Origin of the sequence: Phocaeicola sp. GP0067, from assembly GCF_031119655.1 — a bacterium.
Classification (GTDB): Bacteria; Bacteroidota; Bacteroidia; order Bacteroidales; family Bacteroidaceae; genus Phocaeicola; species Phocaeicola vulgatus.
Genome location: NZ_JAVHZY010000017.1, coordinates 1 through 103362 on the forward strand (window position 1 = coordinate 1; position 103362 = coordinate 103362).

Sequence of the window (103362 nt, forward strand, 5' to 3'; positions counted from 1 at the left end):
TAGAATATGCTGGTAATTAAAGATTTACACTCGGATATTTCTGATTAGTTTTGGTTGTTCTATGGTTATAAATACATTGATAGTCTTCGGCTTCCTTTATGGTGTATTCTATCCGGGTGTCAGGTAAAGGGAAGTTCACAACCATTTCTTTCAGTGCTTCCTCGTCAAAGAGAGTTTGCTGGATATAGGCCTGTATTCCCCCTTCACATTCTACAAAACTTTCAAATCCTATTTCTCCGGCCAATGCGGACACTACATCATTCACTGTCTCATTACAGGGATGTGTTGTAAAGGTTACTTCTAAATATTTCATATCTTTTCGTTTATTCTATCACTTTACGGAGCAATGCCTCCATCTCATTTTTGAAGATGCCCGCTTCATGCACTTTCACCCCGTCCACATAGAACGTGGGAACGTAATAATAGTCGTATTGGTCGGCTATATCAGGATGTTGGGTTTCTTCTATCATTTCTATTTCTATAGGTTGGAATTCAGGATATTCTGCTTTCAGTTCTTCAATATAGCGCAGTGCTTTTTTGCAGAACGGGCATCTTTCCTGATAAAATAATTTCACTGGTTTCATACGATTGTTGGTTTAAGGATGATGACAAAGATAATTTCTTTTCATTACTTTCACAAACAAACCTTCCGTCTTTTTGTTTCAGACTTGTGCTCTCATTGCAAAGTTAGATGCAATTATGCCCTCATGCCCTCATTCGTGAGGTAATTTGTTTATAATGAACAGGTTATTTGTGATGGTAGCATAGAAGAGTATGAGGGCATTGCCCTCATACTTTCCTATGGTAAAATAAATTATTTCAACTTTGTTACATGATATAGGGTACCTCTGGTACTGGTCTTTTTAGGAATGTTCAGTTTGCGGAGAATACGTCCAAACCAATTTATTTTATTGATAGACAGTTTGTCGCGTGTGTTCTCTTGAAGATAATTAAAAATATCCATGGCAGTCATCCATTCTCCCTCCTTTTCGTTGGTTGCAGAAGAAAAGTTACAATGGAATAAATGCTCCAAAGGTGATATTTGCTCAAATTCGCTGTTGCTTTGTCGTAAAACGGCCTCATCTTCGTCATTCAGCCAATAACGTTCGTTCTTATAAAGTAAATGCATGGCTTGCGCATAGAGTTGGCGGTAGTCTATGGTGACATTGGTATCAATGGGATCGGTCACTTCGATACAGATAAAGCGACGGCTTCCCGTGGGGTCGGTGAGCAAATCCTTCTGATTGCTGGTGCCGATGAATGAGGCATAGCGGCGTAATTCGCGCACGCTGGTTCCGTAAGGCTTGCGCAGATTGGCTGTCGGTTTTTGTAACAGATGTTTCAGAAAGCCTTGTTGATTTACGGTAATCTGGTCGAATTCGTCCAGGTTGATAAGGAAAAATCGTCCCAAGGCACGCTCCGCTTCCTGTTTGCTGCTGAAGTCCAGGCTGTCGGCATAGCCGAAACGGAGTTCGGGTGGCAGCAAGATACGGCAATAAGTGGATTTCCGGAATCCTTGCGAACCTACAAGTAAAGGTGAAGTGCTGTTTCCATGCTGGCGGTCCATCCCCCTCCAATGCGCCACCATGCCTAGAAACCAACGGTAAAAGAGTTCTTCCCAATGCGGATTGCCGCAAGGAACGAGCCGGGCAAGTGCGCGGATGCGGTCAGTACCGTCCCATCGGGGAAGGTCACACAAGTATTCTTCTACAGGATTGTAAAGCGGAACGAAATCGGAGGTGAGAAAGCGGTCTATATCCCGGTCCCACACTTGCAGCCCTTCTTTTAAGGCGCAGAGGGAGATGCTGTTGCGGGTACGTTTATCTAAAGGCTTGAAATAGAAATGAACGGAGTCCCGTTGACGGTATTCCACCTCGTCCAGCACGGTGTTGAAGCGGAATTCATACCGTCTTTTCAAGAATTCCTCCAGCCGGAAGGTGGCTTCCTGCTCTTTACTGAAACCGCTTTTCTTACCGAAACCTTTCATTTCCCGGTATCCGTTGCCAAAAGCTGTACGGATGGTTTCTGTGTCCGTTGCGTGAAAATAGTGCATCAGCGTGCGCTGTACGGCTTCCTCTTCGGGGATGCCTGTTTTGAAGCATTGTTCTACCAGATGGGGCAGTAAAGGTTCCAGCCCGTCATCACGTTTCCAGTTTTCCATCTCGGCCAATGCTCTTTTCCGTGCCGACTGGTACATCAGGGCAAAAATCTGCATACTTTCGCAGCCGGGTGTCATTCGTTCCGGTGCGCTTTCGCTGTTTTGTTTCCGTTGCCGGAAAGTTTCCTCATCGGGCAGGGTAAGCGGTTGCTCTATGCAGAAAGGGGCGGACGAAGGGTTATAGTAAGGTTGTTCATCCACGGTCATGCGACAGCTTTGCATCAGGTCCGGTTCCTTCAGTGTGATGCCGAAAGGAAGCATGGGCTGGTAGCATGTCACCGCCAGCCGATAGGCGTGGGCATGAAACAGGAGGACTTCTTGTGTGGCAGTGGGCAAGCTGCCGTCAGTGCGTGCGAAGCGTACCCATATCTTTACGCTCCGTCCGCTTGAACCGCAGAAAGCGGCAAAGGTTTGTGGCAGTTGCTCTACTTGGCGTTTCACATATTCCACCTCATACAGGTCGGCGAGCCGGTTCACTTCCAGCTGCACCAGTCCGTTGTAATGTTTCATACGTTTCTCACCCTTTTGTTTGCGGGTATATTCTACGGCAGGATAGACACGTGGCAGTTTGTCGATGTGGACGTAGCGGGCGGACGATCCTGCCAGCCGGGGTAGTATTTCACGCAGTTCCGATATATGCCCTGCTTTGTTCTCTGTCTTTACTTTCTCGAAGAATGCGTCCGTATCGCATAGTGACAAGGCTTCTGTCCCCTGTTCTTCATCTTTTCTGATGAGTGTAATTTTCATATTTGTCTTTCGTTTGAATGTTTTTTGGTTTTATGTACCTCCCATGGAAAAGATGATGTTCTGTCGTGTGGAGAAGACTGCGTATTGCGAGTGTCTATGTGTGCATATTTTTAGTAAAGATAAGGTTTCTTTCCGGATTCTGCAAATGCTTTCCGGATTAAATGCCGTCTTTTTCTTTTTCCTTTCTTTTCTGTGTTTTTATTCTTAGTCTCAGTGCATATTCCCCTGTCTCTTATTTGTTTTCTACCTTTTCTTTTCTTATTTTTGTATGTTTGTAATTAGTTATTCACCCTTGTGATTAAGTCTGATCACAAAGGTGATTAAAATTAATCACAAAGGTAGTTAAGCTTAATCACGTCTGTGATTAACAGATATTGAACTTTCATCAATAAAAAAAAGAACAGTATGGCAATACTATTTGATTGGTACGAGAATCCCAAAACCTCTGAGCAACAAGGGGAAGAGAATATGTTGCATCCGCGTCTCCGGCTGAATGGGAAAGTAAGCACGGCCCAGCTCCGTGCCCGTATACAGAAATATTGTACATTGACGGAAACGGATGTAATAGCCGTGCTCGATGCGCTGTCACACGCCATGGGCGAGGAATTGGAGGAAGGCAGGCAGGTGCATCTGGACGGCATCGGCTTTTTCCGTCCCAATCTGGTGAGCACCGAGCCGGTAACCGAAAAGACGAAACGTAAAAATACAAAGGTAAGGCTTAAGGGGATTGTTTACCGCCCCGACCGATTATTGATGGATGAGGTGGGAAAGGTAAAGGTGCAGCGTACCCGGTTCTCGTTTCATTCAAGTAAACTGACCGATGAGGAAATTGACGCATTGCTGACGGAGTTCTTCACAACTCATGATTTTGTGCAGCGGAAAAGTTTCCAGCTTCTTTGCAGTATGACACAAAGTACGGCCAGCCGCCATTTACACCGCTTGTGCGAGGAAGGAAAGCTGAAAAATGTGGGACTTCCCAAACAACCGGTTTATAAGCCTGTGAATGGGCATTATGTTGTGAATGAATGATTTAAGTGAAATGTACAAGAAATTAGGAGTGAGGGCATGAGGGCAATGCTCTCACTTTTTAGCATGCCCTCACTGTGGGTAGTGGTTTAATAATGAGTAGGTTATGGCTTTTAGTGAGGGCATGAGGGTATAAGTGGGTGCAACTTATTATAAAAAGTTGTTTTACCACCAGATTTGTTTACCATCAACGTATGTGAACGGACGTTCTTCTGTTTTCCGTGTGTGTGCAGAAATAGATAAAATAGTTGAAGTCCGTTACTAAAATAGGGAAATCCCTACCAACTAATAGGGATTTTCTTTGTTATGAACTGAAACCTCTGGCTATCTTTGCACTAGAAAAAGTAGATAGAATAACAAATAAAACAGGTACGAGTATGAAAAAGATTGTATTAGCTTCGCTTATGATGGTGTGCTTGCCTTATTGGGCAATGTCACAAAGCGTTGATGACGACCTTTATTTCATCCCTAAGAAAAAAGCTGAAAAGAAAGAGGAGGTTAAGCAAGAGGTGAAAGTGGTGGTTCCGCAGAAGCAGAACACGACTACCGTTTACGCAGCCCCCGGTTCTACAGTGGTGGTGAAGGATGTGAAAGGAAAAGTGCGCGATGTGGATGAGTATAATCGTCGTTATACTTCACGAGATAATAACTTCTCGATGGAGAATGATACCTTGTATATTGAGGAGAAACCTTTGAATGAGAGAGGGGAATGGGTTAATGGTTTTGAGGGCTCTCAAGACGATTATGAATACGCGATGCGTATCGTCCGTTTCCGCAATCCCCGTTACGCCATTCCGGTAAGCAGTCCGCTCTATTGGGATGTGGTTTACGGTTTGCCTTCATGGGATTGGAATGTATATGATGACGGATTGTATGCATACGTTTTTCCCACTTACACGAACCGCTTGTGGTGGGATTGGCGTTGGAATTATCCATATGGCGCCAGCTGGGGATTCAGTTGGGGATGGAGTTCGCCGTGGTACTACAATAGCTGGTACTATCCCGGTTATTGGGGTGGCGGCTACTGGGGTGGCTATTGGGGCTACCATCATCACCACCACCATCATTATTATCCGCATTATTCCGGTCACGGTTGGGGCGGCGGCTACTGGGGAGGCGGTCATGGATGGTATGGCTCAAGCAGACGTAATCCGGGAATACATGCCGGAAGATACACCAACAGCTATGGCTCTTCACGCCCAAGCCGGAATAATTATGTGAATAGTTATGATAGGAATAGTCGTAATTCGTATGTAGGAAATTCCAGACAAAATGTCCGTAATAGTGCTAATAGCTATCGTACCGCAACACGTAACGGATCTTCATCAGGAAGAGTGGTTTCGGGATCTGACGGTGTAAATTCGGTTCGTCCTAATAGAAGCGCTATCAGAACCCGTACAGGAGCAACTCTTTCACCAAGTCAGGCTGCAGGAGTCCGTCCGGGTAATTCGTATTCACGTCCGACAGAAGGAAGGGGTTCTTCCTATACCAGACCAAGCAGTACCCGGAGAAGTGTGGGAAATGCAGCAGGATCTGCTTATCAGAGAACAGGGGCTGCAAGCCGTGGCGCCTATCGTAACAATAGTGGCGTTTCGAACTCTCGCAGCAGTTCATATTCCCGTAGCAGCAGTCCTTCCCGTAATAGTTCGTCTAACTCTTACCGTAGTAGTGGAACTTCTTCTTCCCGTAGTAGTTTTTCTAGTGGCGGTGGGGCTTCCCGTAGTTCCGGAGGCGGTGTTTCCCGTTCAAGTGGCGGTGGCAGATCGCGTACCAGATAAGTAGCAGATTAAACCAGACTGTTGTATTTAATAGAATTGATGTATGAAAAATAAAGTAATAGTAACCGCTTGTACGTTGCTGGCAATGGCAACGGCAAGCGCACAAAATGCTTATGATGCGGAAAAGTTGCTGGGGAATGACTTGAATGGAACAGCACGATTTGTTGGTATGGGTGGTGCCATGGGAGCTTTGGGAGGTGATATATCTGTCATGAGTTCCAACCCTGCGGGTATCGGCATTTTTCGTAGTAATGACGTGTCCGTTTCTTTTGGTTTTAATAATACTTCGACAAAGAGTAACTTTAGTGGCGTGTCAATGAATGAAGACAAAACGCGCGCTTCATTTGACCAGATTGGATTTGTTTATAGCAATAAGATAGGCAACAATACTTCTTTGCGTTTTGTGAATTTCGGATTCAATTACCATAAAAGTAAAAACTTCAACCGCCTTTTCTCTATGGGAGGGGCGTTGGATAATATGTCACAAAGCTTCCAGCTGGCTCAGGAAATGGAACGATATGGATTGACGGAAAGCGAGTTTAATGACATACTGGATGCGAAGAATCCTTATACCAAATATTGGAACCAGTTACCTGTTTTAGGAGTAATGGGGGTGAGAACCGGTGTGGTTGACTGGTTTAATGATCCTGAAAAAAACATTCATGCTCCATGGGGGTGGAATGGTTTTAACAATAACTTCTTTAGTAAGGAAACTGGAGGTATCAGTCAATATGATTTTAATGTTTCATTCAATATTGAAGACAGGGTCTATTTAGGAGCTACCTTGGGGGTCTATGATGTGAATTATGACCGTTATACTTCTTATACGGAAAATTTGAATGATGATAAGGGTGCGGATAATGGGGGGTATACATTGGATAATTATTATAGACTGGAAGGAACTGGTATGGATTTGAAGTTGGGGGTTATTGTACGTCCTATAGAAAGTTCTCCTTTCCGTTTGGGATTTGCCGTTCACACGCCTACATGGTATGATTTAAGAGAAAGCTATAATGCCACTTTATCTTCTGATATTTTAGCTTATGAAAAACCCTATATCCAGACATTGAGTGATTTTCTGGTAACTCCGGAGTATGATTATTTGACCTATGATTATAATCTTACTACTCCGTGGAAATTTAATGTCAGTGCGGGTACTACTTTTGCGGGTGCGGTGGCAGTAGGTGCGGAATATGAATATCAGGATTATTCTTCCAGTAAGCTGAAGGATGTGGATGGTTATGAATTGGGAGATCAGCTTAGCGTTGAGAATTATCTGAAAGGTGTCCATACTTTCCGTATAGGAATGGAAACGCGGATCATACCTGAGTTTAGCATCCGTGCAGGGTATAATTATTCTTCGGCTGCATTTTCAAAAGATGCTTATAGTGCCTTGTCTTTATATAGCACGCGTACTGATTTTAATAATACGGAGTCTAAGAATACCTTTACGTTTGGTCTTGGATACCGTGGCAGTGTAATTTATGCGGATTTGGCATATAAATATGATATGTATAAATCAAACTTTTATGCTTTTGACGATATAGATCTTCCGGCAACTAAAGTGGACAATGAACGGCATCAGCTCTTGCTGACAGTCGGCGCCCGCTTCTAAGAATTTATTGTGAGTCTAATATAATTAACCTGTGATATACCGGAAGAACTTTATAGGCTTCCGGTATATTTTTTATTTATCGCGGAATTCTTTCCTTTTCCAGAAGTTGAATCCTGCATATACACGAACGGTTCCGAATGTATTAGTGAGAGAGAAATTCCTTTTCCGATAATCGTATGTATGCATCACCAGTGAAGCACCTACAAAGTACTTGTTGGTATTATAGACCACGGCGGCACGTGTTATCAGGTCAAAATTGATATCCTTTATCCAATGATTGTCGGTGTTAGGCGTATCGTCTATTTTTGATTTTTTATAGGCAATGGCCGGTAAGAGTGAAAGATTGGAAACCCAGTTTTTTGCAAATACCCAGTTATAGCCATAACCCACGTTGATGCTGTAATCAGAATATTTCACTTTCTTGAAAAGCAGGGCATCATGCAGTTGGGCTCTCACTTCACCGGGAAGCTTTTCGTAATCAAAAGATATGTTGTGCTGGGAATAAGAAAAGCCCGCCATCAGGGAACCCGCGCTTTTACGCTGGTTGGTGGACTGGCTATAGGCTGCCGGATAAGAGAATTTTTTATAATTGAAAATCCAATAGGCGTTCAGTCCTTTGATTTTACTTTGCAATCCGTTGAAATTCAGATTTTTAATGGGAGTGTTCAGGTCAAATCCGCTGGAAGAACGTATCTTGAAATCGCTTCCTGTCTTTCTGTAATATAAATCCACACCAAATTTGGAACTATAAAGATTCAGTGCCATTTCGGTTTTCTTTGCCTTGTTCTTGTGTCCGCCGAAAATATCTTTTACATCGAAAGAATATCCTAGAAATATCCAGCGCCATCCGAAATAGACCCCCAGCTTGAAACTGGCATTGGGGGAGAATCCCAAACTTTGTTCGCCGTTGTTTCCTTTACTGCCTAACCGATAGTATTCGTACCAACTGCTGGATTCCAGCATGAAAGCCAGATTGTAGAGGTTAGGCGAGATATAGGTGGTATCGACCGCGTTGAATTCTTTTCCCACTTTCCTGATTTTTCTTCCGGTATGACGGACAGTTGTCGCTATTCCATCGGTCAATGTAATGAGAACACCCTTGTTGTCCTGTACTGTCGAGTCCTTCTGTTCCGCTTGTGCATATACACCGAGGGCGGAAAGGAAAGACAGACAAAACAGGCATAATTGACGGATGTCCATAGGCAGAAATCAGAGTTTGTCAAGTATACGGTCCATTACCCAGTTGGTGGGTGTCGCACTGATGCCGTCGCAGGTACAGACGGCTTTTCCCTGCAAGTGTTCTACTACGGCTTTTATGAGCGGAAGTTGTACATGAGGGGGATTTTCGGGAAGAAACTCCTCGCGGCCTCTTTCAGTATGCAGGGCGATGGGATCGTAAGTGAAAACAGAGAAACAGATCATTCCCTTGTCTCCGATGATTTCTATACGGTCTTCCTTGGCCGATTCATGGGCAACGAAACACCATGATCCTGATCCCGGCAGACCGGAATCAAATTTGAAGCAGGCACTTATCGTATCTTCTGCCGGATATAACCCGCCACGGTTGCTCTTGTATCCTTGGGCTTCGAGAATGCAGCCGAACATATCTTGTAGCAAATCCAGCTGGTGAGGAGCCAGATCATAGAAATAACCGCCGCCGGCAATATCAGGTTGTACACGCCAGGGAAGGTTGGTACTGTTGTAATCCAAAGCGCGGGGAGGCTGGGCGAAACGTATCTGTATGTTGATGACATTGCCTATTTCTCCGTCCTCTACCATCTGGCGTACTTTTTGGAAATAAGGAAGATAGCGTCTGTAATAAGCTACGAAACAAGGAATTCCTGTTTCCTGTGATATGCGGTTGATGCGTGCACAGTCTTCATAGCTGGCCGCCATAGGTTTCTCGATGTATACGGGCTTTCCTGCCTTCATGGACATAATGGCAAAAGTGGCATGAGAAGAGGGGGGAGTGGCTATATAAATAGCATTGACATCTTCATCTCCTATTAACTGCTGCGGATCGGAGTACCAGCGGGGAATGTTGTGTCTTTTGGCGTATGATTGAGCTTTTTCTTTGTCACGGCTCATTACGGCCACTACCTCTGAACCTTCGATCAGGGCAAAGGCTGGTCCGCTTTTCTTCTCGGTCACTTCTCCGCAACCGATGAAGCCCCATTTTACTTTGTCTAATTTAACCATGGTAATAACTTTTTTGTCATTCCGCTTAAAATAATAACAATTTATATTGCAAAGATAGGACTATTTTGCAATTTCAGCCGGATAAAAATCAGTTATTGTAATATTTCTTGCGCAACAGTTTGAATGCAGGAGTCTTGACGTAGTCATTTAACCAGGAATTCAGGCTGTCAAGCAATATTGGAGAATGTTTGCTTACTCCCCATGAATAGAATTGTGAGAAGCTGATGGCTGTTTCTATATCCAATTGTGGAAAATCATTGATGGAGGCTTTGGCAATGCTCTCGTCGCATACGGCATAGTCTATGTCACCATGTGCTACCATGGCCAGTAATTGTTCTTGTCCGTATTTCTCCACTTCTTTGATATAGATGGTATCGCCTATTTCGTTACTTAAATTATGTATGCGCAGGATGGCAGGTGAGTTTTTGACTAGATGAAGGGTCTTGCGGGCTAGTTCCAACTGGCTGTGAATGTACAGACTATCGTTTTCTTTTTCGGGTTTACGCTGTACCAGTACTTGTTTGTTCAGTATAATGGGGCGGGTAAACAACAGGGAGTCTTTGTATTCTGTGGTAACTACCGTGCTGTTGGCCAATATATCGTATGTTCCTTTTTGTACGCCTTCCAGTCTTTTGGAAAAGCTCATTTCAGGAGTGATTTCCGGTTTCAGTCCTTTGCTGTGTGCAAAAGCATGGAGCAGTTCGTAGTGGAAACCGGAAACGGTGTCGCCGTCGGCATAAAAACTGATAGAATTGTACTCGGTAACGGCACGCAGGATTCCCGATGCCGCTATTTCTGCATAATCGCGGGGCAGACTGGTTTCAGCCTCCGTTTTCTTTTTGAAGAAGATGGAGGATAGGGTTACTGCAAGGATACCCATCAGAATGTATTTCAGATATTTTCTCATATAGACCGTCAATCAAAGAAATTCCATGAAAGGCCGAACTTTATCATTCGCGGATTGATTGGGTAGTGAGGCGCCAGGAAGTAATTGGATTTTCCCGAACCGGCATTGACGTGATACATCATAATAAAGAAGCGGGTACGTTTTAAATGCAGGTTGGCATAGACGTTGACTATCGGAAAAGCTCCTATCTCGATTTTGTCATCAGGATTCTGGTTATAGAATTGTCCGATGACGGGGGAGTAGTCTGGCGCGTAATATTTACTGAAATAACGCACATCTGCTCCCATTTCTATCTGGAGTACTTTTTTGGCGAGACCGAATTTCATGTACAAGTTGCCGTAAGCCGACAATTCCGGTAAGGGCAGAATGTCTTGCTCACTTGATTTTTGATAGGCTACTTCACCGTCGAGATGAAATATTCCTACTTTCAATTTTTGTTGCAACATTGCTGTGAATATTTGTATATTGCCGGAGTGCTGTCTTACGGCTGCATTGTTCTTGAAACCGGTGACATTTCCTTCACTGTCTTTTACCGGTATGCTGGCATTGGCCAGATAAGTGTAGTTCTTTATATTTTCCACTCCGGCACGCAGTTGGGTTCCCCATCTGTTCAGACTTAGTTTTCCTTCCAGTCGGGTTCTCATTATTTTGGATAAATCGTTGTTGTCCCACCAGTAATGTTTGGATTGGAAATGCCTGAAATAGAATACGGGGTTCTGGTTCTTGATGAATGCATTTACATCCAGTCTCACCGTATCTCCGAATAAACGGAGATTCAGATCCCCTCTGCCTTCTACGCTGAATTGTCCTGCATCTTCACCGGCTATGGCCAATTCTCCTAGAATATTGTAATGTAATAGTTTTCCTTGTTTTTTGGATAGTTCGCCGCCAATGGAGAGTGAACTTTCCTTATAGTTGTTGATAATGCGCTGTCCCGGTATGTTTGTCGTGTCGGTCAAGGCGAAGTTTCGGTATTCATAACTTAAAAAGGCGGTAAGTCCGGCTTTCGCCCATTTGTTGAATCCTTCTTGTAAAGCAATGCCAATGGTATTTTTGATGGATGTGCGCTTCGTCTTGTCTATCGAGTCGGTCCCCAGATAGTTATGTTCAAAATACTTCTGATTCTGTGCGTCATCGTATGAGATGTATTTGCGATTGTTCAAGTCCACTTGTAATGTATGTATGAAGCTTGTGACAGGAACAAATACCTGCGTTATTTTTACGGAGTCCGTATCCACACTGTCCTGTTTTTCTTTATAGAACCCTAAGTTGTAACGATGTGTCAGGAAGGCATGGTAGCTGGTGTTGTGATTCCATATCTGACTCAGTCGCGTTGGGATTTCGTTGGCGGAATATTCTTTTTTGCCTTCTGCCATATCCAGTGGGTTGGTGATATACCGGTCGTCCGTGATACCTCCGTTTTCTGCCATCTTCAAGTTATCGTTGTTGAATATGAAATGCATGTCATATTTGTCTCCCCGGTAGCTGGAGAACAGGCCACCGTTGAAAAAGGCTGTGGACTGATCTTGGTAAAGCCCCCGGCCATACAGGTAATCTATGTAGAATCCAAACCCCAGTCTTTTGTTTGCATTGATGGCAAAATAGGATTTGAAGCGTTCTTCTCCGTCACGGCTGCCTCCTCCTTTGTAATAGCTCAGGTTCGTGAATGGAGAAAATGTATTGGTGAATATGACATCTTCCGGACGTTGTACGCAAAAGTCGTATGGGTCGGTGAAAAAGTATTGGCTGGGATCCCGACGGTCAAAAAAGATGCGTGAGAGGCGGGGGGAACCCAAATTTCCCAAGTAATTGTATTGTCCGGTGTAGCCGCCCATGTCATTTGAGTTCTGGAAAGCGTGCTGCAAGGTATCTACGGGGATATAAGTGACATTGCCAAAACGACTGTCCACTTTCCATGAATACAGTCCGATGGGGATAGTGTTGGCATCTACTACGGCTGTCGTGTCTATGGGGTTTCCGTTACGGTCATATTGGTTTCTGTCCAGTCCGTTTGCCGAGGAACCGAACTGATTGTTCAGGGTATTCATTGTCCGCTGTGCCATCAAGGAAGTATGGAAGCACAGGAATAATAAAAAAATAATAGAGAATATTCTTTTCATAACGGCGGCAAAGATACAATATAAAAATAAAAGGAAGAGCTTTTCCGCTATGGAAAGTTCTTCCTTTTATTATTCGTTTAGAGTTATTTTAACTTACTGAGGTTTAATAATCTCCATTCCGATTCGGATGGCTTCTTCATTCATCGGTATCAGATGATGGTGACGTTCGGGCAATGTTTTGCGTAAAGCTTTTATTACACTTTCAATGGATACTACGGGACGCAGTTTCAGCAAGCCTCCTAAGACAATCATATTGAAGGTCTTTGCCATTCCTTTTTCGTTGGCGGCATCCATTGCGTCAATACGATAGATTTGTATGTCCTTACGTGTCGGAGGCTCGATGATTCCGTATCCGTCATAAATGAGGATACCACCCGGTTTGATTTTGCCTTCAAACTTTTCCAATGAGGGTTGGTTCAGTATGATGGCTGTGTCATATTGGCTGAGAATGGGTGAAGAGATGCGTTCATCACTGACAATCACCGTTACGTTAGCGGTTCCTCCCCGTTGTTCGGGACCGTATGCCGGCATCCAGGTTACTTCCTTGTCTTCCATCAGTCCGGAATAGGCAAGTATCTTACCCATGGATAGCACACCCTGACCGCCGAATCCTGCTATAATGATTTCCTGTTTCATGGTTTCTGTCTTTTTATTCTTTATCTTTCAAATCACCCAGCGGATAGAAGGGGAACATGTGTTCCACCATCCAGTCATTGGATGCTTGCGGAGTCATTTTCCAACCGGAATTACAAGTCGATACAATTTCCACCAAATTGGATCCTTTGCCATTCATTGAGTTTTCGAATGCCTTGCGGATAGCCTTTTTTGCTTTGCGGATGGCAGGAACCGTATGTACGGCCTGGCGGGTAACGTAGGCGGTGCCTTCCAAAGTGGCGGCAATTTCTGTCATTTTCAGCGGATAGCCATGAATGGCTACATCACGACCATAGGGGCAGGTGGCTGTCTTCATGCCAACCAGCGTGGTAGGAGCCATTTGCCCACCGGTCATTCCATAAATGGCGTTGTTGATAAAGATGATAGTAATGTTTTCGCCACGATTTAAAGCATGGATGGTTTCGGCAGTGCCGATACATGCCAGATCACCATCTCCCTGGTAGGTAAATACCAGACGTCCGGGCCATAAACGCTTGATGGCGGTAGCTACGGCTGGTGCGCGTCCGTGGGCGGCTTCTTGCCAATCGATGTCTAGATAGTTGTATGCAAAAACGGCACATCCTACCGGTGACACACCGATTGTCTTATCTTCCATGCCCATTTCTTCAATAACTTCGGCTATTAACTTGTGAACCACACCGTGGCTGCATCCGGGGCAGTAATGCATCGGATTGTCATTCATCAGTGTCGGTTTCTTATAAACCAGGTTTTCGGGTTTTATGATTTCTTCTTTTGTCATAGTTTCTCCTCCTATTGCTTATAACATGAACCGCATAAAGAATTCCATCAGCTTGAGAAAAATAGCTGCTGCACAGACATAGATGAATACTTTGAAGTCACTTGCCATGAAGTAAGTGATGACAGCCGCTAGTGCCAGTGCCATGAAAAGTATGTTCAATATGTTTCTGATCAGATCGATATTCATACGGTCTTATTTTATTAGTTTCTCTTTCAGTGCAGTGATTACTTCATCCGGATCGGGAACAATACCACCCAGACGTCCGAAGTGTTCTACAGGCACTTTGCATTCTACGGCCAGACGGACATCTTCTACCATTTGTCCGGCGTTCAATTCTACAGTGAGGATACCTTTTACCTGTGCGGCGCGTGCTGCAATAGCTTTCGACGGGAACGGCCATAGGGTAATAGGACGGAGCAAACCAACTTTGATGCCTTCTTCCCGAGCCATTTCCATTGCTTTTTGGGCAATGCGGGCACAAGAACCGAAAGCTACGATCAAATATTCGGCATCTTCGCAGTGAAGTTCTTCGAAACGTACTTCGTTTTCTTCTATTTCTGCATATTTTTTCTGAAGATGGATATTACGTTTTTCCATCTCGGCAGGATCGAGTTCCAATGAGGTGATGATGTTGGGAGTACGGTGGTGGGTTCTGCCGGTAGTGGCCCACGGACAACGGGCTATGACTTCTTCATCTGTCAGGCGTGTGCGCTGTTCGGGCAATACTACTTTTTCCATCATCTGTCCGATAACGCCGTCTGCCAGAATAATGGCGGGATTGCGGTATTTGAAAGCCAGATCAAAAGCTATACCTACGAAATCTGCCATTTCCTGTACTGATGCAGGAGCCAGGGCTATGAGGCGATAGTCTCCGTGACCGCCGCCTTTCACTGTTTGGAAATAGTCGGCCTGACTAGGTTGGATGGTTCCTAATCCGGGACCTCCGCGCATGACATTGACAATCAGGCAGGGGAGTTCGGCACCGGCAATGTACGAGATGCCTTCCTGCTTTAAACTGACGCCGGGACTGGAGGATGAGGTCATTACCATTTTACCGCTCGCTGCACCGCCATATACCATGTTGATTGCTGCGACTTCACTTTCTGCCTGCAACACCACCATACCGGTAGTTTCCCAAGGTTTCTCTTCGGCCAGCGTTTCCAATATTTCCGATTGGGGAGTGATGGGATAGCCAAAGTAACCGTCTACTCCGATACGGATAGCGGCGTGGGCTATGGCTTCATTTCCCTTCATTAAAACGACTTCTTCTGCCATATTTGTTACATTTATTGTTGTTTTACTTTATACACAGTGATGCATCCGTCCGGACAGACTGTGGCACATGATGCGCAACCATTGCAGGTATCTTCTAATACCTGGTGGGCGAATGTGTATCCTTTTTTATTCACTTGTTTGGCATTGAGCGCGATTACATGCAGCGGACATGCCACTACACATAGATTGCAACCTTTGCAACGCTCTGTGTCTACTACAATAGCACCTTTAATCTTTGCCATGGGTTAGTTATTATTGATTATACATGTCTTTGTTATAGAAATTCAGAATATTCATAATCATGTCACGGGCGGAAACGGCCGGACTTTCCGGATTACGCTCGATGGCTTCCAGATAATTGTTCAAAGCTTGTTGCCAGTCTCCCATTTTGCGGTAGGCGTTACCCAGTAAGTAATAGGGTTCATCGTTGACGTGCGCATCGTTTCGGATGAAATTAGTTAGCGCATGAATGGCTCTTTCCGTATCACCCTGTTCGATAAGTGTCTTTATGTCCTGTAATTGTTCCGTCATAAGGCATGATTGTCTCATTGTTGTTTACAAAGATACTCTTTATTTGTTATGAAAGGGAAGATTGGAGCAGAAAAAACGGCTTTCTTGCTAAAAACATTTAAAAAAAGGAGAGAAAGATAGGGAAAAAATGGAAGAATGATTTCTTCTAATGGTTTGATTATTATAGAAATGGTTTCAAGTGAAACGGTTGATAGAGGAACGGTGTTATTTATTCTTAAAGGGGAGACATGTTTGAATGGTATTTGTCATGGTGCTTTTGGGGAAGTATATGGTAGATCGTTTGTATGTTTTTTAGGGGGAGTTGTCGGGTTATCTCCCCCTAAAAAAAGTTTTATGTATTATCAGAATAAACTGTCACGGTATAAATATATGGGAGAAAAGACTATTTTATTACTTCACCTACATACATATTATATGCCTTCTGACCGTCATTACTGGGGTTCATCTTTTTTGCTTCCTCACCGGTAACGGTCTGTTTCATCAGTTTCTTGCAGTTTACTATCAACCACGGCTCGCTATTACCTTGCTTATAGAACGAAATTTTATAATTATCGCTCTGATCCATCAGCATATTGCCCATTGATTTGGCTTGGTCGATTACGCAGAATGCTACTTCTTTGCCGAATAACTGGCCGAAACCTCCCCAGCATTCTTTACCGATTTCGAATTGTTCATCGTTTCCGGCAGTAATTGTCATACGTGAGGATGCCTTGATTTGGTCATCTATGCTTTGTTCTTTGCTGGGAGTTGCATTATTGGCTGCTTTTATTTCGGTATTACCCTCAGAACCACCGATGACAGCCGGTTGGGCAGGGGGAGTTACCGGAGTGGCGGTAACGATTGTTGTTGCATTTGATATCGGAGTAGCTGTCACGCCCGGAGCAGGAGCAACTGCAATTTGTGAGTTGTTCAAGACCTTGTTGCCCAATGTATCTTGGATGGATTTGAACAGTGTGTCTTTCAAGTCAATAGTCTCTCTTCTGAATTTGCCGCAGATGGGAGCCAGCTTGGTCTTCGATTTGTTTAAAGCCATATCGTCTACAATCCATTCCTCTGCACTGTATTTTTCTCCTCCGTCACGAGCTTCATCATACCAATAACGGATACGGGTCATTTCGATATCACATTTTCCGTTTTCGCAGGTGATAAACAACTGATAATAAATTCTGGTTCTGTCCAATGACAATGCAGAGGAGGAGAATACCAGATATTCTTCGCCACCTGCTGCAATGGTTCCTTCATCTTCATTGGTGTAAAGAACACGTGCATTGAACTTGCCTTCGGGCTTGAAACGTTCTGTGGCCCATTTCAGCATGGTGCCATATAGCTGGTCTTTCGTTAAAGACGGTGCCTGTATCTCTGTTTTGAAAGAAACTTTACCGTCATCCATAGTTATCGCTCCCGCCAGATATTTGGGATCTGTCTGTGCCATAGCGATGAATGGCAGACATAGGAGCATTAAAAAAAGAATCTTCTTCATAGTAATATTTTTTATTTTATATTTTAATCTAAGCAAAGATAGGAATAAAAAAAAAGAGAAGCTATAATGCCTCTCTTTTTTTACTTTTATTATTATTGCGTGAATTTTACTTTACAGGTATCTTTTCAATGCGCTTTTGGTGACGTCCGCCTTCGAAGCCGCTGTTAAAGAATTCATCCAATATTTTTTCGGCCATTTCATGGTCAATGAATCGTCCCGGCATTACCAGAACATTGGCGTCATTGTGCTGACGTGACAGATGGGCTATCTCGGGCATCCAGCATAGTGCCGCACGGATACCCTGATGTTTGTTCAATGTCATGCTGATGCCTTCACCGCTTCCGCAAATTGCCACTCCGGGTCCGCATTCTCCGGCTTCTATAGCCAGTGCAAGCGGATGGGCATAATCTGCATAGTCACAGCTTTCTGTACTGTATGTACCGAAATCTTTGCATGGGTAGCCTTTTTCAGTTAACCATGTCTTTACAAACTCTTTCAGTTCAAATCCTGCATGATCGGATGCCAGTCCTACTTTTTTCATGCCAGCATTTCTTTTACTTGGTTATACACGTTCTGTGCGGTAAAGCCCAGCTTTTCATCCAATACTTTGTAAGGAGCGGAGAATCCGAATGATTCCAGACCGAATACCTTACCGTTGGCACCTACCAAACCTTCAAGGTTTACAGGAAGACCGGCAGTCAGACCGAATACTTTAGCCCCTGTGGGAATGATACTGTTTTGGTATTCCTTGCTTTGGCTGCGGAACAATCCCTCAGAAGGAGCGGATACGATACGTATTTTTATGCCATCCTTGCGGAGAAGTTCTGCACCTGCTTCCAAAGTGGAAACTTCGGAACCTGAAGCGACTAGGATTACATCCGGATTTTCATCGGAGCCTGCAACAATATAAGCGCCTTTGGCAGCCTGTGAGTAGTCGTTTCCTGCAGGCAGATTCGCGATATTCTGGCGGGAGAAGATCAGTGCGGTGGGGGTGCTGGTATTTTCCATGGCCAATTTCCATGCCACAGTGGTTTCTTCCGCATCTGCCGGACGGAGTACCAACATAGAATTGTGTCCTTTGTGGTTTTTCAGTTTTTCCATCAGGCGGATTTGTGCTTCTTGTTCTACCGGTTCGTGAGTAGGACCGTCTTCACCTACACGGAATGCGTCGTGTGTCCAGATGAATTTGACGGGAAGTTCCATCAAGGCAGCCATACGTATGGCGGGTTTCATGTAGTCTGAGAATACGAAGAAGGTAGCGCATGCAGCAATCACACCTCCGTGAAGTGCCATACCCAGGCAGCAGCAAGCCATGGTTAATTCGGAAACACCTGCCTGCAGAAATGCACCGGTGAAGTCGTCTTTTGTGAATGCATGTGTTTTCTTCAAGAAACCGTCGGTCTTGTCTGAATTTGACAGGTCGGCAGAAGAAACGATCATGTTTTCTACTTCTGTAGCCAGTACACCGAGAACTTTGGCAGAAGCGCTGCGTGTAGCATCTCCGGCTTTTTGTTCGATAACATTCCAATTTACTTTCGGAGCTTTGCCAGAGAACCATAGTTCCAATTTAGCAGCCAGTTCGGGGTTAGCTTTAGTCCATTCAGCTTTAGCCGCATATTTTTCTGCAACAATTTTTTTCAGTTCCTCTGCACGTTTGGCATACAACTCTTTTACTTCAGGGAAGATTTGGAAAGGATTGGTTGGATCGCCGCCTAAGTTTTTGATTGTATTGATGTAAGCATCACCTCCCAAAGGAGCACCGTGGGTGGCACAGTTACGTTCATAACTGGAATCATCCGCTTTGCGTGCGCCTTTACCCATAATGGTCTTACCGATAATTAATGTGGGCTGACCGGTTACGGCTTTCGCTTCTGTCAGAGCCGTGCGGATTGCATCGGGATCATTACCGTCGATGGTAATTACTTTCCAGTGCCATGCTTCGTATTTCTTGGCAACATCTTCGCTGGTAACAGCATCGGTAGCGGTAGACAGCTGGATGTCGTTTGAATCATAAAACATGATCAAGTTGTCCAGCCCCAAATGACCTGCCAGACGGCCTGCACCCTGAGAAATCTCTTCTTGAATACCCCCATCGGATATATAGGCATAGATGGTCTGGTCCATGACATGACCCAGACGGGCTTTCAGAAATTTGGCAGCGATAGCAGCACCTACTGCAAAAGTGTGTCCTTGTCCTAACGGGCCGGAAGTATTTTCAATACCGCGCATGATGTCCACTTCAGGGTGTCCCGGAGTCGGACTGCCCCATTGGCGGAACTGTGCCAGTTCTTCCATGGTGAACTTGCCGGTCAGTGCCAAAGTGGAATACAGCATCGGTGACATGTGGCCTGGATCAAGGAAGAAACGGTCACGCCCTTCCCAACGCGGATTTTCAGGATCGTAAACTAAAAACTCAGAGAAAAGCACGTTTACAAAATCAGCGCCACCCATAGCTCCACCCGGGTGTCCTGAATTAGCTTTCTCTACCATCGAAGCAGCCAGAATACGGATGTTGTCCGCTGCACGGTTCATAAGTTTCTTTTCGTTCATATTAAAATAATATTATAATTTGAATGCTATTAGTGAGTCGGTTTATCTTTGCTATTTTATTTAATATCTGCAAAGATAACTCTTTATGTGTAAACCGCAACATGTAAAGAGGCTCTTTTTTAAGCCCGTTTGACTCACTTCTTAAATCGGGTCGCTGCTTCTTCAACAGGCAGTCCTGCCTTATAGTTTTCGATATATGTGTTGAATCCGGCTACATCTTCGGCTGTTGGCGATATTTCAATACCGGCATCACCGGCGAATACTTTGTCTTCCAGAAAATCTGCCAGGGATTGGTTCTTTTCATTGTTGACAAGGTAAGAACCTAGCAGGGCGATTCCCCATGCGCCACCTTCACCGGCAGTTTCCATTACGGAAATAGGGGAGTTTATAGCTGCTGCAAGTATTCTCTGGCCTACACCTTTCGTCTTGAATAATCCGCCGTGTCCTGTGATTCTGTCTACTTTGATTTTCTCTTCATTGAAAAGAATGTCATTACCTATCTTAAGAACTCCGACTGAAGCGTATAAATGGGTACGCATAAAGTTGGCGAGGTTGAATTTGTCGTTTGCAGAACGTACAAACAATGGCCTTCCGTCGGCAAGTCCTGTCACGGGTTCACCTGAAATATAATTATACGAAATAAGACCACCGCAATCTGCATCGCCTGCGAGCGCATGATTGTAAAGTTTTCCATATAATTCATTCATATCTACGGGTATACCCAGCAGTTCTTGGTATTCTTTGAACAGATTGATCCAGGCATTGAGGTCGGAGGTGCAGTTGTTGCAATGTACCATAGCTACAAGGCTTCCGTCGGGAGTGGTAACCATGTCAATCATTTCGTATGGCTTGGACAACTCTTTTTCCAATACAATCATGGAAAATGAGGAAGTGCCTGCTGATACATTCCCGGTGCGTTGCTTGACAGCGTTGGTTGCTACCATGCCGGTTCCGGCATCTCCTTCCGGAGGGCAGACAGGTACACCTGCTTTCAAGCGGCCCGACACGTCCAGCCTCTTGGCACCTTCCGGGGTAAGGAACCCTGCATTCTCGCCGGCGGGTAAGACTTTGGGCAGGATATCTGTCAGTTTCCAAGGGTATCCTTTAGGAGCTACCAACTTGTCGAACTTGGCTATCATTTCGGCAGAATAATTCTTGGTAGCCGGGTCTATGGGAAGCATTCCTGATGCATCACCTATGCCCAGAACTTTCTGACCTGTAATTTGCCAATGAATGAAACCTGCAAGGGTGGTCAGATAGTCAATGTTACTTACGTGTTCTTCATTGTCTAAAATAGCTTGGTATAAATGAGAAATGCTCCATCTCAGAGGAATGTTATATACGAATAATTCAGATAAGGCGGCGGCTGCCGGACCGGTATTGGTATTTCTCCATGTACGGAAAGGTACAAGGATTTCTTCTTCTTTATTGAATGCCATATAACCATGCATCATGGCACTGACACCGATTGCCGCCAAGGTTTCTATTTCTGTGTCATATAGTTTTTTTACGTTGGAACGGAGATCTGCATAGCAGTCTTGCAGGCCATGCCAGATAGCTTCCACACTGTAAGTCCACAGTCCGTCTACCAGTTGGTTTTCCCAGCTGTGGCTTCCCTGGGCAATGGGCTTGTTTTCCTGGTCAATCAAAACAGCTTTGATTCGTGTTGATCCGAATTCTATGCCTAGAATAGCTTTTCCTGCTTGGATGGTTGATTTTGCATCTGATTTCATATTAAAACCTATAATTTAAGGTACAACAATAATGATGATAAAATAAGGTGGGATGTGCCAAGAATCTTATTAGCCTTGACACATCCCCTCTTCATGGATGAATTAGCAAAGTGCTTTGTTCAGCATATAGTAGACTTCGTTCATGCGAAGCTCTTTCTTGAAGTTGCTGATGGTAGTATCTTTGTCGATACGGATCATTTCGATACCTGCAATCTCAGCATAGTCTTCCCAATATTCTGCTGTCAGATCATAAGAGAAGCAAGAATGATGTGTTCCACCTGCCAGGATCCATGCGCCTGCACCTACTTCGAAATTAGGCATCGGAATCCACAGGGCGGAAGCAACCGGTAATTTGGGCAACGGTTTCGGCTCGATGCATTCTACGTCGTTCACGATCAGACGGAAACGGTTACCCAAGTCTACTACAGTGGCGGTACAACCTGAGCCTACTTTTGAAGTGAATACAAGACGGGCTGTCTGGCTCTTGCGAATACCTATGCCTAGGAAGTGTACTTCCAGACGTGGTTTGGAAGCGGCGATAAGAGGACAAACTTCCAGCATATGTGATTGCAGGATAGCACTGTTTGCACCATCGAAGTTCAATGTGTAATCTTCCAGGAAAGAACAACCTTTGGAAAGTCCTTGGTTCATCACCCATACGGTACGGTAGAGAGCTGCTGATTTCCAGTCGCCTTCCGCACCGAATCCGTAGCCTTCAGCCATCAGACGCTGGGAAGCCAGTCCCGGAATCTGATCGAAGTAGCTGCCGTCTGTTTGGCCCAAATCATCAAAATTAGTAGTGAATCCTTTGGCGCCTTTGGCTTTAAGGATGGCACGAAGAGCTAATTCGGCTTTTGCAGCGTTCCATACTTTCTGATAAGCTTCGGTTGATTTATCTTCTAATGAAGCATCGTGGTCGTATTCGTTGAAGTAAGTTGCTACAAGTGCCTCTACATCTGTATCCTTGATGTTTTTATGGTATTCCATCAGTTCGCTTGCCGGACAGTAATCTACGTGATACCCCATACGTTGTTCTGCTTCCACTTTATCACCGTCAGTTACAGCTACATTATTCATCTGATCGCCGAAACGGATGATCAGCATATCCTGAGAGTCTGCCCAACCTGCACAAACGCGCATCCAAACGGCAATCTTGTGCTGGGTGTCTTCGTCTTTCCAGTAACCTACCACTACTTTGCGGCGGATGCGCATACGGGTACAGATATGTCCGAATTCGCGGTCACCATGGGCGGATTGATTCAGATTCATGAAGTCCATATCCATGGTATCCCAAGGAATTTCCTTATTGAATTGAGTGTGTAGATGTAACAGTGGTTTCTTTAACTGTTGCAGACCGTGAATCCACATTTTAGCTGGGGAGAAAGTGTGCATCCAAGTGATGACACCGATACATTTTTCATCGTTGTTGGCTGCTTTGAACACTGCTTCCACTTCTTTGGAAGAGTTGGCAGTTCCTTTATATACTACTTTTACAGGAAGTTTCCCTGATTCGTTCAGTCCGTTTACCATTTCATTGGAGTGAGCGTCTACTGCTATAACTGCGTCACCTCCGTACAGAAGCTGTGCTCCTGTTACAAACCATACTTCATACTGATCAAATGCTTTTTCCATAATGTTATATTTTAAAAGGGTTATTAATATCTTTGTTTCTTATTTCTGTCCATAATAGGCATTGGGGCCGTGTTTGCGGCTGAAATGCTTTTCTATTAATAAAGAATTCATCGTTAAATGAGGGTTGGCGGCAAAAGCGATACTTGCCATTTTGGCTACCTGTTCCATGACTACTGCATTATGTACAGCATCATTGGCATCTTTTCCCCATGCAAAAGGACCATGATTTTTTACTAGTACTCCCGGAGTATGTACAGGGTTCAGGTTCTTGAAACGTTTCACAATCACATTGCCTGTTTCCTGTTCGTAGGCACCTTTTACTTCCTCTTCAGTCATATCTGCGGTACAAGGAATGGCGTCATGGAAATAATCGGCATGAGTCGTTCCGATATTGGGGATATCCATTCCGGCTTGTGCCCAGGCGGTAGCATAGGTGGAGTGGGTATGTACCACTCCACCTATTTCGGGGAATGCTTTATATAGAACTACATGGGTGGGAGTATCTGAAGACGGACGAAGAGAACCTTCTACCACGTTGCCGTCCAGATCTACTACAACCATGTCTTCAGCTTTCATATCATCGTATGATACGCCACTGGGTTTGATTACTACCAGACCTGTTTCACGATCGATGGCAGAAACATTTCCCCATGTAAAAATAACTAGTCCGTGTTTCACCAAATCCAGATTGGCACGGAATACTTTTTCTTTTAATTTTTCTAACATAATGAATAATTGGGTAATGTGGCAATCTGCTAATTTGTCAATTGGCAAATTATTGCATCGGCACATTATTTTAAAGTTTAAATTTCGGATCTTTTCTGTAGGCCTTATCATTAAATTTATAAAGATAAGCACCTCGTCGGGAACCTGATTTGTCTATCAAATCTGTTTTTTCAATGAAATCCATTTCGGCTACCCGCTTGCGGAAATTCCGCTTGTCCATCGGTTCGCCATAGATTGCCTCATATAGATTTTGCAACTGTGTCAGGGTAAACAGTTCGGGCAGCAGGTTAAAACCAATTGGATTGTATGATGCTTTGTGCTTCATCAGTTCACGTGCTTTGGAAATCATGATCGGATGGTCGAAAATGAGCTGTGGCAGTTCGTCTATTTTTGTCCAATGGGCATTGTGCTGCTGCACTAGTTCCCTGTCATATTCATTTACATTGACTAAAGCATAATAGGCTACTGATATGACTCGTTCTCCCGGATCGCGCTCTAAGTCGCCAAATGTGCCTACTTGTTCCATATATACATTTTCCAATCCGGTCAGTTCTGCCAATACCCGTTTGGCGGCAGCGTCTACACTTTCGTCTTCTTGTACGAATCCTCCCATCAAAGACCATTTTCCCATAGCCGGTTCAAAATTTCGTTTTAGTAGAAGCAGTTTTAATTCTCCTTCGTCAAAACCGAAAATGATACAGTCTACAGATACATAGAATTTAGGGTTTATGTTATAATAGGTGGTCATGGTTTAGCGTCGGTTTAAAATTAACAGGCTGTATTCTTCAAGATAATTCAAAGCATACAGCCTTTAATTTATGGTTTACCAGAAATAAGCATAGAATAGTGCACAAAGCAGAACTACACCTAAAGAGGTAATAACATCCCATTTGTTCCAACTCTTTCTGATAAGTTCCTTGTAACTGCCGGTAAAGGTGATGGCTTCCACTTGTTTGGCGGTTGGAGCCGGAGTGAAGCATGATACAACAACCATTAACAACAAGAGGAATACAAGTAGCCATATTTCAAAAATAAGCCAGTTTGTCTGCCAAAACCAAGTTGTATTTTCCCAAAACCAGCCGGTCATCACATCTTTTCCGGTATTGGTGAGGATATTAGTCAGCAAACGGAGCATACCAATTAGGAAACCTACAATCATGGCTGTTTCACCGGCTTTCGGAGTGATTTTCTTGGAGAATATACCAAGTGCAAATACGGCTACCATTGCAGGTGCAAGGAGGGACTGTATGCCTTGCAGGTAGTCGTAAAGGCTGCCGAGGCTCATCATTACAGGAATCCATGCCATGCCGAGGATAACTACAACTATGGTGGCGATACGTCCTACCATAACATAAGTAGCTTCACTTTTGTTTTTAAACATGGGCTTGTAAAAGTCTTCTGTAAAAAGTGTGGCGCATGAATTAAAGAAAGCAGCCAGTGAAGCAACCAATGCGCAGATGAATCCGATAGTTACAATACCTTTTACACCGGCAGGCAGAACATCCTTTACCATTACAGCAAAAGCCGCATCTGTATTTGACATATCAAATTCACCTTTTGCAGCCAAGGCGGCAGCTACCATCCCCGGAATAAGAAACATGAAGACAGGCAGGATTTTAAAATAACCGGCTGCAATAGTACCTCTGCGGGCACGCTTCATTACCACATCATTATCTTCGCCTTTACGCTGTCCAAGTACACGCTGTACGATATGCTGGTCGGTACACCAATACCAGAAACCGATGATGGAAGCTCCGATAAATACCCAGAATCCAGGATAATCTTGATACATCGGGTCTGCTTCGGTCCAGTGAAACATATGGTTGGCACCATAAGCGTGTCCGTCTGCTCCTACATTCATGGCGCTACGCGCATGATCCATCATTTCTGTCCATCCTGTAGCAATATTACCGTCTCCCAAGGCTGACAGTCCCAGGAAAAGAACCAAGAAAGAACCGATGATTAAAATAGGGGTTTGAATAGCTGAGAGGGTCATTACTCCTTTCATTCCACTCAGTACGGTGAAGATGCCGGTCAGGACAATAAGTCCGATTGCCCCATACCAAAAAGGAAGTCCAAGTAAGAACTCCAAAAAGATACCTCCGGTATAGGCGGTTACACTCACTTTAGTAAGAATATAGGCTATCAGTGTGATGATAGAAAGCCATGAACCGGTACGCGGGGTATAACGGTATTTAAGGAAATCGGGCATGGTAATGATTTTGCCCATTTTATTGTTTAATAGTTGGTAGAATGGAACAAAAAGCCATCCTAGAAGAAGAATCATCCAACCTTGCATTTCCCAGTGTGCCATACCTACTCCGGATTTGGCACCGGTTCCTGCCAAACCTACCAGATGTTCCGAACCGATATTGGCTGCAAAGATAGCAGCACCAATGATGTACCATGGCTCACCTTTGCCAAATAGATAATCTTCACTGCTTGCTCCTTGTTGCGAGCGTTTGTCTTTTTGTACAGAGCGCCATACCGCCCATATCACAGCTACAATGCCGACTGCCAGTATTGTCCAGTCCAGCCAGATGAATTCATGTGAATTCCAATTCATGATATTAAATATTTAAAGTTTAACAATTATTTTTCAACACCGAATTTAAAGATACATTGGCTGTGATAGGTCTGTCCCGGTTCCAGAATTACAGAAGGCCATTGTGATTTGTTGGGGCTGTCGGGATAGTGCTGTGTTTCCAGACAAACAGACGCGCGTTGCGGATAAGTAATTCCCTTTTTCCCTTTTACGGTTCCATCCAAAAAGTTGCCTGTATAAACTTGTATTCCCGGTTCATTAGTATATACTTCCAAAGTGATACCACTAGTGGGGCTGGTCAGTTTGGCAGCCAGCTGGTTGATATCGCCTTTCGTGTTAAGTACCCAATTATGGTCGAATCCGTTACCGAATTTTATTTGTTCGTTTTCAAAGTTAGTCACATCGGGGGCAATGGTTTTAGGAGTATTGAAATCAAACGGAGTTTCTGTTACTGCCATCATTTCTCCAGTGGTCATGAATGTGCTGTCAACGGGAGTGATGCTGTCTGCATTTACATAAAGAATATGGTCGGTGGCCGGATTGGCAGGGTTTCCACTCAAGTTGAAATAAGAGTGGTTGGTCATATTGATAACAGTCTTTTTGTCAGTTGTCGCTTCGTAATTTATGTCGATGGCATTGTCTCTTGTCAGTGCATAAGTAACAGTAGCGGTTACATTTCCCGGAAAATTGGCATCTCCATCCGGTGACTTCATAGTCAGTGTCATAGTACTGTCGTTTAATTGGTTTGCTTCATAAACTTGGTATTGCCATCCTTTAGGACCTCCATGCAGGCAGTGACCAAAATTATTTTGGGGTAATTGAATGGTTTCTCCATCCATTACGATGACTCCTTTATTAATGCGGTTGGCATAGCGTCCGATAGAAGCACCGAAGTCGCTTGGTATATTTTGGTAGTCAGCAATGCTGTCAAAACCCAGCACTACATCTTTTAGATTTCCGTTTTTGTCGGGGACCATGATAGATACAATACGTCCGCCAAAATTAGTTACGCATACTTCCATTCCGGCTGCATTCTTTAGCGTATACAGTTTAACAGGTTTTACGCCATCCACTATTGTTTCATAATTAGTGGGGTTTAATCCGGACTTTGTAAGTGTTTCTTGAGATTGTTTGGGAGCGCAAGCACTTAACAAGGTCAGTGCGATACCGGTTCCCAGAAAGGTTTTTTTCATGCTTTTCATGATATAAAAGTACTAATTAGTAATAGAGTATATGATTTTGGGTGTAAAAGTAACACTATTACTAATACATTGGATATGAAAAGAGTATGTTGTGCAACATAAAAGTGTATTTCCTACACTTTTATAGCATAAAGAAGAAAAAACCGCTTTGAATCCAAAGCGGTTTTTTCATATGTTAGCGAATTTGAGATCTTTTTTATACCAGCTTGCGAGAACCGTCACTGATGACTACATCGTAAACTTTGGGACTTCTTCCGAACTTCTCTTTGAATCTTTCTTTGGCAGTGGTGATGAATGTTTCGTATAGTTCATTTTTAACTAGGTTGATTGTACATCCACCGAAACCTCCACCCATGACACGTGAACCGGTGACACCGCAGTCGAAAGCAACATCATTCAAGAAGTCAAGTTCTTCACAGCTTACTTCATACAATTTACTCATGCCATAGTGGGTTTCATACATCTTCTGTCCTACGGTTTCGTAATCACCTCTTTCCAAAGCATCGCAAACATCAAGTACACGTTGGATTTCTTCAATGACGTATTCTGCACGCATATAGTCTTCTTCACTGATCTCGGCTTTTGCTTCCTGCAACATTTCCATTGTACAATCACGTAAAAATTCTACATGAGGATGTTTTTTCTGGATGGCGGCTACAGCAGCTTCGCAGCTTTGGCGACGTTTATTATAAGCAGAAGAAGCCAATTCGTGTTTGACTACCGAGTCAACCAATACCAATCGGTAACCTTCCGGTTTGAACGGGAAGTATTGATATTCCAATGAACGACAGTCCAAACGGATCAAACTACCTTCTTTTCCGAATACAGATGCAAATTGATCCATAATACCGCAATTTACACCACAATAATTATGTTCTGTTGCCTGACCTACCTTGGCTAATTCAAATTTATCTATTTTGTTGTCACCGAAAAGTTCGTTGATAGCAAAAGCATACGTACTTTCCAATGCAGCAGATGAAGACATACCTGCACCCAAAGGTACGTCACCCGCAAAAGCAGTGTCAAAACCTTTCACATCTACACCACGTTTGATCATTTCGCGGCAAACGCCGAAAATATATCTTGCCCAACTGGCTTTAGGAGCATCTTCTTCGTTCAAGCCGAATTCTACATAGTCTTTTAGATCAATAGAATAAGCACGTACCTTATCAGTACCATTAGGTTTGATTTCAGCAATCATACCTTTATCTACTGCTCCGGGAAAGACAAAACCACCGTTATAGTCGGTATGTTCTCCAATAAGGTTAATACGTCCGGGTGATGCATATACTGAACCTGTTGTGCCATCAAAATGTTTGATGAAGCGACTTCTTACGTATTCTATATCCATGATATTAATAGTTTAAAGTTAATACTATATGTTTTTATAATTATTCTACAGGAATGTCTTTGTTTACGTTCTTGCATCCTACCAAACCATAGAACAACAGATAAGCAAGCAAAGCGATAATTAACCAATAGCTGGCCATATATCCCACAGCGTCAGAAATGAATTGCTGTAGTAATGGGAAAATACCGCCACCGACAACCATCATCATAAAAATACCTGAAGCTTGTGCGGTATATTTGCCTAAACCTTCTACAGCGAGGTTGAAGATACCTCCCCACATAATGGACGTACATAAACCACAAAGTACCAAAAATAGGGCACTGACAGGTACAGAGGCCATTTCGAATCCATTTTCTACACTATATCCCGGCATAGAGACAGTGATTTCTTTTGGAGTGAAGATTGCGATTAATATAAAACAGATAGCTGTTGCGGAAACAACAATCAATTGTGTGCGTGTAGCTACTTTACCGCTGATGACACTACTTGCAGAACGTCCCACTAACATGAGCAACCAATAGATGGCAGCAATAGCACCACCGATAGCGGCACCGTTGGCAAGCAGGCCCGCACCTTTTTCCGTTGGGTCGGCAAGATAGAAATTTAATGTGCCTGGAATACCGATTTCAATACCTACATACACAAAGATACCGATTACACCTAATACAGTATGGCGGAAATTCCAAGGGCTATGAGAGAATTTCTCTTTTTCATGACCTGCTTTTCTTAGATGAGGCTCTGGAATGGCGATGAATGAAAGAGCGATAAACGCTGATACGAATACACCCATTGCGATGAAAAGCAGAGGAGCTACATCTGACATAGCTGTTTGAGGGGTAACAGAACCAATCAAGGCACCTACGAAAAGCGGAGTCAAAGTACCTGACAATGAGTTTAGAGCACCACCGGCTTGGATTAATTGGTTACCTTTGTTACCACCACCACCTAAAAGATTTAGCATCGGGTTAACTACAGTGTTCAGCATACATACACAAAAACCACAGACGAAAGCACCAAGCAGGTAGATGATAAAATTCATTTTAATGGCATATTCTCCTAAATTGAATACGTCTATATCTGCACCGAACAAACTGGAAATATATTGGATAAACAAACCGATGAAACCTACTGCCATGGCAATGAGGGCTGTTTTTTTATATCCGATTTTTACAAGCATATTACCTGAAGGAATCCCCATAAACAGATATGCGAGGAAATTCATCATATTTCCCATCATACCCAAGGTATTGGCACCTGCATATTGGTTTTTCCATATTGTGCCGAAAGGCGCAGCAAGATTAGTAACGAAGGAAATCATCGCGAAAAGGAAGAACATTGTAATGATAGCGATGATATTACCGTTCTGTTTTTGTTGATTCATGGTTTTGAAAAAATTATAAGTTTATTAATTAGGTTATTTCATAAAATTATTTTTCTACACCGAATTTGTAGATGGTTACTTGATTGTAAGTTTCCCCCGGATGTAGAACACAAGAAGGGAAATGGCCTTTATTGGGCGTATCAGGAAAATGTTGTGCTTCAAAACAGATGGCACTTCTTGCTGGGAAAGTTGCTCCATGAGCACCTTCGAAACCATTGTGCCAGTTTGAAGTGTAAACTTGTACACCGGGCTCTGTAGTGTATACTTCCATGCTACGACCGCTTTCGGGCTCCACACATTTTGCTGCAAAACTCAGTGTGCCTGCTTCACGTTTGTTTAATACATAGCAGTGGTCATAGCCGGCACCGAATTCTAGCTGTTCGAATGGGTCATTGATTCTACTGTCTACTCTTTGAGGAGTACGAAAATCCATAGGAGTACCTTCTACTTTGGCAATTTCGCCTGTAGGGATGGATACATTATCTATCGGAGTATAAAAATCAGCATTAATGGTTACGATGTTGTTATCAACGGTTGCCGTAGGATTGGCAATGCCTGATAGGCTGAAAAAACCGTGGTGAGTAAGATTTACCAATGTTGTTTTGTCTGTTGTAGCGTGGTAAGTAATGATGAATTCATTTTGATTACTTAAAGTGTACGTTACGTGAATATCCAAATTTCCCGGAAATCCTTCTTCGCCATCAGCAGATAAATAATGCAATTTCAAGCTTTGGGGAGTTTCCTGTTCTGCATCCCAAATGCGGGTATGAAATCCGGTAGGACCGCCATGCAGCGAGTTGGGACCATTGTTGATAGTCAGTGAATATTCTTTCCCTTCTAAAATGAATTTGCCTCCTGCTATACGGTTTCCGTAACGACCGATAAGAGTACTGAGGAAAGGTTCGTGGCTATTGATAACATGGGTTATACTATCATGTCCTTGAATGACATTGGCATATTTACCGTTTTTGTCCGGAACCATAATAGCTAATACTGCTCCACCATAGTTGGTGACAGCTATTTCAGCTCCGTTTTCATTTTTCAGAATGAAGAGGTCTGTTTGTTTCCCGTTCACTGTTGTCTGAAAATCGGCCCGTTTCAGGCCGCATAAATTCTCATCGGAAGTAGATGTGTTTATCATGTTATTGAAAATCTTTTTATTTTATGTATAAAACTAATGCAAATAAAAAGATTTTCTTCGGTATTCCCAAACTTTTTCTATAAAAGTGAACGGACTAAACGTGAAATTTTAATAAATCCGCAACGATAAAGCTGCTTCCTCCAACAAAAATAAAGTCATTTTTGTTAGCCTTTTCTTTAGCGGCTGTTACAGCTGTTTCTACATCAGGATAAGTATCTCCGTGCAGCCCGGATTGCATCGCTAAGCTTTGTAATTCTTTTTCGGATAAAGCACGCTTTACGCTGGCTTTGGTAAAATAATAGGTGGCATTTTTAGGAAGCATGGACAATACTCCACTGATATCCTTGTCGTTTACCATACCTATTACAATGTGTAATCGTTCATATTTCTGATGTTTTAATTGTTCTATGATATACGAAATACCTCCTACATTATGTCCTGTATCGCATATTAAAGTCGGTTCACTTTCTAATTTTTGCCATCTTCCCATCAGGCCGGTGAGTTCACATACTTGTGAGAATCCTTTGCGTATATTGCTTTCGGTAAGTTGATAACCTGCTTGTTTTAATAGGCGGATGGCAGATAAAAGTGTATTGGTGTTTTTAAGTTGGCAAAACCCTTCCAGTTCGCCTTCCAGATTGAGGTAGTCGGTTGTTTGATATATTCGTTTACCTTTTTCATTTATGCTGGAGGAGTGTAATAACTGTTCTTCTTCTGCAAAGTAGATAGGAGCGTTTACTTCTTTAGCACGGGTTGTAAATATAGGTTTGGTTTCGGGTGTGGTTTCACCGATAACTACCGGGGTCTTTTCTTTGATGATTCCGGCCTTCTCTGTGGCTATTTTGGCTAATGTGTTACCTAAGAATTGTATATGGTCGAAACTGATATTGGTTATGACACATAGATCCGGACGGATGATGTTTGTACAATCTATTCGTCCTCCCAGGCCGACTTCTATAATGGCTACATCTACTTGGCTTTGGGCAAAATAGTGGAAAGCCATTGCGGTAGTCAGTTCAAAGAAAGAAGGATGCAGAGGTTCAAAAAAGGCACGGTGTTTTTCTACAAAGTCTATGACATATTCTTTGGATACAGGAATTCCGTTGACGCGGATTCGTTCACGGAAATCTATCAGATGTGGAGAAGTGTAAAGTCCTGTCTTGTATCCGGCTGATTGTAAAATGGCGGCTAAAGTATGTGAACAAGAGCCTTTTCCATTGGTCCCGGCTATATGAATGGTTCGGAATTGGCGATGGGGATGGTTGAAATACTTGTCTAAAAGATAAGTGTTTTCTAATCCTGCCTTGTATGCATCTTTTCCTATATGTTGGAATAATGGGGCACTATTATATAAATAATCCAATGTTTCTTCGTAATTCATGGCAAATGTTTTTATTTACCGCAAAGTGTCACAAAAGAATGCCAGGCAGATATAAAACCTGGTATTCTTTCTGTGACACTTTGTAGTATAAAAATTAATCGAAGAAGTTTTTGAACTTCTTGAATATTTTTTCTTTAATGCTTGTATTCGGTTTGAAGTTATCCGATTCTTGCATTTTCTCTAGTGCTTGTTTTTCATCTTTATTCAACGTTTCTGGAATATATACGCTTACATTGACTAATAAATCACCTGTACCGTTACTGTAACCATAACTATTGACATTGGGCAATCCTTTACCTCTTAGGCGTAAGACCTTACCTGGTTGGGTGCCTGGTTCAATTTTTACTTTTACTTTGCTATCAATAGTTGGTATTTCTACAGTGCCTCCTAAAGCAGCAGTCGGAACGCTTAGTAACAGATTGTAAATCAAATCATTTTCATCGCGTATTAGGTCTGGATGGGATTCTTCTTCTATGACAACAAGCAAATCACCGGGAACACCGTTATGTTTGCCCGCATTTCCTTTCCCATTGACAGAAAGTTGCATTCCTTCAGCCACACCGGCAGGAATTTTCACTTCCACGACTTCTTCTCCGTATACAATACCTTCTCCTGCACAAGCTTTACATTTGTTCTTAATTATTTTCCCTTCTCCGTTACATTGTGGACATACGCTTTGTGATTGCACCATTCCAAAAATGCTTTGTTGGGTGCGGGTGATACTTCCTGTTCCATGACAAGTGGGACACGTTTCCGTTCCTCCTTCTCCTTCGGCTCCTGAACCATGGCAATGGTCACATGTTACGTACTTTTTCAGTTTGAATTTCTTTTCTACTCCCGTAGAAATCTCTTTTAAGTTCAGTTTTACTTTTACACGGAGGTCTGAACCACGGAACTTGCGTTGTGCGGAACGTCCGCCACCACCGAAACCTCCAAAGCCTCCGAAACCTCCTCCATGTCCACCGAAGATGTCACCGAACATAGAGAAAATATCATCCATGGACATACCTTGTCCGAATCCTTCAAAACCGCCACCGGCAGCTCCACTCATTCCTGCATGTCCGAATTGGTCGTAACGGGCGCGTTTATCCGGGTTGCTCAACACATCATAAGCTTCGGCAGCTTCCTTGAATTTTTCTTCCGCTTCTTTATCTCCCGGATTCTTGTCCGGATGATATTGTATTGCTTTTTTGCGGTATGCTTTTTTTATAACATCAAGGGTGGCTGTTTTGTCCACCTCCAGAACTTCGTAATAGTCTCTTTTTGCCATGTCGTTTTATGATACTGTTTTATTGAGCCACAACTACTTTGGCGTGGCGTATTACTTTGTCATTCAGCTTATAACCGGTTTGTACACAGTCCAATATTTTTCCTTTCTTCTCTTCGGAAGGAGCTGGAACTAATGCAATTGCTTCGTGATAATCGGTATCAAAGTTCTCACCGTCAGTCTCTATTTTCTGAAGTCCTTCCTGGTTCAATACTTTCAGGAATTTGTTGTAGATCAACTCAATTCCTTCACGCATTGCTTTTACATCATCCGAAGTTTCTGAAGTCTTTACTGCACGCTCCAAGTCATCCAAAATAGGAAGAATGGCAGTAATGGCCTTTTCTCCACCATTCTTAATCAATTCGGCCTTCTCTTTCATGGTGCGTTTACGGTAATTGTCAAATTCGGCTGAAAGACGCAGGTATTTGTCATGCTGCTCTTCTATTGTTTTCTGAGCTTCCGCCAATTCCTTGTTCACCTTCTCTTCAGCGTTCAGTTCTTCTGTTGCTTCTTTCTGAGTTTCTTCATCAATGGCAGCTTCTGCCGCTTCCTGATTTTTCAAAACTTCCTCGTCTTGAGGTTGGTTCTTCTCTGTTGGGTTCATATTCTTATTAAACTTTTTGTTTTTCTTATTTTTACTCATAACAGTCAGGTCTTTTAGGTTAATTTACTGCTAACAAATTTCGTGCCTAGTTGTTTTCTTAGAGTAAGAATTTTGCAAAAGTACGGAATTTCTGCCACACTGGCATACTTTTCTGAATTAAAATGCCTACCTTTGCAATTCCAAAATAGAATAATTATATAAATAAGGTATATTAGGATGATTACAGTTTCGAACTTGGCCATTCAATTTGGTAAAAGAGTGTTGTATAATGACGTAAATATGAAGTTCACCAATGGTAATATTTACGGGGTTATCGGTGCGAACGGCGCCGGAAAATCTACTTTCTTGAAAGCAATTTCAGGTGAGCTGGAACCGACTAAGGGCTCAGTGGTATTAGGACCGGGCGAACGTCTGTCTGTATTGAGCCAGGATCACTTTAAGTGGGATGAATATACAGTCATGGATACGGTTATGATGGGACATACTGTGTTGTGGAACATTATGAAACAGCGTGAAGAACTGTATGCGAAAACTGATTTTACAGATGAAGATGGCTTGAAAGTTTCTGAATTGGAAGAGAAGTTTGCCGAACTGGATGGTTGGAATGCCGAGAGTGATGCTGCTTCTTTGTTGAGCGGATTGGGCATAAAGGAAGACAAGCACTATATGTTGATGGGGGAACTGAGTGGTAAGGAAAAGGTGCGTGTCATGTTGGCGCAGGCACTTTACGGTAATCCTGACAACTTGTTGTTGGATGAACCTACCAATGATTTGGATATGGATACGGTGACTTGGTTGGAGGAATATCTTTCTAATTTCGAACACACGGTGTTGGTGGTAAGTCATGACCGTCACTTTTTGGACTCTGTTTGTACTCATACTGTAGATATTGATTTCGGTAAAGTGAATATGTTTGCCGGTAACTATAGCTTCTGGTATGAATCAAGTCAGTTGGCACTTCGCCAGCAGCAGAACCAGAAGGCTAAAGCTGAAGAGAAGAAGAAAGAGTTGGAAGAATTTATCCGTCGTTTTAGTGCCAATGTGGCTAAGAGCAAGCAGACAACCAGCCGAAAGAAGATGTTGGAAAAACTGAATGTAGATGAAATTAAGCCGTCGTCCCGTAAATATCCCGGTATCATCTTTACTCCGGATCGTGAACCGGGCAATCAGATTTTGGAAGTATCCGGCTTGCGTGCGGAAACTGAAGACGGTATGGTATTGTTCAATGATGTGAATTTTAATGTAGAAAAAGGAGATAAGATTGTCTTTTTGAGCCGTGATCCGCGTGCCATGACTGCTTTTTTTGAAATAATCAATGGAAATCGTACTCCGCAGGCTGGTAAATTCGCGTGGGGCGTTACTATTACTACGGCTTATTTGCCTTTGGATAATACGGATTTCTTTGAAAGTGATTTGAATTTGGTAGATTGGCTGAGCCAGTTTGGCGAAGGTAACGAAGTCTATATGAAAGGTTTCTTGGGGCGTATGTTGTTTTCCGGAGAGGAAGTATTGAAGAAAGTGAATGTGCTTTCCGGAGGTGAGAAGATGCGTTGTATGATTGCCCGTATGCAGTTGCGTAATGCGAACTGTCTGATTTTGGATACTCCAACCAACCATTTGGACTTGGAATCAATTCAGGCTTTCAATAATAATCTGAAGACTTATAAGGGAAATGTGCTGTTCTCTTCCCACGACCACGAATTTATTGAAACGGTGGCGAACCGTATTATTGAATTGACCCCGAATGGTATCATTGACAAGATGATGGAATACGATGAATACATCACTTCTGATCATATTAAAGAAATGCGTGCGCGTATGTATGGAGATAATTAAATTATAAATATGAGCTGAAAAAGAAAGAGTCATTGGGAGCCATTGTTCCTGTGGCTCTTTTTTTATGGTTTAGCCGCAATTCTCATTCTGTATGAACCATAATGAGTTCAAAAATCTATGATAATGGACGATAATCCATGTCGTTATATTAGAATTAGGATTATTTTTGTGTTCATTAAAAACATGAAATGATACTTATGAAAAACTTAATTTTGATTTTGATTTTTGCAGCTGTTGGCTTGAATACGATGGCTTCCAATCCTGTACATGTGATTATAACTGCCGGACAGTCTAATACCGATGGACGAACTCCTAATGAAGATTTGCCGGCATATATTAAAGCATTGGCTACGGACACACTGACGTATGCCGAAGGTGCCTACCGTTATTGTCAGATAGCTCAGAATGACGGAAAGGGAGAATTTATTCCTTTCTGGCCTCGTGCCAAACGTAGCGGAAAAAATAATATGTGGGCTTTTGATGCAGTGACATATTATTGGTTGGAGCAGTTGTTGCAGGAGAAATTTTATGTGGTGAAATGGGCTGTTGGCGGAACTTCCATAGCACCTGATTATAATGCTTCCAAGGGACGTTTTTGGTCTGCGGCGCCTGAATGGCTGGCACAGGCTAAGCCAACTTCTGATGGAGGAAACTCCTTGTTGCTTTCTTTCATTCAAGAGATAGACATGTGTATAGACAAGACTCTTTCCCGCCTGAAGGATGGCTATCAGATAGATGCATTTCTTTGGCATCAGGGGGAAAGTGATTATGCTAAAAGTAAAGATTATTACCGTAACTTGAAGACAATGGTGGCTTATGTGCGTATGCATCTGACAGAAAAAACCGGAAAGGATTATTCTCGTTTGCCTTTTATTTTTGGTACTGTTGCCCGAAGTAATAAATATTTCAGCAGAGAAGTGGAGAATGCGATGAAGCAATTGGCTGCTGAAGATCCGAACATGCACCTGATAGATATGTCAGGCGCGGAATTGTTAAATGACAGACTTCATTTCACGGCTCATTCGGCAGAGTATTTGGGACAACAGGTATATAAGCAGTTGGAACAAATTATTAAAGGAGTTACCGTCAGGACTGATGAATTGAAAGGAAAACGTTTGGGAATTATTGGAGATAGTTATGTGAAGAATCATAAGGAACCTGTTAAGAATACCTGGCATTATAAATTTGCCGAGAAACATGGTATGGAATATTTAAATTATGGCAAGAACGGCAGCAGCATTGCTTATAGTAGCCCGCGTTGGGGGGAAGCGATGTATGTAAGATATAAGGAAATGCCGGATGATTTGGATTATGTTATTGTTGTGGGTGGGCACAATGATGGTTTTAAATTGGATTCAATTGGCGGTATTGATGTATTTAAAGAGAGGCTGGCAATGCTGTGTGAAGGGCTTATTGAAAAGTATCCCACAGCTAAGATTTTTTTCTTTACCCGATGGAACTGTAAAAATTTTGCAGGAAGTGATGCTGAGAAAGTGGTGGATGCTATGATTGAGGTTTGTGGAAATTATAGTATTCCTATTTTTGACAGCGCCCGAAAAGGAGGAATTTATGCAAGTAATGATCATTTTAGGAAAATATATTTTCAGAACAGCAAGAATAATACAGATACTGCACATTTGAATGAAAAAGGTCATGAACGTTTCTTGAAAGTGGCTGAGAGTTTTATATTGCAATACTGAATAATGTAAATGTAATGGATTATTTTTAAAATGTGATGACGCAGAAATAATCCATTTACAATTTTCTTACAGTTCGGAGAAAAAAGTAAGGTATTTTCTCTCCGCTAGGGAAAGTAATTCTTTTTTGATTTTTGTATTTTTCTTGAACCAGTTCATTTCTATATGTGTTGTTTGTTTTTGTATGACTTTATTCCAATTTCCAACTATTTGCCCGTTGTACAGAATAACCGGACGGAATATCCCGAAAGAATTGAATGCTTTGTGTTGGTATTCTTTGTTCAATACATCAGTACGGTCTTTGTAGCTGATTAGGTATTCATCGTATGGAGGAAGGATATGCAATATGTCGGTTGTTTTTTCTTCTTTATAAGACTGATGAACATATAATTTTTGTGCTAGGAAACGGTCAGAAAGCAATTCTTGTTCAATGGCGGCTATACCTTGTCTAGCTTCCGTTACCGAAAGTCCGGACCACCATACAAAGTCTTTCAGACTGGCAGGAGAGTGGCTTCTAAAATACTTGCGTGCCAAGATAGCTAGCGCCTCTTCTTTATGTAATTCTTGTATTGGAGGAACACGCTCATCCAAAAGTGCGAAGGTGATTTTATTATTTTTATCTGCTCCGCTGCAAATAAGTCCTTCAGCTTCAGCGTGAATCAGGAAACGGTTGGATAATCTTTCATTGGTTTCCAGCCCTCCTTCTTTAAATACGTTGTCAATTTCTTGCTTGGTCAGATGATTGTGTCCTGCTAGTGCCTTTTCCAATAATCGGTTTGCTTTGTTGTAAATGTCAACTGAAATGTCTTGTCCTCTGGACTTGGCAAAAGAGTCATTGGCAGTAATGATGCGTCGGGATGAAAGCTTCAGCATCCAGCGTATATCTTCTGCAGCTACATAATGCCAAGTAGGACGCATGACATGAATGCGCAATATATCTCCTTTTGCCAGTGCCTCATTGACTGTTTGCAGATTTCCTGCCTTTAACCGGATACCAATAGCCCATTTGGACATGGTGTAATCTTGCGCTTGAATGCCTCCCATCCATGATACAAGATCTTTCGGATTATTGAAAACCGGATTTATTAACTGTTGGCTGTGCAGACGGATGGTAGGTATCATTTCAGATAATTTCCATCAAACGATAAAGGTAAAAGTCCGCTTACGTTTTCTAATATATAAATATCAGTCTTACTATAAAGCAGTATCCGCATAGGTTTTCCATATCGTTTTTCAGTTTCTAATAATACTTGCCGACAGGCTCCGCAAGGAGGAATAGGTGTGTCAAGAAAACCATTTTCTGTGCGGGCAGCAATGGCGAGTGTTTTTACTGCTTGATCCGGATATTGAGAATTGGCATAAAACAAAGTGGTACGTTCTGCACAAAGACCAGATGGGTAGGCTGCATTTTCTTGATTGGTTCCGGTAATGACGATATCATTTTCCAACAGTGCGGCGGCTCCAACAGCAAAATGTGAGTAAGGAGCATAGCTTCTTTTCGTTGCTTCACACGCGGCGTCTATCAGTTTGCGGTCCTTCTCTGTTAGTTCGTCATAATGGCAAGCCTCTATGTTTATTTCCAGTTTGATTTGTTTCATGATACGTTCCTCTTTGTTTTCTTGCAAATGTAATGTTTTGTTTTTAATCTCCCAATGTTTCTTTTCTAAAATCTGGTTTTAAATTTATTTGTTTTCTTATTGCTTGTCAGAGTTGAATGTGAGAAGAATAATATAGTTACCGATAAAAAAAGGAGAAAGTTGCAACTTTTTCTTTTATTTGTGCGTCTAATGAATATATAATTAAAAAAGAGAAAGATTATGTTAGCAACAACAACACCTACTATCGAAGGAAAACGTATAACCAAATATTATGGCATTGTAACAGGTGAAACTATTATCGGTGCTAATCTGTTTCGTGATTTTTTTGCTAGTATTCGTGACATTGTAGGCGGTCGTTCCGGTTCTTATGAAGAAGTACTTCGACAGGCTAAAGATACTGCGTTACGAGAAATGCAGGATCAGGCTGCTTTATTGGGAGCTAATGCTGTAGTTGGGGTGGATTTGGATTATGAAACTGTGGGGGACAGCGGTAGTATGCTGATGGTAACCGCAAGCGGCACAGCTGTCAGAATAGAAGATTGAGGTAAAGCAGATGTGCCTGTTGCAATATTTTTTAGGTTTATTGCAACAGGTACGTTTGCTTTTACTGTATTAGGGTATTCCTAATATCTCTTTGGCCTTGTTTTTACTTGAAATGAAATCTAGTGAGTTGACAATATTATCGTAATTTGTTGTGTCAGCTATATGGTCTTTCAGTACTTGTAACATTTTTAACTTGTCATTATCAAAAGTATAAAGTGACATAAGTTTAAGGCATTGTGCGCAACTTAATTTTTTATTTATAATGGCTTTTTCCAGAGTTGAATCTTTGAATACGGAATTTTTTGTTTCATTGTATATCTTTTCAAATTCGTTATCGTCTATTGAACCAACGGTATCGAGGGATATTTTGCTGGAATATAGGTCTCCTACTGAAGTCTCTTTAGCTATTTCATTGTAGGAATCCATGCTTGTTACCTTTCCGTTTCGAAATTCGATAATTAGAAATTTGCAAGACGTTGCAATTCCTCCGCTCTGATATTCCCATTGTTCCAAAGAACCATCGAAACGTCGGAAATCGGGTTTTCCAAGAAGTTGGCCTATTTCTTCTGTTGTCATTCCCTGCTGTACTTTCCATGCTTTCTGTTTGATACTTCCTGTGGTATGACAGCTGACAAGTGTTATACTGATAACAAGCAATAATAGTTGTTTGAATTTTCTCATATATTTATGTTTTTGTGTGTTGTTTAGGTTGAATTACCATTGGTTAGTGATTCCCAATATTTTACGTGCATCATCTTGTTTAAATAAAGAATCCAGTGTCTTGATGATTTCTTTTCCATTTTCACGGTCTACAATGCGGTTGGAAATCATTCTTAATACTTTCATTTTTTCATCGTCCCATGTAAATATGGACATGAGTCGGGCAGTTTGTTTACAGGTGAAGTAGTTGTTTACAACTCCTACAGATAATAATTCCATTTGGTCGTCCTTAAATGCTTTGTTTTTTACTTTTTTATAGAGGTTTTCAAAATCATGTGGATTCATGGCTTTGTGTTTTGGTCTGTGCGGGCCAGAATGATCAGGGTGGTTGGGTGGAACTACCGTAATGATTTCATTTGGCGGACACACTGCAACTGGAGGCGGAGTAGTGTTGGACTCAAAAGAATCCATGTTTGTTACCATTCCGTCTACAAAATCGATAATAATTACCGTGTTTGCAGCTGTGGACATATTGGTCTTGGTATATTCCCATTGTTCCGAGCCGTTGTCGAATCTACGGAAATCGGGTTTCCCAAGTAAATGGCTGACTTCTTCTTGGGACATCCCTCTCTGTACTTTCATAATAGTGCTACTAGTAGTCAAACTGCAACTGATGACTAAAGTACAAATGGTTAACGCTAATAATGTTTGTTTCAATCTTCTCATTTTTTTGTTTTTTTGTTTGTAACAAAGATAAGTTGGGAAAAGGTATATTCTTCTATCTTTTCCCCTATTTATTTTTAGGGATTTCCCTATTGTTTATATGGTAATTCTTCTAAGAACTGAAATTTATTGATAGGAAGATTGAGTTTGAATTCTTTAAATTCATATTCCGGAAGATTGGTTGTATTTTTCTCTTGTAGGAAATGTGATTGATTATTTTAACTTCATCTATAATTAATGTAAAAACTTCATTTTCACTTTTAACTTCTTGTTCTCAGGTGGTTCTAACCTATAAACTTTTGACGAATAGATGATAAACGAAGATAAAATTAGGGAAGTATGGGCTTCCAACCCGGAACGGGGATTTAAATTGTTGATAGATTTTTTTCAACAGCCCATATATTGGCATATCCGGAGATTGGTTGTATCACATGAGGATGCAGAGGATATTCTGCAGGAAGTCTTTATTCGCGTCTTTCGCCATCTTCCTCAGTTTAGGGAGGAAAGTTCATTGGGGACATGGATTTACCGGATAGCGACCAATGAGTGTCTCCGTTTTCTGAATATGCGTAAGGAACAAGCTGTTTCGGCGGAAGAAGTTCAGGAAGAGTTAATGAATAAGTTGATGGCGTCAGATTATGTGGATTATGAGAACGAAATGGCGGTGAAATTTCAGCAGGCTATTTTGATGCTTCCTGAAAAGCAGCGGGTAGTTTTCAATCTTCGTTATTATGATGAACTGGAATATGAGGAAATTAGCAGGATTACGGACACGAAAGTGGATACGTTGAAAGTGAATTATCATTATGCAAAAGAGAAGATAAAAGAGTACATGATAAATAATTAAAGACAGGATGGAAAAGGAGTTTGATTTTAAGAATATTGGGAAGCGGATGCCTTATCGTACCCCTGATGGCTTTTTCGGAAAAATGCAGAAACAAGTATTGGAGCGTACACAGGCTGAGAGGTTTAATAGGCAGCATAGAATAAAATTGATTATTGGGGCTGCTTTAGCTATTGCGGCTGTCATGTTGGGAGTTCTTTTCTTTCCGATATCCCAACCTGTGGCAGAGGAGTTGCCTTCTCCTTCACTTATTGTTTCTACGGATTTAGACTCTTCTTATTCAGATACTTTGGATCGTTATATAGAATCTATGTCTGATGAGGAATTAGCAGGATGGGTGGAATTATCTGAAAATGATATATTTATAAATTGATTAATCACTAAAAACAAAAAAATGATGAGAACAAAATTTTTTTTAATGATGTTGGCAGCCATTGTTATGGGAAGTCAGGTAACACTTTTTGCACAAGAAAAGAAAGGAGCTAAATCTGAAAGAAGGCAGTTTAATAAAGAGCAGATGCTGGAAATACAGTGCAATCAAATTATAAAAGGATTGGCATTGGATGACGCAACGACTGCTAAATTTATTCCGGTGTATAAACAATACATGGAAGAAATGCGGGCTACTCGTCATATGGGAGCCTGTCGAAATATTGCAAATAGAACGGCTGCAGATAAACAGACCCCCAAACCGCTTCCTACAGATGCTGAAGTGGAGCAGGCTATCAAGGCACGTTTCGCGCAGAGTAGAAAGATACTGGATGTTCGTGAGAAGTATTATAATGAGTTCCGGAAATTTCTTTCTCCTAAACAAATTCAGAAAATGTATAATATGGAGAAACACAATGGCGATAAATTCCGTAAAGAGATGAGAAAAAGACAAGGAATGAAAAAGCAGCATGATGGGAGAAGACATATGCCACAGGGCAATGTGAAGAAATAAATATGGATGAAAATGTAAAAATTGTGCTTTCATTGTCTTTATTGCTTTATTCTTTTAGTGGCTGCTGTTTATGGTAGCCACTATTTTGTTTTCTCAGTGGAAGTATATATTTTTGTGAAGCTAATAGTAGCTATTTAACTAATAAAAACAATACGATGAAAGTAAAGAAATTAAGTGGTAAAGTTCAAGATGCACGACAAATACCGACCTTGTTTGATAATGAGAACATTACGTATCATCCTATTAATATAGTGAACTGGAAAGAATATCCTTATCAACCTCAAGTCTCTTTTCGTATAGCCTATACAAATGATGCTATATTAGTCCATTATAAAGTAGTAGAAGACAGTGTTCGTGCCAAATACGGTGAAGATAACGGTAGTGTTTGGACAGATTCCTGCGTGGAATTTTTCTCTATTCCTGCGGGAGATGGCATTTATTATAATTTGGAATGTAACTGTATCGCTACGATTCTTTTAGCAGCAGGTTCGGAGCGTAATAATCGTGAAATGGCTCCTTCTGAAATAACGGATCAGGTGAAGCGTTGGGCTAGCTTGGGCAGAGAAACTTTTGAAGAAAAGATAGGAGAATGTACTTGGGAGGTGGCTTTGCTGATTCCGTATAAGGTATTTTTTAAGCATGCCATTACCGGGCTGGATGGAATGAGCATACGGGCTAATTTTTATAAATGTGGAGATGAATTGCAAAAGCCTCATTTCTTATCATGGAATCCTATTAAAATAGAGAAGCCGGATTTTCATCGTCCGGATTTCTTTGGACTTTTGGAATTCGAATGAAATTCGTAATTAATTTAAAAAGATTGCATACAGCCGGATAAAAATGGTAAGTTTGCAACTATATATAGCGGAAAAAGTATAGTCGCGATTTTGAAACAGTTTTATATGATGAAACATACGTTGAAATTTATATTAATCGGGTTGTTTTGTTGTCTATGTAATTTTACAGTGCAAGCGCAAACCCGTAACCGGCAGTATGAGGAATATATTCATAAGTATAAAGATCTCGCTATCGATGAGATGAAACGGTATCGTATTCCTGCCAGCATCACTCTGGCTCAAGGATTATTGGAATCAGGAGCGGGAAAAAGTACACTGGCTCGTAAATCCAATAATCATTTCGGTATAAAATGTGGTGGTGACTGGACTGGTCGTACTGTACGGCATGATGATGATGCCCGTAATGAATGTTTTCGTGCCTATAAGCACCCTCGTGATTCATATGAAGATCATTCTAAATTTTTAAAAGGACGTTCACGTTATGCATCTCTTTTTAAATTAAAAATCACCGATTATAAAGGATGGGCGCATGGGCTGAAGAAAGCGGGATATGCTACTGACCCTCGCTATGCATATCGTTTAATTGATATCATTGAATTATATGAATTACATAAGTATGATACCAAGGATGGTATAAAGTGGATGAAGGAATTCCCAAACCCGCATCAGCCTTATTTGGCTAATGATTTACTCTATATTGTGGTACGTCCGGGGGATACATTTAAAAAACTTTCTAAAGAATTTGATATCAGTCAACGCAAGTTGAGGAAATACAATGATCTTTATAAGGGATATGTATTGAAGCCAGGCGATATTATTTATTTGGATAAAAAGCATCGTCGTGCGGATAAGGAACACATAGTTCATGTTGTCCGTGGGGGAGAATCTATGTATTCCATTTCCCAAAAGTATGGTATTCGTCTGAAAAATTTATATAAGATGAATAAGATGAAACCGGAAGACCCTTCTCCTAAAGTAGGTGATATATTGCGTTTGCGTTAATCATTATTGTACGGTAACTGATGTTTAAAAGCGTACAGGGTGTCCGATATCGGACACCCTGTACGCTTTATTTATTATTGATTATCAATAAGTTGTTTCCTTGGCACGGATGTTGTTTATTCTTTAGCACAAAAATGATAATAATAAAATTACAATAAGTTATGGACAGAGAAATTCCTAAAGAAGTGCGTGATAAGGAGCGCAAAAAGAAGTTCATTAAATATGGTGCAATAGGTGTGGCGGCAGTGGTATGTATAGCTGTATTGATTTCGTTTATGCGAAGCAGCGTCAATAGGAAAGATTTGGTGTTTTCAGAAGTAGACAATGGAACTATTGAAGTAAGTGTCAGTGCTTCCGGTAAGGTTGTTCCGGCTTTTGAAGAGATTATCAACTCACCTATTAATACTCGTATCGTGGAAGTTTACCGTAAGGGAGGAGACAGTGTGGATGTAGGTACGCCGATTTTGAAACTTGATTTGCAGAGTACGGAAACTGAATACAAGAAATTACTGGATGAAGAACAGATGAAACGTTATCAGTTAGAGCAGTTGAAAGTGAATAATAATACGTATCTGAGTGATTTATCGATGCAAGTGAAAATTTCCGCCATGAAATTGAACCGTATGGAGGTGGAACTTCGTAACGAACGTTATTTGGATAGTTTGGGCTCTGGAACAACGGACAAGGTTCGTCAGGCTGAACTGAACTTTAATACCGGAAAATTGGAATTGGAACAGCTCCGTCAGCAATACGCGAATGAATCGAAAGTAAAAGAGGCTGATTTGAAAGTGAAGGAGTTGGAATTCAATATTTTCTCAAAGAGTCTTGCTGAAATGAAACGTACATTGGATGACGCTCAAATTCGTTCACCGCGTAAAGCGATTCTTACCTATATAAATAATCAGGTAGGTGCGCAGGTAGCGGAAGGCAGCCAGGTAGCTATCATTTCTGATTTGAGCCATTTTAAAGTGGAAGGTGAAATAGCTGATACATACGGTGACCGTGTGGCAGCAGGTGGACGTGCCATAGTCAAGATTGGCAATGAGAAACTGGAAGGAACGGTAAGTAGTGTGACACCGTTGAGTAAGAATGGGGTGATTTCGTTTATTGTACAATTGAATGAAGATAATAACAAGCGATTGCGTTCCGGCTTGAAGACAGATGTATATGTAATGAATGCCGTGAAAGAAGGGGTTTTAAGATTGGCGAATGCTTCTTACTATGTCGGTCGCGGTGAGTATGAATTATTTGTTCAGGATAGTAAGGATGAAATAGTAAAGCGTAAGGTTCAATTGGGTGATAGTAATTTTGAATATGTGGAAGTCATATCGGGGTTGAAACCGGGTGACAAGGTGGTTGTCAGCGATATGAGCAGTTACAAAAACAAGAATAAGCTGAAGTTGAAATAAGAAGCAGCTATGACATAAACAACAAGATAAAACTCTCTCTTAATTAATACATTGATTGTTACGGGAAATGAAGTGTTTTTTCATCCTTTTCACTCATTTCCCGAACATAATTTAATTTGTTCTTAGGCTATGTCGTTTTTTTGATCGTTTACCTTTTTATATTATTCATAGTGCTTGTTGACATTTTTTTCCGGCATACAGCATCAGTCGTATTAGTCCGGTAAAAACGGTCACACCGTCTGTTATCGGACAGTATGTAGAATTAAAATTCGTTGAATATTAAATGATTATAGCTTTGGAATGTCTTTTGATTCATGAAAATAGAAAGTGTATAAGATTAACAATTTAAATAAGAAAAAAATATGGCAATGATTAAATTAACCGGTATCAATAAAATCTACCGTACGAATGAGATTGAAACATTAGCGCTGGAAAATGTAAATTTGGATGTGGCTAAAGGGGAGTTTGTCAGCATTATGGGTCCTTCCGGTTGCGGCAAGTCTACCTTGCTGAATATTATGGGGCTGCTGGACGCTCCCAGCAGTGGAAAGATTGAAATAAACGGCACGTCTGTAGAAAGCATGAAGGACAAGGAACTGGCTGCTTTCCGTAACAAGACCTTGGGCTTTGTATTCCAGTCGTTCCACCTGATTAATTCGCTGAATGTGATTGACAATGTGGAGTTGCCTTTGCTCTATAGAAAGATGGCTGCCAAGGAGCGTACCCGTCTGGCAAAAGAAGTGTTGGATCGTGTCGGTTTAAATCATCGTATGCGGCACATGCCCACACAGCTTTCCGGAGGACAGTGCCAGCGTGTAGCGATAGCCCGTGCTATTGTGGGTAATCCTGAAATTATTCTTGCGGATGAGCCTACCGGTAATCTGGACTCAAAGATGGGTGCAGAGGTCATGGAATTGTTGCATAAATTAAATAAAGAGGATGGACGGACCATTGTGATGGTAACCCATAATGAAGAACAAGCCAAACAGACTTCCAGAACCATTCGTTTCTTTGATGGGCGTCAGGTGCAATAACTACTGATTACTATGAAAAGGAATTTATTAAGAAATAACAGAGATGATTAAACAGTATTTTAAGCAAGCTTTGGCGCAACTTCGCCAGCATCCGCTTATCAGTGTCATCAGCATTGCAGGAACTGCTCTTAGCATTTTCCTTATTATGTTGGTAGTGATGCTACAACAAGTGAAGGTCGCTCCTTTTTCTCCCGAGTCAAACCGGGATCGTTTTCTGCATGTGCATTATATGAGTATTAGTCATAAGGATTGGGGGGACGGAACAAGTAACGGACCGATGAGTGTGCGGACAGCGCGTGAGATATATAAATCATTGAAAACCCCTGAAGCTGTCACTATTTATTGCAGTATGCCGGTATCGACTCCTGTTTCATTACCCGCTATGCCGGCTATTGGAGCGGATGTGCGGGAAACGGATGATACTTTTTTTAAAGTGTTCGATTTTCGTTTTGTGAATGGAAAACCATACGATGAAGCTACTTTCAATGCAGGCACTCCTGTGGCTGTGATTACTGAGAGCATATCGCGGGCTTTGTTTGGTTCCACAGAATCTGCGGGCAAAGAGTTTTTGTTGAATCATGCTCCCTATCGTGTGGTAGGGGTAGTGAAAGATGTATCTACTCTTGCCGATGCTTCTTATGGCCAAGTATGGATTCCCTTTACTTCGACGGATTTGCCTAATGATACGTGGAGTGACCAGCACATGGGGATGATGAGTGTCACTATTTTGGCTCGAAGCCATGATGATTTTGGAGAAATCCGTGCTGAAGCCAAGCGGCGTATGAGTGAGTATAATTCTATTCTTGCCGATCAGGGGTATACGTTGATAGACCGTAACCGGCCATACGATCAGGAAACTCAGTCTATTTCATTTGCAGCTAACTTGGAGCCGGATTTGAAGTCGGCTCGTCGTGAACGTGCTATCATTTTTATCATTCTGTTGTTAGTACCTGCTATAAATCTGAGCAGTATGACGCAAAGCCGGTTGCGCCAACGTGTGGCGGAAATAGGAGTACGCCGTGCTTTTGGGAGCACCCGCATGGAAATGGTTGGACAAATAATCATGGAAAACCTGGTCGTGACTTTGTTGGCTGGTGCCGTAGGTTTGTTTATCAGTATTGTTATGGCTTATTTAGGTACCGATATCCTGTTTGCACAGCCTTATAGTGCGACATTGAATGCCCCTACAGTTGATTCCAGTATTTTATTGCACCCTTCCACTTTCCTTTATGCATTGCTGTTTTGCTTTGTTTTGAATTTGCTGAGTAGCGGCATTCCTGCTTGGAGGGCTTCAAGGACTAGCATTGTCAATGCACTGGGAGGAAGGATTCACTAAGGTGATAACGAATTAAAAGTAAAGAATCAAGATGAATAAGAAACTATTTACTCAGATAAAAAATGAATGGCGGTCTAATCTTTGGCTTGTCACCGAATTATTGTTGGTAAGTGTCGTTTTATGGTATATTGTGGACTATATGTATGTACAGACCTCAATTTATAATGAACCACGGGGATTTGATATTTCTCATTGCTATTTGGTGCAAATGGGACGTCTTACGGACAAAAGTCCAGACTTTATTCCCAATCAGACAGACGAGGAAAAGCGGCAGGATATCAAGGAACTTCTAAGTCGTCTTCAGCATAGACCGGACATAGAGGCAGCCGGATTAGGACAAAATTCTTACCCGTATAATGGCAGTAACAGCAGTGCGTCAGTGGTGTATGATACATTACGTTCGCCGGGATGGACTATACGCAGATTGGTGTCTCCCGATTTTGTCCGTGTGTTCCGTTATCGTGGCACCCGTGGGGAGACCCCTGAACAACTGGCTGAGATGCTGAAACATCCGAAGAATTTCTTAGCTTCAGATAATCTTTATAAACGGCGCTATGGATGTGATTTGACTTCATTGGTAGACAAACAATTTTATTTGTTCGGGGATACAACGAATACATATAATTTAGCGGCTTCTTTGCAGGTTGTCCGTTATGGGGATTATTTTGAGGCATGGAACAGTTACTGCATGGTGGCTCCTATGCCGGAAGAATGGTATGATTTGGGCACGGAGCTTTGTGTACGCGTAAAAGAGGATCAAGATCGCGATTTTATAGCCCGTTTGAAAGCGGATAGTGAGAAACTGTATCGCGTGGGCAATGTGTTTATCGCGGATGTGCGTTCTTTTACCGATATCCGTCGTAACTTTCAGCAGTCACATACGAATGCCTGGAACAGTTACCTTTTCGGAATGGGTTTCTTGTTGTTGAATATATTCTTGGGATTGCTAGGTACTTTCTGGTTCCGTACTCAGCAACGACGTGGTGAGATTGCATTGATGAAATCATTGGGTGGAACAGATCATAGTATCTTTGTCCGTCAGTTGGCAGAGGGATTGATATTATTGGCGGTGGCCACAATTCCTGCGATTTTTATTGATTGGAATCTGGCAAATAGTGAATTGAATGCTTGGATGAATGGCACTACTATTGAAGGTGGACGTTTCATAATAACAGTTCTTATTTCCTTTATTTTGATTGCATTGATGATTGTAGTAGGCATTTGGATTCCCGCACGTAAGGCTATGAAAGTTCAGCCGGCGGAAGCATTGCATAATGAGTAATCTCTTTTTTGTTAAAAGGTTTTAGAGCATAGCACAAACATGATAAAACTATATATTAAACAGGCTTTTTACCAACTTCGTGAGAATAGGCTCATCAGCTTGGTTTCTATCATAGGAACGGCATTGGCTATTTGTATGATCATGGTCATTGTCCTGGTGTTGGAAGTACGCATTACGGATTGTGTGCCCGAGGTGAACCGTTCACGTTCTCTTTATATGAAAGCGATGTCTATTCATCAGAAAGGAGATACCAGTGATAATTCATCAAACGGCTGTATGTCACTCACAGTGGCTAAAGAGTGTTTTAAGGCACTTACTGTTCCTGAGGCGGTAACTATAGTGTCTACAGGAGGCAGGATGCGTATTTCTGTACCTGCTGGAAAAATGATGACAGTGGATAACCTTGAAACTGACGATACCTTTTGGAAAGTGTTCTCTTTTGATTTTATTGCCGGAAAGCCGTTTACGGCTGCCGATAGTGAAAGCGGACTTCCTAAGGTTGTACTTAGTGCTTCTGTGGCCCGGAATTTGTTTGGTACGGTAGAAGCGGTAGGACGTACGGTCCAACTCAACTTGGCCGATTATACGGTAGTGGGTGTTGTGAAAGACGTATCCAAACTGGCTGTTTCTTCTTATGCACAGATTTGGATACCTTTCAATTCAACAGAAATAGCCAGGAAGTGCTGGTATGACAATGCGATGGGAACTTTTCGTGTGGTCATTCTGGCACATTCGGAGAAAGATTTTCCTGCCATCAGAGAAGAGGCGGAACGCCTGCGTCAGAAATTCAATGACGGATTGCAGGATTCCGAAATTTTTTATCGTGGACAACCCGATGATCGTTTCTCTTTTATCTTTCGTCACTGGGGAAGAGAGTTACAGGCGAAGGAAGCTTATTTGCACTACCTGCTGGTGATTGTTATTTTATTGCTGGTACCGGCTATAAATTTGAGTAGCATGACTTTGTCCCGTATGCGGAAGCGTATGTCGGAAATAGGAGTGAGGAAGGCATTTGGTGCTACTGCCAATGTCTTGTTGAGGCAAGTGTTTTATGAAAATTTATTATTGACGCTCATAGCCGGAGCAGTAGGAATGCTTTTCAGTTATGCATGTACTTTTTTATTGAATGATTTCTTATTTTCCAATAGCGAGAACCGTGCCCAAATAGGAGAAACCAGTCTTTCGGCAGATATGTTGTTCAGTCCCTGGATATTCTTGGCCGCATTCATTTTCTGCCTGCTCTTGAATTTGCTGTCAGCGTGCATCCCTGCCTGGAGGGCATCGCGCATGAATATTACGGACGCTTTAAACCAACGTTAGATCATGAACAGGAATTTATTGAAACAGATATGGAACGAGCGCCGCAGCAATGCGTTTCTGTGGATGGAACTTTTTGTGGTGTTTGTCATATTATGGTATATTGTGGATGTGGTATATGTCACGTTGAGCATCTATAATTTGCCGATGGGCTTTGATATAGAAAATACGTATGTTCTTCGTTTTGAGCGGATGACTTCGAAGGCGGCTGCTTATCAGCCTGGCCGTACTATGAAAGAAGATGTTGCCGATTTGCATGAAATTGTAAACAGGCTTGCGCATCGTCCGGATGTGGAAGCAGTCAGCCTCTCGCAAAACTGTATACCTTATAATGACGGTGCAAACAGTTTTTCATTTTATCTGGATACAGTCCCGGTACGTAGTTTGAAACGATGGATAACTCCGGAGTATTTTAATGTATTCCGTTACCGCAATATAGACGGTTCGGGTAGTGAAAGCCTTGCTGAGGCACTGACACCGTCCGGCATGGTCTTATCTGTGAATATTGCCGATGTTTATCAGGATGCACCTTGGCATGGTAAGGAACTTTTAGGGCGTAGGGTGCCTGTTTGGCGGAATGAGCCGGAGGCGGAGCATCTTTTTATAGCTGCTCTTACCGAGCCGGTCCGTTATGACCATTTTACAGCTCCGGATGATTACGGCTCCCGTTATGCTGCTGTGTACCTGACAGATGAGGCGTTGGAATCCTTAGGTGAGACGGTTTATATAGAAGTTTGCCTGCGTGTTCGTGAGGGACAGAATGATGGATTCATAGACCGTTTGATAGTGGATGCCGACCGTCAATATCAGGTGGGCAATCTATATCTTTTGGATATAACTCCTTTGAGTGATGTACGCACAGCTTATGAAACGGATTCGGTGAATGAGTTGAATACGCAATTTTGTATCATATTTTTCTTATTGCTGAATATCTTTCTAGGCATTATCGGAACTTTCTGGTTCCGGACACAGCATCGGCGTGCCGAAATAGCGTTGCGTATGGCTTTAGGATCTACCCGTTGGGGAATCTGCGGTCGTCTGATGGGGGAAGGAGTCTTGTTATTGCTGATATCTGCTATTCCTGCATTGGTTGTGGCGTGGAATTTGGGATATGCCGAACTGGTGGAAGTTACACGTATGCCTTTTACGGCAGGTCGTTTTGCGATTACGGTTCTGGGCACTTTTATTCTGATTGCTGGAATGATTGTCATTGGAATAGGATACCCTGCCCGTCGTGCCATGAGTATCGAACCGGCTGAGGCATTACATGAAGAATAAATAAAATGAAGAGATAAAACGAATGAAACAGCTATTATTACAAGCATTTAATCTGATACGGCAGAATCCTTTTTATGCTACAATCAGTATTATAGGAACAGCTGTCACTATCGCTTTTGTTATGGTAGTAGTGATGATTTATGACTTCCGTACAATGGATATGGCTCCGGAAAGTGATCGGAGCGATATGATGTATACAGGTTCGGGAATGACCTATCGTAAGCTGGATCATACCAACCAGAACAGCGGTATGGGACGCAAGGCTTTTGAAGCATTGTTTTCAGAGCTTCCTGGTGTAAAAGAGGTTACTTGGTATCGTGGCGTTTCCAAGACCCCTTGTAACTTGTCCGCTTCGAATGAGATATTCAACTATTATGTGCGGCCTGTGGCTGATAACTGGTTTAAGTTCTTTGATTATGAATTTATAGCGGGACGTCCTTTCACACAAGAGGAGTATGATGCCCGTCGGTGGGTCAGTGTGATAACCGAGCGTATGGCCTTGCAGCTTTTCGGCACGACGGATGTGGTAGGAAAAGAATATCAAAGTAATTTTTTTCCTACTAAAGTGGTAGGCGTGGTGAAAGATGTCAATGCTATTTCCCAGACAGCATACGCTGATGCTTTTGTTCCTTTCTCATTGGAAAATGAAGACTATTATGCTACTTGGACAGGGGGCTTGGGAGGAATCCGTCTGGGATTGCTCAAACTGCTGCCGGATACTCGTCCTGCAGAGGTACGGACTGAAGTACAGTATCGGCAGGATCGTTTGAATAGTTCAACGGCAGAATATGCTTTCGAGATGAACGAACTCTATACTCATACGGAATACACCTTTTTTCGTGGAAAAGATATTAGTGCACCGTTGGTTTACAGTATGTTATTGATGGTCTTGCTGATTGTTCCTGCTATTAATATCTCAGGTATGACCAATGCCCGAATGCAGGAGCGTGTGACAGAAATTGCAGTTCGCAAGGCGTATGGCGCATCACGTATTTCCATTATGGTGAGGTTGTTTTTAGAGAATCTGCTTACGGTCTTTTTGGGTGGAATTTTAGGATATCTGTTTTCGTGTGTTTTGGTTTGGCTGGGACGTGTATGGTTGTTTGGTAGCGGCGAGGTAGAATTATCAGGTATCAGTCTGGATGGAGGTTTGTTGTTGCATCCTGCTTTATTTGTGTTGGTTTTCGGCGTATGTGTTGTTTTTAATTTATTGTCGGTATTGATTCCGGTATGGATGGTCACACATCGTAATATTGCAACTACCATTAAAGGAGAATAGGAGGAAAGGAAAAATGATAAAGAGTTTATTCAGACAAATGTGGAACCAAAGGCACGCTAATGTATGGGTGTGGGTTGAATTGGTTGTTGTTCTTGTCTTGCTATGGTACAGCATCGATCTGGTTTATAATTATGAGGTTGCTGCCCGTCAGTCTAAAGGATATGACACGGAGAATGTTTTTGATATTCAACTGAATATTAAGCCGGCTTTGCAAAATGATTCTGTATTAATGAGTCATTCTGCTGAATATTTGGAGCAAATCTATCATTTGATCAAACAATATCAAGGGGTGGAGGAAGCTTGTTTTTATTATGGGACAATACCTTATACGGGAAATAATATGTATGAGGGATATGCTCCGCATTCGGATTCGACTCATGTGGTAGGCTGTTTCATCCGTTATGTCAGCCCTACTTATTTCAAGGTATTTCGCTTGCAGCCATTATCAGGTTCATTTGAGGCGGAGCGTTGGGACAAGAATGAATACCCCATGCCGGTGTTGATGAGTGAAACGTTAAGTGATTCCTTGTTTAGCGGACGCAATGGAGTAGGGGAAACTTGTTTCAATCCTTATTTCCTGAATAGTGTGCAGCCGGAAACTAATTATAAGGTAATGGCGGTACTTCCTGCTCATAAGACCGATGAGTACGAGCGTTACGAACCTTTTATTTATCTTCCCAGTTCGCCGCTGACTTATTGGCATCACATTGCGGTGCGTGTGGCTTCTAATTCCATACCGGGATTTACCGAACGTTTTATGCAGGATATGCAAGGGAAATTATCTATCGGCCCTTATTACTTATACGATATAAATTCGTATGGCGATATGAAGGAAGCTTTCGATATAGAGCAAGGAACGGTGAATTATCTGAATACTACCTATGCCGTTATCCTTTTCTTTGTTTTCAATATATTTTTAGGGATGCTGGGTACTTTCTGGTTTCGGACTCGTAAAAACCGAAGTGAGATAGCTTTGCGTATGGCACTAGGTTGCAGTAGGATGAATGTATTTGGTTATTATGTACTTGAGGGCATCCTTCTCTTGGTTTCGGCTGCCATTCCCGCTGTTTTTGTTTGTGCGAATATGCAGATGGCGGATCTTACTGTGCATACATTAATGGAACCTGCTTGGGGACGTTTTTTGCTTTGTTTTGTGTCGGCCATGCTGTTGTTGGGGATAATAATTTTGCTCGGCATTTATTTCCCCGCCCGGAAAGCGATGAGGATTGAGCCTGCAGACGCGTTGCATAATGAATAATGTTATTTCATTGTCACATGATCAGCAGTGTTCGTATATGAATGGAGTGTCCGATTTCGGACACTCCATTTTTGTTGTAAGGTGTTATAAAACAGTGAAATAGTTTTTTGGCATACCATTTGCCTTACCTTTGATAAAAAGAATAATAACGCAATGAAAAAACAAGTAATATCTCTATTTTTAGCCTTTGGCATATCGTTGGTTGCCGGAGCGCAGCCACAAGAAAAGCGACGTGCCATCACTTTGGAGGAAGCCATTACTATTGCCCGTGTGCAAAGTGTAGATGCGGCCGTAGCTTTAAACGAGCTGAAAACCGCTTATTGGGAATATCGTACTTTCCGTGCGGATTTGCTTCCGGAAATGAATTTTGAAGCCACTATTCCCAGCTATAATAAGAAGTATAATTCTTATCAGCAGGATAACGGTGCTTATACATTTGTACGTAATAATTATATGGAAATGAATGGTGAAGTTTCTATCGATCAGAATATTTGGTTGACCGGTGGTAAACTCTCATTGAATACTTCTCTTGATTTCTTGAAACAACTGGATGGAGATAAATCAAAACGATATATGTCTGTTCCTGTGGCATTGACTTTGGAACAACCTATTTTCGGAGTGAATACGATTAAATGGAACCGCCGCATCGAACCGGTGAGATACGCTGAAGCTAAAGCCGCATTTCTTACTGCAACCGAAGAGGTAACCATGACTACTATCAATTATTTTTTCAATTTGTTGTTGGCCAAGGAAAATGTAGGCATTGCCCGACAGAATCTGAAGAATGCAGATAAACTGTATGAAGTGGCTAAGGCAAAGCGTAGCATGGGGCAGATCAGTGAAAATGATTTGTTGCAATTGGAACTGAATGTATTGAATGCCCGTTCTACGTTGACTGAAAATGAAAGCAACTTGAAAAGTAATATGTTCAAGCTCCGTTCATTTCTGGCATTAGGAGAGGATGAGGAACTGGAGCCGGTTGTTCCCGAAACGATTCCGACTGTTTTGCTGAACTATCCGGATGTTTTGGACAAAGCACTTGCCAATAATTCATTTGCACATAATATTCGTCGCCGCCAGTTGGAAGCAGATTTTGAAGTGGCTAAGGCGAAAGGTAATTTACGTGAAATCAAGCTCTATGCACAGGTAGGTTTTACAGGAACAGACAATGAATTTAATAGTGCATACCGCCGTTTGAAAGACAACCAGATTGTGGAAGTCGGTTTTAAGATTCCTATTCTTGACTGGGGAAAACGTCGTGGTCAGGTAAAGATTGCTCAAAGTAACCGCGATGTGACCGAAAGCAAGTTACGTCAGGAAACCATGAATTTCAATCAGAATCTGTTTATCCTTGTAGAACAGTTCAATAATCAGCAGGCCCAGTTGCAGATAGCAGACGATGCGGACAAGATTGCCCAGAAACGTTACAGTACCAATGTGGAAACCTTCATGGTTGGTAAAATCTCGACATTGGATTTGAATGATTCCCAGACAAAGAAAGATGAGGCTCGTCAGAAGCATATCAATGAGTTGTTCTATTATTGGTACTATTATTACCAGTTGCGCAGTTTGACATTGTGGGATTTCAATACCAATACTAATATTGATGCCGATTTCGAAAAGATTATCAAACAATAGGATTTTACTATTCAATTCTGTTTGAATATAAAATGGGGTTGTCTTTGTACTTATTAAAATAATAATTTCTACATTTGCAGCATTATGATATTAATTATAGACGATGACAGTGCCATTCGTTCTTCTCTGAGCTTTATGCTGAAAAGGGCGAAATATGATGTGCAGGCCGTACCGGGTCCTAAAGAGGCTATTGAAATAGTCCGTTCGGTTGCACCCCAGTTAATCTTGATGGATATGAATTTCACCCTGTCCACCAGTGGTGAAGAAGGATTGACTCTTTTGAAACAGGTCAAAGTGTTCCGGCCCGATGTTCCCGTTATATTGATGACGGCATGGGGAAGTATCCAGCTTGCCGTGCAAGGGATGCAGGCAGGTGCATTCGACTTTATTACCAAACCTTGGAACAACGTAGCGTTGATGCAAAGGATAGAAACTGCTTTGGAACTGACTTCACAAGATAAGAAAGCAGCGGTTCCGGTGGAAGATAATGACGGCTTCAACCGTAGCCATATCATTGGAAAGAGTAAGGCACTGATGGATGTGCTGGCCACGATCAAGCGGATAGCGCGTACCAACGCATCGGTCTTGATTACCGGTGAAAGTGGTACAGGTAAGGAGTTGATAGCCGAAGCGGTGCATTTGAACAGTCCCCGTAGCAAGAAACCTTTTGTGAAAGTGAATTTGGGAGGTATTTCTCATACTTTGTTCGAGAGTGAAATGTTCGGTCATAAGAAGGGTGCGTTTACGGATGCCACATCCGACAGGGTAGGACGTTTTGAACTGGCTGATAAGGGTACGATTTTCTTGGATGAGATTGGCGATTTGGATTTAAGCTGTCAGGTGAAACTGCTTCGCGTGTTACAAGAGCAGACTTTTGAAGTTTTGGGCGACAGCCGTCCCCGTAAAGTCGATATCCGTGTGGTCAGTGCGACGAATGCCGATTTACGGCAGATGGTGCAGGAACACACCTTCCGCGAGGATTTGTTCTATCGTATTAATTTAATTACGGTGCATCTTCCGGCATTACGCGAACGCCGTGAGGATATTCCGTTATTGGTCCGTCATTTCGCCGACAAACAATGTGAATCGAACGGTCTTCCCAAAGTGGAATTTACTTCTGAAGCGATGGATTATTTGAGCCGTTTGCCTTATCCGGGTAATATCCGTGAATTAAAGAATTTGGTGGAACGTACCTTGCTGGTCAGTGGAAAGGAAATATTGACTGCGGATGATTTTAAATCACAATACCAGCATCCTATAGAACAGAAGATGACAACGAATCTGCAAGGCATGACCTTGGAGGAGATAGAAAAGCAGACTATTCTGCAAACGCTTGAAAAGTATAACAATAATATGTCACAGGTTGCCATAGCCTTAGGAATCAGCCGGGCCGCTCTTTATCGCCGTTTGGAGAAATACAATATACAAGTGAATGATTAGCAAAAACGGAACCGGATAAAATATGAAACTGAAATTCTTGTTCTTCTTTTTAGCATTACTGTTGACAGCAGTATGGACTATCCTGCTCGTTCTTACATTGAAGGAACGCGGTGCGCTGTTTTATATAGGAGAGGGAGTCATTACATTCAGTCTTGTGTTTCTGGTTTATTTCTATCGCAAAGTCGTGAAACCGCTTGATATCATCGGCAACGGTATGGAACTTCTTCGTGAGCAGGATTTCAGCAGTAGGCTGACTCCTGTCGGACAAAAGGAAGCCGACCGCATTGTGTTGGTTTTCAACCGCATGATGGAGCAGTTGAAAGACGAGCGTCTCCGGTTGCGTGAGCAGAATCATTTTCTTGACCTGCTGGTCAGTGCTTCTCCCATGGGAGTTGTCATACTGACTCTGGACGGACATATTTCCATGCTGAATGCGGCAGCTCTTCGTTTTTTGGATTATTCTTCGTCAGAGGAAGTCAGAGGCCGATTGCTGTGCGAGTTGGCTTCCCCTTTGGCCGAAGAAATAGAACGTATTCCCAAAGATACTACGGAAACAATTCGTCTGAGCGACTCCATGATTTACCGCTGTTCCCGGCTTTCTTTTGTTGACAGAGGCTTTTCTCATCCGTTTATTCTGGTGGAAAGTCTGACTTCCGAGGTGGTGAAAGCAGAGAAAAAGGCATACGAAAAAGTGATCCGTATGATAGCACATGAGGTGAATAATACGACTGCGGGCATTACCTCTACTCTTGATACGGTGGATGGTGCCTTGGAATGTATGGAGGATACGGAAGACTTGCGCGAAGTGATGAAAGTCTGCATAGAGCGTTGCTACAGCATGAGCCGTTTTATCACGAATTTCGCCAATGTGGTGAAGATTCCCGAGCCTCAATTACAATCAGTGGACTTGAATGACCGCGTGGCCGCTTGCAAGACATTTATGGAAACGGTTTGCCGTAACCGCAAGATTACGCTGCATCTTAATTTATGTAAAGAGAATCCCGAAGTGATGATGGATACTTCCCTGTTTGAGCAAGTATTGGTCAACATTATCAAGAATGCGGCTGAAAGTATCGGGGAAACAGGAGATATCTTTATCCGTACTTCCGTATCACCTACGATGTTGGAAATTGCTGATACCGGTGCCGGTATCAGTAAAGAGGTGGAAACCAAGCTGTTCAGTCCTTTTTTCTCCACCAAGCCTAACGGACAGGGTATCGGTCTTATTTTTATTCGTGAAGTTTTGATAAAACATGGGTGTACTTTCTCTCTTCGTACCTATCCGGATAAACTGACCCGTTTCCGTATCCGTTTCTGATGATTTTCTACCACTTTACCACGCCGCGATGCTTCCGTAAGGAAGTGCAAAGGGAGGGGGTATAGTAAACGTCTTTCGGGTGTTTCTTTTTGTGCTGTTGGTTCTTTCGGAATCTCAGTTCAAAATGAAACACCCTTTTTATTATGCTAGGCTGTCCACGATAAAAAATGTTCAATCAGGATTGGATGAAACCGGTTCGTTTGGTTTATCTTCACAATATTATGTGCTAAATAATTAAAATATGAAATATCCTATCGGCATACAAATTTTTAGTCAAATCCGTGAAAACAGATCTGTTTATGTGGACAAGACCGATTTTATCTATCAGTTGGTGGGTAGAGGAAGTATCTATTTTTTCAGCCGTCCGCGCCGTTTCGGCAAAAGTAGTATGAAGGGCGGAAAGAGGTGAGGTAATATTCGGACAAGCCTGAAAATATCCTGTAGTTTGGAATAAGCAAGTAATGTTATAAAATAGCTTGATACATTATTTTATTCATCGTTATAAGCCCAAATCCAAAAAAGTTGGGAGCGTTTATGCCCTCATACTCTCACTGTATGTGTAACATGTTGACCATGAATGATTTGTGTAGTTGTGGTAAAAATAGTTGCTCTCACTTATGCTCTCACTAATCCCTCATGCCCTCACTACGTTTTGAAGTATCTTTCCATATAACATGCTTGTTGTCAGTTATATATTCTTTTTTATAGGATATTCCGGCTTGATGTAAAGTAGGATGTTTTTTGGCTTTTTGAGAAGAAAAAGTGTGCGTAAAGGGTTTGTACTTCTATGGAATGTGATCGTAAAGTTCCCGGCATTTCATGCAGGGTAAAAAGATCAAGACGTTTTTAAAAAAGCTCGTTATCTTTTAAAAAAAGCTCTTGTTCTTTTTTAAAAAGCCCGTTATCTTTTTTTGAAAGTTCTTGATCTTTTTGAAAAAATAGTGTAGCTCTTGTTAACTTTTTGAATATCAAAGGATAAACGAAGCATAGAAAATAGACAGGTAACGATTGGGTGATGAAAATCCATTGCTCGCTTGCGTTTTTCTGCATAACTTCAAATGATTCTTCAATTACAAAATTAGTAAACATTCTTGGCCTTAGCAAATTTTTGCGAAATAATTGCCCCGATAAAATTCGGACGCTCCACTGCTTTGCGGCAAGTCACACGAATATTCTCATTAACACCACGTGCATTGCCGGAAATGTAAGGCATGTCAATGGAAGGGATGCCGCTCTTATTATATCCCATAGATGTCATGGGAAAAACAAAATAGCGAGGGCTCTGCGCTTCTATAAAAGGAAAATTCTCTTCATACTCTGCCCTGCTCAGTTCCAGCATATATTCAAAATATTCGCGGCTCATCTCTATTTGTTTGTCAAAAGGTAAAGTTTTGTCCAGTTTCCAAATAGCAGTACAATCCATAGGATATAAAGGATTACCTTCCTGATCGAGAACCACAAGATACATATGTCCGGGTATCTCGACAAATTCAATACTTATTCCTGCACTCAGACAAAGGCTTGCCATTGCGCAAGTTAGCGTGGTACAATATCCCTGGCCATTATTAAACACTTCGGCAAAAGTAGACAGGAGCGTTCCCTCAAAAGAATATACTACTCCATATTTATTCATCAACCAATAAAATGCAACCAATTGCTCCTTGACATAATCATTTCCCCACTGATAACCAAAAAATCCATCTTTTATGTCTGCGATATCACTCATTGCTTCCTGTTTCAGTCTACTTACCATAGGATTATTGGGTGAAACATAACCAAAGAAAAAAGGCTCAAAAGACAAATAGCATATTTCACCATCTTCTCTAATAGGATATTCACCCCAATCCAACGTTTTCAAATATGCAACATAATCCTTAGCATCTGGAGTATCCAGCTCCCAATAAACAGAGTATGGATCTTCTTGAAAGGGAGATACATTAAATTGTTTGGAATATTGACAAATTATATTTTCTTTCATTCTGATTTCCCATTCCATCGTAATAGGCATTGCTGATTTTATGGAAGAAAATTTTTCATATTTCCATTTGATAGGAAAAAACATTTCGATACGCTCGTCTCCGGTTGTCAGCATGGATACCGTTCTCTCTTCATTGAGGGCTGAAGCTTTCATTGTCACATGGATTTCTTGCCCGGCAGCCGGATTATCAAAGGCAAGTACCATATCTTCAAACCGGTCTCCCATTTTATAATATTTACTGATACTTGGAGCCAGATAAGTAAAAAGTGGCGAGATATAATCAGTTCCCCTGGTTGCGAACCAACTCTGCGACAATGCTTCTACATGCAAATCCCTCATTGGAATTTCCTCGTTATCAGCCTCTTCCACAACCTCGGTATAATAATTCTTCTCACAGGCTGTCAAGCAGACTGCCAAACACATCCCGGTCAATATCCGGGAAAATAAATTTGTTAATTTCATATATCTTATATAATAATACAAAGCAAGAAACTGTTTTAAAATAATTGGATGATAATATTAATCAGTCGGTCAGTTATAATAATTTTAAATTCGCAATCCCCAAAATCATGAGCTATAATTATCCGTTTAACTAAAAACAATGGCAAGTTTATTAAAAATACTGTAGATCTACAAAAAAAATAATCAAAAGAGAGATCTGTCAATGAAATTTTAACAAATTTGAAAAAATCATTAAGGGTACTCCCAGATAACCTTGTGCCGAGTTTATCCCTGTGTCACTATTTTGCTATTTGTGTTATTGCCTTGTCTACGGGATATAATGTTAGGGATCTTACTCTTAATTTCAGCAACTTTGCAAACAACAAAGACTCACTGTCAATGTTGGCTGTTTCTGATATCATATTCAACGCTACAATATCAAGATCTGAGAACTAGAGAATAGCTCTTCTTGGTATATTTTCGTTATTGATTAAATTACCGGCTACCGGTTTGCATATGTTCAGGAATTTTGCCAATTTTGCACATTGGTTATGTATATAATATTTGTTTGTTAAAAGTTTATTACTTTCAAAGTATTGAATTTCAGTAAAATACAAACTTGTTATTCATTGATCTTTTATAAATTTAATTCCGCCAACGCGTTATGTATTAATCAAATTTTAAATTTATCAATATGAACAGCAAATTTTTTATTTTAATTCTTTTATGTATGGTGTCGCTCTCTTTCAGCAGTTGTAACAAAGATAAAGATCGGAAGGTGAGCAACTCAGAACGTCTTATCGGTGAATGGATTTATCGTACAACACAGGAAAAGACAAACGGGGAGTGGAAAGATATGCCTACACAGGTAGGTGCTGAAGGCATGCAGACATTCTATAAAGATGGAAAAGCACTCATCACTATGACGTTTAAAGGTGAGTACATGGAGCAGAAATTTGAATGGAATTTGAAAGATAACAATGATTATATCATCAATGGCACTGTGAGAGGACAAATCTTGTTTGAAAGTAACGATTGCTTCTATCTCTACTCGGATGAAACCCTCGATCCGGAAACAGGCGAGAATATTAAAGGAGAGTTTCGCGATATTTACGACCGTAAGAAATAGTTTATGAAGCAGGTCGTTTACAGTGCACTTTTACTTCTTGTTTGCTTTGTTTGCGGATGCGACAAGATACAGAAAGGAATCCGGGAAGCAGCGGTCTTTGTTCCGGCTGCTCCCGATTATAATGAATCGAAAATGTGGTATGTCGAACGTAATGACCAAGGCGATGGTGTCGATGTGTTTTACATTCCTTCTACTTGGGAGTTTGATTGGAAAACATCCGACAGCCTTGTTTCTCATTATGCAGACCCATCTTTGCCCGAACATCGTGTACACATGGAAACCGAAATGGCCAAGGTAGCTGAATACATGGCATTGGGAAATAACTTCTATTCTCCTCATTATAGACATATTACCCTTGATTCGTGGGCGACACTCAATGAAGATACCATTGCGTGCAGATATATGGATGTGTCTTTCAAAGATGTAAAAGCTGCTTTCCACCATTTTCTCATAAATTATAACCAAGGTCGTCCATTTATTCTGGCAGGATTCAGTCAGGGTGGAAAGTCGGTTGTGGAATTGATGAAGCACTTGTCTGAAGAGGAACGTAAGCGGATGATTGCCGCATACGTGTTGGGATACAAGGTTACTCCTGCTGATGTGGAGAAAGCACCGTGGATTAAACCGGCAACAGACTCTATTGACACAGGAGTCACCATTTGTTACAATTCCGTTTCGGATGTCAAATACATAAAGTCCGTAGTCAGTGCTCCCAATGTGATGTGCATCAATCCGGTCAATTGGTGTACAGATGCTACTCCGGCAATGCTTAACGATACCATTACGGTGACCGTTGATCCTTATTACAAGGTACTTGTGCTACAAGGGTTTGACGGTTCTTATTTGCCTAACATCCTCAATGTATTGAATACAGGCGATTATCACGGTATAGAGCCATGGGTATACAGCGACTGTCTGAAAAAGAATATGCGTCAGCGCATTCGCAGTTTTCAACAGGAAAAAATGGGCAGGTAACGATTAGGTGGCGAAAATCCATCGCCCACTCGCGTTTTCCTGCATGATTTTAAATAACTCTTTAGCTACAAAAGTGCTTAATTTACTTGACCTTAGCAAGTTCTTATGAAAGATTTTCAATGGAGATCAAGTCCTGTTTCGGGCTTAATCTCTTTTTTTATTTTCATTCGTAAGGGTTTTATTATCAAATTATTATATTGTTTTAGGATAAAAGTCCTTATTTGATGTTCCCGAATCTTATCTGCCGTGAGTTTAGGATGACAAAAGGCGGCAATGTATCGAAACAGTCGGATAACGCCATATCATGATATGGCGACTTGTGTAGGGCGTAATATCGGAATAGGGATAGACGGAGCTATGTTGATAGCGGTATAACAGATTTTTATATGGCTATATGGTTATAGCAATATAACGAGAAAGCGTACGCTCTGTGGGGAAACGTTTGCTTTCAGAAGACTTGAAATGCGGAAAAGCCGGCAGAAACGCTGCCGGACCGTCCCCGTAAAAGCTCCGGAGTCACTTTTTACATATCTAACTTATAATTCATCTGAAATCACAAAACAGATTGAACCGTATGTGGTTAGTTTGTCTGTTTATTAACTCTACATAAAATTTAAAACTGAATGCATATGACTAGTATAAAAGTAAAATTCCGTCCGTCTTCTACCATCCAAAAAGAGGGGACTCTACATTATCAAATAATTCATCATCGTGAGGTTCGGAAACTTCGTACCGGTTATAGACTATTCCCGAGCGAGTGGAATACAGTTTTGAAACGGATAAATGTTTCGGCCGGAAAGAATGAAGAGCGAAGACTCTATCTGAGAGCATTGAAAAAACATATTGATGCAGATCTGTTCAAAATAAAAGAATGTATCAACCGTTTGAAACAGGAAAATAAACCTTATACAGCCGACCGTATCGTAGAACTTTACTCTACTTATGAAAGAAGTTGTACCTTTCTTTTGTATGGGAAAGAATTGTTGGTTGAATTGAAGAAAATAGGAAAAGTACGTACTGCCGATACCTATCGAAATGCCTTGGGAAGTTTCGAACGCTTTTTGAATGACCGAGCAGATATTCCGCTGGAAGACATGGACTCCAATCTGATGATAGCCTATGAAAGTTGGCTTAAAGGAACCGGTATTTGTCCGAATACCAGTTCCTATTATATGCGTAATCTCAGAGCTATCTATAACCGTGCGGTGGAGCAGGGTTTTGTTACTCAGCAAAATCCTTTCAAGCATGTATATACCGGTATTGATAAAACAAAGAAACGTGCCGTTTCTTTGGATGTGATCCGGGAAATACGAGATTTAAAATTGACGAAAAAATCACTGATCTTTGCCAGGGATATCTTTTTATTCAGCTTTTATACACGTGGAATGTCCTTTGTGGATATGGCATTCTTAAAAAAGAAAGACCTGCAAAATGGGATTCTTACTTATCGGAGAAATAAGACCGGTCAGCTGTTGTTCGTCAAATGGGAAAAACCCATGCAGGAACTCATCGATAAATATGATACCTTTGATACACCCTACTTGCTATCGGTTATTCGAAACAATGGTGTGGACGAGTGGCATCAATACCAGAATGCGGCTCATCGTATCAATAGAAATCTGAAGCAGATTGGCAAGCAGATTGGTTTGGATATCCCACTTACTACTTATGTTGCACGCCATGCATGGGCCAGTATTGCCCAAAGTAAAAATATTGCTCTATCTGTCATCAGTGAGGCATTGGGACATGATTCGGAACAAACCACCCAAATTTATCTTAGCTCTTTAGATACATCTGTTGTGGATAAGGCAAATAACCTCATTTTAATGTCTATATAAAAATATATATTTATATAATATTGACTGATAGATACGACATTAACTTTAAAAACTACATCTCTTTATAAGAGAAGTATATATTTTTTGCAAAAGTACAAAAAAAACTAAATATTAAGACATAAGCGAAATATTTTTCAGATTTTTTTTGTACAAAAACATAAATATGTTGCATAAAATGAGAAACAATCACTTCCAATATATATTTCTATATACTTCAGTATAATCCTGTTTATCAAAGTATTAACATTCCTGTAATTGATAGATATACTTCTCTTATAAAGAGTGGTTTATTTACCATGGAGAATTGGTGGAGTAAATATACCGGATCATAAGAAAGACTGTTTAAAAAAGCAGAAAGTTTTTTGGTACAATAATACAAAACACTTTATAGAAGTACATACTCTCCACAAAATAAACAATTGACTGTTGGCGTGTAGTTGGTAACATTAATTAGATAAAGTATGAATAAACAAATGAAAAGATTTGACCGATTTATTGTTTGTGTTTTAATGGGGATAGTCTCTTTAACTTTCTTTGCTTGTAGCAATGATGAGGATGAGGCTATAACCCAAGTAACCTATGAAATGGGGTTTAGCAGTATTGAGAGCAGCTCGATGACTGACCTAGGGACGATTGAGCGTGCCTATAAGAAGGCTCTGGGAGTGACTGAATCCAAGTTTACATTTGAGGGTTCTGTAAACGAATGCGACCAACGAGTGAAAGATGCCTGCGGCAGTGCCGAGGCGGAATTGAAATCTACAACTTGGAATGGAACTTATACGTTTGAGGTTCTTAATCTTAATACGTCAAAGGTCGTTTATTCGTTTGTGATAGAATAAATCCTGTTCAAAGAAAAAACGCAATCGTTTTTTATATCATTTATTACACATTTTAATAGAACAAAGTATTTATGAAACACGGTCTATTTATGGCTGCCTCGCTATTGAGTTTAGCGATGTCTTTGGCATCATGTTCAGACGATGACCAGAAGTTTGGTCTTTCTTTACCGGAAGGAACAGAAAACACGATTACATTGGATTACACCAACACCTTGAAAACCATCAAGCTGGATGCGGATTCGCATTGGAATGCCTCAGTGGTTTACGCCGATGAGGAAGATGACGGATGGATAGGGCTGTTGGATGATAACGGAGAGGGTTCAGGTGAGATTAATTTCGTGGTGGATGCAAATACGAGCAATGATTTACGTGTTGCCAAAATTATCATCGCATCCGGAGAAAACAAGATTGAATATACCGTCAACCAAAATCCGGTGAATGCCGATGGTGAAAACGGGGAGTTGGATATGTCGAAATTCGGCAAGTCTATACCATTAGGCTTTGGAATGAAAGTTGCGAAAGGGAGGGCTTCGTCAGGTATGACTATGGGGCAGGTGCTTGTGCTCGATTCTTATAAAGAGAACTCGACGTTTAAAAAGTATGCCGAAGAATTGAACCTTAACCCCGCAGGTTATGTGGATGAGACACGGACAACAGAAGTTGAAACACAAATGCTTTACGAATCAAACTGTGAAAGTAACTCACGTAATATCACTGCAAACCTGGAAGTCAATGTAGCTTATGGCTTGTTCAAGTTGGGACTGAACGGAAGTTTCAAAATGTTTGGTTCCAGTACGGATACTACATTCAATTACAGTGTGGCTGCCAATCGTAAAGTCGGTAAATATTCTGTGAATCTGGGTAAAGTAATGGATGATTATGATTTTCTAACAACACCCAATGAGGATGATGACAAAGGTATTGAACAAATGAAACGTGCCGCCCAAAAGATGCTATTGTCCAGTTCCTTTATTAAAATCAGGGATGAAATTGAGACCTTAGTATCTCAAAAAGATGCTAATAAATTACAGAAAAAACTGGATGAGCTGAATAAGAAATTCGGACCGGCATATATAACTCAAGCAAATGTAGGAGGCAGCATTGAACTGAACTATATTTTCAAGGAAGAAAACGGTACCGATACATTAAACATTCATGGTGATCTCCACTTTGGTTTAAATGCCTTGCTGAGTTTGAATGTATCCGCTGAGGCTCAATATATGAATGGCATGAATACACATATACAAAGTAGCATATTCCAGTCGCGTGTCAAGGGAGGTACTATTAAGGCAGCTAGCGATGTAAACAAAAAATTTGCAGGTCTTATATCGAAAAAGGGAGAGGAAACGGTATCGTTCGAGAAGATGATAAGCTCCATAGATGGATGGTATGAATCGGTGAAGGCAGATACTGTGGAAACCATTACTTGTACGGACTATTATCCGGCTCCTATTTGGGAACTTTTCAGTGAGGATGCCGAAGATGTTCTTAAGGAGTATTTCAAGAAAAAATATCCCAATAACGAGGATGGTTCATGTCCTTATACTTTCGATATCCAGGAAATGGTAGAACATTGGTAATGACCTGTTCTGGTTTTATCCATTAAGTTATAGAAAAATATTCGGTGTATGAATCGTTTATATATCTTATTATTAGTAATTGCCGGGATTGGTTTCCCGGCATGTTCCGATGATTTGCCTCTTGATGAGACGCAGCAATCCCCGGTCAATTCGGATGCATCGAAGTTCTGGTATTCGCATATGCGTACCGCTGCCGAAAACCGGGTAATGTACAGGCATCATGCGTTAGGATTTTCTTACCGGGCCGTTACGGGCAGCAAATGCAATTTAGGTGATGTCATGTGCCAGGTGCTCAACATGGACTATATCAAGGAGAACGGTTTATACGGTGAAGAAATAAGGAACGAGGTGACAGACACCATTAGCGTAATACGCGGATTGACGGACTATGTCCATCAAGTCAATTGGCATTCAGATATGTCTGCCAATTTGATTTTATTTCAAAACTCTGCGGCAAAGGATGGCTTTGTCATCGAAAAGGTGGACGAGGAGACGCTCATTTTCAATCAGGTAATAGGGTTGAGTACAAGAAAAAGGAGTGTCGATCTCACCGGGCTTTTGGATGAAGACGGAATCCCCGGTGAAGTAACGGAAAATCCGGACGAGGTGCTGTCGGAAAACTTCAGATACGCTTTGCGTAAACTGGAGGCGGCCTCTCCCAATAACTATGCCGTGGTAGATTCGTTTATAAACATATTCGGTACCCACGTGGTAACCGGTGTGTCGGCGGGAGGTTCGTTCGATTTGTCCGTGCGTACAAGCTCGCGTAATGTAAAAACCTTTTTCCAAGAGCGGGAATTTAAAGAGAATTCAGCCAAGTTTTTCATAAAATGGGAGTCCATCGAAAGCAGCCAGCATAGCACGATTTACAAGAACATCTTCAATACAGCCGAGCTGAAACTGACGGTGAAAGGCGGAGATGCGAGTCTGTTTGACGGCTTGGTTGCTGATCCGAGCTACGATAACCTGCAAGCCAACATGGAAAATTACAACAACTGGATAAGCAGTATTGAAAAAGCCGGCGGCAATGAATGGGACGAACGTTCGGAGCTCATCGATATGGAAGTTACGCCGATATGGGAATTCATTCCTGACAAGGATATAGCCCGGAGGGTCCAGGTACGAATTATGGCTTCGGCCAATGAGATGCGCAAGATTTATGGTGAACGTAATTTTGTAAACGCATCCATAACCATCCCCGGTCCTGACGTCAGATACGATATTTACCCTAAAGACATGAACTCTTGGTATCAAGGCAGCGTGTGTCATGTCATCACCGGCGACAACCAGTCTGTTCCCTCACGAATAGTGGCGGTATCCTATTTGGAATGGGTACCCGAAGCAGAGGGCGACGAATGGCTGATTGTAACCTATCCGGTGTATGAAAACAGAATCCAGCTTACTGAAGGAATAGGACGAAGCATCAAGGATAATGGCTGTTACGAAGTGAAATGGCTTTACGACCGCTTTCAAGTAACCAAAATGGAAACGGAAAGCGATGTGTTCTATCTGGCAAAAGGAAAGCTTTTCCCGAAAAAGCCGGAATGGGTGGACGATAGCAGGAACACCCGTTACATGCCTGACTATGAATGGCCCGGAAGTCTTGATACGAACGGTAATCTCAACACGGGGACAAAGCCCTACATGGTGCGTAAGTTCCTCGACAAGTTTTATCTTACCGATGTGGAGGAAATGGCTCCGGGAACACGTTTCGACAACTTGCCCGGATGGACTTATTACGACGGCTCGCAAGAGATGCTGACGGAGTTTTACGTGTCGAAATATCCTGATGCGGAAACTGTGCTGAAACCGGTGTTCCGGCAAGCCGGATTGGGCTATGGAACTACCCGGAGAATGATGCGCAACGGTATTTATTACTATAAGATTATCCCCAAAGAAGTAATCCGATAAATGAATAAAAAAACAATGAGGAAATATATAGCTCTCTTATTTCTGCCGGTTTTGTTCGCTTCCTGTGCAGACGATGACATTGTGACAGGGGGGCTGGATAATCCCGGAGGCTTGTCGACCGAGGAAAGCGAGGTGCGCCTTCCGATAAGGGCTTCTTATCACAGCATTCACGTAGAGTCGGAAACCGGAAGTCCTTCCGGCCTACCGGTACACGTGGACGAAGACTGGATTGAGCTGATGAGCGATACGGTAAGCTACGACGGCTATGTGGAAATCTATGTGGACCGGAATGAAGGGCTTGCCGGAAGAAGCGGATACATAAACATAGGCAATGCCGGGGATGAAGCGATAGATATAAAGGTGTATCAGTGCGGTCTGGGCGATGATGACAATAACGGAAGCATCACGTGTTATGCCGGATGCGGTTATAACATCTTTCAGGAACTGAACGCCGAATCGAGCATCTGTAATCCCATCTTTGATTATGACCGTGCCACCGCTGTCGATCCGATGATTGTGCAGACTGTGGCGCGAACCTGGCAGGATACGAAGAGCATTACCAGCAATTCGATGGTGGAAATGTCGGAACTGATGACCACCATGCAGGAAAAGACGCGCACCGGACTGAAAGGCGGAAAGAAAACCATCTTGCGATTTGAAGAACAGAAAAACACTACGAGTTTTGACCAGACAGGCTATGCCTATATCAATTTCCAACGCATCGTAGCCTGTTCTTCACTGGACCTTTCAAAGGCCATTCAGTATATGGAGCAGAAACAGACGGATATCCTCACCGACGATTTTCGGAAGAGATACGACGATATTGTGGACAGCCCGTCCGAAGAAAAGATTTTCAGGCTTTTCAAGGATTATGGGACACATATAATCTCTTATGTGGATTTGGGCGGAACAATGGATATCGCCGTCAACTTCAACCGCACGATGGTGGGCGAACTGAATATGCGTGCCGAGGATTTCAACAAATACTTTTTCAACGGTGAGCCTTCCGATTATACGTTGGCAAACGGAGACATCCAGGGAATGGACACCAAAGTGAACAATACGGGGACGTTCAAAATATTCGGAGGAGACCGGCAGGCACGGCAGCAGATTATTAAGGATTGTAACGGCAGTGGGCGGATAAAACCTGAGCATATCGAAGCCTGGACACGGTCGTTGCCTAAAAACAATTTCATGAGCGAAGAATCTCTCAGCAGGCTCTCTCCCATCAATGTGCAGCTTGTGCCGATTTGGTCATTGTTCCCACAACAGCTCGCCAATCTGTTTTTTCAATGCGCCATAGCCGAATCACAGAAAAGCATGAATGATGTAACCGCCTCGGCAGCCGGGCTGGACAACTACGGCATCAAGATTAGCGGTGCGGACTATATGCGGTTCGGCGGAAGCCCGGATGAGTCGCTGGTACGCGTAGTTTATGCCGACCACTCGAACTTAAGCAATGCCGACCCTATCCTTGAGGTCTGTCATGAATATATCCCGGTGTTGAAGAGCAACGAGCGGGTTCCGGTAATCTATCCTATCCGCAAAGGACGCACGTTTCACGGTACGGGCTTGTATCCGGGCGATGGGAAAGGTTGTCCGCCGGCATGGCTTACCTTTTCGGAGGGAGATGTATTCGTGCTGCCCGTAGATGGGGTTACCCCGTCCACACGCATTGATTCCGTATATTATCTGCATGGAAACATCTATCTGACCTCCTTGGGATTGGACTTGAAGCGCAATTTCAAGATGCAGTGGAAGCCCAAAGGAATACTTGACCTTCCCATCGTAAAAATAGGGTCGGGATATTGGACGCGCCGGAACATTGACAAGACTATCAACAGTGGTTTCTTTACGGGTAGTGTCTTTAACGATCGCGAGTATGATGCGGATAATGGCGAAATTTGGGTCAATGTGAACAGTGTGTTGGATGAACCGCCTACCGGTATCGGGCCGGATATGGACGATATATATCAAAAGCCCATGAAATGGTATTATCCCACAGATATTGACCGTGATTTTCTTACACGCTATGTCGGTTACGAGACCCGGCATTTGCTGAAAGGCAATCTTTCCGGTTTCGATGCACAATTCGAAGGCTTTTACGGACCGGGAGATATAGATGGTGTTCCAAAATCGAACAAAATGTCCATTCATAATACGGATAAATGTTATTTGATATTCAAGACATCTAATGATTACAAGACCGGTACGGCATTGTGTCTGGACAAAAATTATCGTTGGAAAGTCGTTGCCTTGGGCAATGGAAAAAACAATTTCTTCCCATTGAGGCTGTTCCGAACCTGCTATTACAAATATGATAAATATTCAAATGCTAAAGATCATTATACAAAATAAGATTTATGAAACTTGACTCGATACAAAAGACATTGCCTTTATTATTGCTGATGACAATGGGCAATTGGGCTTGTTCGGACAACGATCCAGTAGAGGAGGTTGAAACGGAAACCGTTCCGGAATTAAGCATTGAGGCAGAGGTGTACAGCACCCTGTTGTCCAACTACTATCAGACGGTGATAGATGAAAATAAACTTTCCGACAGTACGTCGGTGGAGAACCTTCCTGCCAAATTTGTTCCATCCATGGGGATCGTACTGGATGAATCGCGTCCGTCTGTGCGAAGCGCAGAGGCGGAAACATACGATGAGGCCCACAACGATTTTATGTCTCTTCTTCCGGATGAAGCAGAGGCGCAAAAACTGATTTCTGTATCGGACAAGAAGGTCAGTGTGAACCTGGGAGACTATGGCAGCGTAACGTTTTCGGCTTCAAATGAAGATGGCAGCTTGGCTAAAGCAGAGATGAGCCTTGCCAATGTCCGCCCATACACGTTATACTATAAGCCTCATGCTGCATTTCCGGATAATCAGGGTCAGCAAAATTTGAGCAAAATCTATTCGCCTGGAACTATTCTATATAAAGAGACAGTAATAAAATTTCCCTTTTTTTCCTTAAAATTAAAGGAGTATATTTTAGTTATAGAGGCCAGTAGCTTTGCTTGTTATGGAATAAGCAGTTTATCTTCGACACGCGAGGAAAAAGATCACTGGAAAGATGTTACCTTTTATCATTCAGCCTCTGAGTATGAGTGGCAAAGCATAAGACGTTCATGGACGTATAATAGAGATGCTTTTATTGCTGCATATGAAAAACATCCTGGAATATTCCCTGTATCAAACCTTTATGACATAATGGAAGGAAGCCCTGATTATCCATATATATGTATAGATGGAGATGATATTGGAGCGCATACAGTTTTATGGTGGGCTCGCCATACTTGGTTCAGCTGGACAAAACGAGTTAAAATCAAAGATTTTCGCAATGGTAACTATAGCGTAGAAAAAGTGCGCTATGCCGATGGGACTCATGTTAGAAACACGGATTCATATCATTTGATTTATAAGACTCTTAGCAGAGAAGATGTTGAAAATTATGAAATTGTATATCCTGTCCAATGAAAAGATTGCTGTACATATTCATGCAACTCTTGTTGCTTACGGCTTGCTCCGATGACGAACAGGCGGGCAAGGACGAAAAGGTATATCCGGATATTACCGTCATAACACCGTTGGGCGGTATGGGCGACAACGGTTATAACGACAGTGCGCTTTCCGGTCTCCTTGAAACGGCGTCCGAAGCGGGGGTGATGGTATCTATACAGCGTCCCAAGAACATGGAACAAGCTGCCGATTGCGTACGGAAGTGGTGCGATGCCCGGCAAGGCACGCCTCGCCTGCTTGTTCTGAGCGACAATGAATATGGCGGATTGGCAAAGTCTCTTCAGACCGATGAGCAAAACTCAGTGCTGCTCTTTGAACATGACGGTAAGGATTTGCCTTCGGGAATAGCGACATTCAGGATCTCCCGCTATGGGGTGTCTTATCTGTCGGGATGCCTGGCGCAAGGAAGTGAGGTGGCGCGCATCATCGGTGGAAGAAAAGGCGACCCGGCGGTGGAAGAGGCGGCAAAGGCATTCGGTGAAGGATATATCGCACATAATCCTCAAGGTGAAGTGATAAAGCATTATCTGGCAAACGACCATGCAGGATGGGCAATGCCCGACAGCGCATACAGGCTGGCGGCAAAGCATAATGGAGATTTCTTCTTCCCACTGGCGAAAGGGGCTAATGCAGGTATATTTAAGTATTCGCGTGAAACCCCGTTTGTTTTTATGCTTATCGCCGGCATGGATGTGGACTGTTCACTTTACAGCAAGCGTGTGCCGTTTTCGGTCGTCATAGATGTGAAAAGCGCGGTGAAAGAACATATCCTGCGCTGGATTGACGGCGGACGGCTTTCGGGACATACTTCATACGGCATGACCGACAAGAAGGCATCGGTTTTACTTAGTACCCTTTTTTACGAGGTCAATGATATATGGGAGGAATATTATGTCGATCCGTCTTATTGGGAAAATATTTATGATCAAAATTACGAAGTCGCTATAAAAAAAGAAAAAGCCTATGAAATGGAATTGCAATAGGATATATGGTTTATTGCTGATGCTCGTTGTTTGCCTGAGTGCATGCAATGATGACGATGCCGATAGGACAATGAACTATACCGAAAAGCGATGTCGCATAGCGGTATTGTGTCCCGAAGAGTGGAAAGATAACTGGCAGGAAATAGCAGCTTGGGCTTTGGAAAACATCACGGAAGGACAAGCGGGACAGCCTGTTAAAGTGGTTATGGAACTCGATTGGATAAACGAATACGATCCGGATTTGAGCGACAGGATGTATGACATAGCCCGAAGTGGCGACTATTCTATGATTATCGGTCCTACAACCTCTTCTTCCGCCTATGAGGTGGCGCAACAGGTGGAGGGGCGGATACCGATGATGCTTCCCATTACAACATCCACCGAGCTGCAACGTATATACGGAGGACACAATGGAATGTGGTTTTTTACCCAAAGTGATATTTCCCAGTGTGAAATATTGCTTACCCAAGCCAAATTGGGCGATTATAGCCATGTAAGGCTGATAACTTCCGCCGATGAGTATGGAAAGTCGTTCTCCGACTGGTTTTCTTATCAGGCAATAGAATTGGGCCTGGCCGTAGACGACATCATTGTCTATGCCAACAGGCAGCAATTGGCTGAGGCTGTAAGACGGCAGCATGGCATTGTGAAGTGGTATGATACGGCTATACTGTTCGCGCCGTCAAAAGAAGAGGATGCGTTGGTGTTCGACAAAGAGGTAGGCAGGATTATGACTGAGTCAGGTTCTTCTGACCCCCTGAAATATCCACATGTGCTTTGTTCGGATGTGGTAAATTCTCCCAAACTGAAAGGCAAAATAGGTAATCTGCGCTATGAGGGGATTAATCCAAGCGCTGATCCGCGTAGCGGATGGGTTGCAGCCTATCAGGGACGTTTTGGAGATGAGCCGCAGAACGGTGAAGCACAATTTTACGATGCTTTGATGCTTGCCGCTTTTTCGGTGTTTGCCCGGCAGGAAGAAGAACCTCTCAATAATGCGATTCTGCGTATGGTCGATGGCAGGGAGGGGGCAGTTTGTGACGGATGGACGGCTCCGGATTTACAAGCTACGTTTACCCGTCTTGCTACAGGAGAAGAACCTGATCTGAGAGGAGTATCGGGCGATTGGACATGGGACGCCAAGAACCACAACAGCGTGCTGAGTACTTTTTATGCCCATTGGGTGTATAACGATGGCAAATATACCACTTTGGAATACCTCACTATGGACGGAGCCGACGGCAGTATTTCCTCAACACAAGCTTGGGATTGCCAGTCTACATACCAACAGTCGTTTACCGACAACCAGAAGGAATTCGATTATCCGGAATTGCAGGAACAATATGCCTTGATAGTCGGAGCTTCTGATACATGGATCAATTACCGTCATCAGGCGGATGCCTTGGCTTTTTACCAGTTGCTGAAAACAAGAGGGTATGATGATGACCATATCATCCTTGTAATGGAGGATAATATCGCCAATAATCCCAACAACCCTAAACCGGGTAATGTAAGAGTAACCCCCAACGGGGAGAACCTTTATCACGATGTTAAGGTAGACTATCATTTATCCGACATTTCCGAACAGGATTTTGTCGCGATTTTATCCGGGCAGAAATCGAATAGGCTACCGAATGTGATTGCACCTACAATGCACGATAATCTGTTGATATTCTGGTGTGGACACGGTTCACGAAACACATTGATGTGGGGCAGTAACCAATTTGTTTACGGCTTTGAAATGCAGAGCATCATCAACAGCTTGAGCAAGGAAAAAAGGTTCCGGAAATTGCTTTTCGTACTCGATGCCTGTTATTCCGGAACCATAGGCGAGGCCTGCGAAGGTATTCCGGGAGTGTTGGTGTTTACCGCCGCCCATGCCAACGAAACCTCCAAAGCGGATATGTTCGACAACGATATGCACGTTTGGCTGTCTAATGGCTTTACTCGTTCTTTTTGTGATAAAATAACGAACGAACCGGGCATATCTCTCCGTAATTTATATTACGATTGTGTTAGGGGAACCAAGGGTTCGCATCCCCATATTTATAATGCGGACAATTACGGGAACATGATACGGGAAAACATGAGTGAGTTTATGTTCGTCCGATTATAAATACACTTCCTTGAACCATGAAGTGATATGGAAACGACAGATACGAATGAAGTAAAACGTAAATTTATGGTATTATTGGATGACTTTTGTCCTGATATTGTTCGTCTGAATAATATTCATTCTCAACTATCTTTATTGATATCCCATTGATGCAAGTATAATCCTTACATATCGTTGCCCTATGAAGTGCTAATTTCTTTAAGATTCGTTTGGTGATGTATTATATGGCTGAATATGATGCCCGTACAATTAATATAGGTGCTGAATACAGCTTTTGGAAAGATTATATCAATGCGGTGATAGAGTTCAACAGCTGCCGTTACTTCTCCGGCGGAGTGTTTTTTAAAGTCCACCTGAAATAATAAAAGGAGTGGCTGTCAGTCTTTGATTTTCTTTTTATACACTTCCCCTCTGCTCATTACTTCCTTAACGAAATTGTAAGTCTCTACCCCTCGGAAGTATCCATTCTTACAAACCGGATCATTGAAATATTCTTCATTACTTTTAAGCAGAATATAGTCATCTACGCTGTTGTCCCATACATATTTATTCTTGCCGTATTTTTCAGCCAGTGCCATGGCATCCAGTACGTGTCCTATTCCGGCGTTATAAGCCGCCAAGACAAATTTCATCCGTTCGTTTTCATCTTTTATTGCGTTGAAAGAACGGGAAGTGGCAGCAATATATTTCACGGCGGCCTTTATACTTTCTTCCGGATTCTGTTCTTTACCGGGAGGAACTCCCATAGCACGCGCCGTCCGGGGCATGAGCTGCATTAATCCTTTCGCGCCTGCCCATGATACGGCTGTTGTATCAAAGTTTGATTCCGTATAGGCCAGGGAAGCTAAAATACGCCAATCCCAATCTATATCTTTGGCATATTTCTTGAATAGAGTATCGAAGTGTGAAATCTTTCCGTCTTTGATGGACAAGATGGAACCGTGAGGTGTCCGTTTGCTTATTTCAAAATAACGCTTGCTACTGGCCTGATAGGCAGGAGAAGTCATATTTTCCTGATGCCATTTAGTAGCAGCTTCACCTAGTAGCGGTGAGGTCTTACGTACGGCCCATGAGGCACGTTGGTCAAAACTGACAGCCAGGTCAATATTCAGATTGGGGTAATAAGTCTTGTTTAATTTGGCAAGGTCGTTATCACAGATGGCATAATCTATCTCACCATTGGAAACCTGCATGATTAAATCCTCGGTGGTGATGCTGTCATTATCGACTTCGTGTATCAATATACCGCCACCCAGTTCTTTATCCAGATTGATGAGACGTTCCAGATACTTTCCTGGTTTTACATAGACCTCTTTCCCGATTAATTCTGTCACATTATTCAGTGCTTTTTTCTTTTTTTGAGTATTACGTTGTACCAATACCTGATGGGTGATGATATCTTCCCCGCAAAACTCTACACTGTCTTTGAACTCTTTGGTGACAGGCAGATTATAGGCTATCAGGTCTCCTTCTCCTTGTAATAGTTTATGAACCAGGTCACGTGCATTCTGTGCTACTTTTATTTTCAGTTTTACGTCCAATGAACGGGCAAACTGATCGGCCAGCTCATACTGGAATCCCATAGGCTCGCCCCGATAGTCGAAATAAGAAGTGGAACTGTTCAGTGTCAGGACTACTAATTCTCCGCTGTCTTTTATTTGCGGCAAATCATAATTTGTCACTTCGGCAGATTGTTGCCGGTTACGGCACGCTGTCATGCATATACAGGCAAGAACTAATAGCCAGACATTTTTCATCTTCCTAAAATCTTTTCAATATATAGTTTAAGGATTTCAATGGCCTTTTGGTTGTTGCCTCCATTGGGGATAATAATATCGGCATATTGCTTGGTAGGCTCTATGAATTCGTCATGCATCGGTTTCAGAATGTTCCGGTATTTGTCTATCAGCATTTCCAAGGGGTGGCCGCGTTCCACCATGTCGCGGGTAATCACACGCAGCAAACGTTCGTCGGGTTCGGCATCCACAAAAATCTTTAAGTCCATCAAGTCTCGTAACTCTTTATCATAGAGACTCATGATACCTTCCACAATGATGACTTCCTTTGGCTCTACACGAACTGTTTCGGGCAGGCGTGTACATACTAGATAAGAATAGGTGGGCTGCTCAATGGGATGCCCTTTGCGCAGGTCGGCAATCTGTTGTTCAAAGAGCGGCCAGTCAAAAGCATCGGGATGGTCGAAATTGGTTTGTTTACGTATTTCCAAGGGAATGGATGACTGATCGTTATAATATGAATCTTGTGGAATGACTGCAACGGAACCTGGGGGCAGGCTCTCTATGATTTTTCTAACTACAGTGGTCTTTCCTGAACCGGTTCCGCCGGCTATACCAATAATTATCATAATAATAGAATGTATTTTAAAACAAAACTGTTACTTTTGCATCAGGTTAAATACTTTAGCCCTGTGTCGATTACAAAAGTAGGATAATTAATTAAAATATCAAGTATGGTTAAGCACATTGTTTTATTTAAATTGAAAGAAACTCTTTCACAGGAAGAAAAATTGAAAGTGATGAATGATTTTAAAGCGGCTATTGAAGCTTTGCCGGCCAAGATAGGTTTTATCCGTCATATATTTGTGGGACTGAATGCCAATTCTGCTGAAAAATGGGATATTTGTCTGGATAGTGAATTCGATACGCTGGCAGATGTCAATGCCTATGCCGTTCATCCGGATCATGTAGCTGCAGCCGGCCTTTTGAAGGAGGTTAAGGCTGATCGTGCTTGTGTGGATTATGAATTCTAAAAGATAGCCTATGAAAAAGATAATCAATCCCTGGAAAGGGATGGAAGGATATAATTGCTTTGGCTGTGCTCCCAACAATGAAGCCGGAGTGAAGATGGAATTTTATGAGGATGGGGATGAGGTAATTAGTATATGGAAACCTCAGCCACAGTTTCAGGGATGGATTGATACGTTGCATGGCGGTATTCAGGCGGTGCTGCTGGATGAGATTTGTGCATGGGTGGTTTTGCGTAAACTACAGACTACCGGTGTTACGTCCAAAATGGAAACCCGCTATATGAAACCTGTTAATACCAACGATTCGCATATCGTATTGAAGGCTTCCATAAAGGAGAGGAAGCGCAATATCGTATTTGTAGAAGCGGCTATTTATAATAATAAGGAGGAACTTTGCACCAAGGCGCTGTGCACTTATTTCACTTTTTCTCAAGAGAAGGCAAAGGAAGAAATGCATTTCTTGAACTGCGAGGTGGAGCAAGATGAGATAATACCTTTAATTTGAAAGAAAAAACAAAGTTTTTGCGATAATTATTTGCTGATATTAAATATAAACTTTATTTTTGTCGCAAGTAAAAAGAAAAGACTATGGTTAGAACTGCTACACATCATCATCATTTTCCTAACGAATAATTCGGTGGGCTAAGGTGATATTGTAGTATAATGATATAGGGCTTGCCGAAAACGGTAAGCCCTTTTTATTGCCGGTTAATAATTAAAAACAGATAGAATCATGCTTAGAATTGCAGTACAGTCAAAAGGCCGTTTGTTTGAAGAGACAATGGCATTATTACAAGAGGCAGATATTAAAATCTCCACTTCTAAAAGAATTCTTTTAGTACAGTCGTCTAATTTTCCGATCGAAGTTCTTTTTCTTCGCGATGATGATATTCCTCAGTCGGTGGCTGGTGGAGTGGCTGATTTAGGGATCGTAGGCGAGAATGAGTTTGTAGAGAGAAAAGAGGACGCTGAGGTGATTAAACGTTTGGGGTTCAGCAAGTGCCGTTTGTCATTGGCTATACCTAAAGATGTGGACTATCCGGGTTTGTCTTGGTTTGAAGGACGTAAGATTGCGACTTCTTATCCCGGCATTTTGAAAGATTTCATGGATCGGAATGGCATTCATTCTGATATTCATGTCATTACCGGTTCGGTAGAGATTGCTCCGGGAATCAGTTTGGCTGATGCTATTTTTGATATTGTCAGTTCGGGATCTACTTTGGTAAGCAATAGCTTGAAGGAAGTGGAAGTGGTTATGAAAAGTGAGGCGTTGCTGATAGGCAATAAGAATATGTCTGAGGAGAAGAAAGAGATTCTGAACGAACTCTTGTTCCGTATTGAAGCGGTGAAAGCTGCCGAAGACAAGAAATATGTCTTGATGAATGCTCCGACAGAGCGTTTGAAAGAAATTATCGAAGTGCTGCCGGGTATGAAGAGTCCTACTGTGATGCCATTGGCACAAGAAGGATGGAGTTCGGTACATACAGTGCTTGACGAGAAGCGTTTTTGGGAGATCATCGGAAAACTGAAAGCATTGGGCGCGGAAGGTATTTTGGTATTGCCCATTGAGAAAATGATATTATAGCCGGTCCATACGTCAGGCGAGATTTGTAAACTTATAAAAGAATACATGTATGAAGAAAATAATATATCCTGAAAAGAAAGACTGGATGGAAATTCTCCGTCGTCCGGCATTGAATACAGACACGCTGCGCAATACGGTTAAAGAAGTGCTGGATAAAGTGAAGACGGAAGGAGATAAAGCGGTGAGGGAATATGAAGAACGTTTTGATAAGGTGAAACTGGACTCACTGGGGGTTACTGAAACGGAAATTGCTGAAGCGGAAAAGGAGGTACCCATTGAATTGAAGGCAGCTATCATGCTGGCACAGAAAAATATTCATACTTTTCATAGTTCTCAGCGGTTTGAAGGGAAAAAGGTGCAGACCGTACCCGGGGTAACTTGTTGGCAGAAGGCGGTTGCTATTGAAAAGGTGGGCTTGTATATTCCCGGAGGCACGGCGCCTTTATTTTCTACCGTATTGATGTTGGCTACTCCGGCACAGATTGCAGGTTGCAAGGAAATCGTACTTTGTACTCCTCCTGATAAAGAAGGAAAGGTTCATCCTGCTATCTTGTATGCGGCAAAATTGGCCGGGGTAAATAAAATATTCAAAGCAGGAGGGGTGCAGGCCATCGCTGCTATGGCATACGGAACGGAAAGTGTGCCTAAGGTTTATAAAATTTTCGGTCCGGGTAACCAATATGTAACGGCTGCCAAGCAGCAGGTTTCTTTGCGGGATGTTGCGATAGATATGCCTGCCGGTCCTTCTGAAGTCGAAGTGCTGGCCGACGAGACGGCTAATCCTGTATTTGTGGCAGCCGATTTGCTTTCACAGGCGGAACATGGAGTTGATAGTCAGGCCATGCTGATAACTACTTCTGAGAAATTAATGAAGGAGGTGGAGTATGAGGTACAACGCCAGTTGGCTTTGCTTCCCAGATGGGAAATAGCCGAAAAGTCGTTGGCAAGCAGCAAATTGATTTTGGTGAGGGATATGGATGAGGCAATTGCTCTGACGAATGAATATGCTCCCGAGCATTTGATTATCGAGACCAGGGATTATATGGAACAGGCAGAGCGTATTGTCAATGCCGGATCTGTATTTCTAGGTTCACTTACTCCGGAGAGTGCCGGTGATTATGCATCCGGAACCAATCATACTTTACCTACCAATGGTTATGCCAAAGCGTATAGTGGGGTGAGTCTGGATAGTTTTATCCGTAAAATCACTTTTCAGGAGATTAATGGCGAGGGTATTCAGAATATCGGTCCTGCTATTGAGGTGATGGCGGCTAATGAACAACTGGGTGCGCATAAGAATGCAGTAACCGTAAGATTAAAAACAGTATAGAGATGAAAGATTTGAAAGAATTGACGCGTCCGAATATTTGGGCTTTGAAACCCTATTCATCGGCACGTGACGAATATAATGGAGCGGAGGCATCTGTTTTTCTGGATGCCAATGAGAACCCGTACAATACACCTAATAACCGTTATCCTGATCCTATGCAGCGGGAATTGAAGAATATGATAGCTCCTATTAAAAAGGTAGACCCCGATACGATCTTTCTGGGAAACGGCAGTGATGAGGCTATTGACTTGGTGTATCGCGCGTTCTGTATTCCGGGGGTGGATAATGTAGTGGCTATTGACCCTACTTATGGTATGTATCAGGTGTGTGCCGATGTCAACGATGTAGAATATCGCAAGGTGTTATTGGATGAAAACTATCAGTTCAGTGCCGATAAACTATTGGCGGCAACAGACGATCACACCAAACTGGTTTTTCTTTGCTCGCCCAATAATCCTACCGGTAATAACCTGGATCGTAGGGAAATGGAAAAATTACTGGATACTTTTCAGGGATTGGTGATTATAGACGAGGCCTATTCCGATTTTTCTGATGCGCCGTCTTTCCTTGCCGATTTAGATAAATATCCTAATTTGATTGTCTTTCAGACTTTTTCTAAGGCATGGGGATGTGCTGCCATTCGTTTGGGCATGGCCTTTGCGTCTAAAGAAATCATCTCTATTTTCAGTAAGATTAAATATCCGTATAATGTGAATCTGCTGACACAGAAAGAGGCTGTTATGATGTTGCACCGGCATTATGAGGTAGAACGTTGGGTAAAGTCGTTATTGGAAGAACGGACGCGTTTGGTCAATGAATTTGTAGAACTGCCTTGTTGTGAGAAAATCTATCCTACGGATGCCAATTTCTTTCTAGCTAAAGTGACAGATGCCAAGAAAATATATAATTATTTGGTAGGTAAAGGTATCATAGTGCGTAACCGTACCAGTATTTCTTTATGTCGTGATTGTTTGCGTGTGACTATTGGTACACGTCCGGAGAATGATATGTTGTTGGAAGCATTGAAGAATTATGAATGTTGAAGTATGAAGAAAGCGTTGTTTATAGATCGTGACGGTACGTTGGTTATAGAGCCACCGGTTGACTACCAATTGGATTCTTTCCATAAATTGGAGTTTTATCCTAAGATATTTCGTAATTTGGGATTTATCCGCAGCAAACTCGACTTTGAATTTGTGATGGTTACCAATCAAGACGGTCTCGGTACTTCTTCTTTTCCTGAGGATACCTTTTGGCCGGTGCACAACCTGGTGTTGAAGACATTGGAGGGGGAAGGCATCATTTTTGATGATATCTTGATAGACCGCAGTTTTCCGGAAGACCATGTGTCTACCCGTAAGCCTGGAACAGGAATGATGGGAAAATATCTTACCGGTGATTATGATTTGGCTAACAGTTTTGTTATTGGTGATCGTGCTACAGATGTGGAACTGGCTAAAAATATGGGCTGTAAGGCTATTTTGTTGCAAGAAAATATGGATATTCTGAAGGAAAAGAATTTGGAATCCTACTGTGTATTGGCGACTACGGATTGGGATAAGGTCGCTGAATTCCTTTTTGCCGGAGAACGTATAACGGAGGTCCGTCGTACTACGAAGGAAACGGATATTTATATCAGTTTAAATTTAGATGGCAGCGGAAAATGTGATATTTCCACAGGTATTGGTTTTTTTGATCACATGTTGGAACAGATTGGAAAGCATGGTGGTATTGACCTGACCATTAAAGTAAAAGGTGATTTGGAAGTGGACGAACATCATACTATTGAAGATACCGCCATTGCTTTGGGTGAATGTATTTATCGGGCATTGGGCAGCAAGCGTGGCATTGAGCGTTACGGATATTGCTTGCCCATGGATGATTGTCTTTGTCGGGTAGCTTTGGATTTTGGCGGTAGAGCATGGTTGGTATGGGATGCTGAGTTTCATCGGGAGAAAATAGGGGAGATGCCTACCGAGATGTTTCTTCATTTTTTTAAATCATTGAGTGATGCAGCTCGTATGAATTTAAATATCAAAGCCGAGGGGCAGAATGAGCATCATAAAATAGAAGGTATTTTCAAAGCTTTGGCTCGTGCCATAAAGATGGCTGTGCGAAGAGATATTTACCATTTTGAAGTACCCTCAAGCAAGGGATGTATTTAAGTCGGCTTCAAAGACAAAGTAACTTAACTTAGTTGGGCGAGTAAGTTAAGTTACTTTGTCTTTGAAGCCGACTTACTTTTTTATGTGGTTTATAGCTCTTCGCATTCTTTCAGCCATGAAGCTGCACTGGCATCGCTCGGCATACGCCAGTCACCTCGGGGACTGAGTGATACAGATCCCACTTTGGGACCATCGGGCAGGCAAGAGCGTTTGAATTGTTGTTGAAAGAAACGGCGGCAGAATATAGTAAGCCATTTTTTGATTGTTTCCTCATCGTATGTATCACGAAAAGCGATACTTGCCAGGAAGAATATCTTGGCGGGACGAAAACCGAAACGTAGGAATTGATAAAGGAAGAAATCATGCAGTTCGTATGGTCCTACCAAATCTTCTGTCTTTTGTTTTATATTGCCGTTTTCATCAGCAGGAATCAGTTCGGGACTGATAGGAGTGTCTACAATATCGAGCAGGGTAATACGTGATTCATTATCCATGCCATTCAAAGCCACCCAATTTACCAGGTATTTGACCAGTGTTTTGGGAATGCTTCCATTGACTCCGTACATAGACATATGGTCGCCATTGTAGGTGGCCCAGCCTAGGGCAAGTTCTGAAAGGTCTCCCGTACCAATGACAAGACCGCCCAATTGGTTGGCGACATCCATCAGAATTTGAGTCCGTTCGCGTGCCTGGCTGTTTTCGTAGGTTACATCGTGTACGGTCATGTCGTGGTTTATATCGTTAAAGTGTTGGATGCAGGATTCCTTTATGCTGATTTCTTTAATGGTAACACCTAGTGAAGCCATCAGATGGAGAGCATTGTTATAAGTACGGTCGGTAGTACCGAAACCAGGCATGGTGATGCCGATGATACCTTTTCGTGGCAGATCCAATTTATCGAAAGTCTTGGCACAGACCAAAAGTGCCAAGGTGGAATCCAGACCACCGGAAATACCGACTACTACAGTCTTGCAGTGAGTGTGTACCAGGCGTTTGGCTAGTCCTGCTATTTGGATAGCGAAGATTTCTTCACAGCGTTCATCCAATTCTTTGCCTTGAGGAACAAAAGGATGAGCTTCTATACTGCGCGTCAGACTAAGATCGCGTGTGTTGACAAATTCTGTACTGATGTGGATGGCGGGACGTCCCGGGCAGTTGCCGATATTGGCGGCAAAAGTGGTATTGGTCAACCGTTCACCACGAAGACGCTCCACGTCTATTTCACTGATGACCAATTGTTCCTTGAATGAGAAACGTTCAGACTCGGCAAGTAACGTGCCGTTTTCATATATCAGTCCGTTGCCTGCAAAAACAACGTCTGTGGTTGATTCGCCGAAACCGGATGAACTGAATACATATCCTGCCAGACAGCGTGCTGATTGTTGACTGACTAATGAACGGACATAATTATGCTTGCTTATTCCTTCATTGTCGGCAGACATGTTGAAAATGATTTCCGCTCCTTTCAGTGCTAATGCGGAACTGGGCGGAATGGGGGCCCACATGTCTTCGCAGATTTCAATGCCAAAGCAAGTTTCCGGAGTGTCGAAAAGCAGGTTGGCGCTGACCGGTACATTTTGTCCGCAGAGGCGTACATTGGCATCCGGGTGGTTCAGAGCAGAGGTAAACCAGCGTTGTTCATAGAACTCTTTATAATTAGGTAAATATGTTTTAGGAACAATACCCAGTATTTTCCCTTTTTGGAAAATAACAGCACTGTTCAGCAGCGTGGAATTCATAACCACAGGCATCCCTATAATAGAGATGATATCCATTTGTCGGGTATTATTCATAATTTGCATTAAAGCCATTTCTGCTTCTTCCAACAGTAAAGACTGACCGAACAAGTCGGCGCAAGTATACCCTGTAATACTTAGTTCGGGGAAAATGATAATTTGTACTCCTTTCCCATCTGCTATGGCAATTTGAGTTTCAATCTGTTGTGCATTAAATTTGCAGTCAGCCACTTTCACTATCGGAATGGCAGCCGCCACTCTTACAAAACCGTATTTCATATTATACCTATTATTATATATACCTGCAAAATTAATCATTCTTTCCCGATTTATACCTCTAAATAAAAAAAATAAAAAAAAGTGCGTGATTTATTTGTTTGTTGCGAATAACTATCTATCTTTGCATATGAAATAAAATTGTAATAGTTACAAAAAGGGAATATATGAAGAGTTACGATTATCTTATCAGTTATAACATTAAGCCGTCCGTACAGCGCATAGCTATTATGGATTATTTGTTGGCTCATAAAACTCATCCTTCTATCGATGAGATTTATTTGGCGCTATGTAAGGATATTCCAACCTTGTCCAAGACTACAGTGTATAATACACTGAAACTCTTTGTCGAGCATGGAGCAGCTTTAATGCTTACAATTGATGAAAAGAATGCGTGTTTTGACGGCGATACTTCCCTGCATGCTCATTTCCTTTGCAAGAAATGTGGTAAAATATTCGATTTACCCTATAGTAATGAAGTGAAAAAAGTAGAGCAAATTGATATGAATGGATTCAAAGTGGATGAAATTCACCAATATTATAAAGGTATATGCCCTGCTTGTTCTAAAGAAGATTAAGAAAGAAGTTAAAAAGGATAGAGAGTAAATGACTAACTAATAAATAAAATATTGACTAACTAATAAAAAAAGAAATTATGAAAAAGTTTATTTGTACAGTTTGTGGTTATATTCATGAAGGTGATGCAGCTCCTGAAAAATGTCCGTTGTGTAAAGCGCCTGCTTCTAAGTTTAACGAAATGGTAGAAACAGAAGGTGGATTGGAATTTGCAGACCAACACGTTATCGGCGTAGCAAAAGGTTGTGATGAAGAAATGATTAAGGATTTGAACAATCATTTCATGGGTGAATGTACAGAAGTTGGTATGTATTTGGCAATGAGCCGTCAGGCAGACCGCGAAGGTTATCCTGAAGTTGCTGAAGCTTTCAAACGTTATGCTTGGGAAGAAGCAGAACATGCTGCTAAGTTTGCTGAGTTGCTGGGTGACTGTGTATGGGATACAAAGACTAACTTGGAAAAGAGAATGAATGCTGAGTCAGGTGCTTGTGCTGACAAGAAACGCATTGCTACTCGTGCAAAAGCTTTGAACTTGGATGCTATTCACGATACAGTTCACGAAATGGCTAAGGACGAAGCTCGTCACGGCAAAGGTTTTGAAGGTTTGTACAACAGATATTTCAAGAAATAATATACAATTTGCTATAGTATAAATGGAGAGAGGGGGAGCAATTATTATTGCCCCCTCTCTTTTATTGGTTATATTTAGATTAGAGATATATAGGGCTTGTTTCTCATTCTTTCAGTAACACTTCTTCAATGGCTTTCCTGAAAGTAGCTTTATTGGCTGCTCCTATAATGATTTGTGGCTGTCCCGTTTTGGGAATAAAGATGATGGTGGGCAGTGACTGTATTCCCATAACGGCAGATAATTCTTTTTGTTTGTCTGTATCTACTTTGTAAACTGCAATTTGATCTTTGTATTCTTTGGCCAGACTTTTTAGCAGAGGGGCAACCATACGGCAGGGACCACACCATGTGGCGTAAAAATCAATAACTGCCGGTTTCTCTCCTTTGTATTTCCAGTTAGTGGAACCGGAAGTGTAGTCAAATATATTATCCAAGAACATTTGTTTGTCCATACGTATGACTTTTCCTGAATTTTTATCTGACTTATCCTGGACAGGAGTTTGGGCACTGAGATATCCCGTTAATCCGGCAGTTAATAGAATACATGTGATTGTTTTCTTCATATTTTACTCATATTGGGCTAGAATAGTGCTTAAATCATTGGCACGCATTACACCGCTTTGTCGCCACAATTGCTTACCGTCTTTAAAAATCATTAGTGTGGGAACTGACTGAATCTGATAGTATGCAGCAATTTCTTTATGTTTGTCTACATCTACCTTGACAATTCTTACTTTTTCCCCTTTTATTCCTTTTAATTCTTCTAAAATAGGTTTCATGGCTTTGCAAGGTCCGCACCATTCAGCAAAAAAATCAACTAATACAGGGATGTTTGAGGTGATTAAATCTTCAAATCTTTCCATAATGTTCTCCTTTCGTTATTTTTATTATAATAAAAACGTTTATAGGGTGCTTTTTGTTTAAAAGTAAAGCCGGAACAGTAGACTGTTCCGGCTTTGCATATATAAGGTTGATGAACTATTATTTTTTTACAGAAGAGGGAGTATAACGTGCATTCAGTCCGTCAATGATTTCTTGTGTGATGTTGTATGCCGGATTAGCGTATAGCAAGTTGTCAAATCCTGTATTGCTGATAATCAGATCATATCCTTTGTTCTGATTATAAATTTTCAAGAATGAATTGATAGAATCACGTAACTGCAAGCTGTTCTTTTGGTTTTCAGAAGCTAGCTCGTCGCTTAGTTTCTGTTGGAGTGCCTGCAGTTCTTGTTGTTGTTTCATCAGTCTCATCTGTTCTTGTTCAGCACGTTCACGTGTAGCAAAGCCATTATTTTCCAGTTTGCGTTGGAATTCTTTAGCATCAGCATCCAGTTTCTTTGCTTTTTCATTTAAAGTAGTGCGGATATTTTCTTCTTTCTGTATCATCACTTCATTTAAGTCATTCCAGAAATTGTACTTAGTCAACAGTGAATCGATTTCCACATAAGCTATTTTCATGTTTGAGGAACCTGCAACGCCGGCAGCCGGAGCAGCGGAAGAAGTTGCAGCGTTGTTGTTTTTGTCGCTACATTGTGCGAACACTAACACGATGGCTAGCGCTAGAAATCCATTCAGGATGAAATTTGTTCTTTTCATAATCTTTTTCACGTATTGTTTATTAATTATTATCCGTTTTGCTTTGCTTTTCAATTTCGGCTATGGCATTTTTATTAGATTTGCGTGCTTCACGATCTTGTGATTGCACACAGCCTATTCCTTTTTTACGGAGTGCCTTATTACCGCTTACATGCGTGTTTGGAAACTTTCCTTTTAGAAAGATTCCGATAGACAATAATGCTATACAGATAGCAACTATTAACACAGTTATAAGGATAGTATCAAGCATTTCTATTATTTTTGTGGTGCAAAGTTAGTGTAAGGCAAGGGAAATGCCAAATTTATTGAAGCATTTCGTGTCTGCGGACTAAATTTGCATAGCAAATATAGAATTTTGCAATGATTTAGCTTTCTCTTTTTTCATTAAAAAAGAGGAAGTGTCCTATTTAAGAGAGTTTTTTAACTATTTTTTGCAAATTTGGAAACTGAATTTGCCTAAACGACATGATTATGAATGAAAAGAATTTAAAGCCTGCATCTGTCTTTTATTATTTTGAAGAGATATGTAAGGTACCCCGTCCCTCTAAAAGAGAGGAGAAAATAATTGCTTATTTGAAAGCCTTCGGTAGAGAACATGGTTTGGAAACCAAGACAGACGAAGTAGGCAATGTATTAATTAAAAAGCCTGCCACTCCGGGTAAGGAGAATTTGAAAACTGTGATTTTGCAGTCTCATATAGATATGGTTTGTGAAAAAAACAGTGATGTGGAGCATGATTTTCTAATTGATCCTATTGAAACAGTGGTGGACGGTGAATGGTTGAAAGCCAAAGGTACTACATTGGGGGCGGATAATGGTATCGGTGTGGCGACAGAATTAGCTATATTGGCTGCTACTGATATAGAGCATGGTCCGCTGGAGTGTCTTTTCACGGTGGATGAAGAAACTGGATTGACAGGTGCTTTTGCATTGAAGCCAGGGTTTATGACTGGTGATATTCTGATTAATTTGGACTCGGAAGATGAAGGAGAATTATTTATCGGCTGTGCCGGTGGTGCAAATACTACAGCGGAATTTACTTATCAGCCTGTTTCTGTCCCACAGGATTATTTCTATTTCCGTGTGGCGGTCAAGGGACTGACTGGTGGGCACTCCGGTGATGATATTAATAAAGGTAGAGCGAATGCCAATAAGCTGCTGAATCGTTTTCTGACTCAGTTGGCTTCTAAATATATTTTATATTTATGTGAGATTGATGGCGGAAACCTGCATAATGCCATACCTCGTGAGGCACAGGCATTATGTGCGGTACCTATGAAGGATAAGGAATCGGTTCGTGTAGATTTGAATATCTATACTGCAGAACTGGAGAATGAATATGCTGCGACAGAACCGAACTTGAGAACCGAACTCTCTTCTGAATCCCCTTGTAAGGAAGCGATAGATATGACTACTGCCGGACACCTTCTGAGAGCTGTTTACGCTGTGCACAATGGAGTGTATGCCATGAGTCAGGATATTCCGGGATTAGTAGAAACTTCGTCTAATCTTGCTTCCATCAAACAGGTAGAGGGAAACAAGATTAAAATAGTGACTAGCCAGCGCAGCTCCATTCTTTCGTCACGCAAGGATATGTCCGAGATGATCCGTTCTGCTTTTCTTTTGGGAGGTGCTGAAGTAACAACTGGTGAAGGCTATCCAGGGTGGAAACCGAATACGGATTCTCCTGTTTTGAAAGTTGCGGTAGATAGCTATAAAAAACTTTTTGGTGTGGAACCTAAAGTAAAGGCAATTCATGCCGGATTGGAGTGTGGTTTGTTCCTTGAGAAATATCCGTCACTGGATATGGTTTCTTTTGGACCTACTTTGCGTGGTGTTCATTCACCTGATGAGCGTATGCTGATACCTACTGTAGATAAATTCTGGCGTCATTTGCTGGATGTATTGGTTAATATACCGACAAAATAATTTATATGAAGAAAACAATTTTATTTCTTTGTTTGTGCTACCTGGTAGGGGTAACGTATGCACAGGAACCGTTTCGGGTAATGTTCTATAATGTAGAGAATTTGTTCGATTGTCAGCACGATACGTTGAAAAATGATTATGAATTTTTGCCAGATGCTCCGAAAGGATGGACACAAGCGCGCTATCATGATAAATTGGCTAAGATAGCTAAGGTTATTATTGCCACCGGTGAGGAAAATGTTCCCGATTTGGTGGGGCTTTGTGAAGTGGAAAATGATCATTGCTTGAAAGATCTGACAGAAAACTCGCCATTACGCGAGGCAGGTTATCGTTATGTCATGACTGATTCTCCTGATGAGCGTGGTATTGACGTGGCGTTGCTTTATCAGCGAGGAAGTTTTAAGTTGCTAGGCAAAAACAGCCTTTCTGTTCCTTATAAGGAGATGGAACGCCGCCCTACACGTGATATCCTTCATGTGATGGGGCAGGTAGCATCAGGTGATACTTTGGACGTGTTTGTGTGCCATATGCCGTCTCGTGCCGGTGGTGAGGAAAAAAGTGAGCCTTATCGTCTTTTCACTGCACAGATATTGAACATAGCGGCAGATTCCATCATGAACCTTCGCCAGCATCCCAATGTGATGATAATGGGTGATTTTAATGATTATCCCACTAATAATTCGATAGCTAAAGTATTGGGTGCCGTGGCTCCGAAAGGTGAAGTACAGGCTAAGAAACTGTATAATCTGATGGACGGGCGTAAGGAGGGAACCTATCGTTATCGAGGTGAGTGGGGCGTACTTGATCAGCTGATTGTTTCCGGTTTTTTGTTACAAGGGCATGATAGTATGCGCACTTCATATGATAAGGCACAGATTTTAAAATATCCGTTCCTATTGGAAGAGGATGAAAAATATGGTGGTGATATCCCATCACGTACCTACTGGGGAAAGAAATATCATGGTGGCTATAGCGACCATTTACCAGTGTGTGTGGACTTTGAAATTGGAAAATAGGGAGAGAATTAGTGGTTAGTGATGAATGGACTGCGCTATTATGCCGCAGGTGTTAATCACTAACCGCTATATATTTCTATTCATGATGATAAGGACCGTTATTCAATATAGTCATCGCCCGGTATAGCTGTTCTACGAAAATAAGGCGTATCATTTGATGTGAGAAGGTCATCTTGGATAATGAGATCTTTTCTTGGGCTGCATCATATATTTTGGGTGCAAATCCGTATGGTCCCCCAATGATGAATACTAACCGTTTGTTTACAGTGTGCATTTTGCGTTCTATCCAGTTGGCAAATTCTACGGAACGGAATTCTTTTCCATGTTCATCCAATAAAACCGCTACATCGCCCGGCAACAAAGCTTTCAGAATTAGTTCTCCTTCCTTCTCTTTTTGTTGCTCCATACTCAGGTTTTTGGTGTTCTTGAGTTCGGGGATGACTTCCATATCGAAAGAAATGAAGTGCCTGGTACGTTCCACATAATCATTGATAGCGGTGATATAATGTTTTTCGACAGTGCGTCCTACTACTAATAATGTAAATTTCATACGTTCTTTTCTGGTTTACTTTGCAAAAATACGGAAAATCTCTACCTTTGCCTATCAATTCATAAAAAAACGATAACATTATGGACGAATTAGTAGTAAAAGACTTAATAGACAGACTGATAGACCTGTCTTTTGCTGAAGATATAGGTGATGGGGATCATACTACCTTGTCATGTATTCCCGCAGATGCAATGGGAAAATCAAAGTTGTTGATTAAGGAAGAAGGTATTTTGGCAGGCATTGAAGTGGCTAAAGAAGTATTTCGCCGTTTTGATCCCACAATGAAGGTGGAGGTGTTCATTCAAGATGGAACTCACGTGAAACCGGGTGATGTGGCTATGGTGGTGGAAGGTAAAGTTCAGTCACTTCTTCAGACAGAACGCTTGATGCTGAATATCATGCAACGCATGAGTGGCATTGCTACTATGACCAATAAATATGTGAAGAAACTGGAAGGTACGAAAACTCGTGTACTTGATACCCGTAAGACAACTCCGGGTATGCGTATCATGGAGAAGATGGCTGTAAAGATAGGAGGAGGATGTAATCACCGTATCGGTTTGTTTGATATGATCCTGCTGAAAGACAATCATGTAGACTTTGCAGGCGGCATACATAATGCAGTATCTCGCGCAAAAGAGTATTGCAAGGCGAAAGGTAAGGATCTGAAAATTGAATTGGAAGTACGCAACTTTGATGAATTGAATCAGGCATTGGCAGAAGGGGTAGACCGTATCATGTTCGATAACTTTACACCCGAAGATACTCGTAAGGCTGTAGAAATAGTAGGTGGACGTTGCGAAACCGAATCTTCCGGAGGTATTACTTACGATACCATGTTACCTTATGCGCAGGCAGGAGTGGATTTCATTTCTTTCGGTGCGCTGACTCACTCCGTGAAGGGGCTGGATATGAGTTTCAAGGCTTGTTAATATTGGTATCATTTTATGACCTGTTGGACGAAGTAAAGAATCTGAATGTCAGTTCTTTATTTCGTCCAAAATAATAAATGGCAGGCCTTATTTGCTCTAACAGTTTATATGTGTCCGCTATTTTTGTTTTTCTCCTTGAATTGTGAAGGTGTAACCCCTTTCATCTGTTTAAATGAAGTACTGAAATAGCGCGGATAAGAAAAACCTACTTCATAGGAAATCTCGCTAATGCTCAGATTGGTATTTGCTAAAAGGTATACAGAGCGTTCTATGCGTAGTCTGTTGATATATTCATTGACCCCTAATCCGGTAATTTGCTTTACTTTATTATATAAAGATGCACGGCTCATGGCCATGGTATCTGTCAGGTACTTGATAGATAGTTTTTCACTTGATAGATTCTCATTGATAATTTGATCCAGTTTTTTTATGAAATCTGCGTCAGCACTGCTGAGCGGAGTTGCTTCCATTGCTTGAGGATATGAAGTATCTGTTATTTCTTCCAAGTCTTTCTCTTTTGTATTTTCTTCTTTATTTCCCAGTACATTATAGAGGACGGTTTGGACAAAATCGCCCATTTCATCTCTCATTTCCTTCTTTTTCTTATGAAATACCCAAAGAGCTATTTTAATGGAAAGAAGAATAAATAAAAGAGTACATATCGAGAAAAACCAACTACTTTTATACCAGGGTGGAGTGATGACAATGTTGATTATGGGTACAGGAGTAGTGTATTCACCATCTTTGGTGCTGCTTGATACCCAGATTTTGTATTTACCTGGTGACAGGGAAGATAAAGAGAGTTCGGAGTCGAAACTTTCGACCGTTTGTTTTCCTCTGCCTGATATGGTATATCTGAGCAAGTTCTTTTGGAAGATATCTTCATTTTTTACACATATATGAATGGTCAATGAATTGTAGTTCCATGGAATATGAAGTGTCTGATTCTTTATTTGTTTCAGATAAGAACATCCGTTAAATTTAATATCTGCCAGACTTATCTGAGGTATTTGCGTTTCAGACTGAGGAATATTGGTATTGATTTTCACCAGCCCTTCCGCACCTCCCAAATAAACAAAATTGGGATTGGATAGTGTGTAGTGGGCAGCTAGTATGTCGTTAGGCAGAAATCCGTCAGAACTGTTCCACAATGTGAATTTCTTTTCTTTAATCAAATAAGAAAATAGTTTGTTGTGTGCACAAATCCATAATCTTCCTTTTTTGTCGCCAATGAGGAAAGATATTTTTTCAAAATAGTTGGTATGTATATGGTGGAATTTTTTGTGTATCATATCATAACATCCCAGACCTCGGTCCGTACCTATCCAAATAGTACTATCCTGATAGGCAAGAGCTGTAATTGTCTCCTCTGGGTCTATTTCACATAAAAGGCTGATACTGTCGTTTTCTTGAGGTACATAAAATATTTGATTGACACGTTTTAATAATGAGAAATGCTCATTGGAATAGACGAGACGCAATGCATCCGTATTTTTCAGATTGTTGGTGGGCATTAAAGAGAATTTTCCACTTAATGGATGGTATACCCATGGACGGTAACTGATAATGTAAATTTTATCATTGGCTACTTGATGGGCCAATGGAAGATAGCCATAGAAGCATTCTTTGTAATTTGTACCTTCATCAACAATGGTAAAGGGGCGGTAAGTGCCGGTTATTTTATTGAAAATAAATATACCCTTTGTGTAAAGAGATACCATCAACTCCTTTTCAGATATTTTGGCGATAGAGGCCACTTTGTCTCCGAAGTATAGGAGTTGGAAGCAAGAAAAGGAGAAAAATGTGTATCTGATTGAAACACAAGATATATTGCCTGCATTCTCATTGGGTTGCATCAAGGTAAATAGGCGAAAAAAGGAGTGAAAAAGCAAGAGTTCAGTTACCAAATCGTTCGAGAAACGATGAAAGGAAAAGAACAGCTAAAAGTGGTAACTAAAACGGTGTTTTCTCTTTCATTATCAATGTTTTGCATCGCTCTAAGTTCCTCTGAGATGTATAATTTTACAAGCAAAAAAAAATGGAAAAAGAAAAAATCAAGCTGCTCTTCTACCTCAAAAGAGGTACGCAGGACAAAAACGGAAAAAGTCCCATCATGGGACGCATCAGTATCGGTCACTCAATGGTTCAGTTCAGTTGCAAATGCGCCTGTACGCCAAAAATTTGGGATAGTCGTAAACAGCGACTTGTAGGAAAGAGTTCCGAAGCCGTATCAGTGAACAGGGAACTTGACCGACTGCAAGTAAGTGTCCATCAAGTTTATGAATCGCTTTCGGGCAAGTTGAACAACACTGTCACGGCAGGGAAGATAAGGGAACTTGTATTCGGGTTAAACAGCGAGTCGCAGGGGCTGCTTCATCATGCGGACGAGTATATTGACCGTTTCCGTGAGCGAGTTGGCATAGATCGTAGCGAACGAAGACTGAAATGTCTGCTGCTCTTCCGCAAGCATCTGTCTGAATTTCTGAGATGCCGCTACCATGTGGACGATATTCCCGTGCAAAAAGCCGATACTGCCCTTATCAAGGACTTGGAGGAGTATTTTGCCAAAGAAAAGGGTTTTAAACTCAACACTTCGGCTGGTTATCTTACTATGCTGGCATCCCTGCTCAAAGACCTGCACAAACGGCACATCATAGACTCCTATCCTTTTATCGGTCATTCCATCCGCTGGGACGTTGGAACACCCCGATACATTACAAGGGAGGAAGTAAACAAGATTGCGGCATTAACCGATAACGAACTGCAAGGCTACGAGCAGGTGTCGAGGGATATGTTTCTCTTTTCGTGCTATACAGGGCTTTCCTACACGGATGTGTACCACCTCACGGCAGAGCATATCATCCACGAGTCTGATATGGATTGGATACGCAAGCCGAGAGTGAAGACGGGCAATGTATGCCACATTCCACTATTACCCGAAGCATCCGCCATCATTGAGCGGTACAGGGGCATTCATACGAGGGCGTTCCGCCACGAACCCCCAAAAGGGTATCTGCTGCCCATACCAGGCTGTGACACGTTGAACATACACCTCAAAAAGATAGCACGGCTTTGCGGTATTCAGAAAACGCTGACTTATCACATGGCAAGGCATACCTTCGCATCGCAGATGACGCTTTCAGAGGGCGTGTCCATCGAAAGCGTATCGAAAATGCTCGGACACAGCCAAATAAAGACCACACAGGTGTATGCAGAGACTTCTCCGGAGCGTGTCTTTCGGGATGTGGAGAAGATTCTCCCTCTCATCGCACAATATCGTTTAATCAACTAAAAGTCCAAGAACAATGAAAAGTACATTTTCAATTCTATTCTATATAGACAGAAGCAAAACAAGCGAAAGGAATGAATGTATTATACGCTGCCGTATCACCTGCAATGGTGCGTCTTCTTCATTCTCAACAGGTTTGTACACCTCTCCCGATGATTGGCAATCAAAGAAAGGGAGCATAAAAGTGGTGGCAAACAGAGCGAATGCCGTCAATCTGCAACTGAACTCAATAAAAGAACGACTTCACGCACTCTATGAACTCACGTTAAGAGAAGAGAACTACATTACGGCTGAATACCTCAAAGAGCAGTTCCAGCACCAAAACAAGTCCACCCCTACACTCATAGAGATTTACCAATCCGTCTGTGAAAGCAAGGAGGCATTGCAGGGCAAGACGATAGGAAAGGCTACCGTCAGGGCTTTCAGGGACAGTAGGAAGAATTTTGCACTTTTTCTAAAAACAAGGGGAAACGGGGACTGTCTTCCCAAAGAGGCAGACAAGGACCTCATAGAACATTACCGCCTGTTTATGCTACGGGACTTGGGAAACAAGGAAAGCACTGTTTCCAATCGTCTGCGCCACCTGCATCAAGTCATCCGAAAAGCACTGCAAGAGCGATATATCCGTGAAGACCCTTTTGAGCAGATAGACATTGAAACGCCCACCTACGAGCGCAATGCCCTCACTTCTGACGATTTACACAAACTTCTCTCATATCGCCCACACCGCTCGGTGGACAACCATTGCAGGCTCATCTTCCTCTTGGGCTGTTTCACGGGGCTGGCATTCTCAGACTTGAAGAAACTCAGAATGGACGATGTTTATACATTCGGGGATGGGCGTAGGTACATATCGCTCTGTCGCACAAAGACACAGAATAGGAGCATTGTTCCTTTATTGCCCATTGCCGAAGAGATACTCACCATTGTCAGCGACGGACGAAAGGAGGGTTTGCTCTTTCGTGAGTTCCCCACGAATAGCCATTTCAACCGCAAGATAAGGGACATCATCATCAAGGCAGGCCTCCCACCTCATACCGAGGCCACTTCGCATACGGCACGGCACACCTTTGCCACGACCATCTGTTTGGAGAATGGTTTGCCGATAGAAACCGTCAGTAAGATGCTCGGACACCGTTTCATTTCCACCACCGAACTTTACGCAAAGGTCAGCAAGAGTAAAATTGCCCGTGAGATGCAGCCACTCATGGGCGGCAATACCACAAGGGAACTGCGAAAGGCTTTGCGTGTCTGTCCACCAAGAAAGCCAAGCGGAGGACAAGTAACTTGTCCTTTGACCGCAAAGCAACCATCATTGAACATCAACGCTAAATAAAAATAAAAATGAAAGAGAACAACAAGCTGGAACTTTCTTACTTTCGATTGAAATTAAGAAGTTACATGAGTGAGCATCTCCCTGAGAAGTTGCAAGATACGGAGTTTATCACCACACGAGCAGACATGGCTCTCACTGCTTACTGCGATGCCGTGGCGCAAGGTTTCACTCACCCCGAAGCGGAAAGCATGGCAAGCGAGGTTTTGTATTATGGCTTGCATTTTTCCAAGTATGACACGCTTGTATCTGTATTGGAAAACGAGTTTGAAAGGAAACTGCCTGCATCGCTTCCTGAAAGACTCGCAACCATCTTGTTGTCGAACAAGGCTATTCAAGCCACATTCGACAAGTTCGGTTTGACGGACACATTTGCCGCAAGCGAACAATACGACCGTCTTTACACCGAACTCACAGGCACGATTGTGCTGCTCATCGAGAGCAACAACCAGCCAACGATCAGACTGACGGAGGAAGCAAGCCCAAAGGCGTTGTAAGCAAAGGCACACGCAAAGTCCCTGATGCCGTTTCTTATCGTGCAAAGGTACAACGGCAGCCAATCTGCCCTGACAAGGTCGAGTCCTGCGGATGGAGAGAAGAATCTCCACCGCAGGATTTTTCTTTTCAAGTTGGTATTGCCATTTTCAATATTCGTGCGGTCGTATTCATCTCTCCCAACCTTGCAGGGCAGGGCTGCCGTAAGAGAGTATAGGCACGACAAGAATACGGCATACTCAGGCTCTTTGGACGCAAGGCGTAACAACCAACAATAGATAGGACTGACGATAATACGGACTATCTGTTGTTTGTACAATTTATTGTCATGACTATCTGTTGTCATGACTATCTGTTGCCAAAACTATCTGTTGCCAAAACTATATATCGTCAAAATAATCTATCGATAAAACTATCTATCGATAGTTCTACATATCGATTTGTCGAACTATCGAACTGTCGAGAGAATAATTGCTATGTGATAAAAGAAAAGAGCCGGCACCTCATCTCATTACCGCAATAACACAGATGGATCTCCTTTGGTCTTTTCTCTTGTTTTCCTGACATTTCCCTGCTTTTCCTCGTTCCTTGTAGCGATGTCCTTGAACACTTACTTTTGCACACGAGAAATACGGCAACGGATAGCGTAACAGTTCGTTTGCCGAGTAACAACAACGAAATCAAAACAAAATGAATGCAATGAGACTTATCATCATCGACCGCAAGGCGTGGGAGCGGCACTGCTCCGAATTTGCAGACTTTATCCACAGTATTGAACAGCTTATCGGCAATCCGCCCGAAAAGGACGAATGGCTCGACAACGAAGCCGTGTGCAAGCGTTTGGGCATCAGCAAGCGTACTCTGCAATCATACCGAGATACGGGAAAAATCCCTTTCTCCATGATTGGACACAAGTGCTATTACAAGGAGAGCGATATCACGAAGTTACTGAACGCAAACAATGAATGAATTATGTCGGAGAATGAAATCATTACGCAGGAAGACCCTCAGATGCAGTTGTTTTCACAACTGATGGAAGGCACTTTGAAGAAGTTGGAGCGGTATTGTGCCACAGCTCGTCCGATGTTAGATGGCGAGGTTTACCTTTCGAGCGAGGAAGTGTGCAGGCAATTACGGCTCAGCACACGCACGCTCCAAGAGTACAGAAACTCAGGAACGCTTCCTTTCTACAAAATCGGAGGGAAGATACTCTACAAGCAGAGCGACATACAAGCCCTGCTTGAAAAACACTATAACCCGATACCCAAGAAATTATGGCAAGAATAGATGAAAAAAGGAAACAACGCTTGGAACAAGCCATTAGAGATATGGGAAATTATGGCGTTAAGCTCCGCAAGCCCGAAGAGTTACCCGATTTTGACCAGCCCTCCGATTATGAAGAGGAAAAGAGAAGGTTTGAGCCTGTTGATAAAGTTGAGGAACAAAATGACAAGGAGAGTAACGAGGATTTTTCTCAACCGTCCTATCAAGAAACAGCGTTGTCGCCAACAGAAAGGGCTACTTCTACCGAAGAATTTCATCAAAGAATGGGAAAAACAAAGGACAGAAAGCAATTATCCGAGTTTCAGGGGAAATATCTCCAGCCCTTTCGCAACAGCCACCGCAAAGCCGTGTATGTATCAGAGGAAATCCAACGAAAGTTAGACTTCGTGGTGCGGAGAATCGGTGAGCATGGAGCGAGCGTTTCGGGATATGTCGAACAGGTACTGCGGGAACACCTCGACCAATACAAGGAAGATGTGGAAAGATGGAGGAAACTCTGAATTACTGCATTCCTCGAATGCAAGCCTACGCCGAGTTACTGTATTCAATGAATGCAGTAACACAGCAGGGGCTTATAATCCCATTTTCTACATCAGCAAGGTGTGTCTTTGTACCACAAATTGCCATTTGTACCACAAAGACCCTTGCCCCGAAAGGGGATTAAATCACTCCAAAGTCGTGATTAGAAAGCAATGAAGAAGCAAAAACAAAAGAAGCCAGACGGCAGATGTGCCACCTGCCCACGATGGGACAGATGGCACATCAGAATACCTAATTCCGAAGACCAGCAGAAACTTATCAGACTCTATCGCAAGTCGGGAGCAAAGACAAAGAGCGACTTTGTCCGAGCAAGGCTTCTTGGTGAATCTTTTAAGGTCATCACCCAAGACCCTGCAAAAGAACCTTACTTGGAGAAACTCTCAGAAATCGTTGCCTTGGCTCATAAGATAGGAGTTCTGTACAACGAAGTCGTGAAAGTCCTCAATACTTATCATTCTGTTGCCACTGCTCAACAACTGCTCGGCAAACTCGAAACCTATTCCCAAATTCTCATCAGACTACAACAGCAAGCAGTACAACTGACAAAATCCTTTGGGAGTAGAGAAGAATGAATGCTGATAAATCATAACACCCATACTCGTATCGTACCGCGAATGTCCAATCCCTCTTTGGATGATACAAAAGGGTCACTTTGAACGATTACATAGGACCAGTTTCAACGATTTTTCCACTCTGCCCTAATACTTTATCTTTTGGAAAGTACATTGATAATCAGATAATTATTTCAATAACTCCCGATTTGGAGTATTACCCCACATTTATTATTTTTTTTATTTTGACAATTCCCGATTTGGGGCATTACCATGACCATTAACAAACACAAAGTCTGTATAATCCCCTATAACTAACGTATCTTTTGAAATTTTCCGTATTTTGTAATCAACATATGGATAGAGCTTTTCCACAGAATGTGGAAGTTTCCAATAAATAAAAACTCGCATGCCATCAACATCAAACACTTTAGGGAATAAAATGTCCTGTTGGGAAGTAAATTCTTCATCTCCTTTCTTATTATAAGCTGAATTCAACTTGCAAATGCAACAGAATTCTGATTAATAATTTGTTTAAATTTTTCGTTTGGCGTGAGGTATCCAAGTCTTTTACGAGGTCGATTATTGAGTTTATTTTCAATCCACTTAATCTGTTTGTTGGTTACTTCACTAAAGTCCTTACCCTTTGGGATATACTGCCTGATAAGCCCGTTGGTGTTTTCATTGGCACCACGTTCCCATGAGTGGTATGGTTTGCAAAAATAGAATTTTATTTCCAATTTTTGCGCAATTTCCTCGTGCTTTGCAAACTCCTTTCCATTGTCAGCCGTAATTGTGTGTATTAAGTTTTTCACTTTCCGCAGTGCCCATACTGCAATCTTAGCTACCGGGATGGCTTCTTTTCCCGACAACTTGCGTATCCAGACCCTGCTTGTTGCTCTGTCGTTAATGGTAAGAATGGCACCTTTGTGGTTCTTACCAATAATTGTATCTATCTCTAAATCACCAAATCTCTCCTTCAGTTCCACTATCTCGGGACGCTCATCAATATCCACCCTGCCTGGGATAAATCCTCGCCCTGCATTTTTAGAACCACGTTTGGCATACCTGCGACCTTGTCTGCGAAGATATTTGTGCAGTTTGCCACCCCGCCGCTTATCCTCCCAAATCCAGCGATATATCGTTTCGTGAGATACCATCGCAATTCCCTCCAATCGGCTCCTGCCGACAATCTGCTCCGGGCTGAATCCTTTCTTCAACAGCTTTATTATCCGTTTTCTCATTGCCGGTGTAAGCACTTCCTTGCGATGTTTTTGCTGCTTGCGCCTGTCTGCTTTTCGCTGGGCAAGCTCCATGCTATAGCTACCACTTCGGGCGTCGCAATTGCGCTTTATCTCCCTGTAAACAGTGCTTTTATCTACTCCGATAGCTTCCGCTATCGTATTTTCCACTCCAAAATGCAATTTGGAGTGGAGCTCGCCCTGCTCCGGACGCCCCCTCCTCTCCTAGGAGGGC

94 protein-coding genes and 3 pseudogenes are annotated in these 103362 nt (G+C 42.0%); 52 read left to right on the forward strand and 45 right to left on the reverse strand.

Features of this window, described 5'->3' with window-relative positions; translation table 11 throughout:
• Nucleotides 1-82: 82 nt before the first annotated feature.
• The 3 genes and pseudogenes from RE317_RS13240 to RE317_RS13250 all read right to left on the reverse strand — a co-directional run.
• A pseudogene (locus RE317_RS13240) lies at nucleotides 83-313 on the reverse strand (50S ribosomal protein L11 methyltransferase); the annotation flags it as partial.
• 10 nt (nucleotides 314-323) lie between these two features.
• Entirely contained in the window at nucleotides 324-584 is a 261-nt protein-coding gene (locus RE317_RS13245) for a thioredoxin family protein (RefSeq protein ID WP_005846148.1), read from the reverse strand.
• Nucleotides 585-814: 230 nt separating this feature from the next.
• Entirely contained in the window at nucleotides 815-2905 is a 2091-nt protein-coding gene (locus tag RE317_RS13250; protein ID WP_008671049.1) for a BT4734/BF3469 family protein, read from the reverse strand.
• A gap of 405 nt (nucleotides 2906-3310) precedes the next feature.
• On the opposite strand from RE317_RS13250, the gene RE317_RS13255 reads away from it, so the two are divergent.
• The 3 genes from RE317_RS13255 to RE317_RS13265 all read left to right on the forward strand — a co-directional run bounded on the left by RE317_RS13255 (nucleotide 3311) and on the right by RE317_RS13265 (nucleotide 7324).
• On the forward strand, nucleotides 3311-3934 hold the full coding sequence (locus tag RE317_RS13255; RefSeq protein WP_308821655.1) for a DNA-binding protein: 624 nt from the start codon (nucleotides 3311-3313) through the stop codon (nucleotides 3932-3934).
• Between the two features lie 374 nt (nucleotides 3935-4308).
• Nucleotides 4309-5709 (forward strand): hypothetical protein, encoded by a 1401-nt coding sequence (locus RE317_RS13260; RefSeq protein WP_005846156.1) that lies wholly within the window; start codon nucleotides 4309-4311, stop codon nucleotides 5707-5709.
• Between the two features lie 43 nt (nucleotides 5710-5752).
• Nucleotides 5753-7324, forward strand: a complete 1572-nt coding sequence (locus RE317_RS13265; RefSeq protein ID WP_008671054.1) for a hypothetical protein — start codon at nucleotides 5753-5755, stop codon at nucleotides 7322-7324.
• 72 nt (nucleotides 7325-7396) lie between these two features.
• Here the strand turns inward: RE317_RS13265 and RE317_RS13270 are convergent, their stop codons facing one another.
• The 25 genes from RE317_RS13270 to grpE all read right to left on the reverse strand — a co-directional run bounded on the left by RE317_RS13270 (nucleotide 7397) and on the right by grpE (nucleotide 34802).
• On the reverse strand, nucleotides 7397-8524 hold the full coding sequence (locus RE317_RS13270) for a DUF4421 domain-containing protein (RefSeq protein ID WP_005846161.1): 1128 nt from the start codon (nucleotides 8522-8524) through the stop codon (nucleotides 7397-7399).
• 9 nt (nucleotides 8525-8533) lie between these two features.
• Entirely contained in the window at nucleotides 8534-9523 is a 990-nt protein-coding gene (locus tag RE317_RS13275) for a Gfo/Idh/MocA family protein (protein ID WP_005846163.1), read from the reverse strand.
• An 88-nt stretch (nucleotides 9524-9611) separates the two neighbouring features.
• Nucleotides 9612-10430, reverse strand: coding sequence for a transporter substrate-binding domain-containing protein (locus tag RE317_RS13280; protein WP_005848601.1), 819 nt, complete (start codon nucleotides 10428-10430; stop codon nucleotides 9612-9614).
• Between the two features lie 8 nt (nucleotides 10431-10438).
• On the reverse strand, nucleotides 10439-12550 hold the full coding sequence (locus tag RE317_RS13285) for a putative porin (protein WP_005848599.1): 2112 nt from the start codon (nucleotides 12548-12550) through the stop codon (nucleotides 10439-10441).
• A 93-nt stretch (nucleotides 12551-12643) separates the two neighbouring features.
• A complete protein-coding gene (locus RE317_RS13290) occupies nucleotides 12644-13186 on the reverse strand; it encodes a 2-oxoacid:acceptor oxidoreductase family protein (RefSeq protein WP_005846169.1) in 543 nt (180 codons plus the stop codon).
• Nucleotides 13187-13199: 13 nt separating this feature from the next.
• Complete coding sequence (locus RE317_RS13295) at nucleotides 13200-13964, reverse strand: thiamine pyrophosphate-dependent enzyme (RefSeq protein WP_005846171.1); 765 nt, start codon at nucleotides 13962-13964, stop codon at nucleotides 13200-13202.
• Nucleotides 13965-13982: 18 nt separating this feature from the next.
• Entirely contained in the window at nucleotides 13983-14150 is a 168-nt protein-coding gene (locus RE317_RS13300; RefSeq protein ID WP_005846173.1) for a hypothetical protein, read from the reverse strand.
• 6 nt (nucleotides 14151-14156) lie between these two features.
• Nucleotides 14157-15239, reverse strand: a complete 1083-nt coding sequence (locus RE317_RS13305) for a 3-methyl-2-oxobutanoate dehydrogenase subunit VorB (protein ID WP_005846176.1) — start codon at nucleotides 15237-15239, stop codon at nucleotides 14157-14159.
• A gap of 11 nt (nucleotides 15240-15250) precedes the next feature.
• Nucleotides 15251-15481, reverse strand: coding sequence for a 4Fe-4S dicluster-binding protein (locus RE317_RS13310; protein ID WP_005846178.1), 231 nt, complete (start codon nucleotides 15479-15481; stop codon nucleotides 15251-15253).
• 10 nt (nucleotides 15482-15491) lie between these two features.
• Entirely contained in the window at nucleotides 15492-15788 is a 297-nt protein-coding gene (locus tag RE317_RS13315) for a tol-pal system YbgF family protein (RefSeq protein ID WP_005848594.1), read from the reverse strand.
• A gap of 364 nt (nucleotides 15789-16152) precedes the next feature.
• Complete coding sequence (locus tag RE317_RS13320; protein WP_005848589.1) at nucleotides 16153-17250, reverse strand: DUF4468 domain-containing protein; 1098 nt, start codon at nucleotides 17248-17250, stop codon at nucleotides 16153-16155.
• Nucleotides 17251-17356: 106 nt separating this feature from the next.
• Nucleotides 17357-17791: a ribose 5-phosphate isomerase B gene (gene rpiB / locus RE317_RS13325; RefSeq protein WP_005846184.1), complete on the reverse strand. Its 435-nt coding sequence runs from the start codon at nucleotides 17789-17791 to the stop codon at nucleotides 17357-17359.
• Nucleotides 17788-19800 (reverse strand): transketolase, encoded by a 2013-nt coding sequence (locus tag RE317_RS13330; protein WP_005846186.1) that lies wholly within the window; start codon nucleotides 19798-19800, stop codon nucleotides 17788-17790. The genes rpiB and RE317_RS13330 overlap by 4 nt, the downstream gene beginning before the upstream one ends.
• Nucleotides 19801-19934: 134 nt before the next feature.
• Nucleotides 19935-21533 carry a xylulokinase gene (locus RE317_RS13335; RefSeq protein ID WP_117873157.1) on the reverse strand — a complete coding sequence of 533 codons (1599 nt, stop codon included), beginning with the start codon at nucleotides 21531-21533 and terminating at the stop codon, nucleotides 19935-19937.
• A 102-nt stretch (nucleotides 21534-21635) separates the two neighbouring features.
• The gene (gene araA / locus RE317_RS13340; RefSeq protein WP_005846190.1) at nucleotides 21636-23165 is read right to left on the reverse strand and encodes an L-arabinose isomerase; all 1530 of its coding nucleotides are present in this window, start codon (nucleotides 23163-23165) and stop codon (nucleotides 21636-21638) included.
• 39 nt (nucleotides 23166-23204) lie between these two features.
• Nucleotides 23205-23891: an L-ribulose-5-phosphate 4-epimerase gene (locus tag RE317_RS13345; protein WP_005846193.1), complete on the reverse strand. Its 687-nt coding sequence runs from the start codon at nucleotides 23889-23891 to the stop codon at nucleotides 23205-23207.
• Between the two features lie 70 nt (nucleotides 23892-23961).
• Nucleotides 23962-24639 (reverse strand): NUDIX domain-containing protein, encoded by a 678-nt coding sequence (locus RE317_RS13350; protein WP_005846195.1) that lies wholly within the window; start codon nucleotides 24637-24639, stop codon nucleotides 23962-23964.
• 75 nt (nucleotides 24640-24714) lie between these two features.
• Nucleotides 24715-26457: a sodium:solute symporter gene (locus RE317_RS13355; RefSeq protein WP_057280486.1), complete on the reverse strand. Its 1743-nt coding sequence runs from the start codon at nucleotides 26455-26457 to the stop codon at nucleotides 24715-24717.
• Between the two features lie 26 nt (nucleotides 26458-26483).
• Complete coding sequence (locus RE317_RS13360; RefSeq protein WP_005846199.1) at nucleotides 26484-27638, reverse strand: aldose epimerase family protein; 1155 nt, start codon at nucleotides 27636-27638, stop codon at nucleotides 26484-26486.
• Between the two features lie 196 nt (nucleotides 27639-27834).
• Complete coding sequence (galK, locus tag RE317_RS13365) at nucleotides 27835-28989, reverse strand: galactokinase (protein WP_005846201.1); 1155 nt, start codon at nucleotides 28987-28989, stop codon at nucleotides 27835-27837.
• A gap of 40 nt (nucleotides 28990-29029) precedes the next feature.
• Nucleotides 29030-30370 (reverse strand): MFS transporter, encoded by a 1341-nt coding sequence (locus RE317_RS13370; protein WP_005846203.1) that lies wholly within the window; start codon nucleotides 30368-30370, stop codon nucleotides 29030-29032.
• Nucleotides 30371-30416: 46 nt separating this feature from the next.
• The gene (locus tag RE317_RS13375; RefSeq protein ID WP_005848579.1) at nucleotides 30417-31511 is read right to left on the reverse strand and encodes an aldose epimerase family protein; all 1095 of its coding nucleotides are present in this window, start codon (nucleotides 31509-31511) and stop codon (nucleotides 30417-30419) included.
• 94 nt (nucleotides 31512-31605) lie between these two features.
• Nucleotides 31606-32892, reverse strand: a complete 1287-nt coding sequence (locus tag RE317_RS13380; RefSeq protein WP_117873159.1) for a folylpolyglutamate synthase/dihydrofolate synthase family protein — start codon at nucleotides 32890-32892, stop codon at nucleotides 31606-31608.
• 94 nt (nucleotides 32893-32986) lie between these two features.
• Nucleotides 32987-34162, reverse strand: coding sequence for a molecular chaperone DnaJ (gene dnaJ, locus RE317_RS13385; RefSeq protein WP_005846209.1), 1176 nt, complete (start codon nucleotides 34160-34162; stop codon nucleotides 32987-32989).
• A gap of 19 nt (nucleotides 34163-34181) precedes the next feature.
• Nucleotides 34182-34802, reverse strand: coding sequence for a nucleotide exchange factor GrpE (gene grpE, locus RE317_RS13390; protein ID WP_005846211.1), 621 nt, complete (start codon nucleotides 34800-34802; stop codon nucleotides 34182-34184).
• 177 nt (nucleotides 34803-34979) lie between these two features.
• On the opposite strand from grpE, the gene RE317_RS13395 reads away from it, so the two are divergent.
• Together RE317_RS13395 and RE317_RS13400 are read left to right on the forward strand one after the other, a co-directional pair.
• Nucleotides 34980-36599 (forward strand): ABC-F family ATP-binding cassette domain-containing protein, encoded by a 1620-nt coding sequence (locus tag RE317_RS13395; protein ID WP_005846213.1) that lies wholly within the window; start codon nucleotides 34980-34982, stop codon nucleotides 36597-36599.
• Between the two features lie 188 nt (nucleotides 36600-36787).
• Nucleotides 36788-38299, forward strand: coding sequence for an SGNH/GDSL hydrolase family protein (locus RE317_RS13400; RefSeq protein WP_005846214.1), 1512 nt, complete (start codon nucleotides 36788-36790; stop codon nucleotides 38297-38299).
• A gap of 66 nt (nucleotides 38300-38365) precedes the next feature.
• On the opposite strand, the gene RE317_RS13405 is transcribed toward RE317_RS13400, so the two are convergent.
• Both RE317_RS13405 and RE317_RS13410 read right to left on the reverse strand, forming a co-directional pair.
• Nucleotides 38366-39418 carry a winged helix DNA-binding domain-containing protein gene (locus RE317_RS13405; RefSeq protein WP_117852985.1) on the reverse strand — a complete coding sequence of 351 codons (1053 nt, stop codon included), beginning with the start codon at nucleotides 39416-39418 and terminating at the stop codon, nucleotides 38366-38368.
• Complete coding sequence (locus tag RE317_RS13410; RefSeq protein WP_008781946.1) at nucleotides 39415-39894, reverse strand: cytidine deaminase; 480 nt, start codon at nucleotides 39892-39894, stop codon at nucleotides 39415-39417. The genes RE317_RS13405 and RE317_RS13410 overlap by 4 nt, the downstream gene beginning before the upstream one ends.
• A 219-nt stretch (nucleotides 39895-40113) precedes the next feature.
• Between RE317_RS13410 and RE317_RS13415 the strand changes: the two genes are divergently transcribed.
• Nucleotides 40114-40437, forward strand: a complete 324-nt coding sequence (locus tag RE317_RS13415; RefSeq protein ID WP_005846220.1) for a heavy metal-binding domain-containing protein — start codon at nucleotides 40114-40116, stop codon at nucleotides 40435-40437.
• Between the two features lie 69 nt (nucleotides 40438-40506).
• Here the strand turns inward: RE317_RS13415 and RE317_RS13420 are convergent, their stop codons facing one another.
• Complete coding sequence (locus RE317_RS13420; RefSeq protein ID WP_005846222.1) at nucleotides 40507-41118, reverse strand: DUF4476 domain-containing protein; 612 nt, start codon at nucleotides 41116-41118, stop codon at nucleotides 40507-40509.
• A gap of 33 nt (nucleotides 41119-41151) precedes the next feature.
• Nucleotides 41152-41823 (reverse strand): DUF4476 domain-containing protein, encoded by a 672-nt coding sequence (locus RE317_RS13425; RefSeq protein WP_016270093.1) that lies wholly within the window; start codon nucleotides 41821-41823, stop codon nucleotides 41152-41154.
• 307 nt (nucleotides 41824-42130) lie between these two features.
• On the opposite strand from RE317_RS13425, the gene RE317_RS13430 reads away from it, so the two are divergent.
• From RE317_RS13430 to RE317_RS13510, 17 genes and pseudogenes are all read left to right on the forward strand, one after another.
• The gene (locus RE317_RS13430) at nucleotides 42131-42667 is read left to right on the forward strand and encodes an RNA polymerase sigma factor (RefSeq protein ID WP_005846226.1); all 537 of its coding nucleotides are present in this window, start codon (nucleotides 42131-42133) and stop codon (nucleotides 42665-42667) included.
• 7 nt (nucleotides 42668-42674) lie between these two features.
• On the forward strand, nucleotides 42675-43037 hold the full coding sequence (locus RE317_RS13435; RefSeq protein ID WP_005846227.1) for a hypothetical protein: 363 nt from the start codon (nucleotides 42675-42677) through the stop codon (nucleotides 43035-43037).
• A gap of 21 nt (nucleotides 43038-43058) precedes the next feature.
• Nucleotides 43059-43607 carry a hypothetical protein gene (locus RE317_RS13440; protein WP_016270094.1) on the forward strand — a complete coding sequence of 183 codons (549 nt, stop codon included), beginning with the start codon at nucleotides 43059-43061 and terminating at the stop codon, nucleotides 43605-43607.
• Nucleotides 43608-43762: 155 nt separating this feature from the next.
• Entirely contained in the window at nucleotides 43763-44404 is a 642-nt protein-coding gene (locus RE317_RS13445; protein WP_005848559.1) for a carbohydrate-binding family 9-like protein, read from the forward strand.
• Nucleotides 44405-44509: 105 nt separating this feature from the next.
• Nucleotides 44510-45406 (forward strand): glucosaminidase domain-containing protein, encoded by an 897-nt coding sequence (locus RE317_RS13450; protein WP_005846232.1) that lies wholly within the window; start codon nucleotides 44510-44512, stop codon nucleotides 45404-45406.
• Between the two features lie 161 nt (nucleotides 45407-45567).
• Complete coding sequence (locus tag RE317_RS13455; protein WP_005848555.1) at nucleotides 45568-46815, forward strand: efflux RND transporter periplasmic adaptor subunit; 1248 nt, start codon at nucleotides 45568-45570, stop codon at nucleotides 46813-46815.
• 368 nt (nucleotides 46816-47183) lie between these two features.
• Nucleotides 47184-47849 carry an ABC transporter ATP-binding protein gene (locus RE317_RS13460; protein ID WP_117873196.1) on the forward strand — a complete coding sequence of 222 codons (666 nt, stop codon included), beginning with the start codon at nucleotides 47184-47186 and terminating at the stop codon, nucleotides 47847-47849.
• A gap of 43 nt (nucleotides 47850-47892) precedes the next feature.
• A complete protein-coding gene (locus RE317_RS13465; protein ID WP_005848553.1) occupies nucleotides 47893-49185 on the forward strand; it encodes an ABC transporter permease in 1293 nt (430 codons plus the stop codon).
• A gap of 31 nt (nucleotides 49186-49216) precedes the next feature.
• Entirely contained in the window at nucleotides 49217-50467 is a 1251-nt protein-coding gene (locus RE317_RS13470) for an ABC transporter permease (protein WP_008671090.1), read from the forward strand.
• Between the two features lie 39 nt (nucleotides 50468-50506).
• A complete protein-coding gene (locus RE317_RS13475; protein WP_005846246.1) occupies nucleotides 50507-51787 on the forward strand; it encodes an ABC transporter permease in 1281 nt (426 codons plus the stop codon).
• A 3-nt stretch (nucleotides 51788-51790) separates the two neighbouring features.
• Nucleotides 51791-53062, forward strand: a complete 1272-nt coding sequence (locus tag RE317_RS13480; protein WP_117873161.1) for an ABC transporter permease — start codon at nucleotides 51791-51793, stop codon at nucleotides 53060-53062.
• Nucleotides 53063-53084: 22 nt separating this feature from the next.
• On the forward strand, nucleotides 53085-54341 hold the full coding sequence (locus RE317_RS13485; protein WP_117873163.1) for an ABC transporter permease: 1257 nt from the start codon (nucleotides 53085-53087) through the stop codon (nucleotides 54339-54341).
• A 13-nt stretch (nucleotides 54342-54354) separates the two neighbouring features.
• Complete coding sequence (locus tag RE317_RS13490; RefSeq protein ID WP_117873165.1) at nucleotides 54355-55599, forward strand: ABC transporter permease; 1245 nt, start codon at nucleotides 54355-54357, stop codon at nucleotides 55597-55599.
• Between the two features lie 153 nt (nucleotides 55600-55752).
• Entirely contained in the window at nucleotides 55753-57237 is a 1485-nt protein-coding gene (locus RE317_RS13495) for a TolC family protein (protein WP_005846254.1), read from the forward strand.
• An 84-nt stretch (nucleotides 57238-57321) separates the two neighbouring features.
• Nucleotides 57322-58677, forward strand: coding sequence for a sigma-54 dependent transcriptional regulator (locus RE317_RS13500; protein ID WP_016270096.1), 1356 nt, complete (start codon nucleotides 57322-57324; stop codon nucleotides 58675-58677).
• Nucleotides 58678-58699: 22 nt separating this feature from the next.
• Nucleotides 58700-59995 carry a PAS domain-containing sensor histidine kinase gene (locus tag RE317_RS13505; protein ID WP_005846258.1) on the forward strand — a complete coding sequence of 432 codons (1296 nt, stop codon included), beginning with the start codon at nucleotides 58700-58702 and terminating at the stop codon, nucleotides 59993-59995.
• Between the two features lie 241 nt (nucleotides 59996-60236).
• Nucleotides 60237-60380, forward strand: a pseudogene (locus RE317_RS13510) (AAA family ATPase); the annotation flags it as partial.
• Between the two features lie 461 nt (nucleotides 60381-60841).
• Here the strand turns inward: RE317_RS13510 and RE317_RS13515 are convergent.
• The 3 genes and pseudogenes from RE317_RS13515 to RE317_RS13525 form a co-directional block, all read right to left on the reverse strand.
• Entirely contained in the window at nucleotides 60842-61045 is a 204-nt protein-coding gene (locus RE317_RS13515; protein ID WP_165859746.1) for a hypothetical protein, read from the reverse strand.
• Between the two features lie 28 nt (nucleotides 61046-61073).
• The gene (locus RE317_RS13520; protein ID WP_117873169.1) at nucleotides 61074-62435 is read right to left on the reverse strand and encodes a hypothetical protein; all 1362 of its coding nucleotides are present in this window, start codon (nucleotides 62433-62435) and stop codon (nucleotides 61074-61076) included.
• A gap of 294 nt (nucleotides 62436-62729) precedes the next feature.
• A pseudogene (locus RE317_RS13525) lies at nucleotides 62730-63027 on the reverse strand (IS982 family transposase); the annotation flags it as partial.
• Nucleotides 63028-63108: 81 nt separating this feature from the next.
• Here RE317_RS13525 and RE317_RS13530 point away from each other — a divergent pair.
• The 11 genes from RE317_RS13530 (at nucleotide 63109) to RE317_RS13580 (ending at nucleotide 77668) form a co-directional block, all read left to right on the forward strand.
• Nucleotides 63109-63543, forward strand: a complete 435-nt coding sequence (locus tag RE317_RS13530; RefSeq protein WP_117853956.1) for a hypothetical protein — start codon at nucleotides 63109-63111, stop codon at nucleotides 63541-63543.
• Between the two features lie 3 nt (nucleotides 63544-63546).
• Nucleotides 63547-64518, forward strand: coding sequence for a DUF3089 domain-containing protein (locus RE317_RS13535; RefSeq protein ID WP_117873171.1), 972 nt, complete (start codon nucleotides 63547-63549; stop codon nucleotides 64516-64518).
• Between the two features lie 629 nt (nucleotides 64519-65147).
• Entirely contained in the window at nucleotides 65148-66356 is a 1209-nt protein-coding gene (locus tag RE317_RS13540; RefSeq protein ID WP_117873198.1) for a site-specific integrase, read from the forward strand.
• Between the two features lie 509 nt (nucleotides 66357-66865).
• A complete protein-coding gene (locus RE317_RS13545) occupies nucleotides 66866-67195 on the forward strand; it encodes a hypothetical protein (RefSeq protein ID WP_117873173.1) in 330 nt (109 codons plus the stop codon).
• A gap of 71 nt (nucleotides 67196-67266) precedes the next feature.
• A complete protein-coding gene (locus RE317_RS13550; RefSeq protein ID WP_117873175.1) occupies nucleotides 67267-68775 on the forward strand; it encodes a BACON domain-containing protein in 1509 nt (502 codons plus the stop codon).
• Between the two features lie 48 nt (nucleotides 68776-68823).
• Nucleotides 68824-70686: an MAC/perforin domain-containing protein gene (locus RE317_RS13555; RefSeq protein ID WP_117889338.1), complete on the forward strand. Its 1863-nt coding sequence runs from the start codon at nucleotides 68824-68826 to the stop codon at nucleotides 70684-70686.
• Nucleotides 70687-70701: 15 nt separating this feature from the next.
• On the forward strand, nucleotides 70702-73044 hold the full coding sequence (locus tag RE317_RS13560) for an MAC/perforin domain-containing protein (RefSeq protein ID WP_165859745.1): 2343 nt from the start codon (nucleotides 70702-70704) through the stop codon (nucleotides 73042-73044).
• Nucleotides 73045-73049: 5 nt separating this feature from the next.
• Nucleotides 73050-74165 (forward strand): hypothetical protein, encoded by a 1116-nt coding sequence (locus tag RE317_RS13565; RefSeq protein WP_117897786.1) that lies wholly within the window; start codon nucleotides 73050-73052, stop codon nucleotides 74163-74165.
• Nucleotides 74162-75190: a BMP family ABC transporter substrate-binding protein gene (locus RE317_RS13570; protein ID WP_117873185.1), complete on the forward strand. Its 1029-nt coding sequence runs from the start codon at nucleotides 74162-74164 to the stop codon at nucleotides 75188-75190. Before RE317_RS13565 ends, RE317_RS13570 begins: the two co-directional genes overlap by 4 nt.
• Nucleotides 75171-77306 carry a C13 family peptidase gene (locus tag RE317_RS13575; RefSeq protein WP_117873187.1) on the forward strand — a complete coding sequence of 712 codons (2136 nt, stop codon included), beginning with the start codon at nucleotides 75171-75173 and terminating at the stop codon, nucleotides 77304-77306. Before RE317_RS13570 ends, RE317_RS13575 begins: the two co-directional genes overlap by 20 nt.
• Nucleotides 77307-77530: 224 nt before the next feature.
• On the forward strand, nucleotides 77531-77668 hold the full coding sequence (locus tag RE317_RS13580; protein WP_165859744.1) for a hypothetical protein: 138 nt from the start codon (nucleotides 77531-77533) through the stop codon (nucleotides 77666-77668).
• Between the two features lie 15 nt (nucleotides 77669-77683).
• On the opposite strand, the gene RE317_RS13585 is transcribed toward RE317_RS13580, so the two are convergent.
• Together RE317_RS13585 and udk are read right to left on the reverse strand one after the other, a co-directional pair.
• A complete protein-coding gene (locus RE317_RS13585; RefSeq protein WP_016270104.1) occupies nucleotides 77684-79063 on the reverse strand; it encodes a transglycosylase SLT domain-containing protein in 1380 nt (459 codons plus the stop codon).
• A complete protein-coding gene (udk, locus tag RE317_RS13590; protein WP_008671116.1) occupies nucleotides 79060-79671 on the reverse strand; it encodes a uridine kinase in 612 nt (203 codons plus the stop codon). The genes RE317_RS13585 and udk overlap by 4 nt, the downstream gene beginning before the upstream one ends.
• Before the next feature lie 105 nt (nucleotides 79672-79776).
• On the opposite strand from udk, the gene RE317_RS13595 reads away from it, so the two are divergent.
• From RE317_RS13595 to hisB, 6 genes are all read left to right on the forward strand, one after another.
• A complete protein-coding gene (locus tag RE317_RS13595; protein WP_005848519.1) occupies nucleotides 79777-80076 on the forward strand; it encodes a Dabb family protein in 300 nt (99 codons plus the stop codon).
• Between the two features lie 10 nt (nucleotides 80077-80086).
• Nucleotides 80087-80578: a PaaI family thioesterase gene (locus RE317_RS13600; protein ID WP_005846271.1), complete on the forward strand. Its 492-nt coding sequence runs from the start codon at nucleotides 80087-80089 to the stop codon at nucleotides 80576-80578.
• Nucleotides 80579-80806: 228 nt separating this feature from the next.
• The gene (gene hisG / locus RE317_RS13605) at nucleotides 80807-81658 is read left to right on the forward strand and encodes an ATP phosphoribosyltransferase (protein WP_005846273.1); all 852 of its coding nucleotides are present in this window, start codon (nucleotides 80807-80809) and stop codon (nucleotides 81656-81658) included.
• Between the two features lie 49 nt (nucleotides 81659-81707).
• On the forward strand, nucleotides 81708-82988 hold the full coding sequence (hisD, locus tag RE317_RS13610) for a histidinol dehydrogenase (RefSeq protein ID WP_005846275.1): 1281 nt from the start codon (nucleotides 81708-81710) through the stop codon (nucleotides 82986-82988).
• Nucleotides 82989-82990: 2 nt separating this feature from the next.
• On the forward strand, nucleotides 82991-84031 hold the full coding sequence (gene hisC, locus RE317_RS13615) for a histidinol-phosphate transaminase (protein ID WP_005846277.1): 1041 nt from the start codon (nucleotides 82991-82993) through the stop codon (nucleotides 84029-84031).
• A gap of 3 nt (nucleotides 84032-84034) precedes the next feature.
• Complete coding sequence (gene hisB / locus RE317_RS13620; protein ID WP_008671117.1) at nucleotides 84035-85153, forward strand: bifunctional histidinol-phosphatase/imidazoleglycerol-phosphate dehydratase HisB; 1119 nt, start codon at nucleotides 84035-84037, stop codon at nucleotides 85151-85153.
• A gap of 89 nt (nucleotides 85154-85242) precedes the next feature.
• On the opposite strand, the gene RE317_RS13625 is transcribed toward hisB, so the two are convergent.
• Nucleotides 85243-87168 (reverse strand): NAD(+) synthase, encoded by a 1926-nt coding sequence (locus tag RE317_RS13625; protein ID WP_008781955.1) that lies wholly within the window; start codon nucleotides 87166-87168, stop codon nucleotides 85243-85245.
• A 164-nt stretch (nucleotides 87169-87332) separates the two neighbouring features.
• On the opposite strand from RE317_RS13625, the gene RE317_RS13630 reads away from it, so the two are divergent.
• Together RE317_RS13630 and RE317_RS13635 are read left to right on the forward strand one after the other, a co-directional pair.
• Entirely contained in the window at nucleotides 87333-87743 is a 411-nt protein-coding gene (locus RE317_RS13630) for a Fur family transcriptional regulator (protein WP_005846283.1), read from the forward strand.
• A 77-nt stretch (nucleotides 87744-87820) separates the two neighbouring features.
• Nucleotides 87821-88372, forward strand: a complete 552-nt coding sequence (locus RE317_RS13635) for an NADH peroxidase (protein ID WP_005846285.1) — start codon at nucleotides 87821-87823, stop codon at nucleotides 88370-88372.
• A gap of 103 nt (nucleotides 88373-88475) precedes the next feature.
• Here RE317_RS13635 and trxA (RE317_RS13640) read toward each other — a convergent pair whose 3' ends face one another.
• The 4 genes from trxA (RE317_RS13640) to RE317_RS13655 all read right to left on the reverse strand — a co-directional run bounded on the left by trxA (RE317_RS13640) (nucleotide 88476) and on the right by RE317_RS13655 (nucleotide 90217).
• Nucleotides 88476-88934, reverse strand: coding sequence for a thioredoxin (trxA, locus tag RE317_RS13640; protein WP_005848510.1), 459 nt, complete (start codon nucleotides 88932-88934; stop codon nucleotides 88476-88478).
• A 3-nt stretch (nucleotides 88935-88937) separates the two neighbouring features.
• Complete coding sequence (gene trxA / locus RE317_RS13645; RefSeq protein WP_005848508.1) at nucleotides 88938-89234, reverse strand: thioredoxin; 297 nt, start codon at nucleotides 89232-89234, stop codon at nucleotides 88938-88940.
• A gap of 118 nt (nucleotides 89235-89352) precedes the next feature.
• The gene (locus RE317_RS13650) at nucleotides 89353-89967 is read right to left on the reverse strand and encodes an OmpH family outer membrane protein (protein WP_005848506.1); all 615 of its coding nucleotides are present in this window, start codon (nucleotides 89965-89967) and stop codon (nucleotides 89353-89355) included.
• A gap of 22 nt (nucleotides 89968-89989) precedes the next feature.
• Complete coding sequence (locus RE317_RS13655; RefSeq protein ID WP_008671120.1) at nucleotides 89990-90217, reverse strand: hypothetical protein; 228 nt, start codon at nucleotides 90215-90217, stop codon at nucleotides 89990-89992.
• 221 nt (nucleotides 90218-90438) lie between these two features.
• On the opposite strand from RE317_RS13655, the gene RE317_RS13660 reads away from it, so the two are divergent.
• Together RE317_RS13660 and RE317_RS13665 are read left to right on the forward strand one after the other, a co-directional pair.
• The gene (locus RE317_RS13660; protein WP_008671121.1) at nucleotides 90439-91896 is read left to right on the forward strand and encodes an aminoacyl-histidine dipeptidase; all 1458 of its coding nucleotides are present in this window, start codon (nucleotides 90439-90441) and stop codon (nucleotides 91894-91896) included.
• A gap of 5 nt (nucleotides 91897-91901) precedes the next feature.
• Entirely contained in the window at nucleotides 91902-92912 is a 1011-nt protein-coding gene (locus tag RE317_RS13665; protein ID WP_005848501.1) for an endonuclease, read from the forward strand.
• Between the two features lie 76 nt (nucleotides 92913-92988).
• On the opposite strand, the gene rlmH is transcribed toward RE317_RS13665, so the two are convergent.
• The gene (rlmH, locus tag RE317_RS13670) at nucleotides 92989-93462 is read right to left on the reverse strand and encodes a 23S rRNA (pseudouridine(1915)-N(3))-methyltransferase RlmH (RefSeq protein WP_008671122.1); all 474 of its coding nucleotides are present in this window, start codon (nucleotides 93460-93462) and stop codon (nucleotides 92989-92991) included.
• 80 nt (nucleotides 93463-93542) lie between these two features.
• Here rlmH and nadC point away from each other — a divergent pair, with 80 nt between their 5' ends.
• Nucleotides 93543-94394: a carboxylating nicotinate-nucleotide diphosphorylase gene (gene nadC / locus RE317_RS13675; protein ID WP_008671123.1), complete on the forward strand. Its 852-nt coding sequence runs from the start codon at nucleotides 93543-93545 to the stop codon at nucleotides 94392-94394.
• Between the two features lie 104 nt (nucleotides 94395-94498).
• Here the strand turns inward: nadC and RE317_RS13680 are convergent, their stop codons facing one another.
• Nucleotides 94499-96151: an AraC family transcriptional regulator gene (locus tag RE317_RS13680; protein ID WP_303445869.1), complete on the reverse strand. Its 1653-nt coding sequence runs from the start codon at nucleotides 96149-96151 to the stop codon at nucleotides 94499-94501.
• Between the two features lie 281 nt (nucleotides 96152-96432).
• Between RE317_RS13680 and RE317_RS13685 the strand changes: the two genes are divergently transcribed.
• The 7 genes from RE317_RS13685 (at nucleotide 96433) to RE317_RS13715 (ending at nucleotide 101907) form a co-directional block, all read left to right on the forward strand.
• A complete protein-coding gene (locus RE317_RS13685; protein ID WP_303266213.1) occupies nucleotides 96433-97686 on the forward strand; it encodes a site-specific integrase in 1254 nt (417 codons plus the stop codon).
• A gap of 13 nt (nucleotides 97687-97699) precedes the next feature.
• On the forward strand, nucleotides 97700-99019 hold the full coding sequence (locus RE317_RS13690; RefSeq protein ID WP_249859111.1) for a site-specific integrase: 1320 nt from the start codon (nucleotides 97700-97702) through the stop codon (nucleotides 99017-99019).
• Nucleotides 99020-99027: 8 nt separating this feature from the next.
• Nucleotides 99028-99513, forward strand: coding sequence for a DUF1896 domain-containing protein (locus RE317_RS13695; RefSeq protein ID WP_303266214.1), 486 nt, complete (start codon nucleotides 99028-99030; stop codon nucleotides 99511-99513).
• A gap of 697 nt (nucleotides 99514-100210) precedes the next feature.
• On the forward strand, nucleotides 100211-100480 hold the full coding sequence (locus RE317_RS13700) for a helix-turn-helix domain-containing protein (RefSeq protein ID WP_303266227.1): 270 nt from the start codon (nucleotides 100211-100213) through the stop codon (nucleotides 100478-100480).
• Nucleotides 100481-100483: 3 nt separating this feature from the next.
• On the forward strand, nucleotides 100484-100798 hold the full coding sequence (locus RE317_RS13705; RefSeq protein ID WP_303266215.1) for a helix-turn-helix domain-containing protein: 315 nt from the start codon (nucleotides 100484-100486) through the stop codon (nucleotides 100796-100798).
• Nucleotides 100786-101295: a DUF3408 domain-containing protein gene (locus tag RE317_RS13710; RefSeq protein WP_023983531.1), complete on the forward strand. Its 510-nt coding sequence runs from the start codon at nucleotides 100786-100788 to the stop codon at nucleotides 101293-101295. Before RE317_RS13705 ends, RE317_RS13710 begins: the two co-directional genes overlap by 13 nt.
• A gap of 192 nt (nucleotides 101296-101487) precedes the next feature.
• A complete protein-coding gene (locus RE317_RS13715; protein WP_004359027.1) occupies nucleotides 101488-101907 on the forward strand; it encodes a hypothetical protein in 420 nt (139 codons plus the stop codon).
• A gap of 473 nt (nucleotides 101908-102380) precedes the next feature.
• Here the strand turns inward: RE317_RS13715 and RE317_RS13720 are convergent, their stop codons facing one another.
• Entirely contained in the window at nucleotides 102381-103310 is a 930-nt protein-coding gene (locus RE317_RS13720) for an IS30 family transposase (protein WP_308821657.1), read from the reverse strand.
• Nucleotides 103311-103362: the final 52 nt, after the last annotated feature.

What these genes read in the sequence shown, in the direction of transcription:
- RE317_RS13715 (WP_004359027.1), top strand. Translation starts at nt 101,488, where the DNA reads ATGAAGAAGCAAAAACAAAAGAAGCCAGACGGCAGATGTGCCACCTGC.
- RE317_RS13335 (WP_117873157.1), bottom strand. Translation starts at nt 21,533, where the DNA reads ATGAAATCAGATGCAAAATCAACCATCCAAGCAGGAAAAGCTATTCTA.
- RE317_RS13410 (WP_008781946.1), bottom strand. Translation starts at nt 39,894, where the DNA reads ATGAAACAAATCAAACTGGAAATAAACATAGAGGCTTGCCATTATGAC.
- RE317_RS13490 (WP_117873165.1), top strand. Translation starts at nt 54,355, where the DNA reads ATGATAAAGAGTTTATTCAGACAAATGTGGAACCAAAGGCACGCTAAT.
- RE317_RS13285 (WP_005848599.1), bottom strand. Translation starts at nt 12,550, where the DNA reads ATGAAAAGAATATTCTCTATTATTTTTTTATTATTCCTGTGCTTCCAT.
- RE317_RS13355 (WP_057280486.1), bottom strand. Translation starts at nt 26,457, where the DNA reads ATGAATTGGAATTCACATGAATTCATCTGGCTGGACTGGACAATACTG.
- RE317_RS13360 (WP_005846199.1), bottom strand. Translation starts at nt 27,638, where the DNA reads ATGAAAAGCATGAAAAAAACCTTTCTGGGAACCGGTATCGCACTGACC.
- RE317_RS13415 (WP_005846220.1), top strand. Translation starts at nt 40,114, where the DNA reads ATGTTAGCAACAACAACACCTACTATCGAAGGAAAACGTATAACCAAA.
- RE317_RS13350 (WP_005846195.1), bottom strand. Translation starts at nt 24,639, where the DNA reads ATGACCACCTATTATAACATAAACCCTAAATTCTATGTATCTGTAGAC.
- RE317_RS13380 (WP_117873159.1), bottom strand. Translation starts at nt 32,892, where the DNA reads ATGAATTACGAAGAAACATTGGATTATTTATATAATAGTGCCCCATTA.
- RE317_RS13455 (WP_005848555.1), top strand. Translation starts at nt 45,568, where the DNA reads ATGGACAGAGAAATTCCTAAAGAAGTGCGTGATAAGGAGCGCAAAAAG.
- RE317_RS13635 (WP_005846285.1), top strand. Translation starts at nt 87,821, where the DNA reads ATGAAAAAGTTTATTTGTACAGTTTGTGGTTATATTCATGAAGGTGAT.
- RE317_RS13405 (WP_117852985.1), bottom strand. Translation starts at nt 39,418, where the DNA reads ATGATACCTACCATCCGTCTGCACAGCCAACAGTTAATAAATCCGGTT.
- RE317_RS13555 (WP_117889338.1), top strand. Translation starts at nt 68,824, where the DNA reads ATGAATCGTTTATATATCTTATTATTAGTAATTGCCGGGATTGGTTTC.
- hisG (WP_005846273.1), top strand. Translation starts at nt 80,807, where the DNA reads ATGCTTAGAATTGCAGTACAGTCAAAAGGCCGTTTGTTTGAAGAGACA.
- RE317_RS13450 (WP_005846232.1), top strand. Translation starts at nt 44,510, where the DNA reads ATGATGAAACATACGTTGAAATTTATATTAATCGGGTTGTTTTGTTGT.
- RE317_RS13300 (WP_005846173.1), bottom strand. Translation starts at nt 14,150, where the DNA reads ATGAATATCGATCTGATCAGAAACATATTGAACATACTTTTCATGGCA.
- RE317_RS13480 (WP_117873161.1), top strand. Translation starts at nt 51,791, where the DNA reads ATGAACAGGAATTTATTGAAACAGATATGGAACGAGCGCCGCAGCAAT.
- RE317_RS13250 (WP_008671049.1), bottom strand. Translation starts at nt 2,905, where the DNA reads ATGAAAATTACACTCATCAGAAAAGATGAAGAACAGGGGACAGAAGCC.
- RE317_RS13625 (WP_008781955.1), bottom strand. Translation starts at nt 87,168, where the DNA reads ATGAAATACGGTTTTGTAAGAGTGGCGGCTGCCATTCCGATAGTGAAA.
- RE317_RS13280 (WP_005848601.1), bottom strand. Translation starts at nt 10,430, where the DNA reads ATGAGAAAATATCTGAAATACATTCTGATGGGTATCCTTGCAGTAACC.
- RE317_RS13650 (WP_005848506.1), bottom strand. Translation starts at nt 89,967, where the DNA reads ATGAAAAGAACAAATTTCATCCTGAATGGATTTCTAGCGCTAGCCATC.
- grpE (WP_005846211.1), bottom strand. Translation starts at nt 34,802, where the DNA reads ATGAGTAAAAATAAGAAAAACAAAAAGTTTAATAAGAATATGAACCCA.
- RE317_RS13430 (WP_005846226.1), top strand. Translation starts at nt 42,131, where the DNA reads ATGATAAACGAAGATAAAATTAGGGAAGTATGGGCTTCCAACCCGGAA.
- hisB (WP_008671117.1), top strand. Translation starts at nt 84,035, where the DNA reads ATGAAGAAAGCGTTGTTTATAGATCGTGACGGTACGTTGGTTATAGAG.
- hisD (WP_005846275.1), top strand. Translation starts at nt 81,708, where the DNA reads ATGAAGAAAATAATATATCCTGAAAAGAAAGACTGGATGGAAATTCTC.
- RE317_RS13690 (WP_249859111.1), top strand. Translation starts at nt 97,700, where the DNA reads ATGAAAAGTACATTTTCAATTCTATTCTATATAGACAGAAGCAAAACA.
- RE317_RS13460 (WP_117873196.1), top strand. Translation starts at nt 47,184, where the DNA reads ATGATTAAATTAACCGGTATCAATAAAATCTACCGTACGAATGAGATT.
- RE317_RS13530 (WP_117853956.1), top strand. Translation starts at nt 63,109, where the DNA reads ATGAACAGCAAATTTTTTATTTTAATTCTTTTATGTATGGTGTCGCTC.
- rlmH (WP_008671122.1), bottom strand. Translation starts at nt 93,462, where the DNA reads ATGAAATTTACATTATTAGTAGTAGGACGCACTGTCGAAAAACATTAT.
- galK (WP_005846201.1), bottom strand. Translation starts at nt 28,989, where the DNA reads ATGGATATAGAATACGTAAGAAGTCGCTTCATCAAACATTTTGATGGC.
- araA (WP_005846190.1), bottom strand. Translation starts at nt 23,165, where the DNA reads ATGGAAAAAGCATTTGATCAGTATGAAGTATGGTTTGTAACAGGAGCA.
- RE317_RS13570 (WP_117873185.1), top strand. Translation starts at nt 74,162, where the DNA reads ATGAAAAGATTGCTGTACATATTCATGCAACTCTTGTTGCTTACGGCT.
- RE317_RS13700 (WP_303266227.1), top strand. Translation starts at nt 100,211, where the DNA reads ATGAGACTTATCATCATCGACCGCAAGGCGTGGGAGCGGCACTGCTCC.
- RE317_RS13500 (WP_016270096.1), top strand. Translation starts at nt 57,322, where the DNA reads ATGATATTAATTATAGACGATGACAGTGCCATTCGTTCTTCTCTGAGC.
- RE317_RS13255 (WP_308821655.1), top strand. Translation starts at nt 3,311, where the DNA reads ATGGCAATACTATTTGATTGGTACGAGAATCCCAAAACCTCTGAGCAA.
- RE317_RS13705 (WP_303266215.1), top strand. Translation starts at nt 100,484, where the DNA reads ATGTCGGAGAATGAAATCATTACGCAGGAAGACCCTCAGATGCAGTTG.
- RE317_RS13295 (WP_005846171.1), bottom strand. Translation starts at nt 13,964, where the DNA reads ATGACAAAAGAAGAAATCATAAAACCCGAAAACCTGGTTTATAAGAAA.
- RE317_RS13485 (WP_117873163.1), top strand. Translation starts at nt 53,085, where the DNA reads ATGAAACAGCTATTATTACAAGCATTTAATCTGATACGGCAGAATCCT.
- RE317_RS13600 (WP_005846271.1), top strand. Translation starts at nt 80,087, where the DNA reads ATGAAAAAGATAATCAATCCCTGGAAAGGGATGGAAGGATATAATTGC.
- RE317_RS13685 (WP_303266213.1), top strand. Translation starts at nt 96,433, where the DNA reads ATGGAAAAAGAAAAAATCAAGCTGCTCTTCTACCTCAAAAGAGGTACG.
- dnaJ (WP_005846209.1), bottom strand. Translation starts at nt 34,162, where the DNA reads ATGGCAAAAAGAGACTATTACGAAGTTCTGGAGGTGGACAAAACAGCC.
- RE317_RS13370 (WP_005846203.1), bottom strand. Translation starts at nt 30,370, where the DNA reads ATGAATCAACAAAAACAGAACGGTAATATCATCGCTATCATTACAATG.
- RE317_RS13465 (WP_005848553.1), top strand. Translation starts at nt 47,893, where the DNA reads ATGATTAAACAGTATTTTAAGCAAGCTTTGGCGCAACTTCGCCAGCAT.
- RE317_RS13585 (WP_016270104.1), bottom strand. Translation starts at nt 79,063, where the DNA reads ATGAAAAATGTCTGGCTATTAGTTCTTGCCTGTATATGCATGACAGCG.
- RE317_RS13565 (WP_117897786.1), top strand. Translation starts at nt 73,050, where the DNA reads ATGAAACTTGACTCGATACAAAAGACATTGCCTTTATTATTGCTGATG.
- trxA (WP_005848508.1), bottom strand. Translation starts at nt 89,234, where the DNA reads ATGGAAAGATTTGAAGATTTAATCACCTCAAACATCCCTGTATTAGTT.
- hisC (WP_005846277.1), top strand. Translation starts at nt 82,991, where the DNA reads ATGAAAGATTTGAAAGAATTGACGCGTCCGAATATTTGGGCTTTGAAA.
- RE317_RS13665 (WP_005848501.1), top strand. Translation starts at nt 91,902, where the DNA reads ATGAAGAAAACAATTTTATTTCTTTGTTTGTGCTACCTGGTAGGGGTA.
- RE317_RS13395 (WP_005846213.1), top strand. Translation starts at nt 34,980, where the DNA reads ATGATTACAGTTTCGAACTTGGCCATTCAATTTGGTAAAAGAGTGTTG.
- RE317_RS13425 (WP_016270093.1), bottom strand. Translation starts at nt 41,823, where the DNA reads ATGAGAAGATTGAAACAAACATTATTAGCGTTAACCATTTGTACTTTA.
- RE317_RS13245 (WP_005846148.1), bottom strand. Translation starts at nt 584, where the DNA reads ATGAAACCAGTGAAATTATTTTATCAGGAAAGATGCCCGTTCTGCAAA.
- RE317_RS13535 (WP_117873171.1), top strand. Translation starts at nt 63,547, where the DNA reads ATGAAGCAGGTCGTTTACAGTGCACTTTTACTTCTTGTTTGCTTTGTT.
- RE317_RS13550 (WP_117873175.1), top strand. Translation starts at nt 67,267, where the DNA reads ATGAAACACGGTCTATTTATGGCTGCCTCGCTATTGAGTTTAGCGATG.
- RE317_RS13345 (WP_005846193.1), bottom strand. Translation starts at nt 23,891, where the DNA reads ATGTTAGAAAAATTAAAAGAAAAAGTATTCCGTGCCAATCTGGATTTG.
- RE317_RS13275 (WP_005846163.1), bottom strand. Translation starts at nt 9,523, where the DNA reads ATGGTTAAATTAGACAAAGTAAAATGGGGCTTCATCGGTTGCGGAGAA.
- RE317_RS13575 (WP_117873187.1), top strand. Translation starts at nt 75,171, where the DNA reads ATGAAATGGAATTGCAATAGGATATATGGTTTATTGCTGATGCTCGTT.
- RE317_RS13400 (WP_005846214.1), top strand. Translation starts at nt 36,788, where the DNA reads ATGATACTTATGAAAAACTTAATTTTGATTTTGATTTTTGCAGCTGTT.
- RE317_RS13305 (WP_005846176.1), bottom strand. Translation starts at nt 15,239, where the DNA reads ATGGCAGAAGAAGTCGTTTTAATGAAGGGAAATGAAGCCATAGCCCAC.
- RE317_RS13495 (WP_005846254.1), top strand. Translation starts at nt 55,753, where the DNA reads ATGAAAAAACAAGTAATATCTCTATTTTTAGCCTTTGGCATATCGTTG.
- RE317_RS13440 (WP_016270094.1), top strand. Translation starts at nt 43,059, where the DNA reads ATGATGAGAACAAAATTTTTTTTAATGATGTTGGCAGCCATTGTTATG.
- trxA (WP_005848510.1), bottom strand. Translation starts at nt 88,934, where the DNA reads ATGAAGAAAACAATCACATGTATTCTATTAACTGCCGGATTAACGGGA.
- RE317_RS13560 (WP_165859745.1), top strand. Translation starts at nt 70,702, where the DNA reads ATGAGGAAATATATAGCTCTCTTATTTCTGCCGGTTTTGTTCGCTTCC.
- RE317_RS13540 (WP_117873198.1), top strand. Translation starts at nt 65,148, where the DNA reads ATGACTAGTATAAAAGTAAAATTCCGTCCGTCTTCTACCATCCAAAAA.
- RE317_RS13630 (WP_005846283.1), top strand. Translation starts at nt 87,333, where the DNA reads ATGAAGAGTTACGATTATCTTATCAGTTATAACATTAAGCCGTCCGTA.
- RE317_RS13545 (WP_117873173.1), top strand. Translation starts at nt 66,866, where the DNA reads ATGGGGATAGTCTCTTTAACTTTCTTTGCTTGTAGCAATGATGAGGAT.
- RE317_RS13595 (WP_005848519.1), top strand. Translation starts at nt 79,777, where the DNA reads ATGGTTAAGCACATTGTTTTATTTAAATTGAAAGAAACTCTTTCACAG.
- RE317_RS13315 (WP_005848594.1), bottom strand. Translation starts at nt 15,788, where the DNA reads ATGAGACAATCATGCCTTATGACGGAACAATTACAGGACATAAAGACA.
- RE317_RS13420 (WP_005846222.1), bottom strand. Translation starts at nt 41,118, where the DNA reads ATGAGAAAATTCAAACAACTATTATTGCTTGTTATCAGTATAACACTT.
- RE317_RS13330 (WP_005846186.1), bottom strand. Translation starts at nt 19,800, where the DNA reads ATGAACGAAAAGAAACTTATGAACCGTGCAGCGGACAACATCCGTATT.
- RE317_RS13475 (WP_005846246.1), top strand. Translation starts at nt 50,507, where the DNA reads ATGATAAAACTATATATTAAACAGGCTTTTTACCAACTTCGTGAGAAT.
- RE317_RS13265 (WP_008671054.1), top strand. Translation starts at nt 5,753, where the DNA reads ATGAAAAATAAAGTAATAGTAACCGCTTGTACGTTGCTGGCAATGGCA.
- RE317_RS13435 (WP_005846227.1), top strand. Translation starts at nt 42,675, where the DNA reads ATGGAAAAGGAGTTTGATTTTAAGAATATTGGGAAGCGGATGCCTTAT.
- nadC (WP_008671123.1), top strand. Translation starts at nt 93,543, where the DNA reads ATGGACGAATTAGTAGTAAAAGACTTAATAGACAGACTGATAGACCTG.
- RE317_RS13470 (WP_008671090.1), top strand. Translation starts at nt 49,217, where the DNA reads ATGAATAAGAAACTATTTACTCAGATAAAAAATGAATGGCGGTCTAAT.
- RE317_RS13375 (WP_005848579.1), bottom strand. Translation starts at nt 31,511, where the DNA reads ATGATAAACACATCTACTTCCGATGAGAATTTATGCGGCCTGAAACGG.
- RE317_RS13695 (WP_303266214.1), top strand. Translation starts at nt 99,028, where the DNA reads ATGAAAGAGAACAACAAGCTGGAACTTTCTTACTTTCGATTGAAATTA.
- RE317_RS13660 (WP_008671121.1), top strand. Translation starts at nt 90,439, where the DNA reads ATGAATGAAAAGAATTTAAAGCCTGCATCTGTCTTTTATTATTTTGAA.
- udk (WP_008671116.1), bottom strand. Translation starts at nt 79,671, where the DNA reads ATGATAATTATTGGTATAGCCGGCGGAACCGGTTCAGGAAAGACCACT.
- rpiB (WP_005846184.1), bottom strand. Translation starts at nt 17,791, where the DNA reads ATGAAAAAAGTAGGACTGGCATCCGATCATGCAGGATTTGAACTGAAA.
- RE317_RS13260 (WP_005846156.1), top strand. Translation starts at nt 4,309, where the DNA reads ATGAAAAAGATTGTATTAGCTTCGCTTATGATGGTGTGCTTGCCTTAT.
- RE317_RS13580 (WP_165859744.1), top strand. Translation starts at nt 77,531, where the DNA reads ATGGCTGAATATGATGCCCGTACAATTAATATAGGTGCTGAATACAGC.
- RE317_RS13320 (WP_005848589.1), bottom strand. Translation starts at nt 17,250, where the DNA reads ATGAAGAAGATTCTTTTTTTAATGCTCCTATGTCTGCCATTCATCGCT.
- RE317_RS13520 (WP_117873169.1), bottom strand. Translation starts at nt 62,435, where the DNA reads ATGAAATTAACAAATTTATTTTCCCGGATATTGACCGGGATGTGTTTG.
- RE317_RS13310 (WP_005846178.1), bottom strand. Translation starts at nt 15,481, where the DNA reads ATGGCAAAGATTAAAGGTGCTATTGTAGTAGACACAGAGCGTTGCAAA.
- RE317_RS13655 (WP_008671120.1), bottom strand. Translation starts at nt 90,217, where the DNA reads ATGCTTGATACTATCCTTATAACTGTGTTAATAGTTGCTATCTGTATA.
- RE317_RS13710 (WP_023983531.1), top strand. Translation starts at nt 100,786, where the DNA reads ATGGCAAGAATAGATGAAAAAAGGAAACAACGCTTGGAACAAGCCATT.
- RE317_RS13270 (WP_005846161.1), bottom strand. Translation starts at nt 8,524, where the DNA reads ATGGACATCCGTCAATTATGCCTGTTTTGTCTGTCTTTCCTTTCCGCC.
- RE317_RS13445 (WP_005848559.1), top strand. Translation starts at nt 43,763, where the DNA reads ATGAAAGTAAAGAAATTAAGTGGTAAAGTTCAAGATGCACGACAAATA.
- RE317_RS13515 (WP_165859746.1), bottom strand. Translation starts at nt 61,045, where the DNA reads ATGCAGAAAAACGCAAGCGAGCAATGGATTTTCATCACCCAATCGTTA.
- RE317_RS13290 (WP_005846169.1), bottom strand. Translation starts at nt 13,186, where the DNA reads ATGAAACAGGAAATCATTATAGCAGGATTCGGCGGTCAGGGTGTGCTA.
- RE317_RS13505 (WP_005846258.1), top strand. Translation starts at nt 58,700, where the DNA reads ATGAAACTGAAATTCTTGTTCTTCTTTTTAGCATTACTGTTGACAGCA.